At 45.4% G+C, this 113,909-nt stretch carries 116 protein-coding genes (1 of these 116 running past the window's edge); 41 read left to right on the forward strand and 75 right to left on the reverse strand.

All coding sequences use genetic code 11. The features are described from left to right. Positions 1–174: 174 nt before the first annotated feature. Together ICE89_RS04420 and ICE89_RS04425 are read right to left on the reverse strand one after the other, a co-directional pair. The gene (locus ICE89_RS04420) at positions 175–1,275 is read right to left on the reverse strand and encodes an alkene reductase (protein ID WP_216265026.1); all 1,101 of its coding nucleotides are present in this window, start codon (positions 1,273–1,275) and stop codon (positions 175–177) included. 71 nt (positions 1,276–1,346) lie between these two features. Beyond that, complete coding sequence (locus tag ICE89_RS04425) at positions 1,347–2,252, reverse strand: hydrogen peroxide-inducible genes activator (RefSeq protein ID WP_216265027.1); 906 nt, start codon at positions 2,250–2,252, stop codon at positions 1,347–1,349. A 144-nt stretch (positions 2,253–2,396) separates the two neighbouring features. Here ICE89_RS04425 and ICE89_RS04430 point away from each other — a divergent pair, with 144 nt between their 5' ends. From ICE89_RS04430 to ICE89_RS04440, 3 genes are all read left to right on the forward strand, one after another. Further along, positions 2,397–2,882 carry a rubrerythrin family protein gene (locus ICE89_RS04430; RefSeq protein ID WP_216265028.1) on the forward strand — a complete coding sequence of 162 codons (486 nt, stop codon included), beginning with the start codon at positions 2,397–2,399 and terminating at the stop codon, positions 2,880–2,882. 61 nt (positions 2,883–2,943) lie between these two features. Continuing rightward, positions 2,944–3,111: a rubredoxin gene (locus ICE89_RS04435; protein WP_068321654.1), complete on the forward strand. Its 168-nt coding sequence runs from the start codon at positions 2,944–2,946 to the stop codon at positions 3,109–3,111. Between the two features lie 57 nt (positions 3,112–3,168). After that, positions 3,169–4,338, forward strand: coding sequence for an NAD(P)/FAD-dependent oxidoreductase (locus ICE89_RS04440; RefSeq protein WP_216265029.1), 1,170 nt, complete (start codon positions 3,169–3,171; stop codon positions 4,336–4,338). Between the two features lie 75 nt (positions 4,339–4,413). On the opposite strand, the gene ICE89_RS04445 is transcribed toward ICE89_RS04440, so the two are convergent. From ICE89_RS04445 to ICE89_RS04470, 6 genes are all read right to left on the reverse strand, one after another. Continuing rightward, entirely contained in the window at positions 4,414–5,007 is a 594-nt protein-coding gene (locus ICE89_RS04445) for a urate hydroxylase PuuD (protein ID WP_216263711.1), read from the reverse strand. 107 nt (positions 5,008–5,114) lie between these two features. After that, on the reverse strand, positions 5,115–5,891 hold the full coding sequence (locus tag ICE89_RS04450) for a 3-hydroxybutyrate dehydrogenase (protein ID WP_216265030.1): 777 nt from the start codon (positions 5,889–5,891) through the stop codon (positions 5,115–5,117). Between the two features lie 128 nt (positions 5,892–6,019). Beyond that, positions 6,020–8,416, reverse strand: coding sequence for a xanthine dehydrogenase family protein molybdopterin-binding subunit (locus ICE89_RS04455; RefSeq protein ID WP_216265031.1), 2,397 nt, complete (start codon positions 8,414–8,416; stop codon positions 6,020–6,022). A 20-nt stretch (positions 8,417–8,436) separates the two neighbouring features. Further along, entirely contained in the window at positions 8,437–8,946 is a 510-nt protein-coding gene (locus ICE89_RS04460; protein ID WP_216265032.1) for a (2Fe-2S)-binding protein, read from the reverse strand. Between the two features lie 42 nt (positions 8,947–8,988). Then, positions 8,989–9,843 carry a xanthine dehydrogenase family protein subunit M gene (locus ICE89_RS04465; protein WP_216265033.1) on the reverse strand — a complete coding sequence of 285 codons (855 nt, stop codon included), beginning with the start codon at positions 9,841–9,843 and terminating at the stop codon, positions 8,989–8,991. A 75-nt stretch (positions 9,844–9,918) separates the two neighbouring features. Next, the gene (locus ICE89_RS04470; protein ID WP_216265034.1) at positions 9,919–10,395 is read right to left on the reverse strand and encodes a CoxG family protein; all 477 of its coding nucleotides are present in this window, start codon (positions 10,393–10,395) and stop codon (positions 9,919–9,921) included. Between the two features lie 112 nt (positions 10,396–10,507). On the opposite strand from ICE89_RS04470, the gene ICE89_RS04475 reads away from it, so the two are divergent. From ICE89_RS04475 to ICE89_RS04510, 8 genes are all read left to right on the forward strand, one after another. Then, positions 10,508–11,200 carry a TetR/AcrR family transcriptional regulator gene (locus ICE89_RS04475; protein ID WP_216265035.1) on the forward strand — a complete coding sequence of 231 codons (693 nt, stop codon included), beginning with the start codon at positions 10,508–10,510 and terminating at the stop codon, positions 11,198–11,200. A 14-nt stretch (positions 11,201–11,214) separates the two neighbouring features. Then, on the forward strand, positions 11,215–11,673 hold the full coding sequence (locus ICE89_RS04480) for a glyoxalase (RefSeq protein ID WP_216265036.1): 459 nt from the start codon (positions 11,215–11,217) through the stop codon (positions 11,671–11,673). Between the two features lie 9 nt (positions 11,674–11,682). Continuing rightward, positions 11,683–12,924, forward strand: coding sequence for an FAD binding domain-containing protein (locus ICE89_RS04485; protein ID WP_216265037.1), 1,242 nt, complete (start codon positions 11,683–11,685; stop codon positions 12,922–12,924). Positions 12,925–12,999: 75 nt separating this feature from the next. Further along, positions 13,000–14,235, forward strand: a complete 1,236-nt coding sequence (locus ICE89_RS04490) for an ABC transporter substrate-binding protein (protein WP_251367780.1) — start codon at positions 13,000–13,002, stop codon at positions 14,233–14,235. Positions 14,236–14,352: 117 nt separating this feature from the next. Continuing rightward, a complete protein-coding gene (locus ICE89_RS04495; RefSeq protein WP_255558697.1) occupies positions 14,353–15,207 on the forward strand; it encodes a branched-chain amino acid ABC transporter permease in 855 nt (284 codons plus the stop codon). A 14-nt stretch (positions 15,208–15,221) separates the two neighbouring features. Next, positions 15,222–16,181, forward strand: a complete 960-nt coding sequence (locus ICE89_RS04500) for a branched-chain amino acid ABC transporter permease (protein WP_216265039.1) — start codon at positions 15,222–15,224, stop codon at positions 16,179–16,181. Beyond that, positions 16,181–16,936, forward strand: coding sequence for an ABC transporter ATP-binding protein (locus ICE89_RS04505; protein WP_216265040.1), 756 nt, complete (start codon positions 16,181–16,183; stop codon positions 16,934–16,936). The genes ICE89_RS04500 and ICE89_RS04505 overlap by 1 nt, the downstream gene beginning before the upstream one ends. A 14-nt stretch (positions 16,937–16,950) precedes the next feature. Continuing rightward, positions 16,951–17,655 carry an ABC transporter ATP-binding protein gene (locus ICE89_RS04510; RefSeq protein ID WP_216265041.1) on the forward strand — a complete coding sequence of 235 codons (705 nt, stop codon included), beginning with the start codon at positions 16,951–16,953 and terminating at the stop codon, positions 17,653–17,655. An 8-nt stretch (positions 17,656–17,663) separates the two neighbouring features. Here ICE89_RS04510 and ICE89_RS04515 read toward each other — a convergent pair whose 3' ends face one another. Further along, the gene (locus ICE89_RS04515) at positions 17,664–18,176 is read right to left on the reverse strand and encodes a YqaA family protein (RefSeq protein WP_370625329.1); all 513 of its coding nucleotides are present in this window, start codon (positions 18,174–18,176) and stop codon (positions 17,664–17,666) included. A gap of 147 nt (positions 18,177–18,323) precedes the next feature. Here ICE89_RS04515 and ICE89_RS04520 point away from each other — a divergent pair, with 147 nt between their 5' ends. Together ICE89_RS04520 and ICE89_RS04525 are read left to right on the forward strand one after the other, a co-directional pair. Continuing rightward, positions 18,324–19,493, forward strand: a complete 1,170-nt coding sequence (locus ICE89_RS04520; RefSeq protein ID WP_216265042.1) for an acyl-CoA dehydrogenase family protein — start codon at positions 18,324–18,326, stop codon at positions 19,491–19,493. A 12-nt stretch (positions 19,494–19,505) separates the two neighbouring features. Further along, positions 19,506–20,690, forward strand: a complete 1,185-nt coding sequence (locus ICE89_RS04525; protein ID WP_216265043.1) for a CaiB/BaiF CoA-transferase family protein — start codon at positions 19,506–19,508, stop codon at positions 20,688–20,690. On the opposite strand, the gene cls is transcribed toward ICE89_RS04525, so the two are convergent. From cls to ICE89_RS04540, 3 genes are read right to left on the reverse strand one after another with little or no spacing between them, the layout of a single operon-like run. Continuing rightward, positions 20,687–22,165: a cardiolipin synthase gene (gene cls, locus ICE89_RS04530; protein ID WP_216265044.1), complete on the reverse strand. Its 1,479-nt coding sequence runs from the start codon at positions 22,163–22,165 to the stop codon at positions 20,687–20,689. The two genes, ICE89_RS04525 and cls, sit on opposite strands and share 4 nt — an antisense overlap. Further along, positions 22,162–22,914 (reverse strand): endonuclease/exonuclease/phosphatase family protein, encoded by a 753-nt coding sequence (locus tag ICE89_RS04535; RefSeq protein WP_216265045.1) that lies wholly within the window; start codon positions 22,912–22,914, stop codon positions 22,162–22,164. Before ICE89_RS04535 ends, cls begins: the two co-directional genes overlap by 4 nt. After that, positions 22,914–23,114 (reverse strand): hypothetical protein, encoded by a 201-nt coding sequence (locus ICE89_RS04540; RefSeq protein WP_216265046.1) that lies wholly within the window; start codon positions 23,112–23,114, stop codon positions 22,914–22,916. Before ICE89_RS04540 ends, ICE89_RS04535 begins: the two co-directional genes overlap by 1 nt. 66 nt (positions 23,115–23,180) lie before the next feature. Here ICE89_RS04540 and ICE89_RS04545 point away from each other — a divergent pair, with 66 nt between their 5' ends. Both ICE89_RS04545 and ICE89_RS04550 read left to right on the forward strand, forming a co-directional pair. After that, a complete protein-coding gene (locus tag ICE89_RS04545; protein WP_216265047.1) occupies positions 23,181–23,876 on the forward strand; it encodes an ABC transporter permease in 696 nt (231 codons plus the stop codon). Beyond that, positions 23,869–24,576, forward strand: coding sequence for an ATP-binding cassette domain-containing protein (locus ICE89_RS04550; protein ID WP_216265048.1), 708 nt, complete (start codon positions 23,869–23,871; stop codon positions 24,574–24,576). Before ICE89_RS04545 ends, ICE89_RS04550 begins: the two co-directional genes overlap by 8 nt. Here ICE89_RS04550 and ICE89_RS04555 read toward each other — a convergent pair whose 3' ends face one another. The 12 genes from ICE89_RS04555 to ICE89_RS04610 all read right to left on the reverse strand — a co-directional run bounded on the left by ICE89_RS04555 (position 24,577) and on the right by ICE89_RS04610 (position 35,612). Then, positions 24,577–24,900 (reverse strand): hypothetical protein, encoded by a 324-nt coding sequence (locus ICE89_RS04555; protein ID WP_216265049.1) that lies wholly within the window; start codon positions 24,898–24,900, stop codon positions 24,577–24,579. Positions 24,901–24,910: 10 nt separating this feature from the next. Continuing rightward, positions 24,911–25,966 carry a formate dehydrogenase subunit gamma gene (locus ICE89_RS04560; RefSeq protein WP_216265050.1) on the reverse strand — a complete coding sequence of 352 codons (1,056 nt, stop codon included), beginning with the start codon at positions 25,964–25,966 and terminating at the stop codon, positions 24,911–24,913. Between the two features lie 47 nt (positions 25,967–26,013). Continuing rightward, on the reverse strand, positions 26,014–26,253 hold the full coding sequence (locus tag ICE89_RS04565; protein ID WP_255558698.1) for a hypothetical protein: 240 nt from the start codon (positions 26,251–26,253) through the stop codon (positions 26,014–26,016). Continuing rightward, positions 26,250–26,906 (reverse strand): formate dehydrogenase FDH3 subunit beta, encoded by a 657-nt coding sequence (gene fdh3B / locus ICE89_RS04570; protein WP_216265051.1) that lies wholly within the window; start codon positions 26,904–26,906, stop codon positions 26,250–26,252. The genes ICE89_RS04565 and fdh3B overlap by 4 nt, the downstream gene beginning before the upstream one ends. Before the next feature lie 27 nt (positions 26,907–26,933). Beyond that, on the reverse strand, positions 26,934–29,912 hold the full coding sequence (locus ICE89_RS04575; RefSeq protein ID WP_216265052.1) for a formate dehydrogenase subunit alpha: 2,979 nt from the start codon (positions 29,910–29,912) through the stop codon (positions 26,934–26,936). Between the two features lie 67 nt (positions 29,913–29,979). After that, complete coding sequence (locus ICE89_RS04580; protein WP_216265053.1) at positions 29,980–30,201, reverse strand: hypothetical protein; 222 nt, start codon at positions 30,199–30,201, stop codon at positions 29,980–29,982. A gap of 115 nt (positions 30,202–30,316) precedes the next feature. Then, a complete protein-coding gene (locus ICE89_RS04585; RefSeq protein ID WP_216265054.1) occupies positions 30,317–30,967 on the reverse strand; it encodes a molecular chaperone in 651 nt (216 codons plus the stop codon). Continuing rightward, positions 30,964–33,054, reverse strand: a complete 2,091-nt coding sequence (locus ICE89_RS04590) for a 4Fe-4S binding protein (protein ID WP_216265055.1) — start codon at positions 33,052–33,054, stop codon at positions 30,964–30,966. The genes ICE89_RS04585 and ICE89_RS04590 overlap by 4 nt, the downstream gene beginning before the upstream one ends. Next, positions 33,051–33,656 carry a DUF3306 domain-containing protein gene (locus ICE89_RS04595; protein WP_216265056.1) on the reverse strand — a complete coding sequence of 202 codons (606 nt, stop codon included), beginning with the start codon at positions 33,654–33,656 and terminating at the stop codon, positions 33,051–33,053. Before ICE89_RS04595 ends, ICE89_RS04590 begins: the two co-directional genes overlap by 4 nt. Beyond that, positions 33,656–34,171 carry a DUF3305 domain-containing protein gene (locus ICE89_RS04600; RefSeq protein ID WP_370625331.1) on the reverse strand — a complete coding sequence of 172 codons (516 nt, stop codon included), beginning with the start codon at positions 34,169–34,171 and terminating at the stop codon, positions 33,656–33,658. The genes ICE89_RS04595 and ICE89_RS04600 overlap by 1 nt, the downstream gene beginning before the upstream one ends. 32 nt (positions 34,172–34,203) lie before the next feature. Next, positions 34,204–35,292 carry an iron-sulfur cluster carrier protein ApbC gene (gene apbC, locus ICE89_RS04605; RefSeq protein WP_216265058.1) on the reverse strand — a complete coding sequence of 363 codons (1,089 nt, stop codon included), beginning with the start codon at positions 35,290–35,292 and terminating at the stop codon, positions 34,204–34,206. A gap of 119 nt (positions 35,293–35,411) precedes the next feature. Next, a complete protein-coding gene (locus tag ICE89_RS04610) occupies positions 35,412–35,612 on the reverse strand; it encodes a heavy-metal-associated domain-containing protein (RefSeq protein WP_255558701.1) in 201 nt (66 codons plus the stop codon). A 50-nt stretch (positions 35,613–35,662) separates the two neighbouring features. Here ICE89_RS04610 and ICE89_RS04615 point away from each other — a divergent pair, with 50 nt between their 5' ends. Further along, entirely contained in the window at positions 35,663–37,951 is a 2,289-nt protein-coding gene (locus ICE89_RS04615) for a cation-translocating P-type ATPase (RefSeq protein ID WP_216265059.1), read from the forward strand. Positions 37,952–37,958: 7 nt separating this feature from the next. Here the strand turns inward: ICE89_RS04615 and ICE89_RS04620 are convergent, their stop codons facing one another. After that, positions 37,959–38,756, reverse strand: coding sequence for a DUF3047 domain-containing protein (locus ICE89_RS04620; protein ID WP_216265060.1), 798 nt, complete (start codon positions 38,754–38,756; stop codon positions 37,959–37,961). 47 nt (positions 38,757–38,803) lie between these two features. Here ICE89_RS04620 and ICE89_RS04625 point away from each other — a divergent pair, with 47 nt between their 5' ends. The 5 genes from ICE89_RS04625 to ICE89_RS04645 are packed head-to-tail and all read left to right on the forward strand — an operon-like array spanning position 38,804 to position 44,361. Further along, complete coding sequence (locus ICE89_RS04625) at positions 38,804–40,300, forward strand: glycosyltransferase family 39 protein (protein WP_216265061.1); 1,497 nt, start codon at positions 38,804–38,806, stop codon at positions 40,298–40,300. Between the two features lie 49 nt (positions 40,301–40,349). Then, the gene (locus tag ICE89_RS04630) at positions 40,350–41,393 is read left to right on the forward strand and encodes a lysylphosphatidylglycerol synthase transmembrane domain-containing protein (RefSeq protein ID WP_216265062.1); all 1,044 of its coding nucleotides are present in this window, start codon (positions 40,350–40,352) and stop codon (positions 41,391–41,393) included. Between the two features lie 17 nt (positions 41,394–41,410). After that, positions 41,411–42,679 carry a glycosyltransferase family 9 protein gene (locus tag ICE89_RS04635; RefSeq protein WP_216265063.1) on the forward strand — a complete coding sequence of 423 codons (1,269 nt, stop codon included), beginning with the start codon at positions 41,411–41,413 and terminating at the stop codon, positions 42,677–42,679. Beyond that, on the forward strand, positions 42,676–43,467 hold the full coding sequence (locus ICE89_RS04640; protein WP_216263656.1) for a phosphatase PAP2 family protein: 792 nt from the start codon (positions 42,676–42,678) through the stop codon (positions 43,465–43,467). Before ICE89_RS04635 ends, ICE89_RS04640 begins: the two co-directional genes overlap by 4 nt. 6 nt (positions 43,468–43,473) lie before the next feature. After that, complete coding sequence (locus ICE89_RS04645) at positions 43,474–44,361, forward strand: 23S rRNA (adenine(2030)-N(6))-methyltransferase RlmJ (protein WP_216263654.1); 888 nt, start codon at positions 43,474–43,476, stop codon at positions 44,359–44,361. On the opposite strand, the gene ICE89_RS04650 is transcribed toward ICE89_RS04645, so the two are convergent. The 9 genes from ICE89_RS04650 to ICE89_RS04690 form a co-directional block, all read right to left on the reverse strand. Then, positions 44,358–44,924, reverse strand: coding sequence for a heme-binding protein (locus tag ICE89_RS04650; RefSeq protein WP_216265064.1), 567 nt, complete (start codon positions 44,922–44,924; stop codon positions 44,358–44,360). The two genes, ICE89_RS04645 and ICE89_RS04650, sit on opposite strands and share 4 nt — an antisense overlap. An 80-nt stretch (positions 44,925–45,004) precedes the next feature. Then, entirely contained in the window at positions 45,005–45,949 is a 945-nt protein-coding gene (locus tag ICE89_RS04655) for an LD-carboxypeptidase (RefSeq protein ID WP_216263653.1), read from the reverse strand. Then, complete coding sequence (gene tadA, locus ICE89_RS04660; protein ID WP_216263652.1) at positions 45,946–46,404, reverse strand: tRNA adenosine(34) deaminase TadA; 459 nt, start codon at positions 46,402–46,404, stop codon at positions 45,946–45,948. The genes ICE89_RS04655 and tadA overlap by 4 nt, the downstream gene beginning before the upstream one ends. After that, positions 46,405–46,869, reverse strand: a complete 465-nt coding sequence (gene queD / locus ICE89_RS04665) for a 6-carboxytetrahydropterin synthase QueD (protein ID WP_216263651.1) — start codon at positions 46,867–46,869, stop codon at positions 46,405–46,407. It lies immediately after the preceding gene. Between the two features lie 36 nt (positions 46,870–46,905). After that, positions 46,906–47,559, reverse strand: a complete 654-nt coding sequence (gene queE, locus ICE89_RS04670; RefSeq protein WP_216263650.1) for a 7-carboxy-7-deazaguanine synthase — start codon at positions 47,557–47,559, stop codon at positions 46,906–46,908. A 28-nt stretch (positions 47,560–47,587) separates the two neighbouring features. Next, positions 47,588–48,316 (reverse strand): hypothetical protein, encoded by a 729-nt coding sequence (locus ICE89_RS04675; RefSeq protein WP_216263649.1) that lies wholly within the window; start codon positions 48,314–48,316, stop codon positions 47,588–47,590. Beyond that, positions 48,292–48,993 carry a hypothetical protein gene (locus ICE89_RS04680; protein ID WP_216263648.1) on the reverse strand — a complete coding sequence of 234 codons (702 nt, stop codon included), beginning with the start codon at positions 48,991–48,993 and terminating at the stop codon, positions 48,292–48,294. The genes ICE89_RS04675 and ICE89_RS04680 overlap by 25 nt, the downstream gene beginning before the upstream one ends. A gap of 63 nt (positions 48,994–49,056) precedes the next feature. Further along, positions 49,057–50,955 carry a radical SAM protein gene (locus ICE89_RS04685; protein ID WP_216265065.1) on the reverse strand — a complete coding sequence of 633 codons (1,899 nt, stop codon included), beginning with the start codon at positions 50,953–50,955 and terminating at the stop codon, positions 49,057–49,059. Between the two features lie 9 nt (positions 50,956–50,964). Beyond that, positions 50,965–51,762: a ferritin-like domain-containing protein gene (locus tag ICE89_RS04690; protein WP_216265066.1), complete on the reverse strand. Its 798-nt coding sequence runs from the start codon at positions 51,760–51,762 to the stop codon at positions 50,965–50,967. Between the two features lie 385 nt (positions 51,763–52,147). Between ICE89_RS04690 and ICE89_RS04695 the strand changes: the two genes are divergently transcribed. Next, positions 52,148–52,333: a hypothetical protein gene (locus ICE89_RS04695; protein ID WP_216263632.1), complete on the forward strand. Its 186-nt coding sequence runs from the start codon at positions 52,148–52,150 to the stop codon at positions 52,331–52,333. A 37-nt stretch (positions 52,334–52,370) separates the two neighbouring features. On the opposite strand, the gene ICE89_RS04700 is transcribed toward ICE89_RS04695, so the two are convergent. The 7 genes from ICE89_RS04700 to ICE89_RS04730 form a co-directional block, all read right to left on the reverse strand. After that, on the reverse strand, positions 52,371–52,970 hold the full coding sequence (locus ICE89_RS04700; RefSeq protein WP_216263631.1) for an alternative oxidase: 600 nt from the start codon (positions 52,968–52,970) through the stop codon (positions 52,371–52,373). Positions 52,971–53,032: 62 nt separating this feature from the next. Beyond that, complete coding sequence (locus ICE89_RS04705; RefSeq protein WP_216263630.1) at positions 53,033–54,370, reverse strand: NAD(P)/FAD-dependent oxidoreductase; 1,338 nt, start codon at positions 54,368–54,370, stop codon at positions 53,033–53,035. Between the two features lie 42 nt (positions 54,371–54,412). Beyond that, positions 54,413–54,865 (reverse strand): TspO/MBR family protein, encoded by a 453-nt coding sequence (locus ICE89_RS04710; RefSeq protein WP_255537556.1) that lies wholly within the window; start codon positions 54,863–54,865, stop codon positions 54,413–54,415. Positions 54,866–54,951: 86 nt separating this feature from the next. Next, positions 54,952–55,092 (reverse strand): hypothetical protein, encoded by a 141-nt coding sequence (locus tag ICE89_RS04715; RefSeq protein ID WP_216263628.1) that lies wholly within the window; start codon positions 55,090–55,092, stop codon positions 54,952–54,954. A gap of 11 nt (positions 55,093–55,103) precedes the next feature. Then, complete coding sequence (gene dxs / locus ICE89_RS04720) at positions 55,104–56,990, reverse strand: 1-deoxy-D-xylulose-5-phosphate synthase (protein WP_216265067.1); 1,887 nt, start codon at positions 56,988–56,990, stop codon at positions 55,104–55,106. 14 nt (positions 56,991–57,004) lie between these two features. Next, complete coding sequence (hemA, locus tag ICE89_RS04725; RefSeq protein ID WP_216265068.1) at positions 57,005–58,306, reverse strand: glutamyl-tRNA reductase; 1,302 nt, start codon at positions 58,304–58,306, stop codon at positions 57,005–57,007. A 139-nt stretch (positions 58,307–58,445) separates the two neighbouring features. After that, on the reverse strand, positions 58,446–58,685 hold the full coding sequence (locus ICE89_RS04730; RefSeq protein WP_216263625.1) for a hypothetical protein: 240 nt from the start codon (positions 58,683–58,685) through the stop codon (positions 58,446–58,448). 491 nt (positions 58,686–59,176) lie between these two features. Between ICE89_RS04730 and pufB (ICE89_RS04735) the strand changes: the two genes are divergently transcribed. The 5 genes from pufB (ICE89_RS04735) to ICE89_RS04755 all read left to right on the forward strand — a co-directional run bounded on the left by pufB (ICE89_RS04735) (position 59,177) and on the right by ICE89_RS04755 (position 61,613). After that, positions 59,177–59,320 carry a light-harvesting antenna LH1, beta subunit gene (gene pufB, locus ICE89_RS04735; RefSeq protein ID WP_112294365.1) on the forward strand — a complete coding sequence of 48 codons (144 nt, stop codon included), beginning with the start codon at positions 59,177–59,179 and terminating at the stop codon, positions 59,318–59,320. A gap of 15 nt (positions 59,321–59,335) precedes the next feature. Next, on the forward strand, positions 59,336–59,539 hold the full coding sequence (locus tag ICE89_RS04740; RefSeq protein ID WP_215294425.1) for a light-harvesting protein: 204 nt from the start codon (positions 59,336–59,338) through the stop codon (positions 59,537–59,539). An 87-nt stretch (positions 59,540–59,626) separates the two neighbouring features. Next, positions 59,627–61,039: a PucC family protein gene (locus ICE89_RS04745; protein WP_216265069.1), complete on the forward strand. Its 1,413-nt coding sequence runs from the start codon at positions 59,627–59,629 to the stop codon at positions 61,037–61,039. A gap of 239 nt (positions 61,040–61,278) precedes the next feature. Beyond that, positions 61,279–61,461: a hypothetical protein gene (locus tag ICE89_RS04750; RefSeq protein ID WP_112294362.1), complete on the forward strand. Its 183-nt coding sequence runs from the start codon at positions 61,279–61,281 to the stop codon at positions 61,459–61,461. Then, positions 61,458–61,613, forward strand: coding sequence for a hypothetical protein (locus ICE89_RS04755; RefSeq protein ID WP_158525978.1), 156 nt, complete (start codon positions 61,458–61,460; stop codon positions 61,611–61,613). Before ICE89_RS04750 ends, ICE89_RS04755 begins: the two co-directional genes overlap by 4 nt. A 42-nt stretch (positions 61,614–61,655) precedes the next feature. Here the strand turns inward: ICE89_RS04755 and ICE89_RS04760 are convergent, their stop codons facing one another. Further along, positions 61,656–62,129, reverse strand: a complete 474-nt coding sequence (locus ICE89_RS04760; protein WP_112294361.1) for a glutathione peroxidase — start codon at positions 62,127–62,129, stop codon at positions 61,656–61,658. 125 nt (positions 62,130–62,254) lie between these two features. Here ICE89_RS04760 and ICE89_RS04765 point away from each other — a divergent pair, with 125 nt between their 5' ends. Genes ICE89_RS04765 through ICE89_RS04780 form a run of 4 tightly spaced genes read left to right on the forward strand, consistent with a single transcriptional unit; the run spans position 62,255 to position 65,034 of the window. Further along, complete coding sequence (locus ICE89_RS04765; RefSeq protein ID WP_370625332.1) at positions 62,255–63,451, forward strand: Coenzyme F420 hydrogenase/dehydrogenase, beta subunit C-terminal domain; 1,197 nt, start codon at positions 62,255–62,257, stop codon at positions 63,449–63,451. Positions 63,452–63,477: 26 nt separating this feature from the next. Further along, a complete protein-coding gene (locus tag ICE89_RS04770) occupies positions 63,478–64,062 on the forward strand; it encodes an NnrU family protein (protein ID WP_112294359.1) in 585 nt (194 codons plus the stop codon). A gap of 23 nt (positions 64,063–64,085) precedes the next feature. Further along, entirely contained in the window at positions 64,086–64,442 is a 357-nt protein-coding gene (locus ICE89_RS04775; RefSeq protein WP_216265070.1) for a hypothetical protein, read from the forward strand. A gap of 28 nt (positions 64,443–64,470) precedes the next feature. After that, the gene (locus tag ICE89_RS04780) at positions 64,471–65,034 is read left to right on the forward strand and encodes a lipocalin family protein (RefSeq protein ID WP_216265071.1); all 564 of its coding nucleotides are present in this window, start codon (positions 64,471–64,473) and stop codon (positions 65,032–65,034) included. Between the two features lie 165 nt (positions 65,035–65,199). Here ICE89_RS04780 and ICE89_RS04785 read toward each other — a convergent pair whose 3' ends face one another. Genes ICE89_RS04785 through bchF form a run of 11 tightly spaced genes read right to left on the reverse strand, consistent with a single transcriptional unit; the run spans position 65,200 to position 75,431 of the window. Further along, complete coding sequence (locus ICE89_RS04785; RefSeq protein ID WP_215294419.1) at positions 65,200–66,402, reverse strand: geranylgeranyl diphosphate reductase; 1,203 nt, start codon at positions 66,400–66,402, stop codon at positions 65,200–65,202. A gap of 43 nt (positions 66,403–66,445) precedes the next feature. Further along, complete coding sequence (locus tag ICE89_RS04790; protein ID WP_216265072.1) at positions 66,446–67,801, reverse strand: BCD family MFS transporter; 1,356 nt, start codon at positions 67,799–67,801, stop codon at positions 66,446–66,448. Between the two features lie 10 nt (positions 67,802–67,811). Next, a complete protein-coding gene (gene chlG, locus ICE89_RS04795; RefSeq protein WP_216265073.1) occupies positions 67,812–68,699 on the reverse strand; it encodes a chlorophyll synthase ChlG in 888 nt (295 codons plus the stop codon). A gap of 11 nt (positions 68,700–68,710) precedes the next feature. Next, positions 68,711–69,463, reverse strand: coding sequence for a putative photosynthetic complex assembly protein PuhE (puhE, locus tag ICE89_RS04800; protein WP_216265074.1), 753 nt, complete (start codon positions 69,461–69,463; stop codon positions 68,711–68,713). 4 nt (positions 69,464–69,467) lie between these two features. Beyond that, positions 69,468–70,562: a magnesium-protoporphyrin IX monomethyl ester (oxidative) cyclase gene (acsF, locus tag ICE89_RS04805; protein WP_255558703.1), complete on the reverse strand. Its 1,095-nt coding sequence runs from the start codon at positions 70,560–70,562 to the stop codon at positions 69,468–69,470. Positions 70,563–70,587: 25 nt separating this feature from the next. Beyond that, positions 70,588–71,049 (reverse strand): photosynthetic complex assembly protein PuhC, encoded by a 462-nt coding sequence (gene puhC / locus ICE89_RS04810; RefSeq protein ID WP_215298531.1) that lies wholly within the window; start codon positions 71,047–71,049, stop codon positions 70,588–70,590. After that, the gene (puhB, locus tag ICE89_RS04815) at positions 71,046–71,705 is read right to left on the reverse strand and encodes a photosynthetic complex putative assembly protein PuhB (protein ID WP_215324936.1); all 660 of its coding nucleotides are present in this window, start codon (positions 71,703–71,705) and stop codon (positions 71,046–71,048) included. Before puhB ends, puhC begins: the two co-directional genes overlap by 4 nt. A gap of 24 nt (positions 71,706–71,729) precedes the next feature. Beyond that, positions 71,730–72,500 (reverse strand): photosynthetic reaction center subunit H, encoded by a 771-nt coding sequence (puhA, locus tag ICE89_RS04820; RefSeq protein ID WP_215298533.1) that lies wholly within the window; start codon positions 72,498–72,500, stop codon positions 71,730–71,732. Between the two features lie 56 nt (positions 72,501–72,556). Next, a complete protein-coding gene (locus tag ICE89_RS04825; RefSeq protein WP_304608636.1) occupies positions 72,557–74,005 on the reverse strand; it encodes a BCD family MFS transporter in 1,449 nt (482 codons plus the stop codon). Between the two features lie 2 nt (positions 74,006–74,007). Then, the gene (gene bchM, locus ICE89_RS04830) at positions 74,008–74,733 is read right to left on the reverse strand and encodes a magnesium protoporphyrin IX methyltransferase (protein WP_216265075.1); all 726 of its coding nucleotides are present in this window, start codon (positions 74,731–74,733) and stop codon (positions 74,008–74,010) included. 23 nt (positions 74,734–74,756) lie between these two features. Beyond that, positions 74,757–75,431, reverse strand: coding sequence for a 2-vinyl bacteriochlorophyllide hydratase (bchF, locus tag ICE89_RS04840; protein ID WP_255558704.1), 675 nt, complete (start codon positions 75,429–75,431; stop codon positions 74,757–74,759). A gap of 290 nt (positions 75,432–75,721) precedes the next feature. Between bchF and ICE89_RS04845 the strand changes: the two genes are divergently transcribed. The 5 genes from ICE89_RS04845 to ICE89_RS04865 all read left to right on the forward strand — a co-directional run bounded on the left by ICE89_RS04845 (position 75,722) and on the right by ICE89_RS04865 (position 81,105). Then, positions 75,722–76,561 (forward strand): B12-binding domain-containing protein, encoded by an 840-nt coding sequence (locus ICE89_RS04845; protein ID WP_216265076.1) that lies wholly within the window; start codon positions 75,722–75,724, stop codon positions 76,559–76,561. 1 nt (position 76,562) lies between these two features. After that, on the forward strand, positions 76,563–77,978 hold the full coding sequence (ppsR, locus tag ICE89_RS04850; protein WP_216265077.1) for a transcriptional regulator PpsR: 1,416 nt from the start codon (positions 76,563–76,565) through the stop codon (positions 77,976–77,978). Positions 77,979–77,988: 10 nt separating this feature from the next. Next, positions 77,989–78,675 (forward strand): spheroidene monooxygenase, encoded by a 687-nt coding sequence (locus ICE89_RS04855; RefSeq protein WP_216263615.1) that lies wholly within the window; start codon positions 77,989–77,991, stop codon positions 78,673–78,675. Then, entirely contained in the window at positions 78,668–80,233 is a 1,566-nt protein-coding gene (crtD, locus tag ICE89_RS04860) for a 1-hydroxycarotenoid 3,4-desaturase CrtD (RefSeq protein ID WP_255558705.1), read from the forward strand. The genes ICE89_RS04855 and crtD overlap by 8 nt, the downstream gene beginning before the upstream one ends. A gap of 86 nt (positions 80,234–80,319) precedes the next feature. Then, positions 80,320–81,105 (forward strand): carotenoid 1,2-hydratase, encoded by a 786-nt coding sequence (locus ICE89_RS04865; RefSeq protein ID WP_255558706.1) that lies wholly within the window; start codon positions 80,320–80,322, stop codon positions 81,103–81,105. A gap of 13 nt (positions 81,106–81,118) precedes the next feature. Here ICE89_RS04865 and ICE89_RS04870 read toward each other — a convergent pair whose 3' ends face one another. From ICE89_RS04870 to ICE89_RS04935, 14 genes are all read right to left on the reverse strand, one after another. Next, positions 81,119–82,153 (reverse strand): phytoene/squalene synthase family protein, encoded by a 1,035-nt coding sequence (locus ICE89_RS04870; RefSeq protein ID WP_216265079.1) that lies wholly within the window; start codon positions 82,151–82,153, stop codon positions 81,119–81,121. Then, positions 82,150–83,667 carry a phytoene desaturase gene (locus tag ICE89_RS04875; RefSeq protein WP_216265080.1) on the reverse strand — a complete coding sequence of 506 codons (1,518 nt, stop codon included), beginning with the start codon at positions 83,665–83,667 and terminating at the stop codon, positions 82,150–82,152. The genes ICE89_RS04870 and ICE89_RS04875 overlap by 4 nt, the downstream gene beginning before the upstream one ends. A gap of 78 nt (positions 83,668–83,745) precedes the next feature. After that, on the reverse strand, positions 83,746–84,813 hold the full coding sequence (gene pufC / locus ICE89_RS04880; RefSeq protein ID WP_216265081.1) for a photosynthetic reaction center cytochrome PufC: 1,068 nt from the start codon (positions 84,811–84,813) through the stop codon (positions 83,746–83,748). Then, a complete protein-coding gene (gene pufM, locus ICE89_RS04885) occupies positions 84,810–85,832 on the reverse strand; it encodes a photosynthetic reaction center subunit M (protein ID WP_216861959.1) in 1,023 nt (340 codons plus the stop codon). The genes pufC and pufM overlap by 4 nt, the downstream gene beginning before the upstream one ends. A gap of 18 nt (positions 85,833–85,850) precedes the next feature. Next, the gene (gene pufL / locus ICE89_RS04890) at positions 85,851–86,669 is read right to left on the reverse strand and encodes a photosynthetic reaction center subunit L (RefSeq protein WP_255558707.1); all 819 of its coding nucleotides are present in this window, start codon (positions 86,667–86,669) and stop codon (positions 85,851–85,853) included. Between the two features lie 90 nt (positions 86,670–86,759). Further along, positions 86,760–86,966, reverse strand: a complete 207-nt coding sequence (pufA, locus tag ICE89_RS04895; protein ID WP_215298547.1) for a light-harvesting antenna LH1, alpha subunit — start codon at positions 86,964–86,966, stop codon at positions 86,760–86,762. Between the two features lie 261 nt (positions 86,967–87,227). Next, complete coding sequence (gene pufB, locus ICE89_RS04900; RefSeq protein ID WP_112294336.1) at positions 87,228–87,380, reverse strand: light-harvesting antenna LH1, beta subunit; 153 nt, start codon at positions 87,378–87,380, stop codon at positions 87,228–87,230. A gap of 142 nt (positions 87,381–87,522) precedes the next feature. Beyond that, a complete protein-coding gene (gene bchZ, locus ICE89_RS04905) occupies positions 87,523–88,980 on the reverse strand; it encodes a chlorophyllide a reductase subunit Z (protein ID WP_215298549.1) in 1,458 nt (485 codons plus the stop codon). Next, positions 88,980–90,518, reverse strand: a complete 1,539-nt coding sequence (bchY, locus tag ICE89_RS04910; protein ID WP_255558709.1) for a chlorophyllide a reductase subunit Y — start codon at positions 90,516–90,518, stop codon at positions 88,980–88,982. Before bchY ends, bchZ begins: the two co-directional genes overlap by 1 nt. 24 nt (positions 90,519–90,542) lie before the next feature. Then, complete coding sequence (locus tag ICE89_RS04915) at positions 90,543–91,550, reverse strand: chlorophyllide a reductase iron protein subunit X (protein ID WP_088524707.1); 1,008 nt, start codon at positions 91,548–91,550, stop codon at positions 90,543–90,545. Further along, a complete protein-coding gene (gene bchC / locus ICE89_RS04920; protein ID WP_215298551.1) occupies positions 91,547–92,494 on the reverse strand; it encodes a chlorophyll synthesis pathway protein BchC in 948 nt (315 codons plus the stop codon). Before bchC ends, ICE89_RS04915 begins: the two co-directional genes overlap by 4 nt. Before the next feature lie 154 nt (positions 92,495–92,648). Beyond that, on the reverse strand, positions 92,649–93,776 hold the full coding sequence (locus ICE89_RS04925) for a methyltransferase (protein WP_216265083.1): 1,128 nt from the start codon (positions 93,774–93,776) through the stop codon (positions 92,649–92,651). A gap of 39 nt (positions 93,777–93,815) precedes the next feature. Further along, positions 93,816–94,718 carry a polyprenyl synthetase family protein gene (locus ICE89_RS04930; RefSeq protein WP_216265084.1) on the reverse strand — a complete coding sequence of 301 codons (903 nt, stop codon included), beginning with the start codon at positions 94,716–94,718 and terminating at the stop codon, positions 93,816–93,818. A gap of 10 nt (positions 94,719–94,728) precedes the next feature. Then, positions 94,729–98,547, reverse strand: a complete 3,819-nt coding sequence (locus tag ICE89_RS04935; protein WP_216265085.1) for a magnesium chelatase subunit H — start codon at positions 98,545–98,547, stop codon at positions 94,729–94,731. Between the two features lie 256 nt (positions 98,548–98,803). Here ICE89_RS04935 and bchI point away from each other — a divergent pair, with 256 nt between their 5' ends. Further along, positions 98,804–99,850, forward strand: a complete 1,047-nt coding sequence (bchI, locus tag ICE89_RS04940; protein ID WP_216263604.1) for a magnesium chelatase ATPase subunit I — start codon at positions 98,804–98,806, stop codon at positions 99,848–99,850. A gap of 27 nt (positions 99,851–99,877) precedes the next feature. Continuing rightward, positions 99,878–101,806, forward strand: coding sequence for a VWA domain-containing protein (locus tag ICE89_RS04945; RefSeq protein ID WP_216265086.1), 1,929 nt, complete (start codon positions 99,878–99,880; stop codon positions 101,804–101,806). 8 nt (positions 101,807–101,814) lie between these two features. Here the strand turns inward: ICE89_RS04945 and bchO are convergent, their stop codons facing one another. Both bchO and ICE89_RS04955 read right to left on the reverse strand, forming a co-directional pair. After that, positions 101,815–102,669: an alpha/beta fold hydrolase BchO gene (gene bchO / locus ICE89_RS04950; protein ID WP_216265087.1), complete on the reverse strand. Its 855-nt coding sequence runs from the start codon at positions 102,667–102,669 to the stop codon at positions 101,815–101,817. A gap of 2 nt (positions 102,670–102,671) precedes the next feature. Beyond that, positions 102,672–103,598, reverse strand: a complete 927-nt coding sequence (locus ICE89_RS04955) for an alpha/beta fold hydrolase (protein ID WP_216265088.1) — start codon at positions 103,596–103,598, stop codon at positions 102,672–102,674. A gap of 61 nt (positions 103,599–103,659) precedes the next feature. Here ICE89_RS04955 and ICE89_RS04960 point away from each other — a divergent pair, with 61 nt between their 5' ends. Further along, positions 103,660–104,643 carry a protochlorophyllide reductase gene (locus ICE89_RS04960; RefSeq protein ID WP_216265089.1) on the forward strand — a complete coding sequence of 328 codons (984 nt, stop codon included), beginning with the start codon at positions 103,660–103,662 and terminating at the stop codon, positions 104,641–104,643. A gap of 44 nt (positions 104,644–104,687) precedes the next feature. Here ICE89_RS04960 and bchL read toward each other — a convergent pair whose 3' ends face one another. The 5 genes from bchL to ICE89_RS04985 form a co-directional block, all read right to left on the reverse strand. Then, positions 104,688–105,572: a ferredoxin:protochlorophyllide reductase (ATP-dependent) iron-sulfur ATP-binding protein gene (bchL, locus tag ICE89_RS04965; protein ID WP_370624898.1), complete on the reverse strand. Its 885-nt coding sequence runs from the start codon at positions 105,570–105,572 to the stop codon at positions 104,688–104,690. 60 nt (positions 105,573–105,632) lie between these two features. Next, positions 105,633–107,201, reverse strand: coding sequence for a ferredoxin:protochlorophyllide reductase (ATP-dependent) subunit B (bchB, locus tag ICE89_RS04970; RefSeq protein ID WP_216265090.1), 1,569 nt, complete (start codon positions 107,199–107,201; stop codon positions 105,633–105,635). Next, on the reverse strand, positions 107,198–108,481 hold the full coding sequence (locus ICE89_RS04975; protein ID WP_216265091.1) for a ferredoxin:protochlorophyllide reductase (ATP-dependent) subunit N: 1,284 nt from the start codon (positions 108,479–108,481) through the stop codon (positions 107,198–107,200). The genes bchB and ICE89_RS04975 overlap by 4 nt, the downstream gene beginning before the upstream one ends. 271 nt (positions 108,482–108,752) lie before the next feature. Next, a complete protein-coding gene (locus ICE89_RS04980; protein ID WP_216265092.1) occupies positions 108,753–108,956 on the reverse strand; it encodes a hypothetical protein in 204 nt (67 codons plus the stop codon). Between the two features lie 85 nt (positions 108,957–109,041). Further along, positions 109,042–110,019, reverse strand: a complete 978-nt coding sequence (locus ICE89_RS04985) for an NAD(P)-dependent oxidoreductase (RefSeq protein WP_216265093.1) — start codon at positions 110,017–110,019, stop codon at positions 109,042–109,044. A 323-nt stretch (positions 110,020–110,342) separates the two neighbouring features. On the opposite strand from ICE89_RS04985, the gene ICE89_RS04990 reads away from it, so the two are divergent. Then, the gene (locus tag ICE89_RS04990; protein WP_216263594.1) at positions 110,343–112,115 is read left to right on the forward strand and encodes an ABC transporter transmembrane domain-containing protein; all 1,773 of its coding nucleotides are present in this window, start codon (positions 110,343–110,345) and stop codon (positions 112,113–112,115) included. A gap of 173 nt (positions 112,116–112,288) precedes the next feature. Beyond that, positions 112,289–113,236 carry a 4-hydroxy-3-methylbut-2-enyl diphosphate reductase gene (ispH, locus tag ICE89_RS04995; protein ID WP_216265094.1) on the forward strand — a complete coding sequence of 316 codons (948 nt, stop codon included), beginning with the start codon at positions 112,289–112,291 and terminating at the stop codon, positions 113,234–113,236. 326 nt (positions 113,237–113,562) lie between these two features. On the opposite strand, the gene guaA is transcribed toward ispH, so the two are convergent. Beyond that, on the reverse strand, positions 113,563–113,909 hold the 3' end of the coding sequence (gene guaA, locus ICE89_RS05000) for a glutamine-hydrolyzing GMP synthase (protein ID WP_216265095.1). It continues 1,261 nt past the right edge of the window; 347 of the gene's 1,608 nt are visible here — the last part of the coding sequence; the start codon falls outside the window, past its right edge; its stop codon occupies positions 113,563–113,565.

Consider the following 113,909-nt stretch of genomic DNA (forward strand, 5'->3'; position numbering starts at 1 on the left):
ACCCGCTTTAGACCGCCAAATTTTAAGAACTCTTTAACTACCTTTAGCTTGAACTGCTTGCTGTACTTGCTCATAAAACAAAACCCCCTTGGTTGGACATAACGTCCAACTTTTGGGGGTCAGTTCAGTTTGGGCGGGATTATTAACTCAGCACCCCAAGACTTTGGGGTCGTATTAGAGAGTTGGGTAGTCTGTATAACCCACCTCTTTGCCACCATAAAAGGTAGCGCGGTTATAAGCATTCAGAGGGGCACCCTGCTGAAATCTCTCCGCTAAATCTGGATTAGAAATATAAAGTCGTCCATAAGCCACTGCATCAGCCAGACCTTCTTCTAATACTTTTTCACCCATAGCTTGGTCATACCCACCAGCGGTGATAAATTTGCCTTGATAAGCAGCACGGAACATCTCTGAGGTAATAGGCGCATCTTCAAAGACTTGATCGCCACCTCCGGCACTGGTTGAGCGAGGCTCAATCATGTGCACGTAAGCTAAGTTATAGCCATTAAGCTTCTTAATTGCAGCAGTGAATAATGCTACCGGATCACTGTCACCCATATCGTTGAAAGTACCGTATGGTGAAAGGCGAACCCCCACTTTATCGCTCGGGAATACTTTGCTTACAGCCTCGATGACCTGACCCAATAGGCGCAGGCGATTGTCGATCGAGCCGCCATATTCATCCGTACGTTGATTGGTTTTATCTTGCAAGAACTGATCCAGCAAGTAGCCATTAGCTGAGTGAATTTCAATACCATCAAAGCCTGCAGCTTTTGCATTCTGAGCTGCCGCCTCAAACTCTTTGAGTAAGCGAGCGATATCCTCTAAACTCATTGCCGTTGGAGTCTCATAGTCGTGGAGCTTCCAATCTGAGCCATACGTTTGACCAGCCGCAGCAATTGCGGAGGGTGCCTCAGGTACACCCTGCTCTGGATGCAAGGAAGAATGGGAGATGCGGCCCACGTGCCACAACTGCGCAACAATCGCACCACCCTTGGCATGAACTGCCCCAACAATCTCTTTCCATGCACTGGTTTGTTCCGCCGAATAAATTCCAGGCGTCGCTGGGTAACCTTTGCCCAGTGGAGAAATCTGTGTTGCCTCAGTAATAATGAGTCCGGCACTCGCACGTTGCGCGTAATAGGTTTTCGCTAACGGATTAGGAACATCACCATCAACTGCACGCATTCGCGTGAGCGGCGCCATTACCAAACGGTTTTTTAAATGAAGTGCCCCCAGATTTACCGGAGTGAACATAATTTCTTTGCCTGACATTTGCTGCCTTTTAAATAAGTAAAAAGAGGGTTGACTGTAACAAGGATTAGAAAATTTTGCTTAGCATGTGATTATGCAGTTCCAAATTGTTCGCGTATGCAATCTGCTAGCGCGTTAAATTCTTGAGTATGTGCAGTAGAGGGTCGCGCAACTAAAGCAATCACTCTTTTGGGTGCTGGTGCGGCCAGCTCTTTTGCGACTAACTCAGAGTTATTCAATAGACTACTTTTTACGGCCATTCCAGGAAGCAAGGCAATACCAAGTCCAGACTCCACCATTTGCAACAAGGTCAACAAGCTAGTAGCTTCCATCCCCTCAGCCTTTCGAATGTCAGTGCGCTTGCATGCTTGCAAGCTATGCTCTCGTAGACAATGTCCTTCTTCAAGTAGCAAGAGGCGTTCAGCCATCTTGGCAGGTAAGGTCACTTCTTTTCCCTTTAGGGCCGGATCACCTTCTTTCGCAACCAACCAAAAATGGTCGTCAAATAATTCCTGAACCAGAAGACCCTCAACATCATATGGAAGTGCTATCAAAGCAAAATCCAATTTATGCTCAGCTAATCTAGAGAGCAGATTGGCAGTGAGATCTTCTCTGAGTGTGATTTTAAGTTCTGGAAAACGACTGCGTATTTGCGGAAGTACTGTTGGCAATAAAAATGGTGCAATAGTTGGTATGACGCCCAAACGAATTGTGGCAGTCATGGGTTTACCAGTTGCGCCCGCATACTCCACTAAATCTTCAGATGCCGCCAAGATTAATTTAGCACGCTCAAGAACCTCCAAACCTATTGGAGTGATAGATACATTCTGTCGATCACGCTCCACCAAATGGATCCCCAATGCATCCTCCAACTCCTTCAGACCAGCACTTAAAGTCGACTGGCCAACAAAACAGGCTTGAGCTGCGCGTGTGAAATTGAGCTCCTTCGCCAATGCAACGAAATACCCTAGTTGCCTTAAAGACGGTAAATAAGCCATTTTCACTCCATTATCGAATAATTAGATAAATACTATCATAATGATTCATTGGACTGATTAAGAAATAAGGCGCACACTGCATCCATGGTTGAGAAAGCAGTAAAGAAGACTCAACAAACTAAATGTAATTTGAAAGGAAGCAAAATGGCACGCCCAGAAATCAAAACCATCCAAAACTTGGAGTCCGCCTTTGCCGGCGAATCCATGGCTCATATTAAGTATCGTTACTTTGCTAAATTAGCTCGCACAGCTGGCGACGAAGAAACCGCAAAGATCTTTGAAGCTACTGCTGACCAAGAAGTGATGCACGCCTTTGGCCACTTAGACTTACTCTACCCTGCTGGCACCGTCACTCCAGCAAAAGCATTAGAGATTGCTATTGAAGGCGAAACCTATGAATACACCGAAATGTATCCATCCTTTCGGAAAACGGCAGTTGAAGAAGGCAATGCTACGGCCATACAAGAAATCGATGAGCAAATTGCGGAATCTAAAGAGCATGCTGAGCAATTTCAGGCGGTATTGGCTAAAGCGGCAAAACGTTTCGCTGCGTTAGCAAACGTTGAAGAGCGTCACGCAAACCATTACAAGAAGGCTTTGGAAAAAGCAAAGGTTTTTGCGACCCAATAAAACGGGCCCAGAAATAATTAGAAATTAAATTTAAAATCAACAGACTATTTAAGGAATCAAAATGAAAACTTACCAATGTATCGTGTGCGGCTATATTTATGACGAAGCCAAAGGAATCCCAGAAGATGGTATTCCAGCTGGAACCCTCTGGGCTGATGTACCAGAAGATTGGGAATGCCCTGATTGTGGTGTAGCAAAAGCAGACTTTGAGATGGTTCAGGTAAGCTAAGACCACTTCAGCAACCCATTGCCTTTTTTACCCATTCGTCATTTGGAGAGCCCAGCTTTGGATCAAACCACCCCCCAATCCCAATCCACTATTGTCATCATTGGCAGTGGATTGGCTGGCTACACCGTTATCCGCGAAATCCGAAAATTGGATAAAGCAGTCCCCATTACACTGGTTACACGGGAGCCTGGTTATTTTTATTCCAAACCTATGCTTTCTACCGCTCTTGCGAGCAAGAAAGAAGCAGTGCAATTAATCTCCACGCCAGCTGATGGCATGGCAACTCAACTAGAAATGACCGTCTTGGGTGAGCGTGATGTCACCTCAATTAATCCTAGCGCACAAACCATTCAAACCGATAAAGGTGAGGTGCCTTATGGAAAACTGGTAATGGCATTGGGCGCCGATCAAATTCGTCTCCCACTCCAAGGGAGCGCTGCTAAGGAAGTCATCACAGTAAACGATCTAGAAGACTATGCGCGCTTTCGCAATGCAATCTCTGGAAAAAAGAAGGTTGCTATTCTGGGTGCAGGCCTGATTGGCTGTGAATTCGCCAACGATCTAGTACTGGGCGGTTATGAAGTAGATGTGATTGACTTAGCTCCACAGGCTCTGGGTCGCCTATTGCCTGAAGCTGCAGCTCTGGAGCTGCAGGAGAAACTCAGCACGGCTGGCGTGCGTTGGCACCTTTCTACAACGGTGCAAGCGATTGATCGTCACGGAAATTCTTTGCAGGTGACACTAGCTAATGGCAACACAATCTCTTGCGACGTATTTTTATCGGCTGTTGGTCTGAAGCCTAGAATTGAATTAGCTAAAGCATGTGGCATTAATACAGGAGCTGGCATTCAGGTAAACCGTGAACTCGAAACCAATATTAAAAATATCTTTGCTATTGGAGATTGCGCAGAGGTAGATGGCTTAGTTCTGCCTTACGTGATGCCCATCATGCAAGCAGCAAGAGCATTAGCACCTACATTAATCGGACAAGCTACCGCACTTACCTATCCAGCAATGCCAGTGATGGTCAAAACCCCCGCCTTAGCCACAATTGTTTCTCCACCGGCTAAAGGTGCCGAAGGTAATTGGACGACAACCTCCATTGAAGGTGGTCTAGAGTCTCGTTTTGAATCGGCTGATGGCAAGTTGTTGGGCTTTGTATTGATGGGTACCGCCACCGCACAACGTGGCGCCCTCACCAAGGAGCTGCCAGCTATTCTGGCTTAAATCTCCTAGATTGATTTGATTGATCAAACAAAAAGGCCCGCGATGCGGGCCTTTTATTTATGCAGTTGGTAATGATTAAGAAACGATTACAAACCATGTAGTGTTGTGTGATTGAGCGCTCATCAAAAACAACATTGGAATAGACAACAATGTGTTGATGCGGGATGTCAACATGGCAACGCGAGCAGATTTTGCCTTAACATCAGCTTCAACAGCAACGATGCCAAGAGCACGTTTTTGATTTGGCCAAATAATGAACCAAACGTTAAAGGCCATTACTAAGGCAATCCACATACCCAAACCGATTGCACGGAATGGAGCTTGCAATGTGAAGGCTTGATGTAAGTAACCATTTAAAGCAGCAACAATCAAACCAGTTAGTACAGTAAACAAAGCTGCGTAACGGAACCAAAATAACGCTGCTGGAGCAATCACCTTACCAATGGCTGGCTTTTGCTCATCGGGAATCTTTGGCATCGAAGGAATTTGCACAAAGTTAAAGTACCAGAGCAGACCAATCCACATCACACCACACATCACGTGCAGCCAACGGAAAACAAATGGAAGCTCGGCGGAATTAAAGTTGCTGCCAAAACCTAAAACAATGAGGGCGAGAAGGACAAAACCGGCAAATACGGTACGTCCCAAAGAGGTTAAGATTGATGCCATTAAAGGATCTCCTAGTTGTAATAATGGGGTTAACTATAAACGATTCTACTGATTTTGTTCGTATATACCAAAATCCAGAATTCTGACTAAAAATAATGACTTAGCTCTTATTGAGCTGTCCAACCACCATCCATATTCCAAGCCACTCCACGAACTTCAGAGGCGTCTGGCCCACAGAGGAAAACCGCTAAGGCTGCCAATTGCTCTGGACTCACAAACTCTCCAGATGGCTGCTTTTCAGATACCAAGGCGGTCTTTGCTGCTTCATTGGAAATGCCTTCGCGTTCTGCGCGCGCGTCTACCTGCTTCTGAACTAACGGAGTTAATACCCAACCCGGGCAAATTGCATTGCAAGTAATGCCAGTACGCGCATTTTCCAAAGCCGTCACTTTAGTTAATCCAACAATGCCATGCTTAGCGGCAACATAGGCAGCCTTCTGAGTAGAAGCTACTAAGCCATGTACTGAGGCGATATTAATAATGCGGCCCCAGTTGCGTTTTTTCATACCGGGTAAGGCATGGTGTGTTGTATGAAATGCCGAACTTAAATTAATGGCAATAATGGCATCCCATTTATCTGTTGGAAACTCTTCAATGTTCGCGGTGTACTGAATCCCGGCATTATTAATCAAGATATCAAGCGAGCCAAAACGCTTCTCTGTTTGCTTGATCAGGTCTTCAATCTCAGCGGGTTTGCTCATATCAGCGCCATGGTAATCAACCTCTACACCACAGGCTTTAATTTGAGCAATGGCTTCATCTTTCTCGCCAAAACCATTGACCATGATGTTGACGCCTTGTTTAGCCAGTGCAATAGCCATTCCCAAGCCAATACCGCTAGTGGAGCCAGTAACTAGGGCTGTTTTACCTTTTAATGTGGACATATCATTTACCGTATAAAGTTAACCAAAAGGGCTGCAGACTGCTTTATGGGCCCCAAAACTGGATGTTACAGGATGGGCTGAACCACCCCCGGAGGTGATGCACCAGGGTGGCCAGAATCCATTAAAAGCTAGATTTTCTTGAGAGCCCGCAGGATCTTTTCACAGGTGATAGGCTGATCAAAGACCGCTGCATTCAATGGTGCCAAGGCATCATTGATAGCATTTTGGACTGCGCCTGGCGCTCCAGCCGTACCTGCTTCACCCGCCCCTTTGGCACCCAATTTTGAAGATTGGGTAGGTGTCTCTATGTGAGCAACCTCAATGTCCGGCATTTCATTGGCCATCGGCACTAAATAATCTGCCATGCTGCCATTGCGTAACAAGCCGCTTTCGTCATAGAGACACTCTTCGAACAGAACGCCACCAATACCCTGAACGATTGCACCGCGCACTTGTTCATTGACCAACATTGGATTGATAACACGACCGCAGTCTTCTACTGCCCAATGCTTCAATAGCTTTACAAAGCCTGTTTCTGGGTCAACCTCAACGTAAGACGCTTGCACTCCATTCGTAAAGATGAATGGATATTCTTTTTGTGTGTAGTGACGCGTCACCATGAGATCAGCAGAAAATCCAGCCGGCAAAGTATCCGTGCGGAAATAACCCACTCTACCCACTTCACTAAAGGGCAATAATTGCTCACCGGTCGCTTTATCAAGGATATATCCACGACGGGCAGTTAATTCAGTAACAGGTCGATTCAAAATAGCGCCCGCAAGTTTAATGATGTTTTCTTGCAGGGCTTGAGAAGCCAAGAGAACTGCTTCACCGCCAACACCAGCTCCACGTGATGCCCAGGTACCGCCACCGTAAGGAGTGACATCGGTATCGCCAGTAATAACACGCACTTGATCGATTGGAACGCCAACAGCATCAGCGGCAATCTGGGTATAGATGCCTTCAGTGCCCTGACCTTGTTCACCAACACCAATCAATACCGAAACTACCCCGCTAGGATCCATGCGAACAGTAGCACCATCCTGCGAGGCAATACGTGCGCCACCCACACCATAAAAAGCGGGACTTGGATTGGTTAGCTCAATCAATGTTGCAATTCCAATACCGCGATAGATTCCTTTGTTGCGCAACTCAGCCTGCTCTTTACGCAAGGCGGAATAGTCCATCATTTTTTCGATGGTTCGTAAACATTGTTCATGTGAGAGAACCTCTAACTTAATTCCAGAAATTCCGGAGCAAGGATAAGCATCATCCGGAATCACGTTGCGCTTACGGAACTCGAGTGGATCCATTTGCAATTTTTGCGCAGCCAAATCTACCAAGCCTTCGGTCACAGCACAAGCAATCGGATGGCCTACGCCACGATACTGACAGGTTGGTGTTTTATTCTGAAAAACGACATTCAACTTAGCGCGATAGTTTTGATGCTTATAAGGACCACCCACCAAGTTCACGACTTGATTGCCTTCAATAGCACTAGTTCTAGGGAACATGGAGTATGGACCAATTGCAGTCAGATCATCGATCTCAAAGGCTAAGATATCGCCCGCCTTATTGGCGGCTATACGTCCTTTAATACGATGCTCACGCGCATGAATATCACTAGTGAATGATTCAAGACGGTCCGCAACAAACTTCACGGGGCGTTCAAGCATCAGTGCAAGCCCTACGGTAGCGAAGTCATCTGGATAGGCGTGCACCTTAATACCAAAAGATCCGCCAACATCCTTACAAATGACATGCACATCTGATTCTGAAAGACCAAACTGACGGCAATACAGATCTTGCATCATGTGTGGCGCTTGTTGCGAGTGGTACACAGTGAGGCGACGATCGCCTGGGTTGTAATCTGCAATCTGACAGCGCGGCTCAAGTGTTACACCGGTATGGCGCCCAAATCCAAAAGTAGCTTCTGCTACCACATCAGCAGTTGCAAAGACTTCATCCACATTACCAACATCGAGGCTACGGGTAAAACATAAATTATCGCCAAGATCAGGATGAATAACCGGAGTATCTGCATCAAGCGCGGTTTCCATAGAGACGACTGCCGGTAACTCTTCCCACTCAACATCGATATGCTGCAGAGCATCTTCCGCCTGCGCCCTAGTTTCTGCAACCACCGCCACCACCGGCTCACCCTGCCAACAAGCACGATCAATTGCTAAGGCGTGCTGAGGGGCAGATTTCATGCCGACTAGGTGACCTAAAGTGGCCACCCAAGGCTTACAAATTTTTGCCATTTGCACACCATCAACTACCGCAAGCACTCCAGGCATCTTGCTGGCATGCTCTGTATGAATTTTGCCGATTTTCATATGCGCTACTGGGGAGCGCCAGAACACTACATGCGCCATACGAGGCAATTGAATATCGTCAATGTAAGTGCCCTGACCTTCAAGCAGTCTCCGAGCTCCATGTCGTGGTTCGCTATGACCTATATATCGCTGATCATTTGTTACGGGATCGAGCACCATTCCTTTTAAATCACTTGGCTTATTCATAATACGTTTTCCTTAATACCTTAGACGTTAGCAAGGACAGGTTTAATTTTTTGGCCCTTGGCACGAGCATCTAATACATCGACGATTGCATCGACGATAGAGTGGTAACCAGTGCAACGGCAGTAATTACCTGAGATCCATTCGCGCACTTGTTCACGCGTTGCTTTTGGTTGTTTCTCAATCAACTCTGCTGCAGCTAACAACATGCCAGAGGAGCAGAAGCCACACTGCATAGCGTTGTGGCGCATAAATGATTCTTGTAGATCTGTCAAAACACCATTTTTAGTGAGACCTTCGACCGTTTCAACCACGCTACCATCCGCCTGTACTGCCAAAAATAGGCATCCGCGAATGATTTGCCCATCTACCTTGACGGTACAAGCTCCGCACGCACCCTGCTCACAACCCAAGTGAGGGCCTTTTAAATGCAAATCTTCGCGTAAAAAATCCACCAGGTGTCTGCGTGGCTCAATCTCTGCGTTGACGAGACGACCATTCACGGTCATTGAAATTTTTTTCTTCAAACTCATTTTGATCTCCGAATTCTTTTGCCGATGCTTGCCCTTAGAGCATTAAGCAATCATGTGCTTGAGTCCACGCTCAAGCAATACACCAATTAAATGTTGTTTCGCCTCTGCACTATTGGTAATGTCTGCAATTGCTTCGATTTCATTACGCGCTTCGGCTACGGCCTTAATAATTAACTCATCGTTGAGTTTTTGGCCATTGATTAAATCCTGAGCTTTAGTTGCCATTACTGGCGTAGCGCCAACTGAAAAAAATGTGAAGGCACAGTGAGTCAAAACGTCTCCTTGCTTCTGTGCAACTGCAGCCAGACCCGCAACCGCGTAGTCGCCATGACGTCTAGCCAGCTCATGAAAATAGAAAACTTCTTGCTTGCTTGCCAATGGAATCTCAGTCGCTACGAGAATTTCATCGGACTCTAATGAGGTTGTATACAAGTCAATGAAAAAATCGTTTGCAGAAATTCGGCGCTCACCCGCTGGGCCATGAATCACCATGGTGGCACGCAGAGTCAAGCTACAAGCAGGCCATTCAGCGGCTGGGTCACCATATGCTAGTGAGCCTCCCCAAGTACCGAGATTACGAATCGCACGATGAGCAATATGTGGAGCGGCAGCTTTTAGAAGTGGGGCATGTTTTGCAACTAATTCTGAATCTTCAATTTCAGTATGAGTCACTAGAGCGCCAATACGCAGACTATCGCCAACCACCGAAATACCTTTGAGTTCAGCAATATCGGTAATATCAATCAACACCGTCGGCTCTGACAAACGCATATTCAAAGTGGCCAATAAAGTTTGCCCACCCGCAATTAATTGCGCATCATCGCCGCCTTGCTCAAGTAAAGAAAGGGCTTCTTGCAATGCCTTGGGCTTTACATAATCAAATGCTGCAGATTTCATTAAGTCTCCTCCACCACTAATGTATTAAGCTTTTTAGCTTTTTATTTTTTGCGCTACTTTTTTATTGCTGCTTTTTTAATTACCACCAGCGTCTGACTCCAACGCCACTGTCTCCCCGCCTAATTCCTTTGCAAACTTCTGAAAAAAATCATCTGCAATCTTTTTTGCCGATGCGCTAATTAAGCGACCGCCAATTTGACCTAACTTGCCACCAATCGAGGCTTCCGTTGTATAAGAGACCAAAGTACCTCCTTCGGCTTGCTTTAGCTCCACTCGTGACTTACCTTTAGCAAACCCTGCTGCCCCGCCAGACCCTTCAAAGGCCATAGAGCAAGACTGGTCCGGAATAATGTCGCTTAAGAGTAATTTCCCAGCAAAACGGGCTCTAACGGGCCCAATCTTGAACATCACCTTGGCATGAATCTCTTCTGGGGAGATGCGACTGATCTCCTCGCAGCCAGGAATGGACTTGGCCAACACGTCAATATCGTTCAAACCCTTCCATACCTCGGGGATTGGAGCGGATATGAGTTGCTCGCCATTTAATTCCATTTGATCTCCTTGGGGTTTGTACGAATAGAGTCTTATCTACCAATTGTTCAACAATGTACCATTATTTAACTTTTGGTCAATAAGTCCAAATTCGGATAAACCCTGAGAATCCATGCGTTTTACTGAAGATAGCGTTACTAGCCCAAATACTGCTGAAATTTCAGAAGGATCCATGGCGCCCACTAGAAAAAGAATGGGGACAGCCGAGCGTAAACGCCAAATATTGGACAGCGCCATTCAGTTCTTCGCTAGAAATGGCATCGATGGCCAGTTAAGAAATTTATCTAAAGAATTAGGCATCACCCATACCCTGCTTTATCACTACTTCCCAACTAAAGATGCGCTGATTCAGGAAGTTTATAAAGAGGTTTTTGAATCTCGCTGGAAGCCTGAGTGGGAAGACTTACTGGATGATGACTCGCTTACCCCTGAAGAAAAATTCAATGCCTTCTATTTGGACTACTCCAACACAGTTTTAACTTATGACTTTGTGCGCATTTTAATTTTTTCTGGCTTAAGTGATCACTCTATTAGCGATCGCTTCTTCGAGCTCTTGCGCACGCGCTTATTACCAAGACTCATTCGCGAAACTCGCAAGTATTGCGGTAGGTCTGATACATCAAAGCCCACCCAGCGTGAGCTTGAATTTCTCATGGGACTGCATGGTGGCATTTTCTATATCGGCATGAGGCGCTGGATCTATGGACAAGCCATATATGCCGCCGAAAGCCCCAATACAGAACAAGAAATCATTCGCGACCGAGTGCAGTCTTACCTCCACTCCGCTAAATCATTATTTGCTTAATTCAAAAGGTATCCATGTCTAATCTAAGCCTAAATCACTTCTCCATCCGCAGTCTCGAGATTGAAAAAACGACTGAATTTTTTAGTAAGCTCCTTGGCTTGACTGTTGGTCCAAGACCTGAATTCCCTTTTCCAGGCGTATGGCTATACAACGGTGATGAGAGTAGTTGGGCTAATGCGGTCTTGCACCTCATTGCTATCGACAAAAATGATCCGAACGGACTGAAAAAATATTTAGGTGAACGCGACCCCAGCACACTCCATGGATCTGGCGCAGTAGATCACATTGCTTTTTTTGCGACTGGTCTAGAAGAAAAAATTGCCCTCCTAAAGAAACTCAATGTTTCTTATCGCGAGCGCACTGTCCCCGTATTAAAGCTTCACCAAATCTTTTTGGATGATCCTAATGGAGTGGTTATTGAACTCAATTACCCGGCTGAAGAAAAAGCTGCTCTGGATGCGAAAGCGGCATAGGAGCTATTGATGGCAAAAATTCTAGTTGTAGGCGGCTCTCTTGGTGGTTTGTTTGTGGCAAATATTTTGCTGCGCCAAGGGCATGACGTTACTTTGCTAGAAAAGACTGTTGGATCTTTGGACGGTCGTGGTGCCGGCATTGTGACCCACGATGCTTTGGCTGAAGCGCTACGCGCTGCTGGAGTGACTGTTGATGAAACACTCGGCGTACCTGTGACTAAGCGTGTCACTTTGGGTGCTGATGGTCAAAGCTTGGGCGAAATGCAATTACCTCAAGTATTAACCTCTTGGAGTCGCCTGTATCACATGCTCAAAGAAAGCTTTCCAAGCGAGCGCTACCTTCAAGGTAAGACAGTGAAGTCGGTTACGCAAGATGCGAACGCTGTACAGGTGCTTTGTGAAGATGGCAGTCAATATGATGCTGAGTTGCTCATCGCATCCGATGGCATACGCTCTGCAGTGCGAGCGCAAGTCGCACCACAAATTCAACCTGAATATGCTGGCTATATAGCTTGGCGTGGCGTATGTGACGAAGCCTGCTTATCAAGGAACACCTTAGACACTCTATTTAATCGCTTTGGCTTTTGTTTGCCCAATGGCGAGCAAATGCTGGGTTACCCAGTTGCTGGCTCTGGCAATGACACGCGCCCAGGAAAGCGTCGCTATAACTTTGTTTGGTATCGCCCAGCTTCTGAGCATGAAGAATTAATAAGCCTTCTCACAGACGATGATGGCCATTATTACCCCACCGGTATCCCGCCCCTCAAGGTGTCTTGGAGGCATATTGCCCACATGCGTAAAGTCGCACAGGAGATCTTGGCGCCACAGTACGCAGAGATATTAGAAAAAACAGCCGCGCCATTTTTACAAGCCATTTATGACGTACGCTCCGAACAAATTGTCTTTGGCAGAATCGCGCTCATGGGTGATGCTGCTTTTGTTGGCAGGCCGCACGTAGGAATGGGTGTCACTAAGGCTGGTGATGAAGCTATTGTGATAGCCAAGCATATTGCCGCGCATGGCGCTACTCCAGCAGCCCTCAATGCATATAGCGAAGAGCGCTTAAAGCTAGGTCAGCAAGTAGTGGCTAGAGCCCAGTATTTGGGTCGCTATATGCAAGCCCAAGGAAGCAAGGGCAATAGGGATAACGAGAAGTTAAAAAGAAATGCCGATACTGTGATGGCGGAAACCGCAATTGATATCAGCGATCTATTAGCTCAAGGGAAAGCAGTACCTGAATCTGCGCACTAAAAGGCGCATTCAGTTAAGATTTAAAAAAATAAAAAGTATTCTTATTTAACAAAGTTTTATATGGAGGAGACAACCATGAAACAAAAAGTAACGAATCAAACAAGACGCAAGATGTTGATTGGTGGAGCCGCAGCAGCAAGCACCCCACTTTGGTTAAACGTAGCAAATGCTCAGGCTGACACTATCAAGATCGGCTTTCCGACGCCGTTGACAGGGCCCTTCTCAGCAGAAGCTCAGGATCAGGTGAAAGCTGCTGAATTAGCCATTAAAGAGTTTAACGATGCAGGCGGCTTTAATGGACGCAAAGCAGAACTCTTAGTGCGTGACGACAAGCTCAATCCTGGCGAAGCAGCAACACGCACATTAGAGTTAATTGAAAAAGACAAGGTGAACTTTGTAGTTGGCTCACTTTCTGCAGCGACACAACTATCGATCAATGCTGTTTGTAAGGAGCGTAAGGTTCTCTTTAATTCCATTAGCCAATCCGATGCGATTAACGAAGCGAAAGACTGGAGCGTCTATACATTCCATGAGGCCCTGAACCCAACGATGACGGCTGGCGCTGTAGCGCGTTACTCCATCCCACGTTTTGGTAAAAAAATTGTGTTCTTAACAGCAGACTATGCTTACGGTCATGAAATGGTCCGCGCTTTTGAGCGTGCAGGCAAAGAAATGGGTGCTACTACCTTGGCTGATATTCGCCATCCATTAGGTGCTTCTGACTACTCTGCTTTCTTGCCACGCATTAAAGCTTTGAATCCAGATATTTTGGTGCTCTGTAACTTTGGTCGCGACTTGGTCAATGCAGCAAAACAATGTACTGACTTTGGCCTTAAATCCAGCATGAAGATTGTTACACCAGTACTCCTCTATACCTCACGCCTTGCAGGTGGCCCTGAAGCCTTCGAAGGCATTATCGGCGGCACATCCTATTACTGGGGTCTGGAAGATCGCATCCCAACAGCAAAAACATTTAACGATGCTTTCCGCAAAATGTATAACGGCTCCGTGCCGTCTGACTATGGCGCACTAGGCTACGCTGGTGTGAAGAGCGTCTTAGCTGGGGTGAAGATTGCAAAATCTACTGATACCCTAAAAGTGGTTACAGCAATGGAGAATATGAAGTACGACTGGTACAAGGGGCCTGAGTACTATCGTAAGTGCGACCATCAGGCCGTGCAAACCGTCATCATCGTAGAGTCTAAATCTAAGAATATGAAAGACAAGTATGACGTCTTCAATATTTTGACGATTGAACCTACTACTGAGAAAAATATGCGTTCATGCGCAGAACTAGGTCACAAAGCCTAATTTTAAAATTTCAGGGTGGATGACCTATTCACCCTGAACCACTCCCCCGCACCATTTGGTAAAGGGGAGTTTTTTCTGAGTACATTTATGACCGGTCTTTCATTCGAACTTCTCTGCATGCAATTGCTTACGGGCGTCGCCTTGGGCAGCATTTATGCACTTTTAGCCCTTGGCCTATGCCTTATTTTTGGCATGCTTAACGTGGTGAACTTTGCACATGGTGCCTTCTTTATGGTGGGCGCATTTTTAGGTGTGTACTTCTTAGGCATTACTGGAAGCTTTTGGTTCAGCCTAGTACTAACGCCATTGCTTACAGGCGGCATAGGGCTTGTCACTGAGCGCTTTTTAGTTAGACCACTCTATGGCCGCGGCTTGGATTACCCTTTGCTACTTACCTTTGGGCTTTCATACGTCCTGATTGAAGTAATGCGCGTTACCTTTGGTATCGAAGGCTTACCTTCAATCACCCCGGAAGGTCTTGGCGGAACGGTCAATGTAGGCATTGGTTACTTCCCTAAATATCGCCTATTTCTAATTGCAGCAACTGCTGTCGTTATTTTGGGTGTTTGGTTCTTCATTCAAAAGACGCGTTACGGCCTCATCATTAAAGCTGGCGCTGCCGATCAAGAAATCGTGAAAGTGCTTGGTATTGATATTGCCAAGGTGTGGCTTTTGGTTTTTGGATTGGGCTGTGCAATTGCTGGCCTTTCCGGAATCCTGGCCTCACCAACGCGTTCAGTAAATCCAGAAATGGGTATTCCCATTCTGGCGGAATCATTTGTAGTGACTGTTGTTGGCGGCATGGGCTCACCAGTTGGCGCAGTGGTGGCTGGCTTGTTAGTGGGCGTGGTCTACAGCATGACCTCCCTCTTCTTCCCCGATTTAGCAGAGCTTTCCATTTTTGTACTGATGGCTGTAGTGCTGTTAATTCGCCCACAGGGTTTATTTGGTAAGGCAGGAGCGATGGGCTAAGGCTCCGAATATTTATGAATTCATTTTTCCAACTCATTGCACGTCATCGCGAACTAGCTAGTACGCTGTTCTTAGCAGTCTTTCCATTCATCATGCCGTATGAAGCGCTGGCGATCAATATTTTGATCTTTGGTTTATTTGCCATGGGCTTTAACTTACTATTTGGTTACATGGGTCTTCTATCGTTTGGTCATGCAGCCTTTTTAGGTATTGGCAGCTACATCACCGGTATTGCCATTGTTCACTATGGCGTACCTTGGGGTGCCGCTATTCTGGTTGGCATTATTGGTGCGGCTATTGGTGGCCTGATCATGGGCTACCTTGCTATTCGTACTCGTGGCATCTACTTCTCCATGGTGACCTTAGCGCTTGGTCAAATTGTTTACTACATCTTCTACAAAGCAGAGAGTCTTACTGGTGGTGAGAATGGTTTACGCGGCGTCCGCGTAGATGAATTCAACATCTTAGGCATCCCCGTTGACTTCTTAAATCCCCTAGTGAAGTACTACATCATTCTTTTCTTTGTGGTGATTGCCATTTGGCTTATTTCCCGCATCCTAAGCTCACCCTTAGGCGCCGTGATGGAAGCAATCCGTGAGAATGAGAAGCGCGCAGCAGCTTGTGGATTTGACGTAGCCCGTACCAAACTATTGGTTTTTGTATTGTCAGCGGCGATTTGTGGCTTAGCAGGCTCATTGCGCGCCCTCCACCTCTCTATCGTGCCAATTGATTCTCTGCACTATCTACAGTCTGGTCAGGCAGTCATGATGAGCATTCTCGGTGGAATGGGCACCTTCTTTGGTCCATTCATCGGCGCAGCAGTCATGCTCTATTTGGAAGACGTCGTAACCACCTTCACCAAGCATTGGATGGCTGTCGTTGGTTTAGTGTTCATGTTTTTTGTACTGTTCTTCCCTAAGGGCATTTGGGGAACCATTCTGAGTAAGCTACAAATCAATCAGGATTCCAAATAATGAATAGCGCAACCATCACCCCTATTCTTGAAGCGCGCCATGTCAGCAAGAGCTTTGGTAAGTTCAAGGCATTACAAGATGTATCTACCAGCTTTATGCCTGGAACCCTTACCGCCATCATTGGGCCAAATGGCGCAGGGAAAAGTACCTTCTTTAATGTATTGAGTGGCGCATTCCCCCCTACCAGCGGCCAGATTTTATTTAATGGCAGAGATATTACCGGTATGCAGCAACATGAGTTTGCTCGTATTGGTATCTCCAAAAGCTTTCAGATTACGAATGTCTTTAAGCAGCTGAGCGTTCATGAAAACGTTCGCGTCGCCGCCCAGATGGAAACGGCACGGTACAACTTTCTTCGCAATGCGCAAAGCTATCCAGGCCCTATTGAACTTGCCGATCAGCTTCTCCATCGCGTGAACTTAGAACATCTACGAAACAAGAAAACTGGCGACTTAGCTCATGGTCAACAACGTGCACTAGAAATTGCAATGGCTTTAGCCTGCAATCCTAGCTTGTTATTGCTGGATGAGCCCACCGCCGGCATGTCTCCAGAAGAAACGCTTGTAATGATGGATCTCATTCGAAATCTAGCTAGTGAGCGAACCGTTATTTTGGTTGAGCACAAGATGAAGCTCATTATGGGTCTTTGCAAACGCATCATCGTTTTGCATCATGGTGAATTCTTAGCTGAAGGCACACCAGAAGAAATCCAAAATAATGCTGAGGTACGTCGTGTGTACCTAGGTCAAGGTTAAATAGAAAGCAAACTATGTTGCGCGTAGAAAACTTAAACGCCTGGTATGACCGCAGTCACGTATTACAAGGCATTTCTCTAGAAGTTAATAAAGGTGAGATTGTTACCTTGATGGGTCGCAATGGCGCTGGAAAAACCACCGCCCTGCGCTCATTAATGGGCCTGCTCTCTAAGCGTCAAGGTAAAGCCTCCATTGATGGCACTTCTTTTTTAGATTTACCTGCCCATATGCGCTTTCACCTAGGGCTAGCTTATGTTCCAGAAGATCGCCGTATTGTTCCCGGACTTACTGTCAAAGAAAATTTGGAGCTTGGCGTGATCGCTAAGAAGAAGGCTGGCGATATGAGTGCGCTAGTTGATGAGATTGCTGAAACTTTTCCCAGACTTAAAGAACGCTTAAATCAAGATGGCACCTCAATGTCGGGCGGTGAACAGCAAATGCTCGCAATCGCCAGGGCAATGATTGGCAAACCTAAAGTGATTTTGCTCGATGAACCTTCAGAAGGCATCATGCCAGTCTTGGTTGAAGAAATGTTTGAGCTTTTTGCCAAACTAAAGCAAGAAGGTCTAACCATTCTCCTCGTGGAGCAAAACGTTCAACAAGCTCTGAAAATTTCTGACCGAGCCTATATCCTCGATCAAGGCGAGATTGTTTTCCATGACACTGCACAAAATCTCTTAAACAATGATGAGATTCAACAGAAGTATTGTGCTGTTTAAACGCTTGATTAAATTAGGTGCAGCCAATGCCCTAATTGATGCCAAAAGCTATCTGGCACCAGAGTCAGCAACCAGGTTAAGGTCAGATAGCGCAGCAACTTGCCAATGAACATATAAATTAAGCAAGGTTGCCAAGCAAGCTTCAACCATCCAGCGGCAAGGCATAGGGGATCACCAAACCCAGGCAGCCATGAAAGTAACAGAATTTTTGGACCCCAAGCTTCTAGCCAATCTTTGAGGCGTGCATTTTTTGGCTCTCCAACAGATTTCATGCTCCTACGGGCAATGAGACCAAGCCACCAGTCGAACATGCCCCCCAAGGTATTTCCAATAGCGGCAACCATAATTGCAACCCAATACAAATCTGGATTCAAGGCGGTGTAACCAAACAAAATTGGCTCCGAACCAATCGGTAATAAGGTTGCTGAAACAAAAGCGCTGATAAACACCGCAGGTAAGCCAACTGAAGGCATTCCAAACCAGCTAAAAAAATGTGAAAGTGCGTGCTCCATGAAACGCATACCCCTTATGTAATGCCTTCTAGGGGTTCATTAACCCCAATCAGTCTATTTTGCCTTGTTTTACCGATTCTCCATGAATTTCAAATCTTGCTTAAACTAATGCCTGAAACGGTAAATGCACCATAAAACCTATAAATTGAGACTTTCATGAATCACCCTATTCCCAAGTCAGACCAATACCAAGAAATGCGTGAAGCATTACGCGACCTTTGCGGTTCTTTTGATTCTGCCTATTGGCAAAAGATTGATCACGAGCGAGGATATCCAGAGAGTTTTGTCGATGCTATGACTAAGGCTGGCTGGTTAGCCGCTTTAATTCCAGAGGAATATGGTGGCTCTGGTTTGGGCCTAGCTGAAGCGTCTGTGATCATGGAAGAAATCAACTTTTCTGGCGGTAACTCTGGCTCATGCCATGGGCAAATGTACAACATGGGTACCTTATTACGCCATGGCTCAGAAGCTCAGAAACAAATGTACCTCCCTAAAATTGCAACGGGAGAACTACGCCTCCAAAGTATGGCGGTTACCGAACCCACTACGGGAACCGATACAACCAAACTGAAAACCACCGCAGTGAAAAAAGGGGATAAGTATGTAATCAATGGTCAAAAGGTATGGATCTCCAGAATTCAGCATTCTGACTTGATGATCTTGCTGGCACGCACTACACCGCTCAATGAAGTACAGCGCAAGTCCGAAGGTATGTCGATCTTTATCGTGAACCTTGCTGATGCCATTGGCAAAGGGATGGAAGTTCGTCCAATTGCCAACATGGTCAATCATGAAACCAACGAAGTGTTCTTTGACAATCTTGAAATTCCTGCGGAGAACCTCATCGGCACCGAAGGCCAAGGTTTTAAATATATTCTTGATGGCCTCAATGCAGAACGCGTCTTAATTGCCGCCGAATGTATTGGTGACGCCTACTGGTTTATTGATCGCGCCCGTCGCTATGCCAATGACCGCGTGGTATTTGATCGCCCTATCGGCAAAAATCAAGGGATTCAGTTCCCGATTGCCGACAGCTACATTGAGACCGAAGCTGCCAACCTGATGCGCTTTAAGGCTTGTGAGTTATTTGATAATCATCAGCCTTGTGGGCCTGAAGCCAATATGTCAAAGTACCTCGCCGCTAAAGCGTCTTGGGAATCGGCTAACGTTTGCCTTCAAACTCATGGTGGATTCGGCTTTGCCAATGAATACGACATTGAGCGTAAGTTTAGAGAAACTCGCCTCTATCAAGTGGCGCCAATTTCAACGAATTTGATCTACTCCTATATTGCTGAGCATGTTCTTGGTCTACCAAGATCTTTCTAAGGGATTGTTGCTATGAGTATTCGCCCATTAGATGGTATTACCGTTGTTTCTTTAGAGCACGCCATTGCAGCACCTTTCTGCACGCGCCAATTAGCAGATTTAGGCGCAAGAGTGATTAAGGTTGAGCGCCCTGGTAGCGGTGACTTTGCTAGAGGATATGACACCCAGGTGGATGGACTGTGCTCTCACTTTGTTTGGGTAAATCGCTCTAAGGAAAGTTTGACCTTAGATCTCAAACAGCCAGCAGCCATTGCAACACTCAAGACACTGTTGAAGACCGCGGATGTCTTAGTGCAAAATCTGGCGCCAGGAGCTGCTGCTCGCATGGGCTTAACTGCTGATATTTTGCAGAAAGAAAATCCAAAACTGATTTTGTGTGATATTTCGGGCTACGGGAATAACGGCCCCTATCGTGACAAAAAGGCCTACGACTTACTCATTCAGAGTGAAGCAGGATTTCTTTCCATTACAGGAACACCCGAAACACCCAGCAAAGCCGGTAACTCTATTGCGGATATTGCAGCGGGCATGTACGCCTATACCAATATCTTGGCAGCCCTTTTGCAAAGAGGAAAAACTGGCAAAGGCTCGGTAATTGATATCTCCATGCTTGAATCACTTGGTGAGTGGATGAGCTTTCCAATGTATTACGCCTATGAGGGTGCAGAGCCACCACCTAGAAACGGTGCATCACATGCGACCATTTATCCGTATGGCCCATTTAAAGCTGGCGATGGCAAGACTGTCATGTTGGGACTTCAAAATGAGCGTGAATGGGTGCAATTTTGCGAAATGGTATTAGAGAACCCTGCACTTGCCAAAGATGAACGCTTCGATCGCAACTTCAAGCGTAATGAAAAACGCATTGAGCTACTAGAAATCATTGATTCCTGCTTTAGCAAACTCACCTCTGAGCAACTGATTGGCAGGCTCGAGAAAGCGCAAATTGCAAACGCTCATCTGAATGATATGCAAGGCCTTTGGAAACACGAGCAACTAAAGGCGCGTAATCGCTGGACTGAGGTGGATACCCCCAATGGCGCTATCGCTGCGCTACTACCACCGGGTCTCAATGATAGCTACGACTATCGTATGGACCCCATTCCTGCCGTTGGCGAACACACTCACTCCATCCTTCAAGAATTAGGAATGACGGAGTCAGATATTGCCAGCATGAAAGCAAGCGGAGCCATTTAGAGTAGCGGAGAAGTAAGATGAGCAGCGTTTTCAAGATAACGCTGCCATGCTGGTCTTTTCGCCCAGACTTTAGGATCGACATAATCTGATTGTGCTAAATAAGACTCAATTAACTTCTCTAGCTTGGCACAGAAATCAACGTTATAAACAATCAAACTAATTTCAAAGTTCAAACGCAGGCTACGTTGATCAAAATTCACCGAGCCAAAGATCGCAATACGACCATCAATCAACAGACTCTTGGTATGCAAGAGGCCGCCTTTAAATTCAGCAACCCTGACCCCAGATGCCATTAAGTCCTGATAGAAGCTTTTACTACTCCACGCTACCAAAGTCGAGTCATTGAGTTTTGGCACAATTAAAGTCACATTGACACCACGTCTTGCGGAAGCCATGAGCGCTTGAAGCAAGCCATCATCCGGACCAAAGTAAGGAGTAGTAATAGTAAGCTCCTCACGCGCATCAATAATGGCAGAGAGCATTACTTGATACAAAATGTCATCACGATATACCGGGCCTGAAGCAAACTCCTGGGCGATAACCCCACCCTCTCTTGGGGCTGGCGGAGGGGAGCGATCATTGAAGTGCGTAATCTTAGGATTATCAACACTCCAATCAAACGAAAACGTCAGTTCAAACTGGGCTGCTACCGGACCTTCAATGCGAACCATGGCATCAACCCACTCTCCCACTCCTGAGTCTTGTTTAAATGTTCGGGGATCAACCAAATTCATGCTGCCAGTCCAGACAACCGAACCATCTACTATGAATATTTTTCGATGCAAGCGCAAATCTGCACGACGGAACTGAAAGCGCCCAATCTGAATTGGTAATGCTTCCGTTACTTCTATGCCCGCATTTCGGAATCGAGCTGGCCAAGACGACTTGAACCAATGCTTGCTACCTAAGGAATCTAATAAAACGCGACAAGCAACCCCACGTTTTGAAGCAGCAATTACGGCCTCACCTACTCGATCAGCGTCCCCACCCAAAGCCCAGATGTAGAACTCCATATTCAGAGTCTTTTGAGCCTGATTAATCTCATCAATAAATAGCTGCAGAATGTCTAGCGACTTTGTATAAAGCTCCACTTTATTTCCATCCACAACCGGAGTACCGTTCTTCGATTCAGCCAGAAGACTTAAGGCCCTAGCTTCAATAGGCAGTTTCGCTCTTTCGCTCGCAAATTCTTGACATAGTTGCTGTGTAATTTGCGCGTACTCTCGATTCATGCGTTTAATTTTTCGCGTCAAACTACGCCCTACAGGACGTTCGCCAATTAATATATATAAACAAATCCCCATCACTGGGAAAGTCATCACAATAAAAATCCAAGCAAATGCAACCCCTACCGGCCTCCTTACTGAAATGATGACCCCAATAAAGTAGGTGACCAATAAAAAATGAATCAGAAGAAGCCAATTTAAATTCAGCTCAAACAAATGTTTCAGAAAGAGGCTTAGTAAGTCATTCATTTGAGTTCCAATTCAGCGGTAATACCTAGATGATCCGATAGCTTTAACCATTCATGCAAAATTTTTGCAGAATGAATTTTTAATCCGCGTACATAAATTCTATCCATGGACAATAGCGGCCTCACACTAGGAAAAGTTTTTGCTGGGGATCCAGTTAACACCTCAAAGACCTCATCAAAACCAGCAGCCTTCATGGGTGCGCTCACACGATTACGCCAATCATTGAAATCCCCCGCAACGATCGTGGGACCATTTTGAGTTAAATCCTGAATATGTCCAATGATAGCCTCTAGTTGTCGCTCTCTACCCCTCTCGAAGAGCGCCAAGTGCACACAAAAACAATGAATAGGTTGTTCTATGCCATCTAGTTTTGTGATGCTATGAAGCAACCCGCGCTTTTCGAAACGATATGCAGATATATCGTAGTTATTTCCTTTTTGCTGAGGATGCTTAGAGAGGATGGCATTACCATGATGTCCATCGCGATACTCCACATTTTTTCCGTAATGCCAATCGTGCCAAAAACCTTCAGAGAGAAAGTGCGTTAACTCTGTCAGGGGCCATTGACTAAAGCGCTGAATCCTACCTCGATGCTCTTGCTGAAACTCTTGTAAAAATAATAGGTCCGGATGTTGGCTGCGCATTTTTTGGCGCAACTGATAAATAGTGGAGTGTCGATGTAAAGGTGATAAGCCCTTATGGACATTCATAGTTAAGATAGTAAAACGGGTGGTTTTGATGGAGCTCATTAAAACTGACCTGCTGCGCGCTGTCGTCGAACTCTTGCCAAGTAGATTTCACCTTCGACTAAATCTTGACATTGCATGCATTTATTGCAAATCGATGCCTGCCCCCGCAACTCCTCAATCGAGTCTGTTGGGTGGGCATCTAAATATTCGCGCAAATCCACGTCGAGGACCTCATTGCAGAGGCAAACCACTTCAGCCATAAGTTAAAAATAGGGGAATCGATCTCATTACAGTCATTTTGCCATTGCCTTGATAGAATCATGCGCATGTTAGAAGCTTTTCAAGATGCCCTTGCCTTACTCACCCATTTAGATGGTGGGGTGCTGAGGATCGTTTCAGTTTCTCTGCAGGTTAGCCTGACTGCCCTTCTTATTGGAACCCTCTTGGGTCTTCCGATTGGGGTCCTCTTGGCAACTGAGCAATTTGCCGGTAAAAAAACGATTATCGTGACCCTGAATACCTTGATGGGGGTCCCCACAGTGATTGTTGGCGTCCTGGTTTATCTCATGCTGTCTCGTACAGGCCCCCTTGGCATGTGGGGCTGGCTATTTACAGTCAAGGGCATGATTGTGGCTCAAACATTGCTCACAACCCCGTTAATTGCCGCCCTTAGCCGACAAATACTGGAAGACTCCTGGAAAATACACCGCGATTCATTTCTAAGCCTCAAACTGCCACCGTTATCCCGGTTTAAATGGTTAATTTGGGATTGTCGCTTTTCCCTAACGATTGCCGTGCTTGCAGGACTGGCTAGGGCCATTTCTGAAGTCGGCGCAGTCATGATTGTGGGCGGCAATATTGATCGCTCTACAAGAACCATGACCACTGCAATTGCTCTGGAGACTAGTAAAGGAGACCTTCCATTGGCCCTTGCCTTGGGAATAGTCCTACTTAGCATTGTTTTGCTAGCCAATCTATTTACTTTTGCTGTTCGCCAAATCGCAGAGCGTCGCTATGGTTAATACATCACCAGAATTTGAAAAGTTCATTGAACTCAAAGACATCATTGTCAAAAGCAATGGGAGAACGATTCTCAAGATCTCCCACGCTATTATTCCAGCAGACAGAATCACAGCCTGTATTGGCCCTAATGGCGCAGGCAAAACGACTCTATTAAAGCTAATTGATGGCCTCATAAAGCCAGATAGCGGAACAGTTAGTTACTCCTTCAAACCAAAAATTGCATTGGTACTGCACCACACGCCAATGATTAAAGCATCTGCCATAACTAATCTCAGAATGGTTTGTGACGTAGACTCAAGCATTACAGAGTCTGATATCAACAGGGTAATGGAAGAAGTTGGCCTCAGTAAATTAGGGAAGAGTCCGGCACATAAATTATCCGCAGGCGAAAGACAAAAGCTGTGTCTTGGCAGGGCCATTCTTCAAAAGCCCAATTTAGTTTTGCTCGACGAGCCTACCGCAAACCTCGATCCAAATACAACCGAACAAGTAGAGGATCTGATTCGTCAGTTTGATCAGCAGGGATCAGAGGTTCTATTTTCATCCCATCAATTAGCTCAAGTACAAAGACTTGCCGAGTACATCATCTTTATCGACCAAGGGGAGATAAAAGAAAAGGGACCCGTAGGCCCCTTCTTTGCGAATCCTCAAACACCAGCAGCCAAGCGCTACTTACATCAAGAATTACTCGCTGATTAATTACTTAGCAGCAGGTGCTGCTGGAGCTGCAGGAGCAGGAGCTGCTGGAGTAGGAGTTGTAGGCGCAGCTGCTGCAACTACTGGTGGAACAAATGGAGGTGGTGCCACACATGCAGCAGGTGCCGCAGTCCCAGCCACTTTAAAACGATCGGCAACACGGTTCTGAGCTTGGCACAGTTGGTATGCCCCCATCCGGTCACCATAAGCAGTTTTAGCTTTTGCTAAATTGGCAGCCTCTTGCGCCTCAGGGGTAAGCGGTGGCAAAGTAGCCATCGCAGAAGATGCAGCAAATGCACAGAATGCAAAAGCAATGATTTTTTTCATAGCTCTATCCTTATTTATTAACTTTGTTGTACCAGATCTCATGGTGCTCTTTAGCCCAAGTAGCATCAACATAACCAGTCTTCATGCCATCAATAGAGCCCTGCATACCAATAGAGCCGATATAAATATGCCCCATCGCCATAGCAGTCATTAAGATTGCGGCGCTACTATGGATAATATTTGCAATTTGCATCGTGCCACGCAAGTACTCCACTTCCATAAATGGCACCATCATGTCAAGAACAAGTCCAGAGCCTGAAATCACTAAACCCAAGAAAGTCATGCCAAACCAAAACCATATTTTTTCACCGAAGTTAAAGAAACCTGCGGGAGGATGTTTGCCACCGAACATGCCACCGAATGACTTGATCCAAGTGAGATCACCCTCACCAGGAATATTTCTAGTGGCAAAGAGTAGGAAGAAAATCACTACGCTCAGCGTAAATAATGGGCCAGAGTAGTTGTGAATATTTTTACAGATATTCAGAAAAGTACCGTAGGCAACACCGCCCATTAAGGGCATTGCAAAATACTTGCCGTACAGGATCAGCAAGCCAGTGAAAGCAAGTCCAATAAAGCTAGCCGCCATCACCCAGTGTGTAAAGCGCTCAAAGCCATTAAACCGCTTGATTTTTTGCCCAGATAAAGGCGCATGTAATTTGATGGGACCCTTAACAATAAAAAGAGCTGCAATCCCAAAGAAAGCGATTGCCAGTATCCAACCTCCGAAGACCGTAATAACGCCATTACGTATCAAGCGCCACTCTTGGCCGGCACGCTGAATCAATACACCAGCTTGCTTATCGGGAATGCTGACAAAGTTTAAGGGATCGCTGTTAGGAGCTGTAAAAATAGAAGGGTTGGCTGGCTGAGCCTGAGCTTGAGTTCCATTAGCCAAAGCGTTCGGATTGGCTGGCACCGATAGCGGCGGAATATCCACTCCGCTAGCAGATGGCAAAGGCGCCATCGGCGCGCGCTCAGCAAAACTGATTCCGCTTGCCATAGTCAGCGACAAACCTGCAGTCACCACCAAGGTGCTCAGAGTTTTAGAAAATGATCGTTTCATACACATGTCCTTAAACGTTTTCGTTTTATTTATTGTTATTGAGTTGATCACTTAACGCGACTGTATTCGTTTTGACCCTGAGTGCGCTTATCAATGGATTCAGTCCAACTGGCTTGATTTGTAGGAGTCCAGTTCTTGGTCATAAAGCCATTATCGGCACCCATATAAGGAGCAAAGTCGGGGCGCTTAGCTACTTTGGCGGCAACTTCTGGGGGTTCAGAGCAAGCTGCCAACAAGGTTGCCGCTGCAAAACATAAGCCAAGAGTTTTGAAATTCACTTTCATCATTTAGCTCCTGGGATTTTTGCAGCAGGTGTTGGGGTTGGTGCTGGAGCATCAGGCCCGCCATAAGCTGTATTCCAACCAAAGGCTTTAGATCCTGGGTAATGACCATTCTTCTCACGTGTAGCAACACGATTATTAAAGATGCCAGCAATAATATCGCTATCACCACCGATCAATGCTTTGGTAGAGCACATCTCAGCACAAAGTGGCAACTTACCTTCTGCTAAACGATTACGTCCATATTTTTCAAACTCTGCAACGCTGCCATTTTCTTCAGGGCCGCCACTACAGAATGTGCACTTATCCATTTTGCTGCGGGAACCAAAAGCACCCTTGCTTAAGAACTGTGGTGCGCCAAATGGGCAAGCAAAAGAGCAGTAGCCACAACCGATACAGATATCTTTATCGTGCAGCACAACACCCTCATCCGTGCGGTAGAAACAATCTACTGGGCATACTGCCATGCAAGGAGCATCGCTACAGTGCATACAGGCAACGGAGACTGACTTCTCTTGACCAATGATGCCATCGTTCACCGTAACAACGCGGCGGCGATTAACACCCCAAGGCACTTCATTATCATTTTTACAGGCCGTGACACAACCGTTGCATTCAATGCAGCGCTCTGTGTCGCAAATAAATTTCATTCTTGCCATTGTGTTCTCCTGACTTTATCTTTTAACTTAGGCAAATTTTTCGATTTGACACATGGTGGTTTTAGTCTCTTGCATCATCGTTACTTGGTCGTAACCATAAGTAGTCGCAGTATTAACCGCCTCACCTTGAACTACTGGCGCCGCGCCCTCTGGGTAGTACTTACGAATGTCCTCGCCCTGCCACCAACCTGCAAAGTGGAATGGAACAAAAGCCGTTCCTTGATCAACACGCTCTGTAACCATGGCGCGTACTTTGATCTTGGCACCAGTTGGCGACTTCACCCAAACATAATCCCAGTTCTTGATGCCACGATCTGCTGCAGCCTTTGGATTAATCTCCACAAAGTTTTCTTGTTGGAGTTCTGCCAACCATGGATTGGAACGAGTCTCATCTCCACCACCCTCGTACTCAACCAGACGACCGGAGGTCAGAATGATTGGGAACTTCTCATATAACTTCTGATTCAAGTTTTGATCTTGAACCGTCTTATAGAGAGTTGGCAGGCGCCAGAAGTTTTTCTTATCAGCAGAAGTTGGGTACTTACGCATCATTGGCGCATTGGTGCTGTAGAGCGCTTCACGGTGGGTTGGAATCGCATCAGGGAAGTTCCAAACTACTGCACGTGCTTTTGCATTACCGAATGGATGGCAACCGTTCTTCATTACTACGCGCTGAATACCGCCCGACAAGTCGGTCTTCCAGTTCTTACCTTCGGCAAGCTTTTTCTCATCATCGGTCAACTGATCCCACCAACCCAACTTCTTCACTAGTACGTGATCAAACTCGGGGTAGCCGGTAGTAATTGCAGAGCCCTTAGAGTAGGAACCGTCTTCCGCCAACAAGCTCTTACCTTCGCGCTCAACACCGAAGTTGGCGCGGAAGTTACCACCACCCTCCATGACGCTCTTACTGGTGTCATACAGATTGGGTGAACCAGGATGCTTGATTGCTGCTGTGCCATAGCAAGGCCAAGGCAAGCCATAGTAGTCGCCTGTTGTGTCATATCCAGTTACTGGATCAACACCGCCGCGTGACTTCAAGGTCTTTGGATCAAAGGTGGCAACCATTCTCATGTGTGCCTTTAGGCGCTCAGGAGTTTGCCCGGTGTAACCAATAGTCCAGCATGAGCGATTGATCTCGCGCAAGATATCTTCAATCTGCGGCTCTTTCCATTGCTTACCAGCAAATTTGGAGTTGAGCATCTTGTAGTTCTTGGACAACTCTTCACCGAAACCTAAGCGATCGGCAAAAGCTTGCATGATCACGTGGTCAGGAACTGACTCAAACAATGGGTCGATGACCTTCTCGCGCCACTGTAGTGAACGGTTTGATGCAGTTGCTGTACCGCAGGTTTCAAATTGCGTTGCGGCAGGCAATAAGTAAACGTTGCGATTCTTGTTAATTGCTTGACCTTCTGCAGCTGGCATTGCAGCCATTGCAGCAGTAGCACTTGGATAGGGATCCACTACAACCAAGAGATCTAACTTATCCATCGCACGCTTCATATCTAAGCCACGAGTTTGTGAGTTAGGTGCATGACCCCAGAAGAACAGGCCTTTAACGTTAGTCTGCTGGTCGATCATGTCATTCTTTTCAAGAACGGCATCAACCCAACGAGAAACAGTAGTACCAGATTTCTCCATCATGTCGGGCGCATAACGACCCTTAATCCATTCGTAGTCAACACCCCAAACAGTTGCAAAGTGTTTCCATGAACCGGCAGCTAAGCCATAGTAGCCAGGCAATGAGTCTGGGTTAGGACCTACGTCAGTTGCGCCTTGAACGTTATCGTGACCGCGGAAAATATTCGTACCGCCGCCAGACTTACCTACGTTGCCTAAAGCTAATTGCAAAATACAGGAAGCTCGCACAATGGCATTGCCGATAGTGTGTTGGGTTTGCCCCATACACCACACTACCGTGCTCGGGCGATTCATTGCCATCGTTTTAGCGGCCTGGTAAACCTGCGCTTCAGGCACACCGCAAGCCTCTTCAACTGCAGCAGGAGTCCACTTTTCCATCACTTCTTTGCGGATCTCTTCCATGCCATACACACGGTCGTTGATGTACTTCTTATCTTCCCAGCCGTTTTTGAAGATGTGATACAGCATGCCAAATAAGAATGGAATGTCAGTACCAGAACGAATGCGGATGAATTGATCTGACTTAGCAGCAGTACGGGTATAGCGCGGATCAACAACGATCACCTTGCAACCATTTTCTTTAGCATGCAACAACATCAACATTGAAACTGGATGAGCCTCAGCAGCATTTGAACCAATGTACAAAGCAGCCTTGGAGTTCATCATGTCGTTATAGCTATTGGTCATCGCACCATAGCCCCAGGTGTTCGCAACACCGGCAACTGTAGTGGAGTGACAAATACGCGCCTGATGGTCTGTATTGTTTGTACCAAAGAAAGAGACCCACTTACGGAGTAAGTAGGCCTGTTCATTGTTGTGCTTAGATGAGCCGATAAAGAACATCGCATCCGGAGAATATTTCTCGCGAATGCCCTTCATCTGTGCAGTAATTTCGGTTAATGCTTGGTCCCAAGAAATGCGCTGGTACTTTCCATCAACCAACTTCATTGGGTAACGCAAACGGTAATCGCCGTGACCGTGCTCACGCAAGGCAGCGCCCTTAGCGCAGTGAGCACCCATATTAATTGGGGAGTCAAAGACTGGATCTTGGCGAACCCAAACACCATTCTCAACAGTGGCATCGACCGCACAACCAACTGAACAGTGGGTGCAAATCGATCTCTTGACTTCAATCTTGCCTTTGCCATCGAGCATTGCCTTGCTTGGTTCGGCAGTTGCCTTTTGAACAAAGCTCAATTGACTAGCAGCAATACCAGCACCCACTCCTACGCCTGAACGTTTGAGGAATGAGCGACGATCCATCGTTGGCACAGCGGCTTTTAGACCACGTGACAGACTACCAATTAGGCGCGATGTTGAACGACTGCTTTGTGGGGTATTGGATTTACGAGTCAGACTCATATGTTGTCCCTGAGAAAGTTTTTTTATTTATTGAGTAACAGTTAAGACAAAAGCAAATTAAAGATCGTTAAATCAAAGTGGTTTCGTAATACTTGCGCTGGTGAGCAGTCATAGTTTGACCAACATCTTTCACAGCTTTTGCACCGCTAATTTCTTGGATAACAGCCTTGCCTACTGGGGTTTGGCTAGCTACAGCGACAGCACCAACTGCGGCCCCTGCACCAATAAAGAACTTACGGCGCGATGGCTTGTTTTCTTCGCTTAAAGCAACTTTGGATTTAGTGGTCATGGCATGCTCCTGTTTGGGTATTCTTGATTTGGATCAAGTGTAATGCGTATTGGCACTTTTGACATATAAACGTAACAGAGAACTGTTGCATGAAATTACATATTGCGCTGCAACATTAAATCATGTCAAAACCTTGACCCTCGATCGCCATGAATTCTCTAGTCAGCGAGGCTATTGGGTGGTAGAGATGCATCTCGGGAATACCCTCAATTGCGTCACATAATTCGTCATACCAAGGACGGATATGTTCGTTGAAAAAAACCCTTTGATTTGTAAGGTTTGAGATTTCAACATCGTCACCAGCAATGAGGTAACGCATCACTTCGCAAAGGGCCGAGATATGGTCCTCGGTTTCAGTTACCTCTTCCGCGGCCTCAAGTCCAAATTCAGCCAAAGCTTTACGAATATGAATTAAAGGTTTCTCATTTAAATGGCCTGCCATATAGAAAGAACCATTTAGAACAACATTAGGTTTGCCAACGCTAATGAAATTCAAATCAAACTCTTCATGCCAAGCCTTGGCAGGATTATTTTTAGCAACCTCGACCACATCCATCCAGACTTTGGCTAAAGGTGCCTCGTCAGCAGTATCTTGCTGCTCCGCTGTCGCAGCGATTTGATCCAAAAGCACTTGATCCGGCGGCATCTGGAAAAAACGGGCAATCAAGCCATATAAGTCTGCCCTAGCCAAATCCTCTGGCAAACCCACATCACCTACTTCGGTAGATAAATTCTCTTTTGCCGGTTCTTTTGTAAATTCACTCATGTTTCTTTTTTCACCATATCCACTACTCGACAATCGCCACACATCTTCAGTCGATCCATTGCCGCTCCAGCAAAGGCACCATGAGCACCCAGCTTAGTTAACATCAGATCAACCATCTTGAGGGTTCCAAAAGGCTTGCCACAGCTAATGCAATGAAACGCTTGGGTTTCATTCAAAGCGGTTCTTTGCTTACGCTGCTCAATAGTTTGCAAACGAGGGGCAAGCGTTAAGGCTTTCTCAGGGCAAGTCTGCACACAAATACCGCACTGAACACACTGCTTCTCAATAAAAGAAAGTATTGGCTCATCGGGGTTATCTAAAAGCGCACCTTCAGGACAGCCGCTTACACAAGACATACATAAGGTACAAGCGTCTTTATTTATAGCCAAGCCACCCAACAAGGAAGACTTTGGAAGTACGACACCCGCTTCAGGCAATGGGGTCTTAGCTTGTTTTTGCAAATGCTCTAAAGCCGCCTCTAAGGTTTCGCGTTTCTGATTGGATAAGCCAATACTTGCTGGAGTGCAGATAGGCTCAAGTGATCCACGCTGACGTAATAATCCCATTGCTTTAGATACTGTCGCAATATCTTCTGTCGAATTAGCCAAGATCAAATGAACACGCTCTTCAAAACCATATGCCTTGAGAATGCTATTAGCTAAATCTACCTGCTCTTCAAGCGCTGCACGATATGCAGGATCTTCATCTCCGCTCAATAGCAACGTAACCTCAGCAAAACCATATGTCAGCGCACCTAGCCATAGCTCCAAGCCAGTAGAGGCGATGTGCTCAATGCCATAAGGAATAACAAAAGAAGGCAGACCTTCAAACCGCTTTGGCATAACATGCGCAGATCTACCTAATCCATCAATCATTTGGGTGCCGGCTTTTAAGGTATGCAAAAGCAAACTCGGAGCCATCGCTTGCTGAATCTTTTTAGCTTCTGCCGTAAATACACCGGCTATTGTTTTCAACTCTTTACCCTGATGAGCAACGCTTGGGTAGTTGTACCGCATTGCGCCAGACGGGCAGGTAGTAGAGCAAGCGCCACAACCCATACACAGATTTGGATTAACTTCTACAGAGCCTTGGCCGTTTTTAAAGAAAGAGCTAATGGCCCCTGTTGAGCAAACATCAATACAGGCATTGCAACCAACCTTGCCATTGCGACCGTGAGCACAAATTTTTTCGTTGTAAACGAAATATTTGGGTTTTTCAAACTCCCCCACCATCTCTGACAATTGATTGACCGCAAGTGCTTGCTCTAAGGGATCAGCGCCAGGAGCAAAGTAGCCTTGAGGTGTCTGACTCATGCGCATTTTGAAATCTAATCTTAAATCCAAAATCAGATCAAATTCAGAATTACGGGCACGCTCTTTGCGCTCAAAGGAGATGGCGCCTATACCAGCACAAGCAGTTACGCAATCTCGATGGGATTTACATTTACTTAAATCAATCTGAAAAGACAGATCAATAGCACCCTCTGGACAGACCTCAACGCAGGCTCCACAGCGAGCACACATCTCTGGGTCAATTGGATTTTGCAAGTCCCAATCGACTGAAAAATTACCTAGGTATCCATCTAACCTAGTCACAACGCCGGAAAAAATTGGATAGCTGCGGGCGAGAGGCAAATCACCAGGCTCGGTACATAAGACAGAAACATCTAAAGAGGGACTCAGTTTTTCAGCCCAAGGGATAGCTTGAGAGCCCGCACCCACTATCAACAATCTGCCCTGGCTTTCATAATTCACCACCGGAACAGGCTCAGCTTCTGGCATATCCGCCAAAGCTAGCAAAGCGGCAATTTTAGGTCCGGCTGTTTTAGCCTCTTGCGTCCACCCAGCAACTTCACGAATATTCACAAAACGCAGTGGTGCAACCAAGGGCTTTTCAGCCTGTTCGGCTAACTCGCTAAAAAGTGCACCCTCTTGAGTACAGGCTACTACCAATGCATCAGAGCCATCCAGCGCTTTTAGAAAAGATCCGACTTCCTGCCTACATAGGGATTGGTGAATCGTGACGCCCATCGCTTTGCCATCTAAAGGCATGGTGCCATTGCAATTGCAGACTAATTTTTGACTCATGCGCTATCTTCTGATGTTTTTCTATGTACGGGCTGAATGGATGCTTCTTTTAGCGCTTCTTCTTTGGGGGCTTCTTTTCGCACTTCATCCAGCGGATCTGGTATTTGGTATGTGGATGTTAAATCACTTTGCTGTTGGGCGGCCACTGTATCACCATCCAGCTGGGGATTGGGCACTCGGCCTGCGTTTTGCTGAGAGTCCTGTGGAATTTCATCGCTCGTTTTGCGGAATAGGTTGAGCATATCGCTTTGCACCATTCGCTCAAGCATTCCGGGTGGCAATGGATCTGGCTTGCTATAGTCATCAATATAAATATCCAATCCATCCATGATGTTGAAATGGGGATCAGTAAACATTTTTTTTAAAGCGGCCTGCTGAACTGCAGGATCCACATCTGGTTTCATAAATGCAGAAAAGTCTGGATCAAAGCGATCAATCTTAGCCACATCATCTAAGGTGGCAGGAGGTGGAGCTTCTATTGAGTCACTCTCAACCGGTAATGCTTGCGGGGACTCCTTCGGAGACTCTAATTTTTTCTCTAGCGAGACCTCCTCTTTGCCAGATTTACGCTTAGACCAGCGACCCAGAAATCCCTCAGTCATTAATCCTCCGCAGGGCGCTCAGCACCCTTGAAAGAAGCAGGCTTATGACGTTTTTTAGGTTCAGGTCGGTAGTTATCGTTGACATACTCTTGCAACCAAGATGCGTGCTCATCACTCATCGGTATGGTGTCGACTGACTCACCGCCATCAAGCAAGCGAGCAGCTTCGTTATAGCTGACACAGATACGGTGCGGCACTGCAAGCGTTGCCTCAGACTTTGCTAATCCAATCGATTGTTCGTCAATGTAACGCTCAACATCCTCTTCTAGACGCCACATCACAAACCAGGCAGGTGTTGCAGCAGAAACATTTAGATAGTAGCCCTCAGCCTCGTCGGGAAAGAGGCCAAGCTCATAACCTGTGAATAACCAAGATTCACCATCCGCATCTCGCCCAAGAAACTGGCCCGAGATGGGATTATTTTGCTTGCTATTAAACTGTCCAAAATCAGGTAGCACTTCCTTGGGCACCCAGCGGTAAGAGACCCATGGATTATCCAAGTTTTGTTTACGCATTAACACTGCAAAGCGCATAAATAGTCAGAGCCTTAGGTGTTTTGAACCACGATGTTTGGAAATTTACTGCTCATATCTTTAGAAAGAGTAGCAACACGGATAGCCACCTGTCTAGCAATGCCCTTATAGATCGCACTGATTGCGCCATCGGGATCGGCAACTACTGTTGGACGTCCTGCATCCGCCTGCTCACGAATAGAAAGATTTAAAGGCAAGGAACCCAAGAAATCAACCGAATACTCTTTACACATCTTTTCACCGCCACCGGTGCCGAACACAGGCTCCTTGTGACCACATTTTGTACAAACGTAGGTGCTCATGTTTTCAATAATGCCGATGATGGGTACCCCCACCTTCTCAAACATCTTTAAACCTTTACGAGCATCTAACAAGGCGATGTCTTGAGGCGTCGTGACGATAACTGATCCAGTTACAGGAACCTTTTGTGCCAAGGTCAGTTGAATATCGCCTGTACCTGGCGGCATATCCACAATTAGGTAATCCAAATCTCGCCAACGGGTTTGACGAAGCAACTGCTCTAGAGCAGAGGTCACCATCGGACCACGCCACACCATCGGCGCATCATCGTCAATCAAGAAACCAATTGAACTTGCCTGCAAGCCATAGGCTTCCATTGGCTCAATCGTATTTTCTTCAATTGAGTCTGGTCTACCAGTGATGCCCAGCATCATTGGCTGACTAGGTCCATAGATATCCGCATCCAAAATACCAACCTGCGCACCCTCAGCAGCTAGCGCTAAAGCCAAGTTCACAGCTGTAGTGGACTTTCCTACTCCACCCTTGCCGCTGGCTACCGCAATTATATTTTTTACGCCTGGTAATAATTTGACGCCACGCTGCACTGCATGTGCAGCAATTTGACTGGAGATATTGACGCTAACATTTTTTACGCCTGGCAATTCACGTATAGCATTAATCACCGATTTACGAATCGAGTCAAACTGACTTTTAGCAGGGTAGCCCAGCACAATATCTAAAGAAATATCACCATCTTCCACGCGGAGATTTTTAATATTCTTAGCGGTTACAAAATCGATCTTCGTGTTCGGATCAATTAAGCTTTTGAGCGAACCTTGAACGGTCTCTACAGTTACTGACACTACCTTCTCCTATGATGTGGAATTCACGAAATAGAATTCCAGACTTATTTAATTGCAATATTGATTGAATGGTGGGTAGATTAACCGCGCCAGCAAAAAATTGCTCACTACCAACAAGATTAAGCTGAATTTGATACAGGAAACCCTGCATCCGTTATTAACTGGCCAGCCTCAACAGCGCTTAATGATGTTTGGAGGCTTACCATTTGTGTTGCTAAATCAACCTGAACAATTGCCGCTGGATCATGAGATTGAATAGCGCGTGTCACAGCATTTATACAGCCCCCACAGGTCATTCCAGATACTTTGAGATTTAACATATCAACCCTTTTGAAATGAATTTGTCTGTATGGAGTAGATTATCTTCTATATGGGCAAGCAAAACGATCCAAAATTTCTGGTTTACACCCTTGATATTGGCGGGATGACCTGCACATCCTGTGTTGGCCGAGTTGAAAAGGTACTCGATCGGATTCCTGATGTGGAAGCTGCAAGCGTGAATTTGGCAACTGAACAGGCCAAAATACGTTTAAAAGCGAATTCCAAGACCTCAATTGAAGAGATCGTCGCATTAGTGCAAAAAACCGGCTATACAGCCAAAATCAGTACCCCCCATGAAATTCCTGAGCTAGCACCATCTAAATTATTCTGGGGTTCTGATGGCCTAGCTCGAGTCATTCTGGGCTTTATTCTCTCCGCCCCGCTCTTTTTGCCGATGTTCCTGATGCCCTTTGGCATTCATTGGGCGCTCTCGCCAAAATGGCAGCTCCTACTCGCCACCCCTGTGCAACTCTTTTTAGGCTGGCGCTTTTACAAAGCAGGCTTTAACTCTTTAATGTCTGGTGTTGGCAATATGGATTTGTTGGTGGCGCTTGGTACCAGCGCAGCATACGGATTGAGCGTTTATCAAATGATTGCATTCTCTCATTCAGCTCACGAACTATATTTTGAAGGCTCAGCAGTCATCATTTGCATGGTGCTGCTTGGTAAATGGCTGGAAGCTAGGGCAAAACAGCAAACCAGCGAAGCGATACGTGCCTTACAAAAACTGTGGCCGGAGCATGCGAAAGTCATCGATCGTGATATTGCAATTACCGAAAATTCTCCGCTGAATCAATTTCGCGATCTTCCGCTAGACCAAGTCTTTCCAAAAGATCGTATCTTGGTGTTACCAGGCGAACGCATCCCAGTAGATGGCATGATTTTGCTTGGCAACAGTCATGTTGATGAATCTCTACTCACCGGCGAAAGTGAACCAGTCAAAAAACATCTTGGTGAAAAAGTGATCGGCGGCTCTCTAAATGGTGAAGGTCTCTTGGTTATTGAGGCACAAGCAGTAGGGGTTGAGAGTGTGCTCTCCAAAATTATCACAATGGTGGAGGATGCTCAGACTCAAAAAGCGCCTATCCAAAAATTGGTGGATCAAGTAAGCGCTGTTTTCGTACCCAGCGTCATCGTCATTGCGCTCATGACCGGATTAGTAAACTGGTTTTACTTAGACTCTGCATCGATAGCTATTTTGCGAGCAGTTTCCGTTCTGGTCATTGCGTGTCCATGCGCCCTAGGCCTTGCAACACCGGCAGCCATCATGGCAGGAACTGGAGTGGCGGCACGCTTTGGCATTCTAATTAAAGACCCTCAGGTTTTAGAGTTAGCGCATCGCTTAAATGTGGTTGCATTTGATAAAACGGGCACTCTTACCATTGGTAAACCTCAATTGCTAGAAATCGTTTTACTTTCAAATACATATACCAAGGACGATATCTTGGCGACTGCGGCAGGCTTACAACTTGGCAGCGAGCATCCCCTTGCAAAAGCACTGCTAGATGCAGCCAAACAAATAAGTTTGAGCCCCATTACCCCAACTGACAGCAAGGCCCTACCAGGCGTTGGCATTAGCGGCAAGCCGAGCTCAGGTGTTTTTATGGGCCAGAACCTAGGCCTACAAAGCATTGCATCTTTAGAGGCCAACCCACATCACAACGTAATACTGGAAAAGGCCCAAGCCAGCTTTGATGCCGGTCGAACTGTTAGCGTCTTGATGAACAATGAAATATCCTCAGCATCCTCAGAACCCTCAATGCCAATTGCCATCATCGTCTTTGGAGATGAACTTAAAGACAATGCTAAAGAAGCAATAAGCTTTTTGCATCACCTTCATATTCGCGCAGTGATGCTTTCTGGCGACAATATTGCTGCCGCTAATCGTGTTGCAAAAATGATTGACATTGAAGAAGTATTTGCTCAAATTATGCCAAGTGATAAAGCGGATGTTATTCGCAAACTTCAATCAAAAAATGGTGAACGCCAATTTGTAGCAATGGTGGGTGATGGCGTCAACGATGCGCCTGCCCTCGCAACTGCAGATGTTGGTATGGCGATGTCCACTGGTACTGATGTGGCCATGCAGGCTGCTGGCATTACCCTCATGCGTGGAGATCCCACTTTAGTAGTAGATGCGATTGATATCTCGAAAAGAACCTGGAAGAAGATTCAGCAAAATTTATTCTGGGCGTTTATCTTTAATACCACCGGCATCCCCTTGGCGGCTCTAGGTTACCTCTCACCCATGTTGGCTGGTAGTGCTATGGCACTTTCGAGCTTCTGCGTTCTCAGTAATGCACTGCTACTGAAACGTTGGCGCCCTGCTCACCCATAGGCTAATTTTATTTTTGATTCTTACGAATCAATTCAATATCACCATAAAAGGCACGGGTCTCTGACTTAGTATTATCAGTATCCGTCAACAAAGCAATCCCAATGACTTCTCCTGGAGCCTCGCCATAAGCTCGCTTATAGTCAGCCGCTAAATCACGTTGATGCTTGTGCCACTGGCCTAAATCATCCCAACCCGAATCCACCACAATCATTTTGATGCGCGCAGTATGCGCATTCGTAATGATAGTATCAATAGGAGATTTTCCTGACCAGATATACATGAGTGTGGCGTATGGCATTTCTTGCCCGCTAATGAGATTAGCCATCTCAAAAGTCATTTTTTCTTTTAAGGGTAGCTTTGATTTATTCCCATCAAATGCAACCAGGATACGCAGCGGCGCATCATCAGCATAGCCATCCGCATTATCTGCATTGGCAATTGGATTAGTCGCTTTCCACTCCCACTGCAGCCATAAATTATTTGCCTGACGTGGTCGTAACTTGACAGCCAACCCAGAGGCAGATGTTTTGGAGTTGGCGCTTAGTACCGTTTTGCCTTGGTAACTTTCGAGGCGATAAACCGTATTCTTTTTAAATGGGGCGATGCGATAGAAATTCCAGCCGTTTGGCATGCCATCACGCGCCGTCTCAGCCGAGAATTTAGGCAGCTCTTCCTGGGCAGGTAATTGATCTGCATTAAATGGTTGACCAGCTTCATTTTGCACAGAATTACCGCTCAGCCCAGCACATCCAGCTAAAAATAGGACTGAGCTGATGATTAAAAATAAGCCGGGACGTTTCAACATATTTCAATTGTCCCAAAGAATGCTTCATCTGAGTCTAAAATCATCTGATGCGCCATCAATCACCTTCCAGCTGGGCTGCAATCTGCGTCATTATTGCTGCAGTTGTGCATCTAGCTTTGGGCTTTTCAATTGAGTTTTCGGTTGATGAAGCTCACTATGCCTTGTATGCCCAGCGCTTGGCTTGGAGCTATTTTGATCATCCGCCTTTAGTTGGCTGGATTCAGTGGCCTCTGGTGGCCCTCACCTCCTCAGAAGGCGTTATTCGTCTCATCCCAGAGCTACTGTGGATTCTTTCGTGTTACTTGGTATATGAGGTAACAGTAAAAGCGCATCTTTTTATTCGTGGACGTGATGCCGGCTACCTCACTAGTGCGTTGCCGACTGCAAACTTATGTGGGTTGATGGCGGTCTTGCTTGTGATTGCCGCACCTATGTTGCATATTCTGGCAATTGGTTTATTGCCCGATACCCTGCTTGCGCCATTAAGCCTTGGTTTAATGTTGATGGCCCTTCGTTGGTTGACTGAGGATCAATTCAGTATGGGCGAATGGATGCTGACTGGTGTCTTATTAGGTTTAGCAGGCCTCAGTAAATACACCGCCGCTTTTACTGCGCTTGCATTGCTATTTGTATTTCTGAGTACGCCAAGAAAGCCCTGGATAACAAAAGTAGGTTTTTGGTTGGCTCTTGTTATTGCCTTGCTACTGATTACCCCAGTTCTGTATTGGAATTGGATTAATGATTGGATTTCATTTAAATATCAACTCGCCCATGGTAGTGGCGGGGAATGGCTCTGGCGCAGGTTAGGCGCCTACATTGGCATTCAGGTACTGGTCTTTGGCCCTCTTTTTATCTTAGGATCTTTTGTATTTCTGAAAGACTGCCTGCATGCGAGCAAGCTTTCCTTGCTCGCACTCTTAGGATTCTTCTTCATTCCTTTTGCAATCTTTGTCAGCCTCTCCGGCGGAGGTGGGCTCCCCCACTGGACTTCGCCTGCTTGGTTTTGTCTTGCGCCATTTGCCGGAATTGGATTAGCAAAAGCGTGGGCTATACAGCGCCGCCATTGGATTCGCATTTTATTTTTAATTCAAATCACACTGTGTTGCATTGGCTTTGGATATGTTTTGTCTGGCGGTATTAGTTCTGCATCCATCAAATCAAATCCGATTGCAGATCTATATGGGTGGAAAATTGCCGGCCATAAAGCAGCAGAGCTCGCAAAAGCAACTCACGTTAATGGCATTGCTGTTCAAAACTGGACGCTGGCTAGTCGTGCTGCTTGGTACTCATCGCCTATCCCGGTATTTGTTTTAGATCAGCGACAAGATCAATTTGATCTCTGGTTTGGGGAGCTTCCACCGGGAGCAAACGTCCTCTTGGTCAACTGGTCTGGCATGATCTTTCCCAAACCCGTAGGCAATAAATCTGCATTTGAGGCATGTGAACCCTTAGATACTCTGGAAATTAAGCGATTTGGCCGAGTTTTATCCAAATTCGACTTTAGCCTTTGCAGTAACTGGCAAGGCCCTAGCCGTCCGGAGTAATTCCCCCAAATTCAAGACCTTAGGGGTCTAAGGCATTATCCTTACGCTTATGAGTTCACAAGCCCAGCCCAACCCCAAGACCCAATCGGGGTGGAAATCCATTCTCAAGCGGGCTTGGCCTACCATTCGCGTCCTCCTCTCCATTGCACTTCTATGGAAAGCAACCAGCGGAATTGATTGGCATTCACTCTTTGATACCCATATACAAATGCAGCCTCTCTGGTTTCTAGCAGCCCTAGCCTGCACGATGTGCGCTTTTATATGCGGAGGATATCGTTGGGGGCTATTCATGCAGGCAGTAGGGTTTCCACGCCGTATCCGCTCCTATATCGGCCTTTATATTGCCGGCGGACTTATTAATCAAGGACTACCAAGCACATTGGGCGGGGATAGTTATCGAGCTATTACTGCCACCCATTTAACGAGCACCGGTAACCTTTCTGAAACTAAAGAGCTGGATGAAGAGCTGCATCACTCTGTTGATCTTGAGCATGCAACCCCTAAATTGCGATTAAGTTTTGCGATGGTATTGGTAGATCGCCTTTTGGGCTTAGCGGGCAATAATTTATTGGGCGCAATTGGCTTGATATTAGGTGGAGCCACAATCGCTACATGGGGGCAGGATTTGGGTTATGCGGTAATGGCAGTGATGCTATTGGCAGGCATAGCCATTGCCATCATCCTAGCCTGGAGTCCTAGCAAGCAATTGCTACAAAAACTCTTAGTCCGCTTTAATATGAATCATGCGATGCCCGGTATTCAGCTGGCTTTTGCATGGCCCAATAATATCGCTCAAGCGGGCTTAGCCATTGGCATTCATTTTCTGACGATTTTGACCTTACTCTTTTGCCTAAAGGCCTACGGCGTAGAGGCTCCGATCGAAGGCTTGATGATTGGGTTGCCTGCGCTTAGTTTGTTGCTCATGTTACCGATTAGCATTTCCGGGTGGGGGTTGCGCGAGGCTACGCTTTCATCAGTCCTCGCCTTATGGGGAGTGAACCCTTCCTTAACAGTATTGGCTTCAATTAGTTATGGGGCAATTACTGTTTTATCGGTTCTGCCTGGGGCGTATTTTTTAATAAAACGAAAATAATTATTTAGAGCAAAACTATGGCTATTAGTGTCAACACCATGCGCGCCATTGACCATTGGGTCGGCGTACCGCTTTGCGCAATCGTAAGCCCATTCATTGCTTTGATTGATGCTGTAAAAAATAGCTTCAACCGCGGGCCCCAGACTCCGAAAAAACTTCTCTTTATTGAGCTCTCAGAAATGGGTAGCGCTATTTTGGTTGATCCAGCAATGCGCAATGCACAAGCACGCGGAGCTGAGCTATTTTTCCTGATCTTTAAAAGCAATCGTGCAAGTCTCACTTTGCTCAATACAGTTAAGCCAGAAAATATCTTTACGATTGACTCATCGAGCTTGGGCGGCCTAATTAAAGACACCCTACTCTTCTTGGTACTGGCTCGTAAGCACCGCATTGACACCGTTATTGACCTGGAGTTGTTCTCTCGCTTTACCGCCCTACTGACTGGTATGTGTGGCGCGCGTCGCCGTGTGGGATATCACATTTTTCATGGCGAGGGATTATGGCGTGGATTCATGCTGACCCGCAAAGTGCACTACAACCCACATATTCACATTACCAAGAATTTCCTCTCTTTAATTCATGCGGCCTTTGCTCAGAAGATAGAAGTTCCTTTTAGCAAGATTGAGATACCAGATTCTGAAGTGCGCCTAGAGCAAGCTGTAATTAATCCTAGCTCCTTAGAAAAAGTTCGTGAACGTATTGAGAAGATGGCTAAAGAAGCCCGCATTCCTTTCGCCTCAGGCAAAGACCGTTTGATTCTGATTAACCCGAATGCAAGCGACCTTCTTCCACAACGCCGTTGGGCTCAACAGCGTTTTTCTGAATTGATTCAAGCAATCCATCAGCAATACCCAAATGATCTCATTCTAATTACCGGCTCACCCGCTGAATTTGTTTACGTAGAAAAGGTTCGCGCTGTAGCAAATATTAAAAATGCACTTAACTTCGCTGGTCAAGTCAGCTTTGCTGAACTGCCGCCGCTCTATACCCTCTCCGATGTGATGGTGACAAATGATTCTGGCCCTGGCCACTTTTCAGCAGTAACTCCACTAAGAACCGTAGTTCTCTTTGGCCCCGAGACTCCGGCATTGTATGGCTCGGTTGGTAATTCCATTGCCATCACAGCAAACCTTGCTTGCTCTCCTTGTGTAAGCGCTGCCAACCATCGCAAAACACCTTGCCATGACAACGTGTGCATGCAGGCTATCACCGTTTCACAGGTGCTAGATAAAGTAATTGTGCAGTTACAAGATGTTGATCAAGTAAAGGCGCGCCAAGCTGGATGAATAAAAAAGCAATACCTCAATTTGCTTGGTTTATTCCACTAGCGCCAATTGCACTTGCATCTGCAATCTACTTTGGCGAGCTTCAAAGTAGCAGCTTCCTATTCATTAATCAACTAACGCAGCAGCTACCAAATATTCTTTGGGCTTGGCTGACTTTTTTAGGTAATGGCTGGGGTGTTTTCGCTTTAGCCTTTCCGCTACTATTACTGGCACCAAGAATGCTCACTGCTGGAATTTTTGCCGGTGTATTGGCCGCATTAACAAGCCCCCTTTTAAAAGGCTTATTTAATTTGCCAAGGCCAGCAGGCGTACTAATAGATGGAAGCTTTCATCGCATCGGCGAAGCCCTGCTACATAAAGCTTTTCCTTCTGGGCATACCCTAACTGCATTTGCCATTGCGAGCGCTTTATATTTTTCTGCCAACAAAGAGAAACGCACACCACTACTTATCTTATTTTTATTGGCCGCACTGGTGGGCCTTTCACGTAATGCAGTAGGGGCTCACTGGCTCACTGATGTTTTAGGCGGAGCAGGTTTTGGCATGTGGTGCGGCATGGTCGGGGCACTAATGGCTAATCAATTTCCAGTAAATCAATTGGGTCCAAGAAAAATCTGGACACATCTAATCGCGCTTGGTGGTGTTGTCGCAATTTATGCCCATCTCACTCAAATCATGGATCTAGAATTAAATCTTCCTTTGCAATATTTATCTATTGCTATAGTGGCTTCTACTCTAGCCTTCTATGTCAGAGCGCAATTTGCACCAGCACCTCACAAGGCAGAATAATTCAGAATGTTTAGTTATCGACATGCATTTCATGCGGGCAGCCACGCAGACATTCTGAAGCACCTTACCTTAATTCATTTGGTTCAGTATCTGCAAGAAAAACCGGGTGCGCTTATGCTTGTTGATACACACGCGGGTGCAGGAATCTATAGCCTACAAGATGGCTTCTCAGCTGTGAGCAAAGAAGCAGATGGTGGAATTTTTCGTCTGATGCAATATGTAGAAACTTGTGTAACTGCAAATATACCGGTGCCAGAAAGTATTCAAGAGTATTTAAAGTTTGTTGAAATAGAGAATGTTGCTGGGCAGCTCACGACCTATCCTGGCTCCCCATTCATTTTGGCTAGACTATTACGCCAACAAGACCGGCTCAAGTTATTTGAACTACATCCCAAAGAAATTGACATCCTTCGCCACAATATTGGTGAGCTGAAACAATCAAAACAGATTGATATTTATGCAGAAAATAGCTTTGCCAGACTAAAGGGTTTGCTACCTCCCCCAAGTCGCCGTGGCTTAGTATTAATTGATCCTTCTTACGAAGATAAACAAGACTATCGCTCTCTAGAGACCGCTATGGAAGAAGCCCTACAACGCTTTGCTACAGGCTGCTATGCTATTTGGTATCCCGTAATTTCCAGAAGAGAGTCGATCGCCCTGCCCGATCGTTTGAAAAAAATTGCGGCTGCCCATAATCGCTCTTGGCTCCATACAGAATTGCGTGTGGAGAATGCACCTGGTGAGCGACGCCTTCAGTGCAGCGGCATGTTCATCATCAATCCGCCCTGGACTCTTGAAAAACATCTGGCTCAGGCCTTACCAACCTTAACTAAAGCTTTAGGTATAAATGGCGGTGGACAGTTCTTACTAAAAAGCTTTGAAGCAAAGAACTAGTCACGGAGGTTAATCATGACCTCGTTACGACGCATGAAGGGTAAGGTCCATGGCGGGTTATAGCGCGCGAAATTTGGAGCCCCGGCACTTTGAAGATTGCGGGATTTGATCCACTGCTCTAGTTCGAGCGTTTTTTCAGCCACTTTTTGATCGTTATAAAACCCTGTAAAACTGATGACTGCTTTTTTCATTGCGGGAATTTGACGTAGTTGCACCTGTGAATTCGTGGGCTTTGGTATTGTCTCCATGGTGTACTCAGCAGGCATCACAAAAGATACAGTCCATTTACCAGCATTAGGCTCAATTCCAACTGGAGTGGTCATGGCAATCTTAGCGCTCTTAATCGTTTGATCGGCCACCGTCACTGGTGCCGTCATCGCTATTTTTTCGCTAACTTGATTCTGCCCGAATATATAGGCTGCAATTAAACGAAAGCCTTGACCGGAAGCGCTATCCAAATCCCCTTCAACTTGAACCTCAGCCACCAGCATAGACGCATATGATCGAACTTCAAAAGGCGATTCTTTTTCAAGAACAGTATATTTCGGCTCTTCAGTTGCCATTACTGCTCCTGTAAAGGTAAGCGCAATTAAAACTAAAATGCCATCTAAGAAAAGACGGGCCAAATGATTGTTAAAAAAAATCACCACTTCGCCTTCAGTTCAAACCCACTTGTATTGAAATCTAAGCGAGCTATGGCGCCAATAGGTAATGTTAATTTATTTGCCTGATGCCCAAAAGGTAGGCCCGTCAAGATTGGAATGTCTTCTGCTAAGCGATTACGAACAGCTTCAATCGCCCGCTCGAGTGAGTAGCCTTTGTCGTTATCGTACAAGCGGTATGCAGAAAAACCACCTAATACTATGGCGCCCTGATTAGATAGGACGCCTGCATCTAGAAGTTGCATCAACATTCTCTCGATTCGATAAGGATGCTCATTCACATCTTCCAAGAATAAGATACCGCCCTGGGTTTGATTGGCAGATGGAAGATATGGTGTGCCTACCAAACCAGCTAATACCGTTAAATTACCGCCCCACAAAAAACCTGTGAGAGATCGTGAACTTTGAGCACCCAAGAAAGATTGTGGGATTGATACCTGGCAATCGAGCTTGCGATCTTGTACTGCAGTCTGGAAATGCTGCCACATGAATTCATCTGGAACCACTGGTGCACCATCATCACCTAGGCGCCCAAAGTCATAATTCAACATTGGTCCAGCCAAAGTAATAGCACCTGTCTTTGCAAGCAATCCCAACTGAAAGACTGTGAAATCACTGTGACCGCAAATTTGTAAACCCTTTTGAGTGGCCTTTGCTATTGCATCCCACTCAATCCCGGGAAGCAAACGATGAAGACCGTACCCACCGCGCATAGCCATTACTATGGTCTGAGGATCTAAGTTAGCAATACTATTGAATTCAGTAAGGCGCTCTTCGTCACTGCCAGCAAAGCGCTCATATACTCGCCGCACACAATCGGTATTTTGGACGACATTACCCTGTTGCCCTAACCAGTCGATGCCAGCCAGCGGGCTTTTGCTATCTAAACTTGCTCCAGATGGAGCAATCAGGTGAATGGCTTTCAACGTCGTCCCTTAAAAAAATCACGCAGCAACTGACCGCACTCCTCACTCATGATGCCACCCTCTACGCTAGTTTGGTGGTTAATCTTCTTAGAGGCGAATAAGTCTATTACGCTGCCAGCAGCACCCGTTTTGGGATCGGGCGCGCCATAGACTACACGATCAATCCTAGCATGAAGCATGGCGCCAGAACACATCGCGCATGGCTCCAGGGTCACATAAAGCGTGCTTCCTGGGATGCGGTAATTTTCTTGGGCTAGTGAAGCTTCTCGCAAGGCCAGCATTTCAGCATGGGCGCTAGGATCATGATTGGTAATGGGTTTATTGAATGCCTTTGAAACAACCTTGCCATCTTTAACTAACACCGCCCCTACAGGAACCTCGCCCGCCTGAGCTGCCAATTGAGCCTGCTCAATTGCCATCTGCATATATTGCTGGTCAAGCTCTGCTTGCGTCATTTAAACAGGACGAACATCAGCCCAGCAATTGGGAGTCTCATAAAGGCGAATAGCAGAAAGCTCGAGGCGACCACTAAATGCTTTGCTAAACACTGGTTGCAAGATAGCAAAAGCGGCGCGAGCAAGATTCTCCACAGTAGGGACGTGATCCATGATTACCGTCTTATGATTTGGCAAGCTCGCCAAAAAAGCAACTAAACCCTCATCTTCCTTGGCGACTAAAAATGCATGATCCCAAAGATCCACGATGTATTGGTTAGTTAGGCGTTTGATGTCACCAAAATCAAGCACCATTCCATCATCAGCTTTACCGGGGTGCTCTGCCACTTCACCAATCAGCGTCACTTCAATCGCATAACGATGCCCATGAAGATGACGACATTGCCCATCATGGTTTGGAATACGATGTCCTGAGTCAAACTCAAGACGACGGGTAATGGAAATAGGGGCTTGTTTATTGGTCATTGAGTACTAAAGTATTCTGATTTGAACTGATTCATATTAACGAATCCCAATGAGTTTATGAGATTGCAGACTTAGTCTCCACAAAGGACGTTTTTGACATAAGCTTACCGCCAATTCAGTATTGTTTTTCAGGTTCTGGCTATCCATCGGTTGTAAGAAACGATTGCGATAATCCATTCCCTCAAAACGGGCCATTAACTTTTCTAGCGGCTGGTGATCGTTTTGCGGAATCACTAGCTTTAACTCATCTGCTTGCAGAACAATGAGTTCAGATCCTGCTTTTGGACTTACACATACCCAATCGATTCCCTTGGGAACTTTAATGGTGCCATTAGTTTCAATAGCTACAGCAAACCCTTTTTGGTGAAGCGCAGCAATTAACTCTTCATCCAGTTGTAATAGAGGTTCGCCGCCGGTAAAAACTACATAGCGCTGCTGAGGACCGGCCGAAGTACTTCGCCATGAAGCCTCAATTGCATCCGCTAGGGAAATGGCAGTTTCAAACTTACCGCCTCCCAAGCCATCGCTACCTACAAAATCGGTGTCGCAAAACTGACAAATGGCAGTTGAGCGGTCTTCTTCGCGACCACTCCAAAGGTTACAGCCAGCAAAGCGACAAAACACTGCCGCCCTACCAGCGTGGGCACCTTCGCCCTGAAGCGTGGGAAATAGTTCTTTTACGGTATACATAACGATAAGGCTATTTTAAGCGCTTTACTTACTTCCAGGAGATTAACTCCCACTCCAGGTAGTCCTCCCAATAGGCATTGGACCAATAAACACCTGAAGTAATGTAGCGCCCTGAACTACGCCGAATAGCCCAGCGCCCGATTTCTGGCGCAAACCATAAGTCCTCTTGCCTCACATTACCAACCCTAAATAGATCATTGCTGACAAAATTAGGTATTTCGTTATGAAACCGCAGAACGGTAAATTCTCCAGCCGGAGTCTGAATGCGCTCCCATTGAGATACAGTCATACTAAGCCCCCAGTAATAACTACCATCAGGATAGTTGGGGACTTGGTAGTGAGTAGTAAAAAATTCACTCCAGCCAATCTGTAATTGCTGAGGCCATAGAGAAATGGGTTTTGAAAATTTCTGCGGTGGCTGCCAATGGGGATCTTGCAGCACAAATCCCCACGGAGATTGAATTTCATCGGGAAGCGATCCCGACTTCAGGCTTTTACGAGCAATTCGCACTTCGTTGCCTACTGAAACTACTTTTTCAGTAATAGTGTCAATAATCTCTTGATTAAATACATTGCGAACCTGGTAGACCCATTCTTGCCCTACCTTTGGCGCTCTTACGGTAGGGGTTGGTATTGGCTGTGTCTCAATAACTCCCTTGGGAACAGGCTGAGAGGCAACACACGCCATGAGAAAAGCAGGTAGCGCCAGTAAAATTAAACGGCGCAAAGTCTTTACTTGTAAGAAGTTAATTGCCATTGAAAGCTATCTTCTAAATTTGGCATACCCAATTGACCCTGAATCATGTATGAGCCAGAGGACTCACGCGCTACCCAGCGACCAATACTTGGTGCGAACCAAATCGTTTCCTTACGAATGCAGTTAACCTTGTTATCGTCATTACTCTCATAATTAATCAAGTTTTGATAACGCAAAGTTAAAAAAGTTCCGGCAGGCACGGTAATCTGCTCCCAGCCATGCGCGCTCATGTATTCCTGCCAACCATATGAGTTCTCGGAATATCCAGCCAAACTGTATTTTGTATTTAACTGCTTACTCCAGCTAGAGCTTAGCTCTTGAGGCCACAAGGGAATTGGTGGCTTAAAGCTCATCACGCGCGGCCAAGCAGTATCAGTTTGAACAACCCCCCATGGGCCTTGGATCTCACTAGGCAATCTTGCCCCGCTATCATCTGTACGATCAATCACAATGTTTGATCCTAGGCTAGCCACCCTTTCGGTAATGACACCCAGAGTCTTGCCGTCAAAAGCATCACGCTTTACATATGTCCACTCTTGGCCTACCTGAGGAGCTCTCACGTTCGGAGTAGGTTTAGGCTGTGCAACTGGAGTACCCCGCTGATAGGCCAATGGAACTCCACAGGCAACTGGCACTAAGGCGGCTGATGCAATAAAAGAACGGCGTGATAAGTTCATTTCTCTCTCCTACATTCATTTAACACTATGCAAATAATTTTACTTCTAGGTCATGCAAGCTAGCTATTGGTATAGGGTATTTTCTATGAAATTATTTGGGATAGTTGTCTTCGGAATAGTGACCCCCAACCCCTTAAACCAGGACTCAACTTTCATATCAAAGCCAACGCCATGCATATAGTTATAGATTGCCTTTTTCAGCCCCTGGCCGAGGACGTCATGATCAACCCCAGTAGGGTCAATAAAGGCAACATCATTCTTGGCAAACGTAATTTCCGGCAAAGGAACGAGTTCAATGCCATATTCTTGTGGATTCAGACCCACAGGAGAATGCACTGTACAGGTGAAGCGATGGAAGAATCCACTTTGGATGCAACCATTCTCAAAAAGTTGCTTCACGTATTCCAAGGCATCTACTGTTTCTTGAACTGTTTGAGTTGGAAAACCATACATCAGATATGCGTGTACCAAAATACCAGTATCCGAGAAGCCCTTAGTCACTCGAGCTACCTGCTCAACTGACACTCCTTTTTTCATCAAATTGAGAAGGCGATCGGAAGCCACTTCAAGGCCGCCTGACATGGCAATACAACCACTCTGAGCCAAAAGTTCAGCCAATTCAGGGGTGAAGGTTTTCTCAAAGCGAATATTGCCCCACCACGAGATCAGCACCTGACGGCGAATGAGTTCCTCAGCAAGAGCCTTTAATATTTTTGGTGGGGCTGCTTCATCGACAAAGTGAAACCCCGTTTGCCCAGTCTCAGCAATAATTTGCTCGATACGATCCACTAGCAAGCTCGCTGAAGCAGTTTCATAACGAGAAATATAATCAAGGGACACATCACAAAAACTGCATTTTTTCCAATAACAGCCATGCGCAACAGTGAGCTTATTCCAACGACCATCACTCCATAGGCGATGCATAGGGTTGAGCATGTCTAAAAGGGATAGGTAAGAATCCAGTGGCAACCCATCCCAAGTAGCGGTACCAACCTCCTCGAAAGGAATATCAGGCTCCTGCCAATTGAGATATTGCACCCGATGACTTGAGTTGCGGATAAAGGTACGCACTAATCTTTCTGCAGAGCGCTTTCCCTCGAGATGTTCAAGCAGCGCAAGCAAAGGTCGCTCTCCAGAATCGAGCGTAATAAAGTCGACATAATCAAAAATACGGATATCAGAGAGCTCTCTCAGCTCTGTATTGACATAGCCACCACCAAGAGCAATCTTGATTTGTGGATTGATCTTTTTAATTACCTGAGCGATCCGTAACGCCGCATACATTGCTCCCGGAAAAGGGACTGATAAGAGCACCAAACTAGGATCGTGTTTTTTAATCGTATGTTTTGTAAGCTTCTGCAGATGTAAATCCATCAGTGTTGGCTTAGCGTTCAATGCACTCTCTAAAGGCGTAAATGTGGGTTGACTCCCTGCTAGAGATTCTGCATAGCGAACGAATTCAAAACGATCGTCAACGGCATCACGCAAGACATCTGAAAGATCGTTGAGATAGAGGGTTGCAAAATGACGCGCCCGATCTTGAGAGCCCAAAGCGCCAAATGCCCAAGCCAAAGAATCGCCCGCCTCCTCATCGTCAAATGCATCCAAAGAAGCAAAGCGTGGCCCCTCAGGCAAGAAACCTCGAGCATTGATGCGATGACTCAGAGTGCTATCGCGCCCCTGCAGGAAAGCAATCACAGGCGCAATACTAGACTGATAAGCCGTAAAGTGGTCCAAGAAAAAATTGACACTAGCACTACGATTTTCTTCAGGGATATTGATTGCTTCAGCACGAATCTCTGCAATACCCTCAGGCGTAAAAAAACTGAGCACTAGAGCCAAAGCCAGATCTTCTTGAACAGCATCAATGTCACGAGATCTCAAAAACCCTGTTAGATAGGCCGTAGAAGGATACGGCGTATTGAGCTGAGTCATTGGAGGAATGAGGCTTAATACCTTCATATGTATTGACTATGACCCAAGAAGGCTTAACTCTTCAGATGTAAAACCAGCCTGTTGACGAGCCTCCATATTGAATGGTGCTTTTAAAATAGGCGCTCGATATTGAATCGCCAACTCTCGATACGTGGCAATCGGAGAAAGACGATCTTTATCGCATAAGAAATTAAACCAGCGGTTACCTATAAGTACGTGTCCAATTTCATCATTGAGGATGATTTCTAAAATCTCTACCGCTCTAGACTCTTTAATTTGCTTGAAGCGATCACAAATTGCTGGCACCGCATCTAAGCCTCTGGCTTCCATGGTTCTTGGTACTAGTGCCATTCTGGCAATAACTGAATCAGTCGTTCTCTCAACCATCTCCCACAAACTATTGTGAGCAGGAAAATCTCCGTAAGAAAATCCAAGCGCATGTAAATGCTCGTCTATTAAGCTAAAGTGATAAGCCTCTTCTTTGGCAACCTTCAGCCAATCTTCATAGTATTCCTTGGGCATATCTGGAAACCGCCAGATTGCATCTAACGCTAGGTTCATAGCATTAAATTCAATATGTGCAAGTGAATGCAATAAGCCTGCCCTACCCTCAAGCGTATCCATTCTTCTTTTAGGAACCAGCTTGGGAAGAACTAGCTCTGGCTTTAGTGGGCGACCTGGCAATACTAGATCTAAAGCATTTAGCGCTGAAGTGAGATCAAGCGCAATCAATTGCCGTTGGTACTCGTCAAATAATTGAAAAACTCGACTTACCTTTATTTGCGCATCGGTAGTAGCCAGTATTTCAAGGGCGGCTTGGCGTAACTCGATCATTTATAAAAATTGGCTTGCATCCATAGGCATCGATTGTACGCAAGTGCTAGCATTTCCTCAATTAAAGAAGGTAAATGCTAGGGCTCATTCGAGATACCTCCCCAGAGATATCAGGGTCACATAAAAAAAGGGGATAGCCCTATTTATTTGGATCAAAACCCATTGCCATTTTAAAGGTAGGCCTTGTATGATTGGGTCAGTCTAGAGCAAACTCAATTACTTAGGAGACGATTCAATGTCCAGAGATAAATTAGGATTATTTGCGTTTGGCTTGGTAATTATTGGCTTTCTAGTGTTTGTGAAAACGGGCTCTTTTCTTCTATTTGCCATCGGCATCTTGTCCGTTGCTTTTTTAATATTCTCAAAAAGCAAATACATTAAATAGATGACTGGCGTAAAACTAGAGCTGATCCTGGAATTTGGTGTGATATTGATTTCACCAATTGTTTATCACCTCTATCTCTTGAAATACAAAAAAATAGCAAGAGAAATTGTTTTTAAGGATATCAAGATTTACTTGCTCCTATATGGACTCATTGCGGTGACTGGCTTATTTGTTTTCTTAAGATAGACTAGATTAGCCAGATAAGAAGGGTCGAGTTTCTACACTACCGATCGTATTCGCTAGCAAATTCATGATTCACATCCCGATGATTAGCCTCATCCTCCCGAACCGCGATCACGACATCACGCAAGGTGGCATCTGCAGATAATTTCCAATAGTCAATTGCAATTTTTGGCGCAGGAATATTAGGCAATGTTCCATTATCAATTTCACGTAAATATTCTGTATAGGAATACACTGCCTCCTCCTCAAAATATCCAACAATGCGGTGGGCGGTTCGTGGGAAAAAAACGTAGATCACAAAGAACACATTCCAAAAGACTGCCTGAGCAAATAGCACTAAAAAGCGCTCAAATGCATTTGGTTTTGCAATCTCAATAAAAGTCATTAAGTGCATTCTTTCATTCTCTGCCTCAGCCAACAAAGTGCGGATCTTAGGGCCGTAACCTGTTTTCATCTTGCGCAAACTCGTCAGGTGCGTCCACATTCCCGAGACCATACCAGGAACACCTGCAACGGTTTCAAGCACTACTGCGCGGTGACCATATCTTTTTTGGAAAAAAGTATCGGCAAAAAACCGCATACTTTTGGTAAAGAAAAGCGCTACTCTATCGGAGAAATTGATGGGTTGGTAGTGACTCATTTGAGACTCTTAAGCTTGTGATATGCATAAATACTACTCGCTCAAGAGAAAGTTTGCTGAGCCTAGTGAAGCTTGACGATAGAATGCGTTCTACGATGGATTAAACGACTAATAGTGTCCAGAGCAACTTTAACCCAGCCATGCAAGGCAAGTTGATGCAGCTTATATAGGCTGATATACATCAGCTTTGCGAACAAACCCTCCACCATCAGACTGCCGCCAATCAGACCACCCATCATGCTACCCACGCTGCTATATTCACCCAAGGATACGAGAGATCCAAAATCACGATATTGATAGGGCTTCAGTGGCTTGCCATCAATAATCTGATTGATTTGAGAGAACAGATGCGAGGCTTGTTGATGAGCTGCCTGAGCCCTTGGGGGCACTATACCGCCTTTACCATTATTGGCTTGAGGCCATGGACATGCCGCACAATCTCCCATAGCAAAGACGTGGGGGTCACGAGTGGTTTGTAAGGTGGGGAATACTACCAATTGATTGGCATGATTACTCTCTAATCCGCCAATCTCTTTCAGAAAATCTGGCGCTTTAACCCCGGCCGCCCAAACAATTAATTCCGCAGGGATCTCTACGCCGTTGGATAAGCAGACTCGATCAGCCTGTATTTGCTGGACCTTCGCACCGGTCATTACCTCCACCCCAAGGTCTGTCAACAACTTTTCAGCAGCGCCTGAGATTCTTGTAGAGAGGGCAGGCAATATCTTGGGAGCAGCTTCAATCAAAATTACCTTCAGATCTTTCTCGGGATCTACCCTATCCATTCCGAAAGAAATAATAGCACGTGTTGTGCGATGCAGTTCAGCGGCTAGCTCTACTCCGGTCGCCCCAGCTCCAATAATCACTACCTGTAGTTGATGGGGTTTTAAAGCCTGAGTTTGAGTTTGCGCCCTTAAACAGGCATTCACCAAGCGCAAATGAAAGCGCTTTGCATCTACAAGAGACTCGAGCCTTTGAGCGTACTGCTCAACACCCGGAGTTCCAAAATCATTCGTCAAGCTTCCAATAGAAATAATTAAGGTGTCGTAAGGAATCGCTTGTAGTGGAGTGACCAATTCACCTGAGTCATCATAAAAAGGGGCCACCTGAATCTGACGGTTCACCCTATCTATCCCCATCAGCTCACCTAGCCGAAAGCCAAAATGGTGCCAGTGTGCTTGTGCAATGTAATCAAGCTCCTGATCAGCCATATCCATAGAGCCTGCTGCAACTTCATGTAGTTTTGGCTTCCATAAATGCGTGCGATTCTTATCCACCAAGACAACCGATACCTTCTTGGAGGCATTCTTGCGGGTGTGATATCGATCGCCAAGTTTAGTGGCCAGCTCCAGGCCGCCAGCGCCACCACCTACGATCACAATACGATGTTGTTGGGTCATGAATTCATCTTTATATACACTACTGACATACTAGTCGTATTTTTAGGTAAAGGGCCCATTCAATCGAACCGTATCCCAATTTAAAACAATAGCAATGCTAACCCATAGCAAATAAGGCAACATGTATAAACTATATCTAGTCGAGACTTTTCTGATCGTCAGCAATATGGCAAGGACTGAGAGCCATAAAAACAGGGACTCATACAAAGACCAATCTGGCCTTTGAAAGCGAAAATATAAAATACTCCATAGCAAATTGAAAAAAGCATTTAGCCAAAATAGAATATTTAAACGACTCAGAATAGTAGTGTCTGAAGTCAAATGTTTTGCACCTACCCAGGCAACGCCAGACAAAACAAAAATAGTAGACCAGATGGGGCCAAATGCCCAATCTGGAGGCTTCCAAAACGGCTCTTTTAAAGCGTGATACCAAGGCCCCAAATCGGTTGCTAAGCCGCCCAGTATCGCCACTGTTAAACCCCAGACCAATGGCATGACCATTCTTTTGTTTAACATTGTTTTAATGAACCTTTAACCAAAAAGGAGTTAGTTAAGATCAGAGCTCTTTTAAGGCTCCGTATTTAGAGGTAATAGTAAATCAAGAAAAATACTAGGATGAAAAGGTTGAGGGTGCCAAAGATAATGGCAACAGGCTTACCGATATACATCCACTTTTGTTCTTTTGATAAACGTACAGGCTCTTTTTTTTCTTGCTTGAACATGAAATAGATACTTATATTTGAAAATGCTCTTGCACTTTAGTCAAAATTTTCTTAGGGGATAGCCCATATAAATCTAAGAGCACATTCACATCACCATGCTCAACGTACTCATCGGGCAAGCCAATTTGTAAGGTAGGTATCTGAATTTTATGTGCTGACAAAGCTTCTAGACAGGCGCTACCTGCCCCTCCCTGAATTGCGCTATCTTCTACAAAGACCAAGGCATCATGATTTTTCGCTAAATCCAAGAGCAATGTTTCATCTAGGGGTTTGACAAAGCGCATATCCGCAACAGTAGCATCAAGCACCTCTGCAGCCTCTAACGCACTGTATAGCAATGGGCCGAAGCAAACAAAAGCAATTTTTTGATCAACGGCTGCCTCATTTTTCATTTGGCGAACAATCTTCCCTTTTCCAAGCGCAACGACCTCAAGCGTCTGCGATGCCTCTGGGCCCACTCCAGATCCTCGTGGATAACGTACCACTGCGGGACCATTCAAACTAAATGCTGTAGTCAGCATATTTCTACAATCAGCTTGGTTAGATGGCGTCATTAGAACTAGGTTCGGCAAGCATCTCAAAAAAGGAACATCAAATACGCCTGCATGAGTCGCTCCATCTGCACCAACTATGCCAGCTCGATCAATTGCAAAAACAATCGGCAAGTTCTGAAGAGTGACATCGTGTATCAGTTGATCGTAGCCCCTTTGTAAAAAGGTAGAGTAGATAGCTACAACTGGTTTTAGACCCTCACAAGCAATGCCAGCTGCAAAGGTCACCGCATGCTGTTCTGCAATTCCTACGTCAAAGTAGCGATTGGGAAACTGTTCCTCAAACTGCACTAAGCCGGAACCTTCACGCATCGCTGGTGTAATTCCAATGAGGCGCTCATCTTGCCTTGCCATGTCACAAAGCCATTCGCCAAAGACTTCGGTGTAGGTTTTTTTACCTGGGGCAGAAGGTTTTAGACCTTCGCTAGGATTAAATTTTCCGGGCCCATGATATGCAATTGGATTTAGCTCTGCCCTCTCATATCCCTTTCCTTTTTTGGTAACGATATGCAAAAATTGTGGGCCATCAGTCTGGGCAATCTTTTTGAGATTACTAAGCGTAACAATCAGATCATCCAAATTATGGCCATCAATTGGGCCGTAGTAGTCAAAACCAAATTCTTCGAAAATGGTAGCCGGACCAATCATTCCCTTGGCATGACCTTCCAGTCTTTTTGCAAACTCTCGCAAAGGCGGAGTATAGGAAAGCATCTTATCCAAGCCCTTTTTAGTGGCTCCATAAATTGAACCGCTAATGAGTTTTGCTAAATATCGATTCAAGGCTCCAACAGCAGGAGAGATCGACATTTCGTTATCGTTCAGAATGACGATTAAGGGAATGGATTTGTCAAGACCAGCATTATTCAGCCCTTCATAGGCCATGCCAGCACTCATAGAGCCATCTCCAATCACGGCAACTACATTTCGCTTTTCACCCTTGACTTTGCTGGCAACCGCCATTCCCAGAGCCGCTGAAATACTAGTGGAAGAATGTGCTGTACCGAAAGCATCATATTCACTCTCTGAGCGCTTAGGGAAACCGGATAAGCCCCCAAACTGACGCAAGGTAGGCATTCCCTCTCTGCGTCCAGTCAGAATCTTATGCGCATAACTTTGATGACCTACGTCCCATACTATTCTGTCATCCGGTGTATTGAAAACATAGTGCAAGGCAACAGCTAGCTCAACTGTTCCCAGATTAGAAGATAGATGCCCACCAGTACTAGCAACTGACTGAAGAATAAATTCACGTAACTCTTCAGTCAATTGGGGCAACTCAGACTGCTCAAGCTGCTTTAAGTCCTGCGAAGAATTAATCGTATGAAGTACTTTAGTTACCTGGAGCATATTTCAGGCCATCATTATTTTGGTGGGTAAATGCTAGAGAGAATTCGTTTGAAATCTTCGATCTCATTATTGGGTGAATTTTGTAATGCATTAATGGGTGCGTGCATAAATTTATTGGCCAGAGCTTCCGCCATGATAGACAAAACCTCAACGGGATCTTCACCCCTTTTGATGCGCCGCACTGCTTTTTCCAATTCAATTTCTTTGAGTCGACCTGCAGTAGTCTGCAGGGACTGAATGATTGGCACCAAGGTTCTTTTTTGTAAGGTCCGAAAAAATTCATTCACGCCATTATCGATAATAAGTTCAGCATCAGCCATCGATAGCTCTCGGATATTGCGGCCTTCATTCACAAGACCGCCTAAATCATCAACCGAGTAAAGATAGGCATCCCTAAGTGATTTAACCTCTGGCTCTATATCGCGCGGCACAGCTAAATCAATCAATACAATTGGCCTGCTATTTCTGGCCTTCAAAGCTGTTTTAACAAGTCCCATCCCAATGATTGGCAATGAACTGGCAGTACAGGAAACAATTACATCAAACTCATGTAAGCGTGAGTGCAAAGATTGCAAAGGAAAGGAGTCTGTTTTTAAACCTTTTTCAGCAAAAACCTTGGCCATTTCATGGCCACGATCAACGGTACGATTACTAATTGCAATCTGTTTTGGCTTTTTACCGGCAAAGTGTGAAGCACACAATTGAATCATTTCACCCGCACCAATAAACAAAATCTTTGAGTTACTTAAGTCGCCAAAGATTCTTTCAGCCAAACGCACTGAAGCACCAGCCATTGAAACCGAATGCTTGCCAATATCGGTTGTTGCTCTCACTGCTTTGGCAACTGAAAAAGTTTTATTAAATAGAGGCTTGAGGTATGTCCCTAAGGTACCTGCTTGATCTGCAAATTCAACTGCTTTTTTCATTTGACCCAGTATTTGAGCCTCCCCCAAAACCATCGAATCCATTCCGCAACTGACTCTAAATACATGCTTTATGGCATCCGTCTCTTTTGCAGAATAGATATAGGGTTTTAAAACATCACCTCGCAAACGCTTTTGAGCAGTCAACCAATCAAAAGCACGCTCCTCTAAATGATGACTTGGATATGCAGCATCATTCGCAGCGCAATAAATCTCCATACGATTGCAGGTAGACAAGATGGCTACCTCTGGCACTAATTCTGAATGAGATCCTCTTAAATAATTCCGAAGATCCAATAGTGAATCCTGCAAATCTCCTGGAGAAATAGCTACGCTCTCTCGAATATCGATTGGAGCCGTGTGATGGTTCACACCAAGATTGAGTATTTGCATACGAGAGGCTATTTAAAAATAGCTTTGTGTGGATCTAGAAAAATCATGAAATGATTCTTCCTCTAGATTCACAATATGTCAATTAAGGTTGACACCTATTTCTACTTTCCCACCTAGGGGAAACCCGCATATGAATCGATTATTGCTGGTTTTTTGCGGCAGCCTCGTAGGCTTTAAATTTTTTGTATGAAACGATGGTGGAATACAAGGCAAAAGCCGTAATCAGTACAAAAACGAGATTAGTAAATGAATACTGTTGATACAGAATCCAGATCTGGCCAAGCAAGGCTATTGGGAATATGACAATGGCAAATTTGAGCCAAAGCATAGTCCTCTTAAATTTGGCATCTATTGGGTTTGATTCAGCTTGCTTATTCATGACCTATCCTTGTTTTTAGTGGGTTTAAGCCCCGAATTAATCTCTTCTCAGTATACGAAAAATGAAGCTTGTGAGGCCCTGAGCAAGAATAAAGGCAAAGATTGCCCCCATGAGCCCCATAAATACTCCGGGGACGCTTCCCAAATCCAACTGCTTAGCAAACAATAAAGTCATTGCAAACCCAATTGCAGCGCAAGCAATCTCAAATATGGTTTTTAAAGCACTAAAAAGGCTACTTTTATGACTCACCTAAAACCTCAATTCCGCTATTAAACGCCCTGATTTTAGCCACAGCTCGTATTAAATCACATAGAAGTTCATGGCCATTAGAGTTTTATTTTGCACCGCAACACATTGACTGGTAAGGGAAATTACTAATGAAAGTGTATATATTTTTGTACACATAGGTATAGAATTCACCTTGTAGTAAAGAAGGTTAATTACCCTCGTGTGGGTTTGCACGACGTAGTTAGATTTGAGAGGACATAGCTATGACAAATAACACTCTTACAGGTCTGAGTGTTGAGGAAGCGGAAGAGTTACATCGCAACCTCATTCAAGGTACGCAATTTTTTGGGATGATTGCAGCGCTCGCCCATTTACTTGCTTACATCTATTCACCTTGGTTGAAGTAATTTAAGGAGCTTAAGATGATCTACGGAAAAATGTGGACAGTAGTAAAGCCAACTGTTGGCATCCCATTATTTTTGGGTGCGGTAGCAATTGGTTCCTTTTCAGTTCATTTGGCGTTACTTAATAACACAACTTGGGTGAAGGCTTTTTTAGAAGGCGGTAAGTCTACTAAAGCTGGTACTGTCGCTGCGGCGCCTACGGCACCATCAGCGCAAAAATAAGTTTTATCTTGCCTCATAAGACCTAGATCACTCGATCTGGGTCTTATTTTTTTGTTTTATGCATGGCTCAGTTAAACTCGGTTTTAGATGAATCGTTTTAGTCAAAAATTAATCAGCACTTGGGCTAATTTAGGCCCACGCTTTTTACCATTTGCAGATGCTGCTACTGCTGAATTACCGCTCGCTAGATTACTCAGGCTATCCCTATTTCAAGTATCGGTAGGCATGGCCCTCGTGCTATTGGTTGGCACCTTAAATCGCGTAATGATTGTGGAGCTACACGTACCCGCATCATTGGTGTCAATCATGGTTGCATTACCCATTATTTTTGCCCCCATTAGAGCCTTGATTGGCTTTCGCTCTGACACTCATAAATCCGCCCTCGGTTGGCGTCGGGTTCCTTATATTTGGATGGGAACGATGGTGCAATTTGGCGGCCTAGCTATCATGCCTTTTGCTTTGTTGGTCTTAGCAGGTGCAGGCAATGCCAGTGAAGCGCCGGCATGGATTGGATTAGCTGCTGCAGCACTATCATTTTTATTTGTTGGCGCTGGTATTCACACCACTCAAACAGTAGGCCTTGCCTTAGCTTGTGATCTTGCGCCACCGAAAGCACAACCCAATATTGTTGGTCTGATGTTTGTGATGTTATTAATCGGCATGATTGGTAGCGCACTTATTTTTGGTCAAGTACTGGAAGAGTACAGTCCAGGGCGCTTAATACAAGTGATTCAAGGCAGTGCTGTGGTGACGATTATCTTGAACGCTATCGCACTTTGGAAACAAGAAAGTCGCGAGGAAGCGCGCGCTAGAGCGCAAGTAGCAAGAGAGCAAAACTTTAAAGAGTCTTGGGCTACCTTTAAAGAAGGTGGGCAAGCCGTTCGTCGCTTAATTGCTGTTGGCTTTGGCACGATGGCCTTTAGCATGAATGATGTCTTGCTGGAGCCTTATGGCGGTGAATTACTCAATATGAGTGTAAGCGCCACTACCGTGTTAACTGCCACTTTAGCCATTGGCTGTTTATTTGGCTTTAGCATTGCCTCAAAAGTATTAAGTGCTGGTTACGACCCTTTTAAGATGGCTAGCAATGGTGCAAAGATTGGTATTCCCGCATTCATTCTGGTGATCGTAGCTGCACCTTTAGACAGCACACTCATTTTTATTGTGGGTGTTGTCTTGATTGGGTTTGGCAACGGGCTATTTAGTCATGGCACCTTAACTGCCACCATGAGATACGCTCCTGAAAATCAAAGTGGCTTAGCATTGGGCGCCTGGGGAGCTGTACAAGCAACTGCCGCCGGAATTGCGGTAGGTGTAGGAGGAATATTTCGGGATATTTTGGCAGGCATGGCCTCCAGAAATTATTTCGGTGCCGACCTCAATAGTCCAGCAACGGGATATTGCGGCGTCTATCTACTAGAAATCATCCTGCTTTTCATCACCATAGCGGCAATGGCCAACTTTACTTGGCCCACTAAGCCCGTGGAATCGGTAGCCTAATTGACTAAGTTACCGCAATTAATTGAAAAGGTTTTAATATTTTTTGGGTTCTTCATCAGCTCCATTAGTTTTATATTGATTACCTTGGGCTTGTGGGACTTCATTTCTATAGAAATATTCGCTTTTGGCCTTTCTTCTGGCATTCGCGTATTGGGTAGCTGCGCTATCATAGGATGCCTCCTCAGCGCAATTGGCTACGGAATTGGCGACTATTTTAATAACGAAGTGAAGGAGTGACTATGTTTAAAAAATCAGATTACTTCATTCTCATGGCAGTGGTGATTTCTTTCTTTACCTCGGCCTATTTATGGTTTGTGGTCGAAGATCGAGAGCAGTCCATTTTTACTGCGCTCTGGGTACCCTCAATATTTTGCTTTGGGATTTATTTCAAATTATCCGCATTATTGAATCGTAAAAAATGAGTAATACAACATTACTCCTCGTATCCATCTTTGTTTTCAGCCTATTAATTGCTGGCCTTTATTACATGGTCCGAGAATTTATGGGAGAGGTGCAAGACGCTTTCCCCGATGTCAATGAATGGCTAGATTCCGAACAGAAGAAAAAGAAGTGAGTACTACTTGCTTGAAGTAATACTCATCAGGCCACTTTAAAACTACAGCAGTTTTTTGATCGCAGCCGACATCTTGCTTGCGCCATCTGCAGATGCAAGGCGTGTGACTGATTCACCATCTTTGCTTACCAGAAATTTAGTGAAATTCCACTTAATACCGGCAGTTCCCAGAATGCCTGGAGCATGCTCTTTTAAATAGGCATATAAGGGATGGGTGCTGTCACCATTCACATCCACCTTCTCAAACATCGGAAATGTCACGCCATAATTAGCGCTGCAAAATTGTCCAATTTCCTCAGCTGAGCCAGGTTCTTGAGCCCCAAATTGATTGCAGGGAAAGCCTAAAATTTCTAGGCCATGAGCCTTATTTTCTTCATAGAGATTCTGTAAATCTCGGTATTGTGGTGTAAACCCGCAGCGACTGGCCACATTGACAATGAGGAGAACTTTGCCGGCATAATCCTGCAGATTTTCTTGGGCTCCATTGAGTCTTTTTAGGGGGATATTCGGCAACATATTTCATTCTCCAAGAGGATTAAAGTGGTCTGCAAATACTCTATACTCAGTTCATAATAAATGGATTATGAAGCTTTAGCTATATAGCTTTGCCCCTTAAACTATCAAGATTATTAAAGGCTTGCGTGACTACAGACACAGCACCGTATCGTAGTTTGTGTACAGACTGCGGCATCTCTCGCAGCAGCAATCCAAAACGCTGTGGTGATGCCTGCCAGTTCATCAAGCCCAAATACCCCGAATTAGAAACTCAGGTTCACGGCAGGCCAAGAGACTTGAACCGACCGGATGAACTCCATTTTGGTCCATTCACCAAGATGCTCCGCGCAGGATTAAAAAATCCGAGCACAGGCGCACAGTGGACCGGCATTACCACCCGCATTGGTGAACGCTTATTGGAGGCTGGCGCAGTTGATGCCATTCTGACCATGACCGAAGATCCCAATGATCGCTGGAAGCCCTTACCCATCATCATCGATAAAGCAACTGATATGGCTAAATGTCGTGGCATGAGAATGGGATATGCGCCACTACTCTCTCTCTTAGAGCCAGCCATTGCCAAGGGTTATAAGAAAATAGCGGTCATTGGTATCCCCTGCCAGGTATACGCCTTAAGAGCACTAGAAAAAGAGCTTGGCCTAGAAAAGTTGTATGTCATTGGTACACCCTGTTCAGACAATACAACGACAGAGAACTTTCATCACTTCTTGTCGCTGATTAGCTCAGAGCCAGAAGAGATTAACTATCTTGAATTTAGGGCGGATTACCACGTAGAGGTTCGCTTTAAAAATGGCAAGAAGAGAGAGATTCCATTTCTGCAATTGCCACTTTCCACCTTGCCAAATGATTTCTTTCCATTAACCTGCCGCACCTGTGTTGACTACACCAATGTGTTGTCTGATATCACGGTGGGCTATATGGGGGGCCAGGGCGAACAATGGCTCATTGTTCGCAATCAACGCGGCGAAGAATTGCTAGGCTTACTGGGAGATGAAGTACGCACCTCCGAACCGGGAAGCGCTGGTAAACGGCATTCAGCTGTAGTGGGGTTCATGAAAAACGTCGAGCGTGCCGCTGGTGGACTCCCTTTGCGAAAAATGCCGAATTGGTTAAGACCCATTGTGGGTTGGTTGATGCCTAAAGTCGGCCCGCGTGGCTTGGAGTTTGCTAGAACGCGCGTAGAAATGAAAGCAATTGAAACAGTGCTTCACCTCAGAAGAGAGCAGCCTGCAAAAATGGGCTCCATGATTCCAAAACATATTTGGCCATTAGTAGAGCCTTACGGCATTAAACCAAACGAACAAGAAATTCATAAACCCTAAACCCCATTTTCTTTTTGGAGCATTCCATGGCTTTATTCCTCATCGGCCTTATTATTTTTCTAGCCAGCCACTCTTGCCGCATCTTTGCAGAGTCATGGCGCAATCATATGATTGATCGCATCGGCGAAGTGAAATGGAAAGGTTTGTACACCATCGTCTCCTTGGTTGGATTCATCATCATGGTGATTGGCTATGGTCAAGCAAGGCAAAACACACTAGTTTTGTGGCAACCGAATGCATTACTCATTTATATCGCTCTAGCGCTTAACCTAGTCGCATTTATTTTCCTAGCAGGAAGCTCGCCTTCAAATAATGCGATTCGCCTCAAACTCAAGCACCCCATGATTTTGGGAGTTAAAGTTTGGGCACTTGCGCATTTGATATCCAATGGCACCTTAGTAGATCTCATCCTATTTGGGTCTTTTTTACTATGGGCTGTACTGGATTTTCGTTCCGCTAGAAAGCGCCCTATTCATATGCCTCAACAGGCTGAAATCAGCACAAAGGCAACGATGATTACCATTGCTTCTGGGGTAATTCTTTGGGTAGTTTTCATATTTGGGTTGCACCAATACTTAATCGGAGTCTCTCCTCTCGCCCAACTATCTTGAGCGCTATCTTTAAATCGGTCAACATGAACACTAGATCAAGATTCATCGGTCTCATGTTGACTCTGGTTTTATGGGGATGTGACTCTCAAGCTCCAAAAATAGAGGCCATAGAAAGTCAAAATAAGTCGCTATCATGCTCGCTGAATGGTAGCCCCCTTAAGATTGAAATTACTAAGGGTTCGCTCGATGCAGCAATGTACTATGAAGGTAAGGAATCCAAGATTAATCTCTTAGAGGTAAAAGATTTTTATCAAATCATCATGCGCTTTAATCCACAAATTGGGCAGCTCAAAATCAATAAAATGGGAAATGAGTTGATTCAATTTCGCAACTCTGAAGAGCGCATTACATCGTGTACAACTCAACTAAAATCTTTATAGCCGAAACATTCTCTCCTTTGGAGGCATCATGAAAATCACTTATTCCATTATTGGCCTGCTGGCTTTTAGCTTAATTCACACTACAGCGATTGCGCAAGGCAGCCAAAAGCCAGTTGAGCCCATCAAAACCATTGCATCACTCGATGTGCCACGCTATCAGGGTACTTGGTATGAGATTGCCAAATTTCCAAATTGGTTTCAAAGAAAATGTATAGCCGATACCAATGCCACCTATAAGATCAAGGAAGATGGCAATGTGAGTGTTACTAATCGCTGCACATTTGAGAATGGTGAAAAAGGTGAGGCACTTGGAACCGCAAGACAGATTGGTGACTCCACCTCCCCCACTCTAGAGGTTCGCTTTGCACCTGCATGGCTTGGGTTTCTGCCCATGGTCTGGGGAGATTATTGGGTAATCGATATCGATCCCGAATACCAATTGGCCGCTGTGAGCGACCCCGGAAGAAAATATCTCTGGATTCTCTCCCGCACCAAGACGGTAGAGGCCAAAAAATATCAGGCGCTTCTGAATCGCCTAGTGAATGACAACGGCTTCAGTCTTGAGCAGCTGAGCCTGACACCCCAAAATTAAACGGAAAATAGGAATTTGATAAAGGTAATTCCGATAATCAAGCCTGAAAATGCAACGATGCCAAGCAGATATAATTTTCCAGTTTTATTTCTTAAAGTTGTTGCGCTGTTATCTTTCATTTTTACTTCCCTTCAGTAGTTAAGACTAATTAATGGGTACTGCAGCTTAGACTTTTGCAAAACCCAATAAATGGGCGGTATCTTTGAAGAAAATCTTTATGTGTGCCATAGGGTCACGGCGTACAAGCTTCTTATTCATATAGGATTCAAAGGTTAAGCGCTGCACATCTTTATCTTCACACATTTTGACAAAGCGCTCGCGACGTTTATCGTTGTTGTACCAAAAACGCTGCATGATTCCGAGAACTAAGAATACGGTACCGTGCTCTTTCATGAACTTTTTACGGGCTTTTGCCAAAACCTTGCCATTACCAGTAACGAGCAGCTCTTCAACAGCCTCAGCAGCGACTCTGCCGCCATACATGCCGTAATAAATACCCTCGCCTGAAGCAGGAGCAACAACTCCAGCGGCATCGCCTGCCAACACTACGTCTCTACCGTTATCCCATTTCTTTAATGGCTTCATTGGTAAGGGCGCGCCTTCATGTCGCAGCATTTCAGCATTCTCAAGACCAGTCTGCTTTTTAAGAGCGGTGACTGCACTACGCAAGGAAAAGCCTTTATCAGCAGTTCCAGTACCAATGCTCATGGTATTACCATGCGGGAATATCCAGCCATAAAAGTCGGGGGATAAAGCGCCCTGATAAAACACATCGCAGCGGGTACCGTCAAAACCTGCTGGCGGGTTTTCAGGAACCTTAACGATCTCGTGATAGGCGAAGACGTATTCCACATCCTTTGCACCTGGAATGGCCTGGCGTCCGACTCCTGATTTAGCGCCATCGGCACCAATCACTGCCCTAGCACGTACCGATACGGTTGTGTCAGGTGAGCCATGCTTACCACGCACAGCATAGTGAATGACTGAGACTCCATCTTGATCTCTAGTGATTTTCTCAAATATGCCCGTTCTTCTCTCAGCTCCATCATCGGCAGCACGGACACGCAAAAACTCATCAAACTTATCGCGATCGACCATCCCTACAAAGCCACCCTCAATATGCATATCTACGGCCTTATCTGATGGCGCAATCATTCTGGCGCAATTGGCCTTGGCGACCAAAAGCTCATCAGGGATTTCAAAATCCTTAATTAAGCGTGGAGGGATAGCACCTCCGCAAGGTTTAATTCGGCCCATCCGATCCAATAAGAGTACTTTTCGACCTTTCTTAGCAAGGTCACTTGCAGCAGTAGCTCCAGTAGGGCCACCGCCAACAACTACGACATCAAAAGTTTCTAAAGTACTCATTCTGATCTCCATATATTGAGTGCATTACTTCATCATTGATAAATTACACGCCAACCAATTGTTTTGATAGTTCGTTTGTTTGTTTTTGCGCACGTGTCTGAAATGACAGGTAGGCAGCAACAACAAATAAAACACCTTCCAAGAAAAACACAAAAGCATACGCAGAAGCAGGATCACCTAAAACAATCCTAGCGATATCGCTTAAGCCAGTTCCAATAATTCCACCTAAACCAAAAGCCATCGCTTGCGATGCCCCCCAAATACCCATACGAACACCTTCACGCTGTGCGCTACCAATGCTGGCAAATTGCATCATCGATCCAATAGCGGCAATAGAAAAGGCGCCATTAAAAATGCCCAACAAGAAAACAGCCGCCTTAAAGAAAGTCACGCTTTCAATAGGGCCCGATAAAACAAGTCCCAACATTGCCAAGGCTGAAGCTAAACAACCGCCAATAGTCCAATTACTTAATGAAGTTAAAGTCTGAGATTTAGCCTTGCTTGTAATAAAGGCTAAGGTAAGCATTCCCAGAAGTACGCCGCCATTTTGTATGCCAGACAAGGAGGTTGTTTCTGCAGGAGTAAAACCAAATGCGACCGCAGCAAAAGGCTCCAAGATCAAGTCCTGTGAGCTATAAGCCAACATAGATACAAAGACAAACCAGGTAAAAGAACGTACCCTGCCTTCTTTCCAAACCTCAGCAAAGGCTTCACGAAAGTTTGCTTTGGTAGGCGTCACTTCTGACTGCGCTTCAACTACATTAGCGATTGACTGTTTGGCCTTCAACACTGGAGACTCCATTCCCCAAATTGCCAAGAATGTAACTGCCACAGCAATCACAGAGACAGTTGATGACACTATTAATAGACGCTCAAATGAAAATGGCGTCAGAAACTTTCCACTGACACTGGCCGTAAATGCAAAACCAAAAATCATCATCAACCAAACGCAAGTAGCAGCTGCAGCCTTCTTTTTAGGCTCCACGCGTTTCGCCAAAAGAACTAATAACGCAGTGCCGCTAGAGCTAACGCCAATACCAATCATTAAAAAGGCAACTGTAGCCAGCGCAATACCCAGTACAACTGAGCTACTCAATAAGATTGTTGAAGCCGCAGCCAAAACTCCACCGCAAGCCAGCACCAATATCCCACCCCGAATCCATGGAGTGGCTCTGCGAGTTTGGTCAGAGCCAAAACCCATGCGTGGGCGTATTAACTGAATAAAATAATGAATCGCCACCAATGCACCCGGCAGGATTGCTGGTAGAGCTAGCTCAACTACCATCACGCGATTTAACAGTGAAGTAGTTAGCACCACAATCGATCCCAAAGACGCTTGGACTAAACCAAGCCGTGCAATTTGAGGCCAAGTGAGATAGGTGGATTCGGAAGTGTTCATGGTTGCCTGATTAATTGACCGAGAAACGTCCTGCCACTGCAAATGCACTCACCATCATTCCTGCAACAAACAATGGCACCCCAAAACCACTCAGAAATAATGCACGTTTGACTGGATCCAGTAAGAAATTGCGCATCATCACCATCTGCCCGGCTATCAACAACACAATAACGCCAGCCTGCCAGTAGGCGCCCCAAATCAGTAAGAGGCCAAAGACACCAAACTGTGGCGCCAGCATCATCAAACAAGCATTCTCAGCGGCTCCTGCAACACCGAGTTGGACAGGCAAAGAAAGTACCCCCATTTGACGATCACCTTCAATTGCCTTGAAATCATTCAAGGTCATAATGCCGTGCGCACCAATGCTATACAAAATCGCCAACAGAATGGATGGGGTGGATGGGATCAAGTCTCCCATCATCACTGCTGAGCCTGTAAACCAAGCTATGCCTTCATAAGAGATGCCACAAGCAGCATTGCCTAACCAGCCGTTTTGCTTAAAGCGTAATGGTGGCATGCTGTAGAACCAGGCTAACAATAGACCAAGTAATGTCGCAGCAAATGCCCAGGGACTAATGAACCAACCTAATAAGAGTGAGAGGCCAGTCCAAATAATGGCAACATATAAACCCCAAGCCCCCGGCATCCGACCAGAAGGAATCGGACGCTGTGGTTCATTAATAGCATCTACCTCACGATCGAACCAATCATTCACCGCCTGACTAGCGGCACAGACCATCGGGCCAGCAAGAATGACACCAGCGATCAATAAGTGCCAACGCCCCTCAAAGGAAACGCCAGTTGCAATTACTCCACAAGCAAAGGCCCACATTGGAGGAAACCAAGTAATGGGTTTTAGTAACTCTAAAATTGCGGATGGCGCAGGAAAGCGGCGCATGGTGAGCGTATTTATGATCGCATCCCCCATTTCCACAAGCCTTCACTAGAAAATGGGATCACCATCAAAATATGCTCCAAGACTGCCAAAGACAAAATAGCACCAGTCAATGACATCGAGGCAACCATAAAATCACTTGCATTCGGGTCGAACGCAGCTTGCCATAATGGAATTGCGCAGAGAGCGCCGCCAATGACTGATATTGGTAGCAATGGATTCATTGGCTTGCAGGTGAAATAAGTAAATATGTACTTCAGATGATTTGGCAGGAAGCGCTCATTAAGATTTAAAACACCCAAGAAGATATTTAACTTCGCACTCTGTCTCATGAGCCAGAGAATCATAAAAGTCCAAAACCCGGTCTGGTTTGAACCGCCCCAAGTCATTACAGTCACGGCCAGCGCCAAAATAATCAACGCAATCTCATGATGTTGAATAGTCTGGAATGCAAAGTACATCTTCTGCCATCCCCGACAATTCTCAGGACAAGGCTCTCGACGGGGACCAGTGACATAGCCAAATAAGAAACCAATTTCTTGCCAACCCCAAACCAAAATGGCGCAGGTAAAGCCGCAATAAGCACCAGCTACTGTACTTAAATTGGCGCTGGTTTTTAGTCCGACCAAAGCTAAAGCCAAAACCATCCCACTTACCCAAAATGTATTTTTATAGGTCGAAGGATTCCGCTGGTTTAGCAAGAGAATAATTCCCGTGCTAAACCACCATATAAATATGGAATAGAGGATGGGCCAAACAATGCTCATAAAATTACCAAGAAGGAATCATGCGAACATCAGCGGGCAAGGTGTTATCTTGAACTGGCATGAAATACAATTTCAAAAATACAATTCCAGCACGAGCACCTAAAACAGCAGTCTTCAACTTGTTGATCAGGCCACCCTCTTTTTTATAAACATCCATCTTTTCGAACAGTGCCCTCATCTCTTCAAGGTACTGATAGAAACGGGGGTCATCTAAATTCACAGAAATTGGAAAAACTTGCTTAATAATTTCGTTGGTAATAAAAAGTACCTTCTTGTCATAATCCGTTGGCGAGATCTTCATGGCCTTATAAAGCTCAATCCGGGTATGGTCACGAACATACATCGTGGCATATACCGCGAGAATGAAGAAACGAATCCATAACTTATTAACACCTTGAAGTAATTTAGGATTGGCGCGCATGATGAGCGCAAAGGATTCGCCATGACGGAACTCGTCATTACACCAGCGCTCAAACCATAAAAAGATCGGATGGAAGCGAACTTCGGGGCGACTTTCCATCTCCCGGAAAATGGTGATGTAACGGGCGTAACCAATCTTCTCGGAGAGATACGTGGCGTAAAAAATAAACTTAGGCCTAAAGTAAGTATATTTCTTGGATTTCGCCAAAAAACCTAGATCAATACCGATATTAAAGTCTTTGAGCCACTGATTAATGAAGCCCGCATGACGACTTTCATCTCTAGCCATGTAACCGAACAACATGCGCATATCTGGATTAGTGACTTTACGCTTGATCTCTGCATACAAAATGCAACCAGAGAACTCGGAAGTAATGGAGCTGATCAAGAAATCAACAAACTCGTCATATAAAGCTGGGTGTAGATTGGAATAATCTTTTTCCATATCTGCAGGACGTTGAAAATGATCATGATTATTGTCACCTTCATACTCCGCCATCAATGCATCCCACTCCGGGCGCAAGGAATCAATGCTGATACGATCCATCTCTTTAAAATTGGTTGTATAAAAGCGCGGGCTCAATACAGCATCTTCCAATGCCATCTTGGTAGATTCATTAATTTCACCCTTTGCAGGGATTTGACTTTGCAACATACTTTCTGCGCTATCTAAATTCATTTCCTACTCCAAATAAAAAGAAAAATTATTTAACTGTTGCTGCTAAATGCACTGGGTCAAGCAATTTATAAAATGTTCCCGCATTCGTAGGCCCAAAAGACTCCAGATCGACCATGCGACCCGTTGCTGTATCCGATAAAGTCAAGCGACCATCCGCTCTGTAAATGAGCTCAAAGGGTGGCCCACTGTCCAAGCCCCTACGCTTTCTTTCTTGGGCAAGCCCGCGCAAAGTACCCCTAATAAATCCTGCCTCACCCTGAACAGACTCAATCTGCTGTCCAGTTTTGTAATTAATTACGGCAATCGAGCCATCTGGCCGATCTTCAAAGCGCAATTGCAAGACTTTAACTGGCGCTGCATCCGGCTCTCTCACCTGACTTAAATCGCGGCTATTAATAAATACCAATAAGAGCACGATGACGATGACGTCGACAACCAGTATTTTTGCTACTGGCGATAGAAAATCTTTTCTTTCTGGAGCGCTCATGCCGTCTGCACTCCCGCTTGTGTCACTTGAGCATCGAGTACTTCCATTTTGCTAAGTCCGGTAGATACAGTCCAAGCTTCTGTCAATATGGTTGCAACTGCCTTGGCATCAGGAACGCAACGCATCATAGGTTCCGGTGTAGCTAAACGCCATGGGCGTACATGAGGCCATAAATGAAAGAAGGCAATCTTATCCTCGGTAGCAATCTGCATCGGAATATCGCCCGTTCCATCTTTGTATAGCTTGAGATCTGCACTACCCAATGTCTTATAAGGGAGATTAAATGTCACAGTCAAAACAATGCCAACCCTCATTACGATACGACGGTTCGTTAAGGTATACATAGTCGTCGTTGCAGACCAGTAGGCTAATAGTCCAACCAACACAAGACCAATCACAGCTAAGAAGAAGGCAAGCGCTACGCTACTCCATCCTTCGGCCAAGCCACCCTCACTACCGAATACTGAAATCGCTTGCCAAATCACAATCACTGCAAAGTACAAGCTAAGCCACTGCAAACGAAATACATGCTTAGCCATAGAGATCCAATTTGGAGCGCCCTGCCACAAGATCACTTCGTCTTGTGGCAATGGTTCTGGCAGCCCTAAGGCGGCCTCAAACTCATACTCTGCTGATTGATGTGGTTTTTGATTCACAAAATACTTTCAATGAATAGCAATTTAAATAAGGGGTTCTTGACGCTCAGGTGTTGCATACAAGGTGCCGCCACCAAAGTAAGCCATGATCTTCTCTTCTTCTAATAGGGTGATTTGATCCTGACTCTTTAATCCTGGAACCAAAGCAAATTGATTGGCAAGAATTGATTCAACCTTGATATAGTCCCGATGAATTCGTGAGAAATTGATCGGCAGTAATACTCTTCTGCTACCAAACTCTGGCAAGGTTTCAATTTCAAAATAGCGAATCACGACTTCAGCCTGATCAATCCAGAGCTCTTTCACGGTACCCGCGATCAAACCATCGTCACCCATGACTTCCATACCAACTGGCGTTTTATCTTGTTTGGCTACCGTAAATTGACCGAGTAAACGTCCAGGCAGAATTCGCTTTTGACCTTCTGATGTCATATCAGGAATGTCTGCGCGCTTCGTAAATGCACCCGGTCCAACGCCATCTAGCATTGGGTTTCCGGTTGGGACTAAAGGAGCACCATTGAGGTAGCTTGAAGGTCTGGCGGCCACTTTTTCCAAAGGCTCATCTTTTGGAACGGTTACATCACCCCAATACTCCGTATGAAAAGTCTTCGGTGCTGGCATACCCGCTATGCCGGCAGCTCGTCGCGTCTCGCCTCGAATGTCATACTCCAGCGGAAATCCTTCACGCTTACTTTCGATAGTAAGGTAATAGACCAGTGCTGCAAAAAATACCCAAAATGCATACAGCACCAATTGCGCAACATCTACATATTCTGTAATTGCTCCGGTTGCCATCTTGCTCTCCCTTTTAACAATAACGCTTAATGTGAAAAAACATACTGTGCCGCTATTTAACTCGGTAATTCATCTAAACCAAACTTCTGAGAAACATTCATCATGGGCTGCTTGTTCATGATGACTAAAGGTCCAATTGCGATCAATGTAATAAACAGTAAATAAAATTCAATGTGATATACAAAGCTATAACCTGTAGCGGTAGATAGCAGGCCGTCCCCTAACAAGCCACTGGTCGCTAAGCTAGAAATCCCATCACGTATTACGCCGCCAGCTGCAATAGCAATGCCCGATGCGGTAGCATGTACTGCACCCCATGCACCGAGAACTAAACCATTCATGCCACCTGACTCAAAACTCATTGCAGCTGTTAAGGTGCTTACAGAAAATAAACCGCCTCCAAAGCCAATCAAAAATGCACCGCAACGAAATAGCGTTGGGGAGAGCAATGGTTCGGAAAAAATCACACAACTAAATGCCAGAATGCCAAATAGAGCGCCAATGGCAGCAAGGCGATAGGAATCAATAGAGCGATTTAAATAACGGGCTGCGAAACCAAAAGCGATTAAAGCGCCTAAGGACGTCAGGCTAGTTAATACTGTAGTTGCACTGACTGATAGACCCAGCACTTCAGCGCCGTACGGCTCCAAAATAATATCTTGCATGCTAAAGGCCGCCGTGCCCAAACCTAAGGCCACTAAGAAACGCATCACTTTGCCTTGCTTTGCAAAAGTTGCCCAAGTTTCTTTAAAGCTAGGGGTTGGAGTTGAGTAGGCTGTTAAATGGGGCTGGCGAGGCTCTTGCTTCCAGACTGCGATTACATTGAGTATCAGAGTAGTAGCAGCGACACCCTGCACTACGCGAATTAACAGCAGAGGTGTAATGTCAATAAGCAAATAGCCGAAGATGGCGCTGCTGACAGCCATACCTACTAACAGCATCATATACATGAGCGCAACTACTCTAGGCCTGGCCTGAGGTTCAGCGAGGTCTGACGCCAAAGCCAAGCCAGCCGTTTGCGTAGTCTGCATACCAGCACCCACTAATAAAAAGGCTAGCCCAGTTGCTGCTTGTGCAAACCAAGTAGGCCATGTGGTGTCACCTGACAACAGAATTAATGCAAAGGGCATGATGGCAAAACCACCAAACTGCAACCAAGAGCCAATCCAGATATAAGGCACTCTGCGCCAGCCAAGGAAAGACTTGTGACTATCGCTCTTAAATCCAACCAAGGCTCTAAAGGGAGCAAATAGAAGGGGCAAGGCAACCATAATCGAAACTAAAGCGGCGCTCACTTGCAGCTCAACAATCATCACGCGGTTTAAGGTACCAATGAGCATTACCATTGCCATACCTACTGAGACCTGAAATAGCGATAATCTTAAGAGACGACTGAGTGGCAACTCTTTGGTGGCGATATCAGCAAAAGGCAAGAATCTTGGACTCACTCGTTTCCAATTTTCAAATAGCTCTTTGCCGCGCCAGGTCAGAGTAAACATTTTCATCTCTATCGCACTGTGCTTGGATTGGCCTGCTTCTTACTAAGACGCATAGCCTGTGAAAAATAAAAAGCACGCTGTACTTTTTGGGTGCTCACTGGCGCCCAATCAACTAGACCATCATGCTGACTAAAAGTTCTGGTGAGGGAATCCATCGAAATCGGCTGGATAAACGGTGATCGATCACTACGCGGAAATAAGCTACCAATAGTAAGTAATGTACTCAGTGCTGCATTATTGGGAGCAAAAGTAAAGGCGATATTGGCTCGTGTACGATCGGCAAGCTTGGCCATAGCATCAGCAATATCCAAATGGTGATAATGAATCATCGAATCCATACAAACGACATGATCAAATTCACCTAAGGCAGGATCGAGCATATCGCCAGAGCGAAACTCAATAGAGCCCGCTCCAAAATCATTGCCAATTCTCTCGCGAGCTAAATCAACTAAAGTGGGTGATAAGTCAATCGCGAGGACATGTGCCCCGCGCTTCGCTAAATCGGCTGCCAACACTCCAGTGCCACAGCCAGCATCCAACACTCGATGCCCAGTCAAATCATTTGGCAAGTAACTAAGTAATAGGTGGCGCATTTCTTCACGACCCGCTCTGACCTTGGCGCGAATACCACTCACTTTCGCAGTCGAAGTTAACTTCGCCCAAGCATCAACCGCCGTCCGGTCAAAGTATTCCTCTAACTGGCTACGTTTTTGGGTGTATGAATTCTTTTGCATGAGTATTGAGGGAGTCTTTTAAATTACTTTAACCAAGGGGAATAAATATAGGCGAGGAGATGCGCAATGATTGCTATAAATCCAAAAAATTGTGTCCCTTGAACTAGATTGCGATGCAACTCTTCCGCCTCCTCCGCACTTAAACCGGTTAAGGTGGCTTGAGAGCTATAAACACTCGCCGCTTGAGCAGCTTCAAGGCGAATAGCCTCAGCGCCAATCCGAGACTCGCGCTGCTTCTTTTCTTGATCTAAGCGCGCCATCCGCAACTTCCAAATAAATTGGCCTGCATTAATCACATAAGTTGCATATGCCGCTAATGCCAAAATCATTAATTGATATTGGTCTAAGTATCCCGTTGCTAAAGCCACTAGATATAGAGTATGCAAAAGCAATACCAACATACTGAAGACATCTTCCCAGAAGAATGCCGGCGCAAATAAGTAGCAATTGAAGACTACTTTTTCCCAAATGCATCCAGTAATCATGATGGTGTAGAGCGTTAAAGTTTTCACCACCACCGAGATATTGGCCGCGGACTCCCCTTCCCCTGTCCACAAAAAACGAACAACTAAATATAAGCTGACTAAAAAAACTAAGAATTGAACGGGCGCTAAAATTCCCTGAACCAGGGTCCATTTAGTCTGGTCTCTTCTTACCCTCTCCTCTGGGGTGTAAAGAGGTTTATATATTTTTTGCATGCACAGTCTGCTGTATTTTCCAAAACAACTTTAAGACAATCGGTAACGCACTTTTTAAAGCCAAAAGTGTCACAGAAAGTTTACGGTATTTAAGAAAAGAAAGTCCTCGGGATAACCCTAGACTGGTATTTTCCCTATGGCAAGTTCCTGAAAAAGGAGGCTAAATGGTACCGGATCAAAGTAATCCCTTTTGACACAAACTGGATTACTTATTGCACTGCAGCATATTTTCGGTGAGCATTCAGCACCCTTCGCTTTGTATTACTCATTACATCTTTGGGAGATGGGCTTTGTCGGAATCGCTGAAAAAAACATTCGAATCTAATTTAGGCGAATTAGATAATGCAGAAATGATGCTGTGGCTCAATAAAACCATCGAATCTGAAATCATTCCCCGCTTGCTCATGGGACATAAACTTTTTTCTGCCGATGATCAGAATGGAGAAGAAGCTAGTGAGATTGAGGTGAAACAGACAGAAATTGTCGACTTTTGCCAAACACTCATAGATGGGCCAGTAGAAGACTGCTTCTCCTTCATAGAGCGGATGCAAAGATCGGGGCATTCTCTTATCTCCCTCTATGTGAATCTCATCCCAGCGTCCACTAGGCGCTTGCAAGAGCTTTGGGAGAACGATGAAAACAGCTTCACGGAGGTTACGCTTGCCTTAGGGCGTGCTCAGAATCTGATTCACCAGCTTAGCCCCATTTTCGTAAATCAAAGTAATTTCAGTGAGTTCCAGGGAAATGCCCTTCTTGTTAATGTGCCAGGATCACAGCACACCCTAGGCATCTTAATGTTGGGTGAGTTTTTCAAACTCGCCGGCTGGAATACAACAGTGGAAATTGAAATTTCTAGCGACGATTTAAAGGATCGAGTTCGCTTGCAAGCCTGTGATTTAGTTGCCATTTCTATCTCAACTGAGGCTCAGTGGGATACAATGGAATCATTATTAAAAGAATTAAAAAGAGTCTCAAAAAATAAAGAGGTGTTGACGATGGTGGGTGGTCCGTTATTCGACTTCAAACCCGAGCTAGTCAGTAGCTGCTCTGCAGACGTTTGTGCCCTCACAGCAGAAGAGGCCATTAAAAGGGTTTCTGACCTGCTATCACAAAGAACTCGCCTAAATTAAGATGCCCATCTCACAGCAACCACATAATCTCTATCAGAACTTAAGCAGTGAAGAGCTTAGCCATTTAGCGCAAGCATCCGCTGACATCTCCTTTGTATTGGATGACTCTGGATCAATACAAGACATCTACTCCCATAAACAAAGTCTAGCCAAGCATATTCCAGATGACCTCATTGGGAAAAAATGGTCGGACGTAGTTGAGCCTGATAGCAGAAAAAAAGTTCAGCACTTGCTGGACGATGCCAACCGAGACATTATTTCCAAATTTAGGCAAATTAATCTCTCCAGCAATTATAAAGATACTGGATTGCCAATAATGTGCACTTCAATCAAGGCTCTGTCGAATCAAAAAATTATTGTGATTGGCAGGGATCTTGAAGAAATCTCTCAGCTACAACAAGATTTAGTGGTCGCTCAAAAAAAGATTAGTCAAAACTATCTGCAAATAAATCAGCTGGAAGAACGCTTTCGCTCTATCTTTGAGATGGGCGCTGAATCCATCATTATTCTTCAAGCGGATGATGGTTACCCAATAGTCGAGATGAATAACAATGCTATCAAGCAACTACTGGTTGCTAAAAATGATTGCATTGGAAGATCGTTTCTATCGCTCCTACCCGCCGATGAACTCAGTAGAGTAACCAGCTTTTTTCAAGAGATGCTCGAAATAGGTGAGTCTAGAGACTTAAATACCTCCTTTATTGGCGGCAAAAAAATTCATATCAGCGCAAGCTCTTTTACCAATAGCGGGAAACCCCACTTACTACTGAATCTGAAGCCACTGGACCTCGCCCAACCAGCCCTTTTATTAGAGTCAGACTCTTTAACCGTGAAGGCCATTGAAAATAATGCTTACGGTTTTGTCGTTTGCACCCCGGAAGGCCTAATCCTAAAAGCCAATAAAGCTTTTATTAAGTTAAGTAGTGCCAAGGGTGAGCAAGAATTAATCGGTACCTCTATACAAAATTATCTAGGCTCAGAAACGGCAGATTTTGATCGGATGATGCAATCTCTCAAGGGAAGAGCTAGTGCGCAATCCTGCATCTCCTCGATTAGCAACAATGGTAGCAGCTTTAAATTGGTCGATATTTCAGCGGTATCCGTGTCTCATCCACGCGCTTGTGTAGGTATGATTTTTAGACAAATGGATTCGAGAGAAAATAAAGATAAACGCATAGATAAAAAACTGGTGCGTAGCTCTGAAGAATTATCAATGTTGGTTGGAAAAGTTCCTCTAAAGGACATCCTTACCGAGACAACTGACTTGATTGAGGAACTCTGCATCAAAGCTGCTCTAGACTTAAGCAATGACAACCGCGTTTCAGCCTCTGAAATCTTAGGCTTATCACGTCAAAGCCTATATATTAAGCTGCGAAAATATGGCTTAGTAGAAAGCGACATTAAGGCTATTGATTAGAAAGACCGTAATGAACGGCCAAGTTGCCTTAATGGTTTTGGTTGATATCCAATTATCAAAAAAAATCAGCGGTATTCTCAGACTCATGTTTGCCCGCCTAGGGCTCTGGAGGACTCCAGGACTGGAATTCTATAAACATATGGGTTCAGGCAAAAATGGTGGCTTCTCGATTCATCCCAGCGGAACCCATCAGGCACTCTTTTGCGTTTTTCAAGACATAGCCAGCCTAGAGCAGTTTTACCAATCCTCTAGATTAATTCGCTGGTACAGGGCACATGCTCAGGATTTTTTCTCAGTCAAACTGAAGGCCTATTCCATTAAAGGTCAATGGTCAGGCTTCGCTCCACACATCACAGCTGAAGCGCCCTCTGCTGGTCCAATCGTATCGATTACCAGAGCATCCATTAAGCCCCTATATTGCGTTCCCTTTTGGCGCAAGCAACCCGCAGCAGAAATCTCACTTGAGCAATCTTCTGGTTGCATTATTGCCGCCGGAGTTGGTGAAGCGCCTTTCTTTCGACAGGCAACCTTCACCATTTGGGAATCTCAGGCGGCGATGGATCAATATGCCCGACAAGGCGCCCATCAAAATGCAATTCGCGCGTCCTTGAGTGGCCATTATTTTTCTGAATCCATGTTTTCTCGCTACATCCCTTTTGATGCAGATGGCAGCTGGAAAGGTCGCACCCTTGTCTAAACTGCCAGTCGTTATTGTCGGTGGCGGCATTGGTGGCTTAAGTTGCGCACTCGATCTGGCGTCTTCTGGAGTGGAAGTCATTCTGATAGAAAAAGAGGATCGACTAGGCGGTAAGATTCGGCAATTAAATTGCTCTAGCGACCCTCTCTCTCCTGCGCCGATAGACTCTGGTCCAACGGTCTTTACCATGCGCTGGGTTTTTGATGCGCTCTTTCAAAAAGCGGGTACTACCTTAGAATCTGAACTAAAGATTACTAAGCTGGAAATATTGGCCCGTCATGCATGGAGCAAAGATGAGCGGCTAGATTTATTTGCTAATGTGGATCAGTCAGCCGAAGCGATCAAGGAATTTTCTTCTGCGGCGGAAGCAGATCGCTTTCTTCAATTCTCCCAACAATGCCGCAAACTCTATCGAGCACTTGAGAAACCCTACATGCTTTCTGAAAAGCCTAGCTTCGGAGGCATGATTACGGATCTTGGAATATCAGGATCCAAGGTCTTGTACGAGATTGGCTTATTTAATACATTATGGAAATCACTCGGCGACTACTTCCACGACCCCAGATTGCGCCAACTCTTTGGAAGATACGCAACGTATTGCGGATCATCCCCCTATCAAGCACCCGCTACCTTAATGTTAATTGCTGATGTGGAGGCGCAAGGGGTATGGGCAATTGAAGGTGGCATGTACAGCCTAGTCAAAGCCCTTCAGAAGTTAGCGCAAGATAAAGGTGTCCAATTCATGACTGGCCAAGCCTGCGAAGAAATCCTAATAGAGCAAGGTCGTGCTAGTGGAGTGAGATTGGCTGACGGCACAAACATTCAAGCACAAGCAGTCATTTTTAATGGTGATCTGGCTGCGCTTCAAACGGGTTTACTGAACCCAGCTAGCAAGCAATCTTTGAATGCAAAAATGACACCACCTAGCGCTGCCAAAAGATCGCTTTCTGCAATGACCTGGTCAATCAATGTCAAAGCAGATGGCTTTCCTTTGGTCAGACATAATGTATTTTTTAATCAAGATTATCGTGCTGAGTTTGATGATATTTTCCAGAAACAACGCCTTCCCCAAAAGCCAACGGTTTATGTATGCGCTCAAGATCAAGGTGATGCATATCAACCCAGCTCAAAACCACAAAGACTGCTGTGCCTAGTCAATGCCCCAGCAAAAGGTGATCAGTCAGAATTCAATGCTCAGGAAATTGAAGCATGCGAGCACGAAACGTTTAGTCTTCTTCAACAATGTGGTCTTAATATCGACTTGGATAGCGCAATATGTCAACGCACAACGCCCTCTCTTTTCAATCAACTCTTTCCAGCAACGGGGGGAGCCCTTTACGGTCAAGCCAATCATGGCTGGATGGAAACTTTTGGGCGAGCTTCAGCGCAAAGCCCGATTCCGGGTCTTTATTTAGCGGGGGGCAGCGTACATCCGGGTCCGGGAGTGCCAATGGCAGCGCTATCGGGACGAATGGCGGCCGCAACCCTGATGGATCACCTCGGTTTGATCAAGCTGTCGGGGAGAACGCTTATCTCTGGTGGTACATCGATGCTCTAAGTGATGATGGTAAGAATGGCATCGTACTGATTGCATTTGTTGGTAGCGTTTTCTCACCCTACTATGCCTGGGCCAGAAGAAATAACATGGCAGTTAATCCTGAAAATCATTGCTCCCTGAATGTTGCCATCTACAGCCCAGGAAAAAATCGTTGGGCTATGACTGAGCGAGGAGAAAAACAAGTCTCCCGAAACTCTACCGATTTTGTGATTGGTCCAAGCAGTCTGCATTGGGATGGCAACAAACTCATTGTTAAGATACAAGAGCGTGCAGTACCTTTTGGGCAAAAGATTGCAGGTACTGTTGAACTCTACCCTAATACCTTATTTAACTTTAGTACACCACTAGATGCTGCCGGCAAACATCGCTGGGGCCCTCTTGCTCCTTCGGCACGAGTCAAGGTGAACTTAAATTCTCCCGACTTGCAATGGGAAGGCAACGCTTATTTGGACTCAAATGAAGGTGATGAACCTATCAGCGAAGCTTTTCATGAATGGGATTGGTCACGAGCAGAAATGAGTGGCGGTAGAACTTCGGTAATCTATGATGTTCGAGAAAAGAATGCTCAAGAAAATCTATTGGCACTGACTTTCAACCCTAATGGAACGATTGATCATTTTGAGCCTCCCCCAAGACAAGCTCTTCCAAAAACGATGTGGGGAATTCAGGGACATATGCGCAATCAAAACTCTGAGACTCTGAGAGTCCAAAAGGTTTTAGAAAACACTCCTTTTTATACCCGCTCTGTTTTGGATTCCGAACTATTGGGAGAAAAGGTGCTTTCGTTTCATGAAACCTTAAGCGTACCAAAACTCACTTTGGCGAGCACTCAATTCATGCTTCCTTGGAGAATGCCTCGTAAGACCTGGTAACTTGCTCCAATGACTACTGAAGAGCCCTACCACTCTTGCGAGGGCTGCGACGGCGCTCTTGTCGCTCCATGAGGTCTACGAACCATAGCAAACGATCGTGGGCCGTTCCATCAAAGCGTTTCTCATGTGGCACTTCAACTACCGCATTCACTAAATACTGAATCGCTTTGTCAGCATCCACTTTAAGTTGCCTAGAAAATATCTTGGAGATAGCCGTAAAGGCTTCCGCCAACAGCATTACTTTTCGCTTAGATGGCACATAAGCCCTTGTAGATACAGAATCTAAATTAAGCTTCTCTACCTGTCGACCAATCTCGGCATAAATCAACCGAGCCGCCTGAATCGCTGGACGGCAATCCCATGGTAAATCAGAAATTCCGCTCTCTGCACGGGAGTACAAAACATCCGCATGCTTTAAGAGGCGGGCAATCACGCTCGCAATTTGATCATTAAACTCAGGCTTACTTAACCAAACTTGAGGATCTAATCCAGCCTCTCTGAGCCAATTTAGGGGCAAATAGATGCGCCCATTAGCCGCATCTTCACCCACATCACGCGCAATATTAGTCAATTGCATGGCAAGACCAAGCTCACAGGCTCTTGCTAATGTCTCAGGCTCCCGACGATCCATAATGACGCACATCATTGCACCAACAGTCCCCGCAACTCGCGCACAATAATCAAGCAGATCTTCCAAGCTATCGTAAGTTCTAAATTGCGTATCCCACTCATAACCCTCAATTAAGGCTAGGGGTAAGCTAATAGGAAGATCAAATTCTTTGACGACAATGGATAAGGCCCGATCAGCAGCAATATTGTCTGGCGTTCCTTGATAGATTCGATCAAGACGTTCACGCAACTTAGGAATTGCATCAGGCTCTGCATCTACTGCATCCGCAACATCGTCAGTAATCCGACAAAATGCATAAAGTGCAGTTGCAGGATCCCTCACTCTCTGAGGCAAAATTCTGGAAGCCGCGAAGAAGGACTTGGATCCATCTCGCATAGTTGCGACGCACTCTTGAAGATCTTTAATGTTTTGACTCATGCAGTCACTTTTTTAGGTTCGGCTACTACAGACATTAATGCTTTTGCTGAAGATAAAACACCGGGGATACCCGCACCCGGGTGAGTGCCGGCACCAACCATATAAAGCCCCTGAATATCTTCACTACGATTGTGTGGTCTAAACCAAGCACTTTGAAGTAGTAGTGGCTCAAAACCAAAGGCAGCGCCTTTGACTGACAAGAGACGATCCTGAAAGTCTTGAGGAGTCATGAGGAATGATGTTTTAAGGTGCTTTTCAAATCCAGGTAAAACACTTTCATCCAAGTACTTAGCAATTGCTTGACGATAGGGCTCAGCCTCTGTAGCCCAGTCCGTACCACTCTCCAAATTGGGGACTGGGGCCAATACATAGAATGCATCACCTCCAGCAGGCGCCAAGGATGGGTCCGTGGCAGTTGGTCTATGAAGATACAGACTAAAGTCATCCGCCAGTACATGTCTCTTAAAGATATCCGTCAATAGCTCTTTATAACGCTTGCCCAATAGGATCATGTGGTGCGGCACATCGGGATATTGCTTATCCGTACCAAAGTACCAAACAAACAGGCTCATAGAGTATTTGCTCTTATTGACCTTGGCGTCAGTCCACACTTTTCGATACTCAGGAGCGATGAGTTTTTGGTAAGTCCAGGCAGCATCCGCGTTGGAGACCACAATATCTGAGGGAATGAATTCACCATTCGCTAGCGTCACGCCTTGAGCCTTACCATCCACTACTTCAATGCGCTTGACCTCAGAGTTCAGGCGAATCTCCACCCCCCTACCAGCTAGCAAGCCTACAAAACCCTTAATTAAAGAGCCTGTTCCACCCATCGCAGAATGAACCCCATGACGGCGCTCTAAGGAATTGATCAGTGCATAGACTGCGGTAACAGAAAAAGGATTGCCACCAATTAGTAGTGGATGAAAACTCATGACTTGACGTATCTTGTCATTCTTTAAATGACGTGCAACCAATTTGTAGATACTCTCCCAAGCCCGCATCTTGATCATTGATGGAATTGCACGAACTAAATCCCCAATCGAGTCAAATGCAGTCGAACTTAACTCTTGAAATCCAAGTTTGTAGCATTTTTCTGCTTCTGCTAAAAATCGCTCATAACCTGGCAAGTCTTCTGGTGCAAACTTCGCAACTTCGGCACGCATCCTTGCTGGATCGCCCGTGTAATCAAAATGAGTGCCATCATCAAAGCGAATTCGATAGAAAGGATCCATTAGACGCAGATCAACATCATCTGACATCTTCTTGCCACACAACTCCCACAACTCATTGAGTAGAAATGGTGCGGTAATAATGGTTGGGCCTGCATCAAAGGTATAACCATCGCGATGATGGACGTAAGCCCTGCCCCCTGGAGCATCTAGCTTGTCGAGAACAATAACCTTGTAGCCTTTGCAAGACAAGCGGATAGCGGCAGCCAACCCACCAAAGCCACTGCCAATAACGATAGCAGTAGATACATTCTCTTCGTTTAAGTCAGCTTTTTTAAACATTTCCTTAAACCAACTTTTCTATAAAAAAAATAGCGTCATATTGATCCTATGACGCTATTGGTTAATACAAACTATAGATTACTTCATTGCGACAGATTTTGCCGGTGGGGCAGGATCTTTAGCCTTCAACGCTGGCTTAGCTGGGCCAGTTAAGAATGGATAATCTTGTAACATCGATACACCGTAAAGAGGTTTGTAAGCACCCTGATGGCATGTAGCGCAGTTGGCTTTAGCAACATCACCCGTTGGGCCTAAACGATGCGGCGGAAATAATCCTGTAATGGGAGCCATGTAATTATTGTTAATATCTTGCGCCATTCGAATCGCATACCATGCTCTAGCTCTTTGAGGCGGACTTTGCTCCCAAGATGCTATGGCCCGAGTGTTATGACAATAGGTGCAGTTGACTCCTAAAGATCTGGAGAAATGCATCATCAATCCATAAGTACTCTCGGTTGCATTAATACTGGTCTTATTGCCCGTAGGTAATGCAGTATCGCCATTTACCTCAATTTTGCCGTCATTAAGTAAATAGGCTGCGTAGGTATTCTTTGGCAATGATGAATAGCCAGAGCCATCAACTGGCGTATTTTGACCATTCTTATTACCCAACATACCATTGCCGACTTTTTCTACGGGATCTTTAAACCAAACATTTTGCGGAATGTTATTGCCACGATGGCATGTATAGCAAGTCACACCGGTCTGAGCAACGTGATCTTGCCATTGAGTATTCACTCGTTGGGTCATCAAAATCATATTGCGGGCAACTTGTTTGGTATAGAGTGAATCATCTGCAAAGTTGGCAGGATTATGGCAATAAGTACAGCCTTGCTCTGGTGCAACCCAACTTGTCATCGAAACCATAAATGAACCAAATTGAGCAACGCTCAAATTATTGAGAACCTTGACATTTTTATAGACAGCGCCTGCCTTTGGTCCCTCAGCCGGTGCAGCCCCATAAGAGACAGGCACAGTATTTTTCGCAGCTTGCTCAGCCAATATGCGCGGGTTATAAATCAAGTCCATGGCAGTTCCACGGTAACCATGCTGGACAGCTTCTATTGGCGGTCTCTCGCAGCCAGACAGCAGCATCACACTTGCCAGCAGAGCCGGCAATATCAGAAATTTTCTAAATTGCTTCATGGCTTTACTCCTGTGATAACAGGTGCAGCAGGGGGAGGAGGCATTACAAATCCAGATGTGCCAGGATCGGCTATTGGGGTACCAAATACATAGGGATAAGAAGGTGCAACATTATGTTTGACTGCCCATAAATACCAGTTATCCACTACGGTACCGGTGAGCAAAATACCAATACCACCAACTAAAGGTGTTAGTACTGCAAACCACCAAGCCCAACGGTGAATGGATTCCATCGTGGCATTAAAGCCCATAGTCCATCTCCAGAATAAAGCTGCTCTCTCTGAAGCAGTACCGCGATCGACGATTTGCTCAATCTCACGTTCGCCACCAAAGCGACTGACTGCCAAAATCGTTGCACCATGCATGGCAAACAAGAGTGCTGAACCATATAGGAAGACAATCGAGAGCATGTGGAATGGGTTATAGAATAAATTTCCATAACGTAGTGAAAAAGCAGCAGTCCAATCTAGGTGCGAAAAGATGCCAAATGGCACAGCTTCACTCCAGCTACCCATCATGATGGGACGTATAAATCCTAATACTAGATATAACCAGATCGCCGCTAAGAAGCCCCAGGCGATATGCGTACCCATACCCAAGGCAACAGCGCGGCGATACATTCTTGCCCACCACAAAAGAATCGAGACGGTCAAGAAGAAGCCTGCCATCATCCACCAGCCACCCTCATTGAGCGGCATAAATAAAGACAGGCCATGCTTAGGTAAAGGTGGATCTAAAGATAGCCAAAATAATTGGCGCACAAATTCAATGGGGTTCCAATTAACCGAGGCCAACATATTCCAACCCATAATCTGGATTGCAATAATTCCAAAAAATAATGAAGCGATGCCTAAGCCGCCAAGATAAATTGGTCCAAGCTGAGCATTACCCAAACGACCAAATAAATGTATTAAGACGGGCTCGCCAAAACGCTCTCTTTCATCACGAGGATCTATATGAACCCCATGATGTGGCGGAGCAACTACTTGAACTTGAGTAAATAGGTTTTGATATTCCATAATTTATATATTCCCCTCTTATCGCCAGATCGGCAGGTTTAACCACCAGCCCCACCATTCAGGCCAACCACGAGTCCAGAATGGACCGCTAATCACAATACAAACAGCGCTCCAGAAAACTGCTGCTAAAGCTAAAAATAATCCAAGACGATGAATACCTAGAGTTCCGATTGAATAACCGATTGCATCTCTAAAGAAAGTATCTTCATGCTCAGGCGTTTTAACAAACTGCCCTTTCTGTGGATTGGTGGAGGACAAGACTAGGCCGCCATGTAATACCAAAGCAAAGGTAGTAGCAAAAAATAAGGACACAGCGATCATATGCGCTGGGTTGTAGTGGAAATGTAAGTACTGATAGCCCGTATTGGAAACCCAATCTAAGTGACTCAAGATGCCGTATGGAAAACCATGACCCCATGCACCCATCAGCACGGGCCTGATGATTACCAAAGTGAAGTAAGCAAATACCGCCATTAAGTAGGCAAAGGGAACATGAAGACCCATGCCGAGTTTTCGACAAATTTCAATTTCACGTAAAGCCCATGAAAGGAATGCGCCTAGGGCACATACTGTAATCAGCTGCCAAAGGCCTCCTTTTAGCAGGGGGGCAAAACCCAATCCATAACTGATATCCGGTGGGGCAATATTAATTTGCCAAGGGTTCCAGGTAGGTCCCTGTGAGGCACCCCATAAAATGAGTGCGGTGCCTAAAAAGGCAAAGAAAAAAGTGGTGACGCCAAAAAATCCAACATAAAACGGCCCTACCCAAAAATCGAATAAGTCCCCTCCCACTAAGGTACCTCCACGAACTCGGTACTTTCTCTCAAAACTTAGCATGGCCATTTTTTATATTCTCCAATGAATGGATAAATAGGGTTGAGCTAAAAAGCTGTTTAGCCTAACCCTATTCACCATTTTTTTTACAAATTACTTTGCTGCTGGTACTGATGGTGGCATTGCAGAATTCTCTTTTGCTTCCATCGCCTTGAACTGGGCTTGACTTAGACCATCTAGCCAGTTGTAGCGAACACTGCTCAGCAAAATCAAGTGAATCATTGCTGCAAGACCAAACAGAAAAATACCTTGAACAACCATTGATCGCAACGGATCATAAAGTTTCCAAATTCTCCACATAATCTTCTCCTAATTTAAATAAGACATAAAACCATAAACTGCCGATCTCGTGCCATCGATAAGCGATTTTTCTTCAGCTCCAGGAAGCCAAGAACTCCACTTCGTTGGCAAAATCTGGGTGAATAAAGAAATAACAAAACACACTATGAAACATAAAATAAAAATAAGATTAAAAGTGATTGAGTCCACTCTAATCATATTTTTTTCTCTGCTGATAACGTGATCCATTTTCATATCATTCCCCTAAGATTTATTCCGTTTTCAATGGAACCAAGGACGCCATGCCCAAACTAAAATATGGGCTACGACAGCTATAGAAGTAAAACCAACTAAACCTTGGATATACAACTGGTGAAACTCCTTGGCTTCGTCATCAGTAAGGCCAGATATTGAACCTGTTCTGTGATCGCTCATAACCAATTACCTCCTTCAAAAATAGCCTTGCGGCCGTTACCGCGCTTGACCCGCGCGACATGGGCTGTAGCGTACGGCATGCCACATTCTGTTTTCAACAAATCGATTGATTTGTTGTAATTGACTTTTGTTAAGGAAGAAATCACGCCTCGACCTCCTCAGTTATTTCTTTGCAAGAAGACTTCACTCTGGCAGCCGTAATTCTTTCTTCACCAGCCTTCTCTGCATCTTGCTCTACGCGGTCTCGCATCTCTTTGGCAGCAGAGATCTGAATTAGTACTGGCCTGGTTTTAATGAAGTCTGCAACTAATTTCTGGGCGTCCTGATCCCAAGGTAAAGCGTTTGAGCGATAGGTGCGGGTTAGTGATGCATCAACTTTGTCCATATCTGTACCTAATGGCAAGATATAAAAGAGTGCATCAAACAATCCGTTACAAAATTCTTGAATGATGTATGTTGCACCGGCGTAACCCATAAATGGAGTACCGGTATGGCGGCGAATGATCGCACCAGGAAATGATGAAGGGATATAAGAAGCTTTACTACCAGTTTCAGCCAGGTACATTCTTTCGTTGTAGCTGCCAAACATCACAAGCGGTGGCTTCTCTTTGGTGAGCTTGCGGACTTCTTGATTATTTGTTTTCTCTCCAGGCTTTCTGGGAACCGCAAAGCTACAAGGCAGACCCATCTCATCTGATAAGAAATGACGAATACCTCGGGTATAAGTTTCATTAGCAACCACTGCATAACTGGCTGTACTGAAAAAATCTTGGGTCACTGAACGCCATAAGTCCCAGATTGGCTTAATGGTGGTGTGTTTTTCACGCTCAATAAATGGCTCTGGATCTAAACCAAGCAACTCACCGAGTTTTCGTAAGAATTGAGTAGTACTATGTAAACCCAGTGGTGCTTGCAAGTAAGGGCGCTCTAAAGCTTCACAAAGCATGCGTCCAAATTCGCGATACATACAGATATTCACATCTGCATTCACTAAGTTCTCCACTTCAGCCAAGTGAGATCCTAATGGGAAGACCATATTAATTTCAGCACCAATGCCTTCAGCTAAACGGCGAATTTCTGCTAAGTCGCTAGGCATATTGAAGGTGCCATAGCATGGGCCAATAATATTGACACGGGGCTTTTCGCCTTCGGCCCTTGGTTTACGTTCTGGAATCTTGCGAGTGCCGTATTCACTCCACAACCAATACATGGCACGGTTAGCACATTGCCATTGATCTTCATCAATTGTTCTTGGTAAGAAGCGGGCAATATTCATACCCTCTGGAGTAACACCGCCACCAATCATTTCTGCAATAGAGCCGGTTACGACCACAGCCGGGAGATCGGGGTCCAAAGTGGCGTGGGCACGCTTCATTGCGCCCTCAGTACCTTCACGACCTAACTGCTCTTCCTCTAGACCGGTAACTACAATCGGCAACTCATGTGGAGGTAGCGCATCGGTATAGTGCAGGACTGAAGTTACTGGTAAGTTTTCACAGCCGACAGGACCGTCAATAACTACTTGCAATCCTTTGATTGCAGTAAATACATAGACCGCCCCCCAATATCCACCAGCACGATCGTGATCGATGACAAACATTACATCATCTCCTCAGCTTTGCGCTTCTTCAATTTCTTCTCTAGCTTGCGGCGAACCTCGGCCTTGAACTCTGGGTGATCTTGTGGAATATTCTCCCAAACGCCTGATTTATAGCCAGATCCAACATCGCCAAAGAACGCCTTCATCTCATCAAAGCGCGCTTGATTACCAATCGCAGCATTGATCACTTGCGCCAGTGAGCCAGCGCCTGCAGGCCCCATCAAGGGTCTTGCTGAAATCAAATTGGTAAAGTAGAGCGAAGGGATTGAAGCTTGCTTAGCTGCTTGAACTACTGGAGTAGTTCCAATCGCTAAGTCTGGCTTGAACTCTTTCATGGCGGCTAAATCTTGTTCCAAAGAAGCGCGGAACTGAACGTGAACGCCTTTTGCTTCCAACCATTCACGATCTTCATCGCTCCATGGGGTGCGTGGGCAAGCAGAACCTACATAGCGTACATCAGCACCACTCTCAATCAGCAAACGTGCCACGATGAGCTCTGAACCCTCATAACCACTTAAGGTAATGCGTCCTTTAATTGGGGCAGCAGCAAGCACGCCCTTAATTGCTGGGAGGATACGGTTTTGCGCAGCTGCAATTAAATCTTGCGGGGTGTTTGTCGATTTGCCAATAGCCTCTAACCATCGAGCAGTGCCTTCGTAACCTACCGGGGCAGAGCCCACAATAGAGCGCCCTGCTGCTTCAAATTCACGGATACAAGAAGTATAAAAAGGATGCAATGCGGCAACCGTTACACAATCAAGTGCTTGATACATTTCACGCCATTCACGAGTGGGTACCGAAGCACCTACCTCTAAACCCATCGGCTCAATCATCATGCCAATGCCAACGGGATCGGCTGGGAAAATTTCACCTAATAAAGTAATCGTTGGCTTGCTCGAGCGACCAGCGCGTGGTGCCTGGACTGGACCGGACATGGCTTCATTGCGAGCGTAATTAAGCATGGCGCCTGCCAATACATCTTTAGCTTCAGCATGAGTTGGCACACCGAATCCTGGCACGTCAATACCGATGATGCGTACACCATTAATTTCTTTTGGCAGTAACTGAAGCGGCACGCCACTAGCTGTTGGTACACATAAGTTAATAATGACAATAGCGTCATATTTTTCTGGATCAGCTTCTTGATAGACGGAATCACGAATGTCTTCAAATAACTTACCGGTGACCAATGTCTCTGAATTAAATGGTACATAACCAACACTACGGCGTGCACCATAAAAATGTGAGGTAAAAGTTAACCCATAAACGCAGCATGCAGAACCAGAAAGAATCGTAGCAGTTCTGCGCATGCGTAAGCCTACTCGCAGCGCTCCAAATGCAGGGCACATACTTTGCGGTTGATCGTGCGGACCCTTTGGATAATCTTTCGCATACTGTTGCAATGTTTCTGACTTGCCGGCTGCCTTAGCAGCAGCTAGCATCTCTGCTTCACCGGAGTGACAACCTAAGCCATCTCCTAAAGTAGGATCAGTCTTTAACTTTTCCTCTGGGGTAATGGGAATAATGGTTTTATTCATAGCAGCGTATAGCTCTCTATCTCTTTAGGCTTGATCGTAGATAACTTCGAGTGTTTTCTTAATGACTTCGTCTTTACCCATCATGTCTTTCACAGTGGCGGGTTTCAAAACGATATCGCGACCAGTTACTTCTGAAGAGAACAAGCCTAATAACTCATCTTGACTGAGTGGCTTAGGACGCACTGGGGGAGCTTCTGAAACATTCGTAGCCAGCTCCTCAAATAGCGGCGCCCACTGCGTACCAGGCTGACCAATAATTTCATAGCTAGCACTCTTACGACGAATATCTTCATTTGCAGGAATGGCAGCCAACACAGGAATACCGGCCTTTTCAGCGAAAGCCTGGGCCTCACCAGTTAGGTCATCTTTATTGATCACCATGCCTGCTACACCAACGTTACCGCCTAATTTGCGGAAGTACTCCACTGCTGAGCAAACATTATTCGCAACGTAAAGAGATTGCAAATCGTTACTAGCAACTACGATTACTTTTTGGCACATATCTCGAGCGATTGGTAAGCCAAATCCGCCACAAACCACGTCTCCCAAGAAGTCGAGCAATACATAATCAAAGCCCCAATCATGAAAGCCTAATTTTTCTAATGTTTCAAAGCCATGAATAATGCCGCGACCACCGCAGCCACGCCCTACTTCTGGGCCACCGAGCTCCATCGCAAACACACCATCACGAATAAAGCACACATCACCAATCGATACTGATTCGCCAGCTAATTTTTTCTTAGAAGAAGTTTCAATAATGGTTGGGCAAGCTTTGCCGCCGAACAGGAGTGAAGTCGTATCACTTTTTGGATCGCATCCAATCAATAACACTTTCTTGCCTTGTTGGGCCATCATGTATGACAGATTGGCAAGGGTAAAACTTTTACCAATACCGCCTTTGCCATAAATAGCAATGATTTGAGTTTCTTTAGTTACTGGACCAGTGGACACTGGATCTGGCTCAATAGCAGCCTCTTTTTTTAAGTCCATAAACTGAATTGTTGCTGTTGCCGGGATGCTTGATGAACTCATTGCAGATTTCTCCAATCTAGAACCATTTTTAAACAATCGATATTGTTAAAAGCCGTGTGATAGGCCTCGTTTGCATCTTTAGGTGATGAGCGGTGCGTGATCAAGCCGTCTAACTTTAATTTTCCTGACTCGACTAAATCTTTGATTGCAACTAAATCCCCAGGAGCCCACTGCGCCGCGATACGAATGCGGGCTTCACGCATAAAAGCTTGGGGGAATGAAAAAGAAATCGTGTCATAAAAACCAGCAAGCACTATTTCACCGCCGGGTGCAAGACAGCTGATTAGCGTATCAACTAAGCGGGAATCGCCACTGACATCCACAATCGTTTTATATTTTTTAACTTGGTCATCTTTGGGATCTATTGCGTCGTAACCTACGGCACCTTCACGACGCCCTGCATTGGTCTCCCACACTACCGGTCGCTTACCCTTGGCAACTGCAATCCGCGCAATCAAGCGACCTAATACGCCATGACCAATAATCAAATCAGGTTGCTCTTGTCCAGGACCAGAAGTCACGTGGTAGCCAGTAGCTGCCAGCGCAAACAGAATCGCCTCTTCACCCAAGTTGTCGTCAATTGCAATTACGCGCTGACTGTCCACAACCACCCGCGACGCTGCGCCACCGAATAAGCCCTTAATTTCTCCGTAGCACTTTGCTCCAGGAACGAATACTCTTTGCCCTACTTTCAAGCTGGAATCTGTACCTGCTTCCACTACCCTGCCAACAGACTCATAACCCGGGACCAATGGATAGCCCATACCTGGAAAATTAGGCATTTTTCCAGTCCATAGTAATTTTTCTGTACCCGTACTGATTCCGCTCCACTCCATATCCACTAAGACGTCTATGGTGGTCATAGGGGTTAATTCAAGATCGGTAAGAGTGACACTTTCTGGTCTTTCCAGAACGATCGCTCTTGTTTGATATTGATTGGTCATTTCTCGCTAAGGCTTCTTGTTTTTTTGGATTAAAAGTGTATAAAAATATTTACACTTTGTTTTTAACCTGTATTTGCCCAATTGTCATCTAGGGGTTTTCTCTATAAACCAGATTAATTTGAAAAAATAGTCTGGAAATGGCTTTAAAGCGCTTTTATGAGGCAGAAGTGCTCGGTTTATTGCACTGCAATATTTGTGCATTCAACGGCATATAAGAATTTAAAAGTTTGATACCCGTAAAGCCTGCTTGACGTAATAAACCACTAATTTCCGCTTCAGTTCTCGGCCTCCCCCTCCCCATCGCCAGAAGATAAAAGCCGAAGTAGGCATGCCCCATCGCCTCAAACCCCTTGGTCTCGGCCATGGGCTCTGCAAGCAGCAAAGTCCCGCCCGGAGTGAGGGCGTCAAATACATTGGCAAGCAACTGCTTTACTCGAACGTCATCATGATCAAAAATCACTCGAACTAGAGTTGCCAAATCACAGTCTTTAGGAAGGGGGTCTTGAAAAAAGTTTCCGCCTACGGCCTGCGCTCTATCGGATAAACCGATTTCTTTAAAGTGCGCATTAGACAGCTCTGCCACGCCAGGAATATCAAATAATTTAAAAGTAAGGTGGGGATAGCGGTTAGCCAATCTTTTAATAAAAGCCCCTTGGCCACCACCGATATCCAAAACCATGTGATGCCTACCCATTGGATAGGCATCGATAATCTCATCCGTTACCAGTGATTGGGTGTGTGCCATTAATCTAGAGTAGTCAGCAACTGTTTCAGCTGATAAGTTTTCTGGTGCGGCGCCCTGCTCAGGCGTGATGTAGGACCAGTACTCATTGAGAGCGACAGAACTTTTATCCCCCTGCAACAAGGAAATTGGGTCAGATAAGTCTCGATAAAAATCGGCATGATGCTTAACCATATCCAGAATAGCAATATTGCCAACTAATGGTGCACTTTTCATGCTGAGGGCATAGCGATCCCCGCTACGCTTGACTAGTAACTGGATGGCAACTGCTGCATCTAGTAAACGCCTCAGGCCGGCTGGTTTTAGGGGGACTTGTTTTTGAAGATCCCCAAAACTCAAAGCGCCATTTGCCAAAATATCAAAAAGATTTAGTTGGGTGCAAGCAAGTAGGACTTGGGTATAGACAAAGCCCGCCATCAAATCAAAGATATCGGAGGCTTGCCTTTTGACTATCCAGCGAGTGAGAGGAAAACGTGTAGCCCAGCGCTGAAAGTTTGGCGAGGCAATTAGACGATTTCGCCAATCGAGAAAAAATTCCATGAATGGCAATTTATAAATTATATAAAAACAGGTTTAAGCTTAAGAATTGGTAGTTTGGCGGAATAGAATCTTTCTCTCTGTATCCTTGAACCAGTTGGATGGGACTAGACGCTCAGACTCTTGGCTTACCAGGCCACGTAACATTTTCTCACCCTTGCAATGCGGTATAGAGGTGATTGCCTTTCGCACCAATTCATCAAATCGTTGTACTGCTCCAGTCAAGCCTAAATCTTTTGCAGAGCTAGGGCGATTGTGAGCAACATCCTGTCCAGACGGTTTGCCTAAAGTACTTTGATCTACGATCACATCGCGAATATCATCTGCCACTTGATAGGCCTCACCCAACCACTGACCGAGCGGTCTCCAAGTAGCCGCATCCGCTCCTGCAGCCTGCGCACCAGCAGCAGTCGCCGCCTCAAATAAAGATCCTGTTTTAGCTCGCTGGTAATCACCCAGGTCTACTTTTGGCTCGCACTCCCAGGCCTGACCAGCAACAATTCCATGCGGTGATCCCACACTCATTGCGATCGTATTCATCAATGGCGCTAGGCGAAAAATCGAACGAGTTCCTGAGCTTGCTAAACACTGAAAAGCTAAAACGATTAAGGCATCACCTGCAAGAACAGCGATTCGCTCACCATAAGCTGTATGTACAGAAGGTCTTCCTCGCCTTAACTCTGCATCATCAAAGCAAGGTAAATCATCGTGGACTAACGATGCGCAATGCAATAATTCGATTGAGCTAGCAGCCGCATTAGATAGAGCAGGATCATCATCACCACAAGCAGCCGCCACTGCCAAACATAATTGAGGACGAATTCTGGCGCCCCCAGGAAATACGGAGTAATGCATTGCCTCCTGTAACAGTTGAGGCCCCTGTTTAGAGTAGGCCAGGTGCATTGCATCTTCAAGGCTTTGATTGATTCGATCTAGCATGCTCATATTTATTCTCTCAAGCGGCTACAGTAACGTTGTCATAAATACCCTCGAGACGATCCTCAAGCTCATCATTTGCCTCTTGCATTTGCTTGAGCATCTCTTCATCAGGCTGCCAGTAATTTCTTTGTGACGCCTCAGTCAAACGATTCGCTAAACGCGCTGCGGCAGTAGGGTTCAGTTTTGCTAAGCGTTCACGCATCTCTGGGTTCAGCATGAACGTTTCAGTTAGCTGCTTATAAACCCAGGGTTGAACTTGACCTGTTGTTGCTGACCAACCCATAGTATTGGTGATGTGAACTTCAATTTGGCGCACACCCTCATAACCACTTTCCAACATGCCTTCATACCACTTTGGATTAAGCATGCGAGTACGAGTTTCTAAAGACACTTGCTCGGAGAGCGTTCTTACTGCGCCCTCACCCTTTGTTTGATCACCGATAAATACCGGCACATCTGCCCCACCCTTGGCACGTTTTACTGCTCTAGTAATGCCGCCCAAGGTATCAAAGTAGTTATCAATCGTAGTAACTCCCAATTCCATTGAATCCAGATTTTGATATGTCATTTGCACATCGGATAAAACACTCTTTAACAAAGCGTTGTTCTGAATAGGCACACCAGCACGTCCGAAAGCAAAACCTTTTCTGCGGGTATAGGTTTCAGCTAGCTCATCTTCCTCTTCCCATACGCTGTTTTCCACCATATTGCTAACGTTAGACCCATAGGCGCCATCAGCATTCCCATAAACACGTAATGATGCAGTTTCTAAGTCACAACCATGTTCTTTTTGGTAAGCCAAGGAATGTTTACGAATGAAGTTTTGCTCAAGCGGCTCATCTTCAGCAGAGGCTGCCATAAATGCGGCTTCGGCCAACAATTTAATTTGCAAAGGCAGGAGATCTCGGAAGATACCAGACAGAGTAATGACTACGTCGACTCTAGGGCGCCCTAATTCGCTTAATGGAATCAATTCCGCACCAGCTAAACGACCGTAACTATCAAAGCGTGGTTTAGCGCCCATCAATGCAAGGGCCTGACCAATTTGCCCACCCTCAGATTTCAAGTTATCACTACCCCATAAAACCATCGCAATCGATTCTGGGAGTTCATGACTGTCTTCTTGGTATTTATCCAGAATGCGCTGAGCTTGCTTAGCGCCATCCTTAACAGCGAAGACGCTCGGGATTCTAAAAGGGTCAAAGCCATGCAAATTACGACCCGTAGGAAGTACTTCGGGGTTACGCATCACATCACCGCCTGCAGCAGGCCGAATGAAACGGCCATCTAAGGCATCCAGCATCCCAGTCACCTCTGTCTCTGCAGACATCAGCTCATTAGACTTGACCATCTTGCCAAATAAATCTTCTAGAGTTTCTCGACTACCTAGTTCAAGTAACTCCGGATTGGCATCGATCACTTTGTCAAACTTCTCACCATTCATGAGAGCCTCGACTACAGCGTCCTCTATAGGGTGATCCAATGCCACATCAGCCATCGCCTTCAATAAACCAAAGCGCTCAGCAAGTGGAGGTACAGCACCAACTACATGTAAGCCATGGGGTATTAAGGTGTACTCGAGTTCAAGCAATTCATTGAAGAGATTGCTGACCGTATTTTGCAAGTCATTAACATCAGACTTATCCCATACCGGCTCTGCTTTACACAGATCAATCTCAGCCGCTTGGGCCTGTATCAGCTCAGCTAAATCAAGCCGTTCTTGATGTGCATCTAGATCTAAAGATCTAAAGCGTTCAATGGATGCTTTCAAATCTGCCAAGCCAGCATATAAACCCGCTTGAGTCACTGGCGGGGTGAGGTAACTAATGAGCGTTGCACCAGAGCGACGTTTAGCAATCGCACCCTCAGAAGGATTATTCGATGCGTATAAATAAATATTCGGCAAATCATTAATTAAACGATCAGGCCAGCAAGCACCACTCATACCGGTTTGTTTGCCAGGCATGAACTCAAGTGCACCATGCGTACCAAAGTGGATTACTGCAGTGGCAGCAAAGTCTTCCCGCAAATAACGGTAGTAAGCAGAGAAAGCATGGGTTGGTGCAAAGCCACGCTCAAACAATAAACGCATTGGATCACCTTCATAACCAAAAGAAGGCTGAACAGAAAGTAGTACATTACCGAACTGCTTGCCAAGCACAAAGATCGAGCTACCGTTTGAAAGTTGCTTACCAGGAGCCGGTCCCCATTGAGCCTCGATTTCTTTTAACCAGCGCTCGCGACGCACATGGTCGTCTACTGGAATCAAAGCATGAACGTTTGCATCAGCACCATATTGCTGAGCATTGCCTTTCAAAATCGAATCACGCAATTCATCAACAGATTCTGGAACGTCAACGGTATAACCACGCTCCTTCATCCCAATCAATAAGTTTTGAACCGATTGGAATACGCTTAAGTAAGCTGCACTACCAATGTTGCCGGCATTTGGCGGAAAGTTAAACAATACGATGCCCACTTTGCGCTCTGCGCGTTCCGAACGACGCAGGTCAACTAATTTACCAACGCGTGCAGCCAACATCCCTACACGCTCAGTACAGGTGAACATATCCTGAGGGTTGTGATCATCCGTAAATGAGCATTGCTTATGACAACCCGTGCAAGTCGTACCAGATGCACCAGGACGTCCGCCATAAACCATCGGAATGGTAGAGCCGTCTAACTCAGGAATCGCCACCATGATGGTACTTTCGACTGGAAGTAAACCGCGCTCAGAACTTCCCCACTGCTCCAGATTCTGAAACTCCACTGGGTGAGCAGCAATGTAGGGGATATCTAATTTAGCCAATACCTCTTCAGCTGCATGGGCATCGTTGTAGGCTGGTCCACCCACCAAAGAGAAGCCCGTTAAAGAAATCATGGCATCGATGGTTGGTTTACCGTCTTGACTGAAGTAATCATCAATTGCTGGACGAGCATCTAAGCCGGCAGCAAAGGCAGGCACCACCTGCAAACCTTGAGCCTCTAATGCGGCAATAACGGGATCATAGTGACCGCTATTGCCAGACACTAAGTAAGAGCGAAGTACTAAGAGCCCCACTCTGCCACGCGCTTTTGCATCTGGTACCACCTTAGGTAAATCGCTTAACTTGCTGCTAAGGCGATTCTTCATACGCGGGTGGTATACACCAGAATCAGGATACTCAACTGGATCAAGCGCCTTCGCATTTTTACGCAAAGCCTCACGTGATCCAGAGGCATAGCGATTAATCAGATTGGCCATCATGTTGTACATGTTCTCTTGAGAGCCGCCTAACCAATACTGCAAAGATAAGAAATAGGCCCTGAGGTCTTGCGCGGTACCTGGCACAAAACGCAACATCTGCGGAATCACACGTAACATCTTCATTTGCTTTGCACCAGCAGTGGACGCCTTACTCTTGCCATCCTTATCTTTAGCGCTTGGGCGCAACTTTTTGAGCATCGCCATCAAACCACTGGCTGGCTGACTCATATCCAGCTTGCCAATTTTTGTTAACTTAGTAACGTCTCCGGCAGACATGGCGCAAACCATGGCATCACAATGATCTCGCCTTGCTTTGAGATCATCCAAGATAGGCAAATAGTGATCCTCAAGGAATAACATCGTGGCAATCACAATGTCGCCACTAGCAATGTCATCCTTGCAGTTTTGTAAATGTTCAGGATTACCCGCAAATTCACTAGCCGAATGGATGCTTAGGGTTGCTCCTGGAATCGTCTTCTTGAGATCCTCATAGGCACGGTTTGCGGCACTATTTAAATGAGTATCCATTGTCACCAGCACCAGCCGAATTGGCTCATGCAGGTTAGAAGCTTTTGTTTTTGTAAGCATTAAATAAGTAGCATTAAAAAGGTCAAATTTAGAAAATTTACTTTTTACTTTTTGTCTCGGTTTGATTCTTTAAGAATCCTACAATACTGTCAACTAAAATTGACACTAAATTTGCTATAAAGCTATTATTTAAGGGTAAGTCCTAGTAAAAATTTAATGCCAGTATATTTACGGAATGTAATGCGCATTAATAGATTTGCTGCTGTGCAATAAATGAACTTTTAGGGTTTGAATTAAACAATTTCAAGGAATCTGAATGGCACGTAACTACCCTTTCTCTGCAATTGTTGGTCAAGAAGACATGAAATTAGCAATCCTAATTGCGGCACTCGATTCGAGTGTTGGGGGAGTGCTAGTGATGGGAGACCGCGGTACCGGTAAATCCACTGCAGTTCGCGCACTTGCAGCATTACTTCCAGAGATGAACTCGGTTCAAGACTGTGTATATGCCTGCGATCCAAATGCTGCAAGCGGAACCTGCCCTGTGTGTGATGCAATGAGAGTGAAACTCAAGATTGGTGGAAAACTCAAAGCCGTCAAGAAGCCCGTTCCTGTGGTTGACATGCCATTAGGCGCCACTGAAGACCGAGTCATCGGATCATTGGATATTGAAAAAGCGTTGAGCTCTGGAGAGAAAGCGTATGAACCCGGTCTACTTGCCAAAGCGCATCGCGGCTTTTTGTATATAGATGAGGTCAATCTCTTAGAGGATCACTTAGTTGATTTATTGATTGACGTTGCCGCTTCCGGGGTAAATGTAGTTGAAAGAGAAGGCTTGAGTATTCGTCACCCAGCTAAGTTTGTATTGGTCGGCAGTGGGAATCCAGAGGAAGGTGAATTGCGTCCACAGCTATTGGACCGTTTTGGTCTAGCAGTTGAAGTCAAAACACCTCAAGATCCAAAGTCTCGAGTAGAAATCATCAAGCGCCGTGATGAGTTTGAGCGCAACCAAGAAAAATTCATGGCGATCTGGGAAAAAGAAGATGAGGTCATTCGGCAGCAAATTCAGGCAGGGAAAAAGAAGTTGTCATCTGTGAAGGTGGATGATGCCATGCTGGAAAAAGTCACTCAGCTTTGTAGCCATTTGGGAACAGATGGTTTGCGTGGAGAGTTAACACTACTACGCGCAACTCGTGCTTATGCAGCCTTGTGCGGAAAAAGTCATGTCACGATTGAGCATCTGAGAAAGATTGCCGTGCCTGCTTTGCAGCACCGTCTCAGACGCAATCCCCTAGATGACTCTAGCTCCGCTGTTCGAGTTAGAAGAGCCTTAGAAGAGCTATTCCCCGAAACAAGCAAGTAAGTAAGTTCAATCAATAAATACCGTCTTTTGGAAACTCAAGAACAAACCCAAGAGATCAGCAAGAGTGCCAAACTCGAAACTTGGTTGCGGGCACTTCAAGTTGCTCAACTCTTAGTCATCAATCCACATGGTCTGGGAGGCGTGATTTTGCGCGCGCGTTCTGGGCCTGTGAGAGATCGTTGGTTAGCTTATCTCAACACTGTTGCTCAATTAGGCGGTATGCGCCTGCCATTGCGCAAAATGCCACTCGGAATCTCTGATGAAGATCTGATTGGCGGAATCGATCTCGATCAAACATTGCGCACAGGTAAGGCCATTCTAAGACAAGGACTCCTCGCCCAATGCGATCAGCAGCTTTTAATCATACCAATGGCTGAAAGAGTAGAGGTCGGCGCTGCAGCAAAAGTAGTGAGCGCTCTAGATAATGGATTTATTGCCATTGAGCGTGATGGTCAAAGTAAAAGAATTGATAGTCGCTTTGGTGTTGTGGCCTTAGATGAAGGGATCGAAGACGACGAACAACCCAATGAAAAGATTAGGCAAAGAACCGCCTTTCTTTTAAATCTCGACATCATCGGCTGGAGAGATCTACCAGAAACGGATGATGATTTTCTACCGGATGCAGACTCACTACAATATGCTAGTGAACATTTTTCAAATGTCAGCATTAGTGAAGATAGTCTTAGTGCGCTCGTAGGAGTTGCCGAGCAACTCGGTATTGCATCAATTCGTGCATTGAACTTAGCACTCAATACTGCGAAATGCTTAGCCGCCTTTGATAGGGAAGACGAAGTCAGCAGCATACATCTCCAACGCGCTATTGCTTTAGTTTTATCCCCACGCGCCACACGAATGCCACAAAGCGCTCCCCCAGAAGAGGAAGAAATTCCACCTGAATCAGAGCAAGACGAACAAAACGAAAGTGAGCAGGATCCATTGGATCAAGAGCCACCGCCGCCACCGCCAGAAATACCGCCGCCCGATCCAACTAAAGATCAGAATCAGAATGAAGATGATCGAGAGGATGAGGAGCAAGAAAGTGATGCACAAAATCCTCAAGCGCTTGAAGATGAAATTCTCGAAGCTGCCCAAGCGGCTATACCCGCTGATCTTTTAGCTCGTTTGGCTGATTTAGCTGATTTGAAAACGCCCAAAGGAATGGGTGGTAAGACAGGTGCTATTAAAGTCGGTCGTGTACGTGGTCGCCCCCTAGGCAATATGCCGGGCATGCCTGAAGGTGGCAAAACACTGAGCATTATTGATACGCTTCGTGCTGCCGTTCCTTGGCAAGCTGTTCGTAGAGCGGAAATAAAGGCGGCTGGCAAACTTATCCCCGCAGGAAAAATCCTTATTCGCAAAGAAGATTTTAGGATCAAGCGTTATCAAGAGCGGACCCAAACTTTAACGATGTTTATCGTAGACGCTTCTGGCTCCTCTGCAATGCATCGCCTGGCAGAAGCTAAAGGCGCTGTAGAACTCCTCTTAGCAGAATGCTATGTGCGACGAGACCAAGTGGCAGTAATGTCATTTAGGGGCAGTGTTGCTGAACTCGTTCTTGCCCCTACGCGTTCATTGGTAAAGGCGAAGCGCGCTTTAAGTGGGTTACTAGGGGGAGGCGGGACTCCTTTATCTCGTGCCATTGATGAATCTTTTGAGATAGCCAGTACATCCATGAGAAAAGGTCTCACCCCTGCTCTTGTCTTCCTAACGGATGGTCGCGCCAATATCGCTAAGGACGGCTCCCCAGGAAGACCAAAAGCAATGGAAGATGCACAGCAGTCAGCACGTGCTGCCTCTCATTACTCTTTTAAGTCATTATGGATTGACACTTCCCCGCAAGCTCGAGACGAAGGTAAGGCAATTGCCGCATTACTTGGATCGATGTACCTACCCCTACCAAATGCAGGTGCAAATGAGGTTTCTCAAGCAATTATGCAAGGCCTTAAAAAGGCTTAAGCACCAAACTAAGTCTTCAAACCCTCGAGAATGATTTGCACTACCTTGTTTGGCTCAAGCTCATGCATGATGTGGCCACCCTCCCACTTCACAATCTCCGCAGCTGGAAAGTAATCCTGAATAATCTTCTCTAAAGGTTTAACCGGAATCCACGTATCTTGATTGCCCAATACACAGATTAATTTACCTTGATATAAGTCTGCCTCAGCCAATACTTTTTGAATGTCAGCTGCAGCCATGAAATTCATGGAACCACGCACATGATCTGAGCGTTCAAAGAGTTTTCGGTAATGCACTCGGCGAGCCTCTGGCAAAATGGTATTCGTTGAATCCAGTAGCTTATCTACCATCCCCAAACTAGGTGACAGCGAAGCAAGCAAACTGGAAAGTGTTGAAGATCTGGTAATAGGGCCTAAGAGCGGCCCAAAGAAGCTGGTATAGACAGGTGGTGGTGGTATAAAAGATGGATTTAAAGCAATCACTAGCTTCGGCTGCTTAGGTGCTGCCACTGCAAAACGAAGCGCTAAGGGAGCTCCAGCAGAATGCCCCACTACGATCGATGGCGCTTCAATTCCTAATTGCTCAATGAGTAGTTGCAATGAGCGCGCGATGACATCAAGCTTGAGGTCTTCTAATTTTGCGCCTTGAGTAAAGGCATGGCCCGGCAAATCTGGCACTAGCACTTGCGCATGAGGCTCTAACAGAGGAATCAAATCTGACCAAGAGTGGGTTGAGCTGCCAGTGCCGTGCAATAGCAAAACTACGGGGCCCTTACCGGTGAGCTGCACATGCCAATCCAAACCCCCAACAGAGATAAGCCTGCTATGTTGTCGATTGGGCCAATCTAAGGGGATTCGTTTCATTCTTATAAAAACTCTTTGAGTGCGGCAAGGCCAATATTTGGCTGCTCTTCTTGCGGTAAGTGACCAATATTAGGCAAGGATACTCTCTTCGCATTCGGCATCACCTTTAAGTAATCGTTTGCATTGGCAATGGGAATGAAGGCATCCTTTTCACCCCAGATGAGCAGTGTAGGAACTTTAATATTGGTCAGAGCGGGTACTGGATCCTGCAGAACCGTTTGCTGCATACGAGCCAAAATTGCCCCCCTCACTCCTGGCGCTAACATCAGGTCATAGTAACGATTCACTAAAGCATCATTTAATGTATTTGGATTAGCGTAGGCCGGCTCAAGATTCATCGCCAAAAAAGTTTTAGAAAAGAAGTATCGATAAAGCTGAGCGATGGCGGGAACCTCCGTCTTTTTACCGTACTCCATTCTTGGGCTGGCATACCCATCTGGGGATATGAGTACCAACTTACTAACCTGATCCGGATAACGTGCGGCAAACTGCCAAGCAAACTTACCGCCCATCGAGTTACCTACCAGTACCACTTTTGGAATCTGTAACTCCTTCAAGAAGGCTTCGATCACTGCCACACTTCTCTCATCGGTGTAGATGCCACTAGGATCTTCGCCCGTGAGAGCAAAGCCTGGTAAATCAAGGGAAATAACACGGTACTCACTACTTAAAGCCTCTGTCCAGGCATCCCAAGTCTGCAAGCTAGATCCGAAGCCGTGCAAAAATAAAATGGGGACTGGATTTTTAGATGGTCCAGTGTCCTGATAATGAATATTGACTCCCAAGGCACTGACATAAGCAGTTTTAGGTGATCCATAGACTTTCTCCAACTCTGCTTTAGACTTGTCAGGAGTCCATAAATAGAGGGCAGCAAGAAATAGCAATGCCGTTAACACAACAGCAATAATCTTGAGTACTTTTAGAAACATTACTTTTAGCCTTAATATGACAATAATTCATGATTACTAAAATTAAGACTTTAATAGAAAAATGACAACCACCACAAATCAACCGCTTGCAATTGTTACTGGCTCCTCATCTGGCGTTGGTTTATATGCCGCCAAAGCCCTGCTGGCTCGAAACTGGCGACTGGTACTAGCTGTCCGAGATCCCCAAAAGATGGAGTTGGTTGCCAAGGCTCATCAATTTGACTCAAGCCAATATGAAATCTGGCAACTAGACTTAGGCAATCTGGATAGTGTGAAGGCATTTGTCCAGCGCTTTAATGAAAGTGGTCAAAAACTCAATGCCTTGCTCTGCAATGCAGCCACCTACCTACCACTCCTAAAAGAACCAGCCCGCTCACCTCAAGGATTTGAGATCAGCGTGGCAACGAATTACTTTGGGCACTATGTATTAAGCAGAATGCTGCTTGAAAATCTGAAGAAAACGGCTGCACAAAATGAGCATGCGCGCCTCATCACCTTGGGGACTGTGACCGCCAACTCAGAAGAATTCGGGGGCAAAGTTCCAATTCCAGCTCCTGCAGATATTGGTGCCCTAGAGGGCCTCATGGCTGGTTTTAAAGCACCTATTGCCATGATTAACGGAAAGCCCTTTAAGCCAGGCAAAGCCTACAAAGACAGTAAGTTATGCAATATGGTGATGAATCGAGAGCTACAAAAGAGATATCACGCCAGCACAGGTGTGATCTTTAATACCCTCTACCCTGGATGCGTAGCTGAGACGGCACTGTTTCGAGATACGCCCCCACTCTTCCAGAAAATATTTCCCTGGTTTCAGAAAAACATTACTAAAGGTTTTGTGAGTCAAGAGCTTGCGGGCGAGCGGGTTGCTCAGGTCGTAGCCGATTCACGCTTTACCCAATCCGGCGTTCACTGGAGTTGGGGAAATCGCAACTCAGCTATTCGAGAGCCCTTTGCCCAAGAGCTCTCCATGAAAGCCAAGAGTGAAAAGCTCAGTAAGGATCTCTGGGAAATTACCGCCAAGCTCGTTGGGATGCCCAACGATTAATTAAGCAGTTAACTAAGTAGCCAGCTAAGACCTCACTAAGCTAGTTAATCAAAGCCCAGCAAATCAAATATATCCCTGTCCTTCATTGGTACTGAAGGCAGTGGATCGGTTCCCAACCAGAGCGCTGCGGCCAAACGCATGTACTCTTGCTGGACTAACTCAAGCTCTGGAGAATATTCCATTTCAAATAAAGTCGATTTCTTCAAGCGACTACGACGAATCACATCCAAATCTGGAAAATGAGCCATGGTCTTTAATCCCACTTGCTCATTAAATTTGTCGATTTGATCGGTATCTTTGCTGCGATTGGCAATCACACCTCCCAATCGAACGTTGTAGTTTTTTGCCTTCGCTCCAATGGCCTGAATAATGCGATTCATCGCAAAAATAGAATCAAAATCATTGGCGGTGACGATCAGCGCCCGATCAGCATGCTGAAGTGGCGCAGCAAAGCCGCCACACACTACGTCACCTAAAACGTCAAAAATCACGACATCGGTATCGTCCAGCAAATGATGCTCCTTCAGAAGCTTCACTGTTTGCCCAACCACATACCCGCCACAACCTGTACCAGCCGGAGGCCCGCCTGCCTCAACACACATCACGCCGTTATAACCTTCGTACACAAAGTCTTCAATGCGTAACTCTTCTGAATGAAAGTCCACTTTCTCAAGAACATCGATTACCGTAGGCATCAGTTTTTTGGTTAGGGTAAATGTCGAGTCATGTTTAGGATCGCAACCAATCTGTATGACACGTTTTCCCAATTTAGAAAAAGCGACTGATAGGTTAGATGAGGTGGTGCTCTTACCAATACCACCTTTTCCGTAGATCGCAAATACCTTAGCCTTGCCAATCTTCAAATTAGGATCAAGCGGTACCTGAAGGCTGCCTTCACCATCAGGTGGTGCGCTACGAAAATCTGAAATGGGGATATTGATTTCTTTCATGCTTTCTAACCTTCAATCTTCTCAACACGAGGTCGATATTTAACTTCTAAAATGTGCCTTTGCATCATACAAAGTTTCTAATGTAATACTAATAAGTCCCTGCTCTACCGCATAACGCTCTGTATTTCTTCTCGCTTTTCCTCTTACAAAAAAGGGAATCTTGTTGAGCTCTTTTTCTGCGTCGGTTTCCCAGGCGGGTGCTCCATTTTGGGAGGCAACCATAGCAGATGATTTATCTTCGCTTTCTTTGGCAGGAGTTGAGGCATGCCCAAGATGCGATGGCATAGCACCTTCATGGAATTCAAAATCCCCTTTGAACATGCCAATTAAATGCTCTTCAAGACCCATCATGAGAGGATGGACCCAGGAATCAAATAACACGCATGCGCCCTCAAATCCCATTTGCGGTGAATAGCGGGACGGAAAGTCTTGCACGTGTACTGGAGATGAAATCACTGCACAAGGTATTTTCAAGCGCTTGGCAATATGGCGTTCCATCTGGGTTCCTAGGATTAATTCTGGTTGAAGCTCGGTAATCTTTTCCTCAACTTCTAAATAGTCATCCGTAATGATTGCTTCAAGCCCAAGCTCAGCAGCTGCTTCACGCACTTCACGAGCCAATTCACGACTGTAGGTTCCCAATCCAACGACTTTGAAACCCATTTCATGAGCAGCTACTTTTGCCGCAGCGATTGCATGAGTGGCGTCACCAAATATAAATACGCGTTTATTGGTGAGGTAGGTAGAGTCCACCGATAAGGCATACCAACGCGCCTTGGATGATTGACTTAATTTTTCCACATCACATTCAATGCCAGCAAGTTGACAAACTTCGGTGATAAAAGCTTGAGTCCCTTTAAATCCAATCGGGATGGTTTTAGTCGACGGTTGACCAAAGCTACGACTCATCCAAGTAGCTGCAGTATTGGCAGTCTCTGGATACAAATTGACGTTAAAGTCTCCCTCATGTAAACGGGCAATATCCGCTGGATTAGCACCCAAGGGTGCAACCACATTGACTTCAATACCCAAGTCACTCAATAAGCGAGAAATTTCTTCAACATCATCACGGTGGCGAAATCCAAGCGCTGTGGGCCCTAAAATATTACAGCTTGGCTTTGTATCCACCGCTCGGGCTGGGCGCTGTTGCCCTGGGGCCAAGATAAATGATTGCCCCAATAAACGGACCATCTGATAAAAAGTTTCTGCTGCGCCCCAGTTTTCTTTCTTTTGATATGCCGGCAATTCAAGCGGCAATATCGGAACTGGCAAATCCAGGGCTGCAGCCAGGCCACCCGGATCATCTTGAATGAGCTCAGCCGTACATGAAGCGCCCACCATTAATAAGTCGGGTTTAAAACGGGCATATGCTGTTCTTGCGGCATCTTTAAATAACTCTGCAGTATCGCTACCTAAATCACGCGCCTGAAAAGTCGTATAGGTTACTGGCGGCCGTTTTTTCATCCGCTCAATCATGGTGAACAGGAGATCCGCATAGGTATCGCCTTGCGGAGCATGCAGCACGTAATGTACTTTCTCCATTGCCGTAGCAATCCTCATGGCACCCACATGCGGCGGCCCCTCATAAGTCCAGAGGGTTAACTTCATGCAGCCTCCGTCATCATGAGCTTCGCTTTTCTCGTTAAGGGGCGCGCAAACAACTCTGCTAGATCAGCCGCCTGATTGAATCCTTGAATCGGCGTAAAGACAAGCTCAATAGACCACTTCGTAGTGAAACCCTCAGCTTCTAAGGGATTAGCAAGTCCTAGGCCACATACCACCATGTCGGGTTGCTGCGCACGACAACGATCTAATTGATTCTCTACATTTTGACCTTCGGACAATTGAGTCTTGGGATCTAACATCGCCAATTCCTCTGCCATATGCTGACGATGCAAATAAGGAACACCGACCTCCATCAGATTCATGCCCAGCTCTCTATTTAAATAACGCGCTAGGGGTATTTCTAACTGAGAGTCTGGAAAAAAGAAAATGGATTTGCCCTGCAAGACTGCGCGATGTGGTTCAAGTGATTTATTGGCGCGATCCCGCTGTGGAGCGATCACCTTTTCAAATACCTCGGGAGAAATATTCATGGCTGTAGCTGCAGCTGAGAACCATTTTTCTGTTCCCTCCACCCCCAATGGAAAAGGTGCAGCAATTCTTTGAGCTCCCATATTCTCTAGGAACCTAGCGGTATCCGTCAGAAATGGCTGAGCTAATAAATATTTAGTCTTTGGGCCGACAACGATTCGTTGAGTGGATTCCCGCGGTGGGAAAAAAGCGAAGGACTTTACACCCAGATCTTTAAAGATACGATGGAATTGATCCTCGACAACATCAGCCAAGCAACCCACCACCAATAACTCCACCTCATCAGATTGATTGGATTTAGGTAGGTCCTGCACTAGCGCAGCCAAACAAGCATCTTCACCTTGGGTAAAGGTTGTTTCAATGCCACTGCCAGAGTAATTCAGAATGCGCACATTCGGAGCGAATGTTTTGCCTAGACGTTGTGCTGCCCTTGATAAATCTAACTTAATCACTTCCGAGGGACAAGAGCCCACCAAAAATAGCAACTTAATATCTGGACGACGTTCAAGCAATTGCTTCACCACCTTGTCCAATTCATCATTAGCATCTGCAAGACCAGCTAAATCACGATCATCAATAATGGCAGTTGCAAAACGGGGCTCCGCAAAAATCATCACACCTGCTGCAGATTGAATCAAGTGAGCACAGGTACGAGAGCCGACCACTAGAAAAAAGGCATCTTGAATTTTTCGATGCAGCCAGATAATCCCGGTGAGCCCACAGAAAACCTCTCTTTGACCGCGCTCCTTTAGGGGCTGAAAATCGACTATTACCTCTTGGGATGCAGAATTCAATTCTGGCCCCTGGCGTTGATATGCGACTTGAATTGAAGATTAAGGCTGTGAATCATGGGATTAATTTCAAAAAGGGTCAGGCAGCAAGAAAATAGTTATTCATTTAACTGTAACAATAATCTTACACAGTAAAAGCTTCTTAAACGCTATTAGATATAAGTGTTTATACCCATCAATTGACCAAGATCAAGAAATGACTTCTTTACAAATCCAATGAAAAAAACCCCAAATACTGGAGAATTTGGGGTTTTTACTAGCTAAGAGTAGAGCCTTATCTTTGTGACTTTAGCAATGCCTTGAATGTCAGAATACTCAGAGCAATTCCAATGCCTAGGGAAACTAAAAACATGGCAAATTTAGATTGGGTCTGCCCGGCGGGGAAGATCAGATAAAAGGCAACGGTAATGCTAATCACCATGCCGCAAAAGCCGGCTATCTTGGAAATACGATCTCTCATATCGTGAAATTTAAACATGCTCTTCATCCTTTCAAGTTTTGCCAATTCATGAAAACTTTAAACTGCGTTACCAATCGAGTCAATATGACTAAGGGAATACCCTTTATCCATTGGCAGATTTCTCTATCTCAAGCATGCCGTCATCTATGGTGTAAGTCGGCTCATAAGCCAATTGATCCCTCGCCTTTTGAATAGAAACAGAAAAAGGGTGGGCCATTAAATGAACCATTTCTCTAATTAAGGGAGGCTCGCCAGGCAGGGGTAAGTATTTCCAGCCATTTTCTGTAAAACGCGCCAAGGGTCTGGCAAGGGGCCGAGGTATAGATAGAGTCGGCACTTTATATTGACCCGCCTTCAACCTTCTAGTCATCCATTGCCTAAATTGCGTTGGCGGCCCATCGCTAATAAAGAAACTTTCTTGATTTGAATTCGACAACAGCGCTTTTTTAACCGCTTCACAAAGATTTTGAATATAGCAAGTTGAAAATGGGTAATCACCCTGATCGAACCAGCCAAATTTATTGAGATCTGCAGCTCTGCCTATAGTCCGATCAACGACATCGCCTTTGCCCCAAATGGATGCCGGCCTCAGACTGATAGTGTGGAGTATTTCATTTCCAGCATGAAGGACTAACTGTTCTGCTTGAGACTTGCTATGAGTGTATGCAAAGCTTTGTAATGGGGGTAAAGGTAGAGATTCTGAAACATTGAGATTTGGTAGCAATGGATTTTTAGCAATCGAGGCATCACTCATATAAATGAACTGCTTAATTCCAGCTTGACTTGCTGACTCTAGGATGCTTTTCGTCATGAAAACATTAGTCTCTAGCAACGCTTTATCTGAATTCCATAGCTTCATCTCTGCAGCACAGTGAATCACGACATCTAAACCCTGAAGTCTCTTTGATAAATCCTCCACATCATTCAGACTTCCCAACCAAATTTCAAAATTACAATGAGATTCAGCTTCAATAGACAGCGGCTTACGAAAGTGGCATACAAGCTCATGACCTGCCGCAATCAAAGACTGGGCTAAGTGACTACCTACAAAACCGCTCGCCCCAGTTAAAAAGATCTTCATTTACTAAACAGCTGGCTAAGAAATAATGCAGAGCGGCCATAGTAATGGGCGCTTGCTAACAGTATCTTTGGGGAGAGCGCGATAATCGAAACAAGCAATAAAAGACAGAAGGACCAATGCCTAGTTGCTCCATAGGCACCCAATAAAATGAGCCCCAGAAAAATGAGCCTGCGCGCTTGGCCACGAGGTAACCAGGGACTTCTTTTATAGAGTGGTTCTTTATGAGTTACGGAGCTTTCGCCTGTCATCTTCCTGTGATCACCAAAAAACAAATTCAATCTAATCCAAGTGAATTATCATAGTTAATTATTAGGGATTATTCAATGACAAAGCAGAGCAACAACACAAATCCCCGAGGATTTCGCACCTTAGCAGCACTACTCCCTTTTTTAAAGCCATATAAAAAACAATTGGTATTGGCTACCTTTAGTCTAGTACTAGCTGCAAGCGCAACCTTAGCCGTCCCCTTCTCTTTTAGACAAATCATTGATTTGGGATTTAACGCCAATAGTGGCAACCAAATCAATACCACTTTTTTAACTCTGTTTATTGTTGCTGGCTTAGTGGCCTTAGGAACGTCTTTGCGTTTTTACATGGTGTCCTGGTTAGGCGAAAAAATCACGACTGATATTCGCTCAGCAGTCTATAGCCACGTCATCAAGCAGAGTCCAGAGTTCTTTGAGTCTACTCATAGCGGTGAAATACTCTCACGCCTGAATACGGATACGGTTCTAATCCAAACACTCATTGGAACCAGCGTCTCGATGGCCATCAGAAATCTTCTGTTGCTGGCTGGCGGCTTAGTAATGATGTTTATTACCAGCCCCAAATTATCGGTACTGATTTTCGCTACGCTATTACTCACGATCATTCCAACTGTCATCATGGGTAGACGAGTAAGAAAGCTTTCTCGTAATTCACAAGATAAGATTGCGAATGCCTCCGCCTTGGCAAGTGAAAAATTAAATGCGATACCAACCATTCAATCCTTCACCAATGAGAACATTGAAATTGGCCGTTTTAATCAATCCATTCATACCGCTCTTGATGCAGCCATCACTCGCACACGGGCAAGAGCCTTACTGACATTTGTAGCCATTTTATTTGGCTTTACCAGCATTATTTTGGTACTTTGGCTTGGTGCATATGCGGTCATGGACAATCAAATAACCGCCGGAGAATTGTCTCAATTTATTTTGTATGCCGTGATTGTTGCGGGAGCGATAGCAGGCATTTCTGAAGTGATCGGCGATACCCAAAGAGCCATTGGTGCAAGTGATCGTCTTCTAGAGCTCTTAAATGTGAAGTCCTCAGTCCAAGCTCTAGCTAATGTGAAATCAATCCCCCAAGTCAATGCAGCTGGTATTGAAGTGCAAATAGAGAATCTCAGCTTTCAATATCCATCGAATCCAAATAGTGTTTTAACTGATTTATCTCTAGAGATTAAACCCGGTCAAAGAATTGCTATTGTGGGACCTTCAGGCGCCGGGAAGACTACGCTCTTTCAACTACTGCAGCGCTTCTATGACCCCACTAGCGGAGAAATCCTGTTTAATGGCATCGATATTCGCAAGCTTGAACTCGAAGCACTGAGAAAATTAATTGGCGTTGTTCCCCAGGATATTGTGATTTTTTCAGATAACGCCATGGAGAATATTCGTTTTGGCAGGATGGATGCGACTGATGATGAAGTTCTAGCTGCAGCTCGCCTCGCCATAGCGGATGAATTTATCTCCAAACTGCCAGAGGGCTATCAAACGTTCTTAGGAGATCGAGGCATCCGCTTGTCTGGAGGACAAAAACAGCGCATTGCAATTGCACGGGTCTTGTTAAAGAATCCAGCCTTGTTGCTCTTGGATGAGGCCACCAGCGCCTTAGATGCCGAGTCGGAACTACTCGTACAGCGCGCCCTTGAGGCGGCGATGGATCATAGGACAACCATTGTGATTGCCCATAGACTGTCCACCGTAAAGCAAGCCGACAAAATAATCGTGCTGGAAAATGGGCGAATTATTGAAACCGGTACACATGCTGATTTAATTCAACGAAGCGGACTTTATGCTCGCTTAGCTAAACTTCAATTCACTGATCGATAACTCAGCGTCATCCCCTTGTAAGTTCAGGCGTCTTCGTGATTTATTCATTCACTAGGGTTTTTACCAATGATGATCAGAGTAAACCTTAGTTAACACAAAAAATATTGACAGTTAGGCTTATTGCTTTAAAAATCAAATAAATAGTAGCCAACTAGCAAAAGTTTATCTAATCAATGCTCTCATCAGACACTAATCAATCTGCACAAATTTTTTTAGCACAGCCTAGGGGTTTTTGCGCGGGCGTTGAAAGAGCGATCACGATTGTTGAAGAAGCTTTAAAAAAATATGGCAGCCCAATTTATGTCAGACATGAGATTATTCACAATGCTTACGTTGTAAAATATTTTGAAGCAAAAGGCGTTATTTTTGTCAATGACGTATCAGAAGTGCCCGAGGGATCTATTCTGATCTTTAGCGCTCATGGTGTAGCTAGAGCAGTTAAAAATGATGCTCAATTTCGCAAACTTACCGTTTTTGATGCAACCTGCCCATTAGTTTCAAAGGTGCATGCTGAGGTCATTCGCTTACATGCGAGTGACTACCAAATCATTATGATCGGCCATCTTGGGCATCCAGAAGTTGAGGGGACGATGGGCCAAATTGATGCCCCAGTTCACCTCATAGAAAAAGTAGCTGATGTAGATACCTTGAGATTTAAAGAGAATGATTTGCTCGCCTATGTCACCCAAACTACCCTGTCGGTAGACGAAACCTCGGAAATCACTGCTGCTCTATTAAAAAAATATCCCCACATCCATGCGCCTAAGAAACAAGATATTTGTTACGCCACTCAAAATCGACAAGATGCTGTTAAGGCAATGCTGCCTTTAGTAGAGATCGTGATCGTTGTTGGAAGCCCGAATAGCTCAAACTCCAAAAGGCTTCAGGAATTATCTTTAAAGATGCAGGTTCCTGCGTTCTTAGTAGATGATCCACTGCAGATAGAGTCAGAGTGGTTTTCCGGAGTTAAAAATATTGGCATTACTGCTGGTGCATCCGCTCCTGAAGAATTAACGGCGAAAGTTATCCAAGCCATTAAAACATTTTCAAAAGGTGTAGTGCTACCCATGAAAGGCATTGATGAAAACATCAACTTTTCTTTGCCTAAGGGTTTGATTTAGTCGCTTGATTTTCTATCTAAGTCGAGTCAGTAGCGAGCAAGAACTAGAAAATGATTAGGGCATCAGAACTGTGCCCAACAGAAAATTACTGACTCATTCTTTTGCAAAAAGAGCTGGAAATAGAAAGAATGAAATATAGCGCGAAACCAATAGCAAATATAAAATACTCGCCAGTGTTGAAAAAATAGAGCAAGCCCACAATAGTTATCCCAAGGGAGAGAACACTAAGTATTGTTTTAGCAAACATAATAATTCCTAAAAGTTATATTTTTAATATTCGACTATCTTAAGACAAAAAAGGGTTTCATGCACTCGTGCAAGAACCCCTACTCCCACTCGATTGTTGCGGGCGGTTTTCCACTGATGTCATATACAACTCGATTGATACCGCGCACTTCATTAATGATGCGGTTTGAAACTTTGCCTAACAACTCATGTGGCAAGTGGGCCCAATGCGCTGTCATAAAGTCTTGGGTTTGGACTGCTCTGAGGGCAACAACATATTCATAAGTTCTGCCATCGCCCATCACACCAACAGACTTCACCGGCAAGAAAACAGCAAACGCTTGACTCGTAAGATCATACCAAGATTTTTGACTTGCTTCATCAATCGTATTGCGCAACTCTTCAATGAAAATGGCGTCAGCACGTTGCAGTAAGCTCGCAAACTCTG

The organism is Polynucleobacter sp. AP-Kaivos-20-H2 (assembly GCF_018882215.1).
Lineage (GTDB): Bacteria > Pseudomonadota > Gammaproteobacteria > Burkholderiales > Burkholderiaceae > Polynucleobacter.

What these genes read in the sequence shown, in the direction of transcription:
- ICE89_RS04955 (WP_216265088.1), bottom strand. Translation starts at nt 103,598, where the DNA reads ATGTTTCTAAAAGTACTCAAGATTATTGCTGTTGTGTTAACGGCATTG.
- ICE89_RS04610 (WP_255558701.1), bottom strand. Translation starts at nt 35,612, where the DNA reads ATGTTAAATCTCAAAGTATCTGGAATGACCTGTGGGGGCTGTATAAAT.
- ICE89_RS04930 (WP_216265084.1), bottom strand. Translation starts at nt 94,718, where the DNA reads ATGAGCATGCTAGATCGAATCAATCAAAGCCTTGAAGATGCAATGCAC.
- ICE89_RS04710 (WP_255537556.1), bottom strand. Translation starts at nt 54,865, where the DNA reads ATGCCATTGGTCTGGGGTTTAACAGTGGCGATACTGGGCGGCTTAGCA.
- ICE89_RS04960 (WP_216265089.1), top strand. Translation starts at nt 103,660, where the DNA reads ATGACAACCACCACAAATCAACCGCTTGCAATTGTTACTGGCTCCTCA.
- ICE89_RS04475 (WP_216265035.1), top strand. Translation starts at nt 10,508, where the DNA reads ATGCGTTTTACTGAAGATAGCGTTACTAGCCCAAATACTGCTGAAATT.
- ICE89_RS04595 (WP_216265056.1), bottom strand. Translation starts at nt 33,656, where the DNA reads ATGACTGAGGGATTTCTGGGTCGCTGGTCTAAGCGTAAATCTGGCAAA.
- ICE89_RS04510 (WP_216265041.1), top strand. Translation starts at nt 16,951, where the DNA reads ATGTTGCGCGTAGAAAACTTAAACGCCTGGTATGACCGCAGTCACGTA.
- ICE89_RS04785 (WP_215294419.1), bottom strand. Translation starts at nt 66,402, where the DNA reads ATGAGTACTTTAGAAACTTTTGATGTCGTAGTTGTTGGCGGTGGCCCT.
- ICE89_RS04980 (WP_216265092.1), bottom strand. Translation starts at nt 108,956, where the DNA reads ATGTTTAAATTTCACGATATGAGAGATCGTATTTCCAAGATAGCCGGC.
- ICE89_RS04425 (WP_216265027.1), bottom strand. Translation starts at nt 2,252, where the DNA reads ATGGCTTATTTACCGTCTTTAAGGCAACTAGGGTATTTCGTTGCATTG.
- ICE89_RS04505 (WP_216265040.1), top strand. Translation starts at nt 16,181, where the DNA reads ATGAATAGCGCAACCATCACCCCTATTCTTGAAGCGCGCCATGTCAGC.
- ICE89_RS04750 (WP_112294362.1), top strand. Translation starts at nt 61,279, where the DNA reads ATGTTTAAAAAATCAGATTACTTCATTCTCATGGCAGTGGTGATTTCT.
- pufL (WP_255558707.1), bottom strand. Translation starts at nt 86,669, where the DNA reads ATGCTAAGTTTTGAGAGAAAGTACCGAGTTCGTGGAGGTACCTTAGTG.
- puhC (WP_215298531.1), bottom strand. Translation starts at nt 71,049, where the DNA reads ATGAGCGCTCCAGAAAGAAAAGATTTTCTATCGCCAGTAGCAAAAATA.
- bchZ (WP_215298549.1), bottom strand. Translation starts at nt 88,980, where the DNA reads ATGTTTGTCATCGATCACGATCGTGCTGGTGGATATTGGGGGGCGGTC.
- ICE89_RS04870 (WP_216265079.1), bottom strand. Translation starts at nt 82,153, where the DNA reads ATGAGTCAAAACATTAAAGATCTTCAAGAGTGCGTCGCAACTATGCGA.
- fdh3B (WP_216265051.1), bottom strand. Translation starts at nt 26,906, where the DNA reads ATGGCAAGAATGAAATTTATTTGCGACACAGAGCGCTGCATTGAATGC.
- ICE89_RS04460 (WP_216265032.1), bottom strand. Translation starts at nt 8,946, where the DNA reads ATGAGTTTGAAGAAAAAAATTTCAATGACCGTGAATGGTCGTCTCGTC.
- ICE89_RS04625 (WP_216265061.1), top strand. Translation starts at nt 38,804, where the DNA reads ATGCGCCATCAATCACCTTCCAGCTGGGCTGCAATCTGCGTCATTATT.
- ICE89_RS04455 (WP_216265031.1), bottom strand. Translation starts at nt 8,416, where the DNA reads ATGAATAAGCCAAGTGATTTAAAAGGAATGGTGCTCGATCCCGTAACA.
- ICE89_RS04450 (WP_216265030.1), bottom strand. Translation starts at nt 5,891, where the DNA reads ATGTCCACATTAAAAGGTAAAACAGCCCTAGTTACTGGCTCCACTAGC.
- ICE89_RS04740 (WP_215294425.1), top strand. Translation starts at nt 59,336, where the DNA reads ATGATCTACGGAAAAATGTGGACAGTAGTAAAGCCAACTGTTGGCATC.
- pufC (WP_216265081.1), bottom strand. Translation starts at nt 84,813, where the DNA reads ATGAAGCAATTTAGAAAATTTCTGATATTGCCGGCTCTGCTGGCAAGT.
- ICE89_RS04770 (WP_112294359.1), top strand. Translation starts at nt 63,478, where the DNA reads ATGGCTTTATTCCTCATCGGCCTTATTATTTTTCTAGCCAGCCACTCT.
- ICE89_RS04495 (WP_255558697.1), top strand. Translation starts at nt 14,353, where the DNA reads ATGCAATTGCTTACGGGCGTCGCCTTGGGCAGCATTTATGCACTTTTA.
- ICE89_RS04550 (WP_216265048.1), top strand. Translation starts at nt 23,869, where the DNA reads ATGGTTAATACATCACCAGAATTTGAAAAGTTCATTGAACTCAAAGAC.
- cls (WP_216265044.1), bottom strand. Translation starts at nt 22,165, where the DNA reads ATGAATGACTTACTAAGCCTCTTTCTGAAACATTTGTTTGAGCTGAAT.
- ICE89_RS04650 (WP_216265064.1), bottom strand. Translation starts at nt 44,924, where the DNA reads ATGGCAACTGAAGAGCCGAAATATACTGTTCTTGAAAAAGAATCGCCT.
- pufA (WP_215298547.1), bottom strand. Translation starts at nt 86,966, where the DNA reads ATGTGGAGAATTTGGAAACTTTATGATCCGTTGCGATCAATGGTTGTT.
- ICE89_RS04825 (WP_304608636.1), bottom strand. Translation starts at nt 74,005, where the DNA reads ATGAAAATGTTTACTCTGACCTGGCGCGGCAAAGAGCTATTTGAAAAT.
- ICE89_RS04630 (WP_216265062.1), top strand. Translation starts at nt 40,350, where the DNA reads ATGAGTTCACAAGCCCAGCCCAACCCCAAGACCCAATCGGGGTGGAAA.
- queE (WP_216263650.1), bottom strand. Translation starts at nt 47,559, where the DNA reads ATGTATACCGTAAAAGAACTATTTCCCACGCTTCAGGGCGAAGGTGCC.
- ICE89_RS04445 (WP_216263711.1), bottom strand. Translation starts at nt 5,007, where the DNA reads ATGGCATCAATCTTAACCTCTTTGGGACGTACCGTATTTGCCGGTTTT.
- ICE89_RS04680 (WP_216263648.1), bottom strand. Translation starts at nt 48,993, where the DNA reads ATGAACTTATCACGCCGTTCTTTTATTGCATCAGCCGCCTTAGTGCCA.
- pufB (WP_112294365.1), top strand. Translation starts at nt 59,177, where the DNA reads ATGACAAATAACACTCTTACAGGTCTGAGTGTTGAGGAAGCGGAAGAG.
- ICE89_RS04730 (WP_216263625.1), bottom strand. Translation starts at nt 58,685, where the DNA reads ATGAATAAGCAAGCTGAATCAAACCCAATAGATGCCAAATTTAAGAGG.
- ICE89_RS04855 (WP_216263615.1), top strand. Translation starts at nt 77,989, where the DNA reads ATGAACGGCCAAGTTGCCTTAATGGTTTTGGTTGATATCCAATTATCA.
- ICE89_RS04500 (WP_216265039.1), top strand. Translation starts at nt 15,222, where the DNA reads ATGAATTCATTTTTCCAACTCATTGCACGTCATCGCGAACTAGCTAGT.
- ICE89_RS04775 (WP_216265070.1), top strand. Translation starts at nt 64,086, where the DNA reads ATGAACACTAGATCAAGATTCATCGGTCTCATGTTGACTCTGGTTTTA.
- ICE89_RS04435 (WP_068321654.1), top strand. Translation starts at nt 2,944, where the DNA reads ATGAAAACTTACCAATGTATCGTGTGCGGCTATATTTATGACGAAGCC.
- ICE89_RS04465 (WP_216265033.1), bottom strand. Translation starts at nt 9,843, where the DNA reads ATGAAATCTGCAGCATTTGATTATGTAAAGCCCAAGGCATTGCAAGAA.
- ICE89_RS04420 (WP_216265026.1), bottom strand. Translation starts at nt 1,275, where the DNA reads ATGTCAGGCAAAGAAATTATGTTCACTCCGGTAAATCTGGGGGCACTT.
- ICE89_RS04865 (WP_255558706.1), top strand. Translation starts at nt 80,320, where the DNA reads ATGGCAGTTAATCCTGAAAATCATTGCTCCCTGAATGTTGCCATCTAC.
- ICE89_RS04575 (WP_216265052.1), bottom strand. Translation starts at nt 29,912, where the DNA reads ATGAGTCTGACTCGTAAATCCAATACCCCACAAAGCAGTCGTTCAACA.
- ICE89_RS04615 (WP_216265059.1), top strand. Translation starts at nt 35,663, where the DNA reads ATGGGCAAGCAAAACGATCCAAAATTTCTGGTTTACACCCTTGATATT.
- ICE89_RS04985 (WP_216265093.1), bottom strand. Translation starts at nt 110,019, where the DNA reads ATGAAGATCTTTTTAACTGGGGCGAGCGGTTTTGTAGGTAGTCACTTA.
- ICE89_RS04600 (WP_370625331.1), bottom strand. Translation starts at nt 34,171, where the DNA reads ATGCGTAAACAAAACTTGGATAATCCATGGGTCTCTTACCGCTGGGTG.
- ICE89_RS04640 (WP_216263656.1), top strand. Translation starts at nt 42,676, where the DNA reads ATGAATAAAAAAGCAATACCTCAATTTGCTTGGTTTATTCCACTAGCG.
- ICE89_RS04645 (WP_216263654.1), top strand. Translation starts at nt 43,474, where the DNA reads ATGTTTAGTTATCGACATGCATTTCATGCGGGCAGCCACGCAGACATT.
- pufM (WP_216861959.1), bottom strand. Translation starts at nt 85,832, where the DNA reads ATGGAATATCAAAACCTATTTACTCAAGTTCAAGTAGTTGCTCCGCCA.
- ICE89_RS04470 (WP_216265034.1), bottom strand. Translation starts at nt 10,395, where the DNA reads ATGGAATTAAATGGCGAGCAACTCATATCCGCTCCAATCCCCGAGGTA.
- queD (WP_216263651.1), bottom strand. Translation starts at nt 46,869, where the DNA reads ATGACCAATAAACAAGCCCCTATTTCCATTACCCGTCGTCTTGAGTTT.
- ICE89_RS04745 (WP_216265069.1), top strand. Translation starts at nt 59,627, where the DNA reads ATGAATCGTTTTAGTCAAAAATTAATCAGCACTTGGGCTAATTTAGGC.
- ICE89_RS04675 (WP_216263649.1), bottom strand. Translation starts at nt 48,316, where the DNA reads ATGGCAATTAACTTCTTACAAGTAAAGACTTTGCGCCGTTTAATTTTA.
- ICE89_RS04585 (WP_216265054.1), bottom strand. Translation starts at nt 30,967, where the DNA reads ATGAGTGAATTTACAAAAGAACCGGCAAAAGAGAATTTATCTACCGAA.
- ICE89_RS04715 (WP_216263628.1), bottom strand. Translation starts at nt 55,092, where the DNA reads ATGTTCAAGCAAGAAAAAAAAGAGCCTGTACGTTTATCAAAAGAACAA.
- ICE89_RS04485 (WP_216265037.1), top strand. Translation starts at nt 11,683, where the DNA reads ATGGCAAAAATTCTAGTTGTAGGCGGCTCTCTTGGTGGTTTGTTTGTG.
- ICE89_RS04580 (WP_216265053.1), bottom strand. Translation starts at nt 30,201, where the DNA reads ATGACCACTAAATCCAAAGTTGCTTTAAGCGAAGAAAACAAGCCATCG.
- puhE (WP_216265074.1), bottom strand. Translation starts at nt 69,463, where the DNA reads ATGAGCATTGTTTGGCCCATCCTCTATTCCATATTTATATGGTGGTTT.
- ICE89_RS04700 (WP_216263631.1), bottom strand. Translation starts at nt 52,970, where the DNA reads ATGAGTCACTACCAACCCATCAATTTCTCCGATAGAGTAGCGCTTTTC.
- ICE89_RS04790 (WP_216265072.1), bottom strand. Translation starts at nt 67,801, where the DNA reads ATGAACACTTCCGAATCCACCTATCTCACTTGGCCTCAAATTGCACGG.
- dxs (WP_216265067.1), bottom strand. Translation starts at nt 56,990, where the DNA reads ATGCTCCAGGTAACTAAAGTACTTCATACGATTAATTCTTCGCAGGAC.
- bchC (WP_215298551.1), bottom strand. Translation starts at nt 92,494, where the DNA reads ATGACCAATCAATATCAAACAAGAGCGATCGTTCTGGAAAGACCAGAA.
- ICE89_RS04755 (WP_158525978.1), top strand. Translation starts at nt 61,458, where the DNA reads ATGAGTAATACAACATTACTCCTCGTATCCATCTTTGTTTTCAGCCTA.
- ICE89_RS04545 (WP_216265047.1), top strand. Translation starts at nt 23,181, where the DNA reads ATGTTAGAAGCTTTTCAAGATGCCCTTGCCTTACTCACCCATTTAGAT.
- ICE89_RS04555 (WP_216265049.1), bottom strand. Translation starts at nt 24,900, where the DNA reads ATGAAAAAAATCATTGCTTTTGCATTCTGTGCATTTGCTGCATCTTCT.
- ICE89_RS04705 (WP_216263630.1), bottom strand. Translation starts at nt 54,370, where the DNA reads ATGACCCAACAACATCGTATTGTGATCGTAGGTGGTGGCGCTGGCGGC.
- puhA (WP_215298533.1), bottom strand. Translation starts at nt 72,500, where the DNA reads ATGGCAACCGGAGCAATTACAGAATATGTAGATGTTGCGCAATTGGTG.
- ICE89_RS04520 (WP_216265042.1), top strand. Translation starts at nt 18,324, where the DNA reads ATGAATCACCCTATTCCCAAGTCAGACCAATACCAAGAAATGCGTGAA.
- bchO (WP_216265087.1), bottom strand. Translation starts at nt 102,669, where the DNA reads ATGAAACGAATCCCCTTAGATTGGCCCAATCGACAACATAGCAGGCTT.
- ICE89_RS04780 (WP_216265071.1), top strand. Translation starts at nt 64,471, where the DNA reads ATGAAAATCACTTATTCCATTATTGGCCTGCTGGCTTTTAGCTTAATT.
- ICE89_RS04590 (WP_216265055.1), bottom strand. Translation starts at nt 33,054, where the DNA reads ATGAGTCAAAAATTAGTCTGCAATTGCAATGGCACCATGCCTTTAGAT.
- ICE89_RS04560 (WP_216265050.1), bottom strand. Translation starts at nt 25,966, where the DNA reads ATGAAACGATCATTTTCTAAAACTCTGAGCACCTTGGTGGTGACTGCA.
- ICE89_RS04635 (WP_216265063.1), top strand. Translation starts at nt 41,411, where the DNA reads ATGGCTATTAGTGTCAACACCATGCGCGCCATTGACCATTGGGTCGGC.
- ispH (WP_216265094.1), top strand. Translation starts at nt 112,289, where the DNA reads ATGCTCTCATCAGACACTAATCAATCTGCACAAATTTTTTTAGCACAG.
- bchB (WP_216265090.1), bottom strand. Translation starts at nt 107,201, where the DNA reads ATGAAGTTAACCCTCTGGACTTATGAGGGGCCGCCGCATGTGGGTGCC.
- ICE89_RS04620 (WP_216265060.1), bottom strand. Translation starts at nt 38,756, where the DNA reads ATGTTGAAACGTCCCGGCTTATTTTTAATCATCAGCTCAGTCCTATTT.
- pufB (WP_112294336.1), bottom strand. Translation starts at nt 87,380, where the DNA reads ATGAGCGATCACAGAACAGGTTCAATATCTGGCCTTACTGATGACGAA.
- ICE89_RS04515 (WP_370625329.1), bottom strand. Translation starts at nt 18,176, where the DNA reads ATGCGTTTCATGGAGCACGCACTTTCACATTTTTTTAGCTGGTTTGGA.
- ICE89_RS04760 (WP_112294361.1), bottom strand. Translation starts at nt 62,129, where the DNA reads ATGTTGCCGAATATCCCCCTAAAAAGACTCAATGGAGCCCAAGAAAAT.
- ICE89_RS04925 (WP_216265083.1), bottom strand. Translation starts at nt 93,776, where the DNA reads ATGGAATTTTTTCTCGATTGGCGAAATCGTCTAATTGCCTCGCCAAAC.
- ICE89_RS04690 (WP_216265066.1), bottom strand. Translation starts at nt 51,762, where the DNA reads ATGATCGAGTTACGCCAAGCCGCCCTTGAAATACTGGCTACTACCGAT.
- ICE89_RS04525 (WP_216265043.1), top strand. Translation starts at nt 19,506, where the DNA reads ATGAGTATTCGCCCATTAGATGGTATTACCGTTGTTTCTTTAGAGCAC.
- chlG (WP_216265073.1), bottom strand. Translation starts at nt 68,699, where the DNA reads ATGCGCCGCTTTCCTGCGCCATCCGCAATTTTAGAGTTACTAAAACCC.
- ICE89_RS04430 (WP_216265028.1), top strand. Translation starts at nt 2,397, where the DNA reads ATGGCACGCCCAGAAATCAAAACCATCCAAAACTTGGAGTCCGCCTTT.
- ICE89_RS04540 (WP_216265046.1), bottom strand. Translation starts at nt 23,114, where the DNA reads ATGGCTGAAGTGGTTTGCCTCTGCAATGAGGTCCTCGACGTGGATTTG.
- ICE89_RS04490 (WP_251367780.1), top strand. Translation starts at nt 13,000, where the DNA reads ATGAAACAAAAAGTAACGAATCAAACAAGACGCAAGATGTTGATTGGT.
- ICE89_RS04935 (WP_216265085.1), bottom strand. Translation starts at nt 98,547, where the DNA reads ATGCTTACAAAAACAAAAGCTTCTAACCTGCATGAGCCAATTCGGCTG.
- ICE89_RS04695 (WP_216263632.1), top strand. Translation starts at nt 52,148, where the DNA reads ATGACTGGCGTAAAACTAGAGCTGATCCTGGAATTTGGTGTGATATTG.
- ICE89_RS04480 (WP_216265036.1), top strand. Translation starts at nt 11,215, where the DNA reads ATGTCTAATCTAAGCCTAAATCACTTCTCCATCCGCAGTCTCGAGATT.
- bchY (WP_255558709.1), bottom strand. Translation starts at nt 90,518, where the DNA reads ATGAATAAAACCATTATTCCCATTACCCCAGAGGAAAAGTTAAAGACT.
- ppsR (WP_216265077.1), top strand. Translation starts at nt 76,563, where the DNA reads ATGCCCATCTCACAGCAACCACATAATCTCTATCAGAACTTAAGCAGT.
- ICE89_RS04875 (WP_216265080.1), bottom strand. Translation starts at nt 83,667, where the DNA reads ATGTTTAAAAAAGCTGACTTAAACGAAGAGAATGTATCTACTGCTATC.
- bchF (WP_255558704.1), bottom strand. Translation starts at nt 75,431, where the DNA reads ATGCAAAAAATATATAAACCTCTTTACACCCCAGAGGAGAGGGTAAGA.
- hemA (WP_216265068.1), bottom strand. Translation starts at nt 58,306, where the DNA reads ATGCAAATACTCAATCTTGGTGTGAACCATCACACGGCTCCAATCGAT.
- bchI (WP_216263604.1), top strand. Translation starts at nt 98,804, where the DNA reads ATGGCACGTAACTACCCTTTCTCTGCAATTGTTGGTCAAGAAGACATG.
- ICE89_RS04990 (WP_216263594.1), top strand. Translation starts at nt 110,343, where the DNA reads ATGACAAAGCAGAGCAACAACACAAATCCCCGAGGATTTCGCACCTTA.
- ICE89_RS04535 (WP_216265045.1), bottom strand. Translation starts at nt 22,914, where the DNA reads ATGAGCTCCATCAAAACCACCCGTTTTACTATCTTAACTATGAATGTC.
- bchM (WP_216265075.1), bottom strand. Translation starts at nt 74,733, where the DNA reads ATGCAAAAGAATTCATACACCCAAAAACGTAGCCAGTTAGAGGAATAC.
- acsF (WP_255558703.1), bottom strand. Translation starts at nt 70,562, where the DNA reads ATGAATTTAGATAGCGCAGAAAGTATGTTGCAAAGTCAAATCCCTGCA.
- tadA (WP_216263652.1), bottom strand. Translation starts at nt 46,404, where the DNA reads ATGACGCAAGCAGAGCTTGACCAGCAATATATGCAGATGGCAATTGAG.
- ICE89_RS04565 (WP_255558698.1), bottom strand. Translation starts at nt 26,253, where the DNA reads ATGATGAAAGTGAATTTCAAAACTCTTGGCTTATGTTTTGCAGCGGCA.
- ICE89_RS04915 (WP_088524707.1), bottom strand. Translation starts at nt 91,550, where the DNA reads ATGAGTTCATCAAGCATCCCGGCAACAGCAACAATTCAGTTTATGGAC.
- ICE89_RS04685 (WP_216265065.1), bottom strand. Translation starts at nt 50,955, where the DNA reads ATGAAGGTATTAAGCCTCATTCCTCCAATGACTCAGCTCAATACGCCG.